The organism is Streptomyces sp. CC208A, assembly GCF_030010625.1.
Taxonomy (GTDB): domain Bacteria; phylum Actinomycetota; class Actinomycetes; order Streptomycetales; family Streptomycetaceae; genus Streptomyces.
On record NZ_JASCXN010000021.1, the window covers coordinates 1 to 111,542 of the forward strand.

The following is a 111,542-nucleotide window of genomic DNA, read 5'->3' on the forward strand; positions in this document are numbered from 1 at the left end:
GGGCTCACGACGAGATCGTGCGGACGGACGAGGGCATCAGGCGCACCTCCGGCCGCTCCGGCGGCACCGAGGGCGGTCTCACCACCGGCGAGCTGCTGCGCGTGCGTGCCGCGATGAAGCCGATCGCGACCGTCCCGCGCGCGCTCGCCACCGTCGACGTCGCCACCGGCGAGGCCGCCGCGGCCCACCACCAGCGCTCCGACGTCTGTGCCGTCCCCGCGGCCGGCATCGTCGCCGAGGCCATGGTCGCCCTCGTCCTCGCCGACGCCGTCGTCGAGAAGTTCGGCGGCGACTCGGTCCCCGAGACCCGCCGCAACGTCCAGTCGTACCTCGACCACCTGCACATCCGCTGACCGGCGGCCCCCTGGACGTCCTCGTCGGCCCGTACCCGAGTGGGTACGGGCCGACGTGTCGTTACTTCGAGGCGGCCGGGGGCGTCTCGCCGCCCTGGGCGGAGACCGCCGGGGCGGGGGTCTCCTCGAAGGAGATGCTGTTCATGTGGCGGTTCATCGACTTCATCAGCGCCCAGACGGCGAGGGCCAGGACCGCGAAGACGACGAAGCCGAGGACGCCGGGGGTCACCTTGTTCTTGTCCAGCTCTTCGGCGGCGAAGGGGACCAGCTGCGTCAGTGCGAGGTGTGCGCTCATGTCAGGCATTGTCGCGGATGCCCGCGAAGAGATCTTCCTCGGGGAGGGATGTCGGCACCAGGGACTTGCTGAGCTCGTACTCCTCCGTCGGCCAGACCTCCTTCTGGATCTCCATGGGGACCCGGAACCAGCCGCCGTCGGGGTCGATCTGGGTGGCGTGGGCGATCAGCGCGCGGTCGCGGGTCTCGAAGAACTCGGCGCAGGGGACGAAGGTCGTCAGCGTCCGCTCCTTGCGCTGGAACTCCTTCCAGCGCTGCAGCCACTCGCCGTACGGGGACTCCATGCCCCGGTCGAGGAGGGCCTGGTGGAGGGCCTCGGTGCGGGGACGGTTGAAGCCCTGGTTGTAGTAGAGCTTCTGGGGCTGGTACGCCGGGCCGAACTCGGCCTCCGGGTACTTCTCGGTGTCCGCCGCGCCGTCGAAGGCCACCATCGAGATCTTGTGGGTCATGATGTGGTCGGGGTGCGGGTACCCGCCGTTCTCATCGTAGGTCGTGACGACCTGGGGACGGAAGGAACGGATCTTGCGGACCAGCTCGCCGGCCGCGTGGTCCACGTCCTCCAGGGCGAAGCAGCCCTCGGGGAGCGGGGGCAGCGGGTCGCCCTCGGGCAGGCCCGAGTCGACGAAGCCGAGCCACTCCTGCTGGACGCCCAGGATCGCCCGGGCCTCGTCCATCTCCTTGCGGCGGATCTCGTGGATGTTCTCCTCGATGGAGGGGTCACCCTGGAGCTTGGGGTTCAGGACCGAGCCGCGCTCGCCGCCCGTGCACGTCACCACCAGGACGTCCACTCCCTCGGACACGTACTTGGCCATGGTCGCCGCGCCCTTGCTCGACTCGTCGTCGGGGTGGGCGTGAACGGCCATCAGTCGCAGCTGCTCAGTCAAGACTCGATCCTCAGTGATTCGACGCGGAGGGTGGTCTCTATAGTGACGGAATCGGGGGGAGGAAAATTCCGCCGCCCCCACCCCGAGAGGACCGAGAGATGAGCGCCGTGCGAGAGCAGCCGCCCGAGGGGCGCTACGGGCGTTCCGCGGACGAGGCGGCCGACCGGAAGCTGAAGGTCGCCGGCGCCGTTCTGGGGGTTCTCTTCCTGGCCGTGTTCGGCTGGTTCGGCTGGCACTACGTGATCGACAGCAAGATCAGCGCCGAGATGATCAAGTTCGACGTGGTGAGCGACTCCGAGGTGCGGGCGCATCTGGAGATCCGCAAGGACGCGGGGGTCGAGGGCGTGTGCACGCTGCGGTCCCGGTCCGAGGACGGGGTCGAGGTGGCCCGCAAGGACGTCGTCGTCGACGACGAGGCCGGCCGGGTCGACCGCGTCTTCTCGCTGCGTACGACCGCCCGCGCGACCACCGTCGAACTGCTCGGGTGTACGGCGCGGTAGCGGCGGGTAGAAGTCGGGGAGCGAGTTCCGGCGGGTCGCTGCGGTGACCTGGGGCGACACCATTTCGGTGGCTTATGTCCTCCCGCTTTCCGCCACTCATTGTTAGGCTCGTGGTTTCGCCCGCTCGGGAGGCGCCCGCTTCCCGCGTAGGGCGATGCTTTGTATTCCCAGTACCTACGAGGAGCACCTGTGACCCAGACCAGCGACAACGTCACCTGGCTCACCCAGGAGGCGTACAACAAGCTCAAGGACGAGCTTGAGTACCTGTCTGGTCCCGCGCGTACCGAGATCGCCGCGAAGATCGCCGCCGCGCGCGAGGAGGGCGACCTGCGCGAGAACGGCGGGTACCACGCGGCCAAGGAGGAGCAGGGCAAGCAGGAGCTCCGGGTCCGCCAGCTCACCCAGCTGCTGCAGAACGCGAAGGTCGGCGAGGCCCCGGCGGACGACGGCGTCGTGGAGCCCGGCATGGTCGTGACGATCGCCTTCGACGGCGACGAGTCCGACACGATGACCTTCCTGCTCGCCTCCCGCGAGTACGCCAGCGGTGACATCGAGACCTACTCGCCGCAGTCGCCGCTCGGCATCGGCGTGAACGGCAAGAAGGCCGGTGACGACGCCGAGTACGAGCTGCCGAACGGCAAGAAGGCCATGGTGAGGATCCTCAGCGCGAAGCCGTACACCGGCTGAGTTCTCTTCCCTCTGCTTCGTACGCCGAAGGACCGGTCCCCCCATGGGGCCGGCCCTTCGGCGTTCCGGGGTGCGGACGGAGAGGCCGACGAGGACGCCGATCCGGGAGAAGGCGTGGCCGAGGAGCAGGGGGCCCGCTCAGGCCAGGACCGTGTACCCCGCCTCCCGCAGCGCGCTCTCGACCTCCCGGCAGTGCTCCGGCCCCTTCGTCTCCAGGTGCAGCTCCACCTCCACCTCCGTGAGGCCGAGCCGCGGGTCGGTCCGTACGTGGCTGACGTCGAGCACGTTCGCGTCGACCACCGTCAGCACCGCGAGCAGCGTCGCCAGCGCCCCCGGGCGGTCCGCCACCCGCAGCCGCAGGCTCAGATAGCGGCCGGCCGCCGCCATGCCGTGCCGCAGGATCCGCTGGAGCAGCAGCGGGTCCACGTTGCCGCCGGAGAGGACCGCGACCACCGGGCCCCGGAACGAGGCCGGGTCGCTCAGCAGGGCCGCCACCGGGCTGGCCCCGGCCGGCTCCACCACCAGCTTGGCCCGCTCCAGGCAGAGCAGCAGCGCCGAGGAGAGCGCGTCCTCCGAGACCGTGCGGACCTCGTCCACGTACTCCTGGACCAGGCCGAACGGTACGTCCCCGGGCCGGCCGACCTTGATGCCGTCGGCCATCGTCGCCGGCGAGTCGACCACCACCGGGTGGCCGGCCGCGAGGGACGGCGGGTAGGCCGCCGCGCCCTCCGCCTGCACGCCCACGATCCGCACGTCGGGCCGGACCGACTTCACCGCGAGGCCGATCCCGGCCGCGAGACCGCCGCCGCCGATCCCGACCACGATCGTCCGGACCTCGGGGCACTGCTCCAGGATCTCCAGGCCGACCGTGCCCTGGCCCACGATGACGTCCGGGTGGTCGAAGGGGTGGATGAAGACGGCGCCCGTCTCCCGCGCGTACTCCTGCGCGGCGGCAAGCGTCTCGTCCACCACGTGCCCGTGCAGCCGTACCTCCGCCCCGTACTCGCGGGTCGCGGCGACCTTCGGCAGCGGCGCGCCGACCGGCATGAAGACGGTCGCGTGCACGCCGAGGAGCTGCGAGGCGAGCGCCACGCCCTGCGCGTGGTTCCCGGCCGAGGCGGCGACCACCCCGGCCGCCTTCTCCTCCGGCCGGAGCCCCGCGATCCGCACGTACGCGCCGCGCAGCTTGAACGAGCCGGTCCGCTGGAGGTTCTCGCACTTGAGCAGGACCGGCGCCCCCACCAACGAGGACAGATGCCGACTGCCCTCCATGGCGGTCATCCGGGCCACCCCCGCCAGCATCTTCCGCGCGCCGCGCACGTCGTCGAGCATCAGCCGGTGCGGAGGGTGTGACGTACCGAAGGTCATGACCCCCAGTCTCCCAGCTCACCGACCCCCCGGCCGCACGGGCCGCAAAGGGGGCGCGGCTGGTTCGTCGCGGGGCTGCGGCGGGGGCTCGCCGCACCGCCGAGGCGGGTTCGCCACACGACCCGAGGCGGGCTCGCCACACGGCCCGAGGCGGGCTCGCCGCACCGCCGTGGCGAGTTTGCCGCACGGCCCGTGGCGGGCTCGCCGCACCGCCGGGGCGGGCTCGCCACACGGCCCGAGGCGGACTCGCCACACGGCCCGAGGCGGGCTCGCCGCACCGCCGTGGCGGGTTTGCCGCAGCCCCGCGGCGGGTTTGCGCACGGCAGGTACGGAGGCCGTCCGGTCCGCGTACCCTGTCCCCCACACCGACCACCCCCGCACGAGAGAGCCCCCCAGCCATGCCCACATCTCAGGACATGACGACCGAGCTCGACCCCGGCCTCCTCGATGCCCTCCAGCACCAGGTGGCCGTCTTCGCCCGCAGGGCCGAGCAGACCCGTCTCGGCGGCACCGGCCAGCTCCGGAACTCCATGGACCGGGCCGCCTACCTCCTTCTCAACCGTCTCGACCAGGAAGGGCCGATGGGCGTCAAGGCGCTCGCGGCGGGCATGGGGATCGACTCCTCGACCGTCACCCGCCAGGTCGCCCCGCTCGTCGACTCCGGCCTCGTCAAGCGCACCTCGCACCCCGAGGACGGGCGCGCGGTGGTCCTCCAGCTCTCGCCGCGCGGCCTCGACCGCCTGGAGGAGGTCCGCTCCTCGCGCCGCACGCTGATGGCCGAGGTCACGGAGGGCTGGACCCCCGAGGAGCGCGAGTCCTTCTGCACCCTCCTCACCCGCTTCAACGCGGCGCTCTCCGCCCGGCAGTCGGCGCACCACACCGGGGCCGGGGCCGGGACCGGGGTCGTCAGGCAGGGAGAGTGACGCAAGGGGGTTGACCCCGACTCGGGCCCGGCTGATAGATGAGGTGTGCGGAAGCAGCGGAGCCGATCCGAACACGCCGACCGGGCCCGGGAGTTCGACGCCTTCGTGGCGGGCGCGGCGGGCCGGCTGCTGCACGTCGCGACGCTGCTCACCGCCGAGACCCGGGCCCGCGATCCGTACGCCCGCGCCCTGCTGACCGCCGCCCTCGCCCACACGTACGCGGTCCGCGACCGGCGCCGCGACGAGGATCCGTACGCGCTCACCCGGGACGAGCTCGCGCTGCGCTTCGCCCGTACCGCCTGGCGGTTCCGCACCGGCCGTGGCGGGGTCCTCGGCGTCCTCACCCCGTGGGAACGGCTGGTGCTCGTGCTGCGCCTGTACGAGGGCGTGCCCGAGGAGCAGACCGCCGCGCTGCTCGGCCTCTCGGAGGCCCGGGTCCGGGCGGTGTGCGCCCGCGCGGTGGCGAGGATGCGTACGCGTACGAGGGGGCGGGAGGCGGCCGCGTGAGGCACGGCGACAAGGAGGCGGCCGTCCGGCGGCTGCTCGACACGCCCCACCCTCCGGTGCCGGCCGGCCTCGGCGCGCTGGCGGCGGCCCGCGGCGACCGGATGCGGCGGCGGGAGCGGGCGCTGCGGCGGGTCGGCGGGGTGCTGGCCGGGCTCGCCGCGCTCGGCTTCACCGTGTGGGCGGCGGAGGTACGGCCCTGGGAGACGCCGCCCGCCGCGACCACCCCACCGTTCGCCGGGCCGTGAGAACCGCCCTAGCGTGGAAGGGGGGCCGGTCGGAACAGCATCGCAGGAGGCTGACATGGCCAGGAAAGCCACCGACTGCCGGGACACGCCGAGCGTATCGGGGTGCTCGCTCTACATCTCGGGCGAGGAGGAGGAGGTCGTCCGCGCCGCCGCCGAGCACATGGTCTCCGTCCACGAGCACACGGACTCCCCGGAGATGCGCGAGCAGATACGGGAAGGCCTGAAGGACCCGCTGCCGGGAACCTGAACGGTCGTGCCGGTCCGGGTGCGGCAGTCGTACCGCACCCGGACCGGTAGGCGTCAGCCCAGGGCCTCGCGCAGGTCGGCGATCAGGTCGTCGACGTTCTCGATGCCCACGGAGAGGCGGACCAGGTCGGCCGGGACCTCCAGGGCGGAGCCTGCGACGCTCGCGTGCGTCATCCGGCCGGGGTGCTCGATCAGCGACTCGACGCCGCCCAGGGACTCGCCCAGGGTGAAGAGCTTCGCGCGGTCGCAGACGCCGACCGCCGCCGCCTCGCCGCCCTCGACGCGGAAGGAGATCATGCCGCCGAAGGAGCGCATCTGCTTGGCCGCGACCTCGTGGCCCGGGTGCTCGGCCAGGCCCGGGTAGAGGACCTGGGTGACCTTCGGGTGCCGGGTGAGGAAGTCGGCGACCTTCGTCGCGTTCTCGCTGTGCCGGTCCATGCGGACGGCGAGGGTCTTGATGCCGCGCAGCACGATCCACGAGTCGAACGGGCCGGCCACCGCGCCCATCGCGTTCTGGTGGTACGCCAGCTCCTCGCCGAGCTCCGCGTCGGCCGCGACCAGGGCGCCGCCGACGACGTCCGAGTGGCCGCCCATGTACTTGGTGAGGGAGTGCACGACCACGTCCGCGCCGAGCGCCAGCGGCTGCTGGAGGTAGGGCGAGGCGAAGGTGTTGTCGACGACCAGCTTCACGCCGGCCTGGCGGGCCACGCCCGCGACGGCCTCGATGTCGGTGATGCCGAGCAGCGGGTTCGACGGGGTCTCGACCCAGATCAGCTTCGTGCGGTCGTTGATCGCGCCGCGCACCGAATCGACGTCCGAGGTGTTCGCGACGGAGAAGTCGACTCCCCAGCGCTGCACGACCTTGGCGAAGAGCCGGAAGGTGCCGCCGTAGGCGTCGTTCGGGATGACCACGTGGTCGCCGGGCACGAGGAGCGTGCGCAGCAGGCAGTCCTCGGCGGCCAGGCCGGAGGCGAAGGCGAGGCCGCGCCGGCCGCCCTCCAGGGCCGCCAGGTTCTCCTCCAGGGCGGTACGGGTGGGGTTGGCGCTGCGGCTGTACTCGTAGCCGCCGCGGAGCCCGCCCACGCCGTCCTGCTTGTAGGTGGACACCTGGTAGATGGGCGGGACGACCGCGCCGGTCAGCGGGTCGGCGGTGTTGCCCGCGTGGATGGCGCGGGTCTCGAAGTTCTGGTGGCTGTGCTGGTCGCTCATGGTCAGGAGCGTAGTGCCGGACCCGGGCCGCCGCCTCGCTTCGTCCACAGCCGCGTCTCACCGCTCGACTTGTCCACAGCTTCGGGGCGGCCGGGTTCGGGCGCGGTGGTGTCCTGGACAATGGACGCATGGAGATTCTCTGGTTCCTGATCGCCCTGGGCCTGCTCTTCGGCGTCCTCGGCCCCTACCTGCTGCGTCGCCGGGGCGGCGGCGGCATCCAGCAGGTCACGCCCGGCACGCCCGACGCCGCCGACCCGGAGGCGTACGGATTCGTCCGGCAGGAGGAGCTGGACGTGCGGCTCCCGGGCCCGGACCACGATCTCCTCGACGTCCTCGACGTCGTGCAGGCCACCCAGGACTGGCGGGCCGCCTCGCAGCTGCTCGCCGGCACGGACAAGGAGGGCGAGGTGCGCTGGCAACGGATCCAGGCCTTCGCCGGCGCGGCCTCCCTGGAGCTCGCGGAGAAGCCGGGCGTCGGCGGTGCCTGGCTGCGCGCCTGGCGCTCGGACGCGCCGAAGGACGCGGGCGGGGCGGCGGTGCACGCGGAGTTCCTGGTGCAGCAGGCGTGGCGCTCCTCCGCGGCGGGCAGCGACGACTTCCGGATCATCCTGGAGGAGGCGCGGAAGGTCGCCGAGGAGGCGGCGCTGCTCGCGCCCGGCGACCCGGTCCCGTACATCACGCAGCTCGCGGTGGCGCGCGGCCTCGGCTACGGCCCCGAGCAGTTCGACCAGGTGTGGGCGAAGGTCATCGACCGCGCGCCGCAGCACATGGGGGCGCATCTGGCGGCGCTGCACTACTGGTGCGAGAAGTGGCACGGCTCGCGCGAGGAGGCCGACCACTTCGCGACGACGGCCGCGGCGCGGGCGCCGCGCGGCTCGCTCCTCGCCGCGCTGCCGCTCTTCGCGGTCTTCGAGCACGTGCCGGACGTGGTGCTCGTGCAGGACTTCTACCGCACGGCGGTGGTGAGCAAGGCGATGGAGGGCGCGCTGTACGCGGTGCACTCGGCCCGCCCCGACGATCCGATGCTGGCCCACGTGCGGCACCTCCTCGTGTGGTTCCTGGTGCGCGGCGAGCGCTGGGCGGAGGCGATGCACCAGCTGGTGCACGTGGACGGGCACGTGGGCGCGGTGCCGTGGACGCTGAGCGCGGACCCGGCGGCGGAGTACACGCTGCACCGGAACCTGGCGGTGGCGGGGTACGAGGCGAACGGCGGAAGCCCGGTGACGCTGCGGCGGTGACGGGAACAGGCGCCGGGGAACAGGCGCTCGCGCGTCGGCGTTGTGAGCACTGCCGACCCGTGTCGAGGAGAGATGCCGCATGTTCCTGTCCCGCACCCCCGTCCTGCCCGCCCCGGAGCAGGCCCTGCGCGGCCGCCCGGAGCCGGAGTTCTCCGTCCCCGAGCGCCACACGGTGCTCGGCAACCCGCTGCTCGGCCCGTACCCGGAGGGCCTGGAGGTCGCCGACTTCGGGCTCGGCTGCTTCTGGGGCGCCGAGCGGAAGTTCTGGCAGACGGACGGCGTCTGGACGACGCTCGTCGGCTACCAGGGCGGCTACACGCCGAACCCGACGTACGAGGAGGTCTGCTCGGGCCTCACCGGCCACACCGAGGTCGTCCGCGTCGTCTTCGACCCGGCGAAGGTCTCGTACGAGACCCTGCTGAAGGTCTTCTGGGAGGCGCACGACCCGACGCAGGGCTTCCGCCAGGGCAACGACGTGGGCACCCAGTACCGCTCCGCCGTCTACACCCACTCCCCCGCCCAGGCCGAGGCGGCGGAGGCCTCCCGCGCCTCGTACCAGAAGGTCCTGGCCTCCTCCGGCTACGGCGAGATCACCACCCAGGTCCTGCCCGCCGCCGACCGCCCGTTCTATCCGGCGGAGGCGTACCACCAGCAGTATCTGGACAAGAACCCGGCCGGCTACTGCGGCATCGGCGGCACGGGCGTCTCGTGCCCGATCGGGGTGGCGAAGGCGGAGTAGTCACGTCGCGGAAAGGGCCCCCTCCGTTCCGGGAGGGGGCCCTTCTGTGTGGCGTACGGGGACGGGTCAGACCGCCGAGCCGGACTTCCAGGTCGACCAGTCCATGTTCCAGCCGTTGAGGCCGTTGTCGGGGGCGATCGTCTTGTCCTTGGAGTTCTTGACGATCACGACGTCGCCGATCATCGACCGGTCGTAGAACCAGGCGGCGGCCTGGTTGGGGTCGCCGGCGCCCTTGACGTCGGCGAGGCCCACGCAGCCGTGGCTGGTGTTCACGTTGCCGAAGATGGAGCGGGCGCCCCAGTAGTTGCCGTGGATGAAGGTGCCCGAGGTGGACAGGCGCATCGCGTGCGGCACGTCCTTGATGTCGTACTCGCCCTTGCCGTCGGCGTCGGTGAAGCCGACGGTGGCGCCGTTCATCCGGGTCTCCTTGAACTTCTCGGAGATCACCATCTGGCCGTTGTACGTGGTGTTCTCCGGGGAGCCGGCGGAGATCGGGATCGTACGGATGACCTTGCCGTCGCGCTTGACCGTCATCGTCTTGGCCGCGACGTCGACGGTGGAGACCTGACTGCGGCCGATCTTGAAGGTGACGGTCTTCTGCTGGACGCCGAAGACGCCGTCGGCGCCCTCGACGCCGTCGAGTTCGAGCTTGAGGGTGACCGTCGAACCGGCCTGCCAGTAGTCCTTCGGGCGGAAGTCGAGGCGCGTCGAGTTGAACCAGTGGCCGACGACCTCCTGGCCGGAGCTGGAGGAGACGGTGATGCCGCTCTGGACGGCCTTCTTGTCGGTGATCGCCTTGTTGAAGTTGATCGAGACCGGCATGCCCACGCCGACGGTCGAGCCGTCCTCGGGGGTGAAGTTGCCGATGAAGCTGTTCTCCTTCGACACGGTGGTGAAGGAGGTGTTCTCGTGCGCCTTCAGGCCCTCGGCGTCGACGGCGGTGGCGGCGATCTTGTAGACGGTGGCGCGCTTGAGCTGCCCGCTCGGCTTCCAGGAGAGGCCGTCCGCGGCTATCTCGCCCTTGACCTCCTCGCCCTCCACGGAGGTCATGGTGACCTCCGTGAGCTTGCCGTCGGTGACGGCGACCTTGGCGGCGTTGTTGATGGAGGCGTTCTGCGCGCCGTTCTCCGGCGAGATGGTGATCTGCGCCTTGGAGGTCTTCTGCTCGGCCGCCTTGTCGACCTCGGCCTGTGACGGGGCGGTCGGGGAGCCGGTGGAGGACCCGCCGCCGGCGGTGTCGTCGTTGCACGCCGAGAGCACGAGTACGCCGCTGAGCACCGCCGCCGCCGCGGCCAGGCTCCTGCGGCGCTTGCCGACCGTCATCACACGCTTCTCCATCGTCGCCGATTCCCTGTCAATCCATGAGTACGCCCATGAGACCCCGTCCGGTTCCGGAAGCGGGGGGTTTGTGGGGAAGACCACTGAACATCCCGGAACAGTGATCGGCACCACCGGGCCCCACTGTTCGACACGCTCGTACAGGGCGTCCGGTTCCCGGCGCGCCACGGCCCCGGGACGCCGTCCCGGGGCCGTGGGCAGGGCGGTCGTCGCGCCCTACGGCCGGCCGTCCGGCTGGTCGTCGTCTTCCTCGGCCCCATCTTCCCCGTCGAGCTCCCACTCCATCGCATCGGGGTCGTACTCGATCTCCTCGCTGCTCCAGGCGGCCTGGACCAGCTCGACGCCGGGGAGCTCGCGGACCAGGTCGAAGGGCTCCACGAGGTAGGCCAGGGCCTCGGAGGGGTCGTCCTGGACGGCCGCGCGGGCGTGCGCGCGCTCCTCGGCCGGCATGAACTCGTCGGAGTCGATGCGCTCCTCGGCGGCGGCGGTCAGTTCGGCCGGGCCGTCGATCTCCAGGACGATGTCGACGCGGAGGCGGACGTGGCGGGTGGTGGTTCCGGGGCCGGTGGTCCCGGGGCTGGTGGTCTCGGGACTGGTGGTCTCGGGACTGGTGGTCTCGGGACTGGTGGTCTCGGGACTGGTGGTCTCGGGGGTTTCGGAGGTGCTCATGGCTGGGAGCGTAGGGTCTGCCCGGCCTCGGCTTTCCCACGACCCGCTGTGTTCATTAGCATCTGGCCACCGCGGGCTCCCGCGGGGCTTTCCGTGAGGAGACCGAGATCCACGTGTCCGCCGCCCGACGCCCGCTGCTGACCGCCGTCACGGCGGGGACCCTGCTGTGCGCCCTGTGGTTCGTCCCCTCGGCGAACGCCTCCGCCGGAACGGCCGGGGCGGGTGTGGTCTCGGGGGCGGGGAGCGGTACCTCGCAGCCCGCCGCGCCCGCCGGCGGCGAGGACCGGCTGGCCGACACGGGGGCGGGCCCGGACACGACCCCGTACCTGCTGGGCGGGACGGCGTTCCTCGGAGTGGGCGCGGGGTTCGTGGCGCTGGGGATGCGGCGGCACGGCCGCGCGTCCTGACCCCCTGCGCACGAGGGGGTCAGGACTCTTCGTGACTCTTCGTACGAGGTACGAGGAGGGTCAGGCCAGCGGTCCGGTGACCGGCTCCACGGCGGCGACGAGGCGCCCCTCCCGTACGAAGGCGTCGGCGGCGGCCAGGTCGGGCGCGAGGAAGCGGTCCGGGCCGGGGCCCGCGACACCGGCGGCGCGCAGGGCGTCGATGGCGGCCTGCGAGGCGGGGGCGGGGGTCAGGCCCTCGCGCAGCTCGATGCCGCGGGTGGCGGCGTACAGCTCGACGGCGAGGACGCGGGCGAGGTTGCCGACGGCGGTGCGCAGCTTGCGGGCGGCGGACCAGCCCATGGAGACGTGGTCCTCCTGCATGGCGGAGGAGGGGATGGAGTCGGCGGAGGCCGGGACGGCGAGCCGCTTCATCTCGCTGACCAGGGCGGCCTGGGTGTACTGGGCGATCATGAGGCCCGAGTCGACGCCGGCGTCGTCGGCGAGGAAGGGCGGCAGGCCGTGCGAGCGGTTCTTGTCGAGGAGCCGGTCGGTGCGGCGCTCGGCGATGGAGCCGAGGTCGGCGGCGGCGATGGCGAGGAAGTCGAGGACGTACGCGACGGGGGCGCCGTGGAAGTTGCCGTTGGAGCGGACCTCTCCGCTGGACAGGACGACCGGGTTGTCGACGGCGGCGGCGAGCTCGCGCTCGGCGACGAGCAGGGCGTGGGCCATGGTGTCGCGGCCGGCGCCGGCGACCTGCGGGGCGCAGCGGATCGAGTAGGCGTCCTGGACGCGGGGGGCTTCGCCGGCCTGGAAGTGGCCGGTGAGTCCTGAGCCCTTGAGGACGGCCAGCATGTTGGCGGCGGAGGCGGCCTGCCCGGGGTGGGGGCGGATGGCGTGCAGCTCGGGTTCGAGGACCTTCTCGGTGCCGAGGAGGGCTTCGAGGGAGAGCGCGGCGGTGATGTCGGCCGACTTGTAGAGGGTGTCGAGGTCGGCGAGGGCCATGATGAGCATGCCGAGCATGCCGTCGGTGCCGTTGAGGAGGGCGAGCCCCTCCTTCTCGCGGAGCTCGACGGGCGCGATGCCGGCGGCGGCGAGCAGCTCGCCGGCGGGCTTCACGACCCCGTCGGGCCCCTCGGCGTCCCCCTCCCCCATGAGCGCGAGCGCGCAGTGGGAGAGCGGCGCGAGGTCGCCGGAGCAGCCGAGGGAACCGTACTCGTGGACGACCGGGGTGATCCCGGCGTTGAGGACGTCGGCCATGGTCCGCGCGACCTCGGGCCGGACCCCGGTGTGCCCGGAGGCGACGGTCTTGAGCCGCAGGAACATCAGCGCCCGGACGACCTCGCGCTCGACGCGCGGCCCCATGCCGGCGGCGTGCGAGCGGACGATGTTCCGCTGGAGCTGCGCGCGCAGCTCGTGGTCGATGTGCCGGGTGGCGAGCGCGCCGAACCCGGTGGAGACGCCGTAGACGGGCTCGGGCTTGGCGGCGAGCGCGTCGACGACGGCCCGGGAGGCGGCGAGCGCCGCGACGGCCTCCTCCGACAGCTCGACACGGGCGCCGTGACGGGCGACGGCGATGACGTCCTGCGGGGTCGTGCCGGACGTGCCGAGAACGACTGGCTGCATATCCATATTCAGCACCCTACGGATTGAAGACCGACCTGTCACTAGGTGACTTCGTCACCAGTCTGGGTGTGGTGGAACCCTTACCGGGGCTGGTTGGCGCCAGAGGGCGGACGGAGGGGTTCCAGTCTGACCTGTGGGGCCCGGGGGGCGGAGGAGGCGGTACTGCGCGTCCCTGAGGGCGAGCAGACGAGTCGCTCACTCCTTCCAGCCCGTCGCGGAGCGGATCACCTCCCGCTCCGCGGAGGTCGGAGTGCGGAACTCAAGACGTTCGCCGTACCAGTCGAGGGCGCCGTCGCACGGTTCGTCCGCGATCTCCTCCGGGCCGTCGGTCTCGAACATGCCGTTCGCGTCCGCGGGCCGGCCGGGGGCCGCCGTCCGGTACAGGATGACCTGGATGTAATCGAAGGTCTTTCTGCCTCGGCCGTACGCCGTCTGGTCGGCGTTCACGCACAGGAAGAAGGCGCACCCCTCCGGCCTCCATCTTTCACATTGCGGGCCGGCGACTGCCGCGTCCAGGATCAGTTCCCGGACGCGGCAGTCGGCCGCGCTATGCGGAGGGCCGCTCGTCGCGGAGAGGATGCTTGCGCATCCTGCGGCGATAGCGGATCAGCCACAGTGAATCAAACAGACCCCGCGTGTAGGGGTCTCCCTTCTCCATCAAGGGCGGCGACCCGAGTTCCATGCGCCGCTCGTAGTCCTCCATCACCTCGTGGCGCCCGCTCTCCACGAGGAAGGCGAAACTCAATACGAGTGCGAAGAGAGCGGGACCCCATGCCTGCGGGCTGAAAAGCAGACCCGCCGCGACCGTGACCGCCACCAGCGGGACGAGAGTCAGGCGGAGCCGCCGGGCCGGCAGTCGTCTGCGCAGCAGTTGGGGTAGGGCTACGGCGCCCGCGACTGCAACTATCGTCCACGCGCTCACCACAGACCTCCGTATCGGTTCCGATGGCCACCATTGATGCGCGCTGCGCCGATGTTGCCGGCGAGGGCGTAATGGTAGGAGACGTTGTGCCGGAAGAAGCTTTTGCCACGGCGGCCGAAGCTTCGGAAAGTGCGCGTCTTAGTGATCGACCGCAAATGCCGACCTCCGACGTAGGAGACTCCCGCAGCGAACGCGGATGCGGCAGCATTACGCCATTGCCCGTTGGCCGCATAGGCCACACCCTGGAAGGCATTGGCAACGGCACCGATATGCCCCGGGCACCACATCGCACAGCGGTTCACCCACTTATTCGTGGCGATCTTCAACATTCCTTGCCGGAAGCCCCGCGTCTTCGCCTTGACACTATTCCACTTCTTCTTGAACCAGCCCCATCTGCCGTCGAGGTCGTAGCGGTTGAGCGGGTCGGCGTGGACGTAGTCGTAGGCGTTGGCGTTTCCGCCGTAGACAGGGTCCATTGAGAGGAAGCGTCCGGTGACGGGGTTGTAGAGGCGGACGCCCATGAGGGTGAGGCCGGTGAGGGTCTCGGTGGAGCGCTGTTTGCCGCCGAGCCAGTTGTAGCGGGTGGCGGGCTGGCCGGTGCGGGGGTTGCCGTACTCGTCGCTGTCCAGGACCAGGGGGGCTTCGGCCTCGTCCAGCGGGAGCTGGAGGGCGATGTCGCCGTGGATGTTGGTCAGCTGCAGGACGGTGCCGGTGGTGTTGCCGGTGGTGGCGGCGAGGTCGCCGGAGGCCGAGTCGACGTTGCGGGTGATGATGCCCTTGGCCGGGTCTTCGGTGATCCAGCGGGGGTTGTCACCGTCGCCGTCGTAGTGGTTGGTCTTGGCCGCGGTCTGCGTCCAGGTGCCGTCGGTGTTCTCTTCGACGGTCCAGGAGCGGAAGCGGTGGGCGGCGTCGAGCTGCCAGGTCTGGCGCTGGCCGTTCGCGGTCTGCTGGTGGGCCAGGTCGTTGGCGTAGTAGCCGATCTGGCTGCCGGGCAGGGCGGTGGTGCGGCCGAAGGCGTCGTAGACGTAGCCGGTGTCGGTGAGGCGGTCGGCGCTGTCGTAGGTGTGGGTGGTGGTGGTTCCGCCGGTGGTCGGGCAGGCCGCGCCGGCCGCGCCTTCGGCCGTGGTCAGGCCGGTGCGGTTGGTGCGCTTGTCGAAGGCGTAGCTGCGGGTGGTGCAGACCTCGCCGACGGTGTCGTTCACCTGGGTGAGGCGGCCGGTCTTGTCGTAGGTGTAGTCCTGGGCGGACCAGCCGTTGTGGCGGGTGACCTGGCCGTGGACGGATTCGGCGACGGTGTCGGAGTAGACGACCTGGCCGTCGCTGTCACGGGTGTAGACCCGGGAGAGCGGAGCGCCGGTGGTGTCCTCCTCGACGGTGAGGGTGTAGCCGCCGGGGAGCTCCTCCGTCGTGACGGAGCCGTCCGCGTCGTAGCGGGCCTCGAAGGCGCCCGCGATGGAGTCGGTCGTCCTGGTGGCCAGGCCGCGCGGCTCGATGGCCGTGTCGTAGGTGTAGGTCACCGTGGACGGGGCCGAGTCGGTGGTCTTGACCGGGCGGTCGAGCAGGTCGTACTCGGTGCGGGTCACTCCGCCGTCGGCGTCCGTGTAGGAGACCTGGCGGCCGAGCTTGTCGAACTCCTTGACGATGGTGCCGCCGGTCGGGGACGTCGTCTTGACGGCCTGGCCGGTGGCCGGGTCGTACTCGGTCGTCGTCTCCGGGACCGCCTGGCCCAGCCCGCCGGTCATGACCACCTTGACGGCGCGGCCGGCGTTGTCGTAGGTGGTCGTCGTGGTGCGGGTGACGCCGTTGGCGGTCTCCGTGGCCTTGGCCGGGTTGCCCCACCAGTCGTACTCGGTGGTGGTGGTCGGCAGCTGCGCCGGGTTGCTGCCGCCGCCGGTGATCGCACCGGCCGGGCCGGTGGAGCAGACCTGGTCGGCCCATTCGGGGCGGCCCTGGCAGGCGCCGGTGCCGGTCGCGGTCCAGTAGGTGGTCACGCGGGTGCCGGCGTCGGTGCCGGTCGCGCCGGGCAGCAGCTGCTTGGTGATCCGGCCCTGGGAGTCGTACTCGGTGGTCTCGGTGATCGCCAGACCACCGGGGTCCTTGACCGTCTTCACCGGCAGGCCCTTGACCCAGTCGTAGACCGTCTGGACGACGCGCGGATCGGCCATGACCGTGGTGCCCAGGGCCTGGGCGCCGGTGGTGACCTTGGTGACCTGGTGCTCGACCTTCGCCGTGCCGTCCGCCGGCCGGCCCGCGTCGTACTCGTTGACCGTCCAGGAGCGGGCCACGGCCGACTCGCCGTTCAGCGAGATCCGGCGCAGCGGTCCGAACTCCTCCAGCTCACGCAGGCCCTTGGCGTCATAGACGGAGGCGGTGGTGAGCAGGTCGGCGCGGTCCGCCGAGGACAGGTCGTTGATGCCGAGGTCGGTGAGGGTGGCCTGATCGGCCGCCGTGCCACCCAGCGCGAGGGCCCGGTTTCCGGCCGAGAGCTCGCGGACGGTGTTGCCGAACTGGTCGTACTCGGTGGTGGAGATGTTCCCGCCCGGCGCTGCGGTGTTGACCTGACGGCCGGAGGCGTTGGTGTAGGTGAGCGTGGCGCGCCGGTAGTCGGCGGCGGTCAGGCTCGTGCCCGCGTGGGAGGCCGGGACGGCGTCGGCCGGGAAGACCGCGGTCGCGTCCGACGGGGCGTCCGTCTGACCCCACGCCGCCACGTCCGCGGCACCCATCTTGTAGGGGGCGCCGGTGCCGGTCAGCGGGACGTCGTAGACCACGGAGGTGCTCGCCGTACCGGACACGGTGTCCTTGGTGCCCTGGGCCAGGCCGGAGCGGGACGCCTTGAGCAGCATGCCGTCACCGGCAGTGGCGGCGTTGCCGGCCTTGCCGTAGGTGAAGGTCCACGGCAGCTGACCGGGCGGGGTCAGGGTGGTGATGCGGCCGGCGGTGTCGTAGGCGTACTGCGTCTTCAGCGCCGGGGTGATCAGCGGGTTGTACGTCTCGCGCAGACGGCCCGAGGCGTCGTAGCGGAAGACCTGAAGGGTCTTGTAGGTGGCGAGCGTCGCACCGGGCTCGGTGGACCAGCCCCGGATCGAGCTGACCTGGCCGGCGAAGTCACCGAAGGCGGAGGCCGTGGCGGTGGTGGCGGTGGCGTAGACGAACTCCAGCGCGCGGCAGCCCTTCGTGGACGGCGTCGCCGTGCACGTGGCGGTCGAGGCGGCCGAGGTCGGGGCGATGACCCGCTTCGGACGCGCCAGCTTCTTGCCGTCCGTACCGGTGACGGTCTCCGAGATCACCGTGGTGGTGGACTGGGCCAGGCCGTCCAGCGTGCTGGAGGCGACCTGCCAGGTGGTGGCCGCCGCGTCCGGCTTGGTGAAGACGGTGAGGGTGCCCTCGGTGTCCTTCAGCGTGAACGAGCCCGACAGCGAACCGGTCAGGGTCATGTCCTCCGCGCCCGGCTCCGGCTTCCAGCCGCCGCCGGTGGTGGCGGTGAAGCCGAGTTCCTCGCCGTCGACGTCGACCAGCGCCACCGACGTGGCGGAGGTCTTCTTCACATACGCCCAGTCGGACTCGGTGATCTCCGCGACCGTGCCGGAGGTCCACTGCGGACCGAAGATCGCCGCCTGCCCCTCCTGCTTGACGCCCGCGTCCGCACGGCGCGAGGAAGCCGTACGCGACACCGACAGGCCGAACAGCGAGGCGTCGGTGGCCGACAGCGTGTAGTCACCGGTCAGCAGGTTCACCGAACCCGGACCCGCCTCCTCGGAAGGCGCGCTGCCCGCGTTGCGATCCACCGTGACATCGTTCGCAGGCGAGTACGCGGTCGCGGTGCCGTCGGTGAACGCGGCACGCACCTCGATCGGACCGTCCTCGGCAAGGCTGTCGGTGATGTTCCAGGTCAGACCGGCGGGCTTGCCGTTCGTCACCGGGACCGGCCATGCGGCCACCGTGTTCGTCCCCTGGCGCACGTCGGCGAGAGGAACGTTCTTCCACGCGTCGGTCTCGCCACGCCGGTACTGGTAGGTCACACCGGTGTAGGAGGTCTGGCCCTCGGCCGACAGCGCCACTCGGCGCGCCGGACGCTCGCCCTGGCCCGGGGTCAGCAGAGCCGCGCCGGAACCGGCGTAGAAGACATAAGCACTCTCGGCGGAGACGTTGCCCGCCGGGTCCACCGTGCGGACGGTCACCGTGTGCTTGCCCGCCCCGAAGCCGGTCAGGGTCCTGGTGACGGTCGCGCCGGTGGTGGCGGCGGACACCCAGGTCCCGGCGTCGAGCTTGTACTGCACCTCGGCGACGTCGCTGGTCGGGGGCTTGAAGGAGAACGAGCCGGAGAACTTGCCGTTCGCGTCCGGGGTGCCGGACCAGGTGCTGGCCGGGAAGTCACCGGAGGTGATGGTGCTGGTGGCCGGCTTGGTGGTGTCGACGGTGAAGGTCACCGTCGGCGTCCAGTTCGACCAGGCGTTGCCGTCGTAGGCGCGGCCCTTGAACCAGTACGTGCGGCCGTTGACCAGCTTGCCCGACGGCACCGTGTAGGAGACCGTCTTGTTCACGACCGGCGACAACGTGCCCGGGTCGTGGACCAGCAGGTTCGTCGACCCCTCCCACAGCTCCCACTTCGTGCGCAGGGTCGTGGTCTCGGCGTCGGTCGCGGTGTACTTCAGGGCGGGCGTGGTCGTGGTGACCCAGTTCTTGCCGCCGTTCGCCCGGCCCGGGGTGGCGGACATCGGGTTGCCGGCGACCGGGACGGTGTTGTACGTGACCGATACGTACGGGGTGTTCGTCGCGGCGTTGCCGGAGTTGAACCGCTTCCAGGAGTACGGATCCGACTCGTTGGTCGCCTTGATGCCCATCGCGTTGCTGCTGTTGCCGTTGGCGGCCCAGGCGACGGCGAGGTTCTTGATGTCCTGCGAGACCCAGCCGTCCGCACACGACGAGGAGAAGCCCTTCGTCGCGGTCGAGGTGGCCCACTTGTTGGTGAAGCCGGGCTTGTTGGTCCACCGGGTGGCGGTCGAGGCGTGCGGGGTGTCCCACACCTCCCAGCTCATCGGCGTGCACGACCAGGAGTGGTAGTTCCACAGGTTCAGCTTCGCGCCGAGGATCTGCTTGCCCCGGATCTGCGTCATGGGGAAGTGCAGGTACGAACGCGCGATCTGGCCGGAGCCGTTGTTGCCGAGCTTGAGGTCCGTCGACGTCGACATGTCGTTCGTGTAGCCCTGCTGCACGAACGTGTCGAAGCTCGCCCCGAGGTTGACCGACGGGTCCACCGTCACCGGGAACTTCGTCGCCGGGTCCGCCAGGAACGCCGCATCGGGGGTGAGGGTGAGGTCGATCGCGTCACCGTCCTGCGTCACCTTCAGCCCGACGTCCGCGCGCCGGGTGTGCTCGCCGGACTTCGCGTCGACCGTCGCGTCCCACATCTCCGGCGCCGGCAGCACACCGACCTGCCTGCCGGTCTCGGCGTCCAGGAACGTCACCGACCGGTCCGCGTTCGCCCGCGCCGTAATGCCCCGGGCGTTCAGCGTGAGCGTGACCGAACCGTTCGCGTCGACCGCGCTGCGGTCCTTCAGCTCCAGGAACTGCTCAAAACCCGTACGCGTCGACTCGATGATCAGATCCGTCGCCGTCAGCACATTCGCGTAACGCGCCGTCGTCCCCGACACGGCCGGCTCCGGCAGCACACCCCGCCACGACAGATCCAGCGACCGGCCCTCACCGGCGTCCAAGGACACCAGCGGGACCGGGGCGGTCCGCGGCTCACCGGCGTCACCCGACGCCATCACACGGGCGGCCAGCTTGGCGGGCGTCCTGCCGCCCAGCTTCAGACCCAGCGGATGGTCCTTCGCGACCACCGAACCGTCCACCGACTTCGCGAGGTCGACGTCGATGTTCCGCCACGCGCCCGTGGCCTTGTCCCGGAACCGCACCGGACCCGACGCCGCATCCGTCGTCGCCGTCCCGTCCGGATTCGCCCACGTCGTGGCCGACTCCGTCCGCTCCGACAGGGCTTCGACGCGCTTGCCCGACAGCCGGGCCGCGACCATCGCCGACGCCAGATCCGCCGCCTCGGTCGGATACGTGGCGGTATCGGCCGCCGGCGCCTATGGCTGTGACGGCAGAGCCACGGCCTGCCCCGTGGTCTCCAGCACGATGGCGGCCTCGACCGCCATCAGGGCCGCCGTCGCCAGCGCCACCCTCCGCAGAGTCCGCTTGGTGAACCATCTCCCGCCCGTCCAGCCAGGCGGCGATATGTGCTCGGTCACGTGTGAATGTCCTCCCCTTGAGATAGCCGTCTACACGGCTAGCCGGAGGAGCTTATTCCACATGTAAAGATCCCGTGAAGGCGGGTATCTCGACCTGCCCAGGCGAAGGTGAGCGGCAATTCACAGGGTGAAAGGAGTACGTCACCTCTACCCGGTAGCCTCGGTCGGCCAGGCGGAAGCGGCTCGGCCCGCGACCGGCCGGGGAGGGAGTCAGCCGCAAGCCGCGCCTCCACCTTCGGCGCGTCTCGCCCGCCCCACGGAGCCCCGCACGGGTGCGTCCACCCACCTTGTCGGCATATGCGGGGTTCTGGAGCCGAACAGGCTGGTGAGCGCCAGGAACGCAGAGGCCCCCAAGTCGGCAGGAATACCTCGGAGAACCCGCCGCAGGCCGGTCGCCCGGCGCCCACCCCCACCCGAAACCGATCAGCGAACCCGACCGGGATGCACGCGGGGTTCAGACCGCGACCGCTGTCGTCGGCGTCATCGGCCTCGTCTGGTTCGTCGAACGCCTGCTGGCGCCGGGCGGCGCGGCGTAGCCGCCCCGCTGTCGAGCTCGGCCGCGGCGGTGCGGAGCCGCACTATGTCAACACCGTTGACCGGGCCGGGCACGGCGCGCCTAGGATCCGCCGTACCGCCCCACCAGCCCCGCAGCCTTACGGAGTGCCGTGATCGCCCCAGAGCCGCAGACCGCCGCCGGGCCGGGTTTCACCCCCGCCCTCGACTTCGCCTTCGAGGTCCGCGCCTCCCTCGCCCCCTCCCTGCACATCGGGCACGGCGCCGGCGAGATCACCGAATACGTCCCCATCACCGGCGGCACCGTCGAGGGCCCCCGCCTGCGCGGCACCGTCCTGGCTGGCGGCGGCGACTGGTGCGACCGACGCGGCGGGGTCTACCAGCTCGACGCCCGCTACCTCCTCCAAGCCGATGACGGCGCGGTCATCGACATCACCAACCGCGGCTACTACCACGAGGACGACCCCACCGCCCCCGCCCAGCACGACGGAACCCTGCAGGTGTCCGAGGCAGGCGTCTACTACCGCACCTCCCCCGTCTTCCGCACCTCCGCCCCCGCCCACCTCTGGCTCGCCCGCACCGTCTTCATCGGCCTCGCCCGCGGCGACGACTCCGAAGTCGCCATCCGCTTCTACGCCGTGGCCTGACCACCGTCGCGACCGCCACCGGGAACGCGGAAGACCCCCGCCGGCGGTCGGGCGGGGGTCTTCGGGGCGGGTGCTCAGACCGTGTGCGTACGGGCGAAGCCGGTGAAGGCGGTCCAGGCGTCGGGGGTGGCGGTCAGTTCGCCGAGGGCGCGGTCCTTGGTGTCGCGGACGCGGACCACACCAGGGAGGTTGTCGGCGACCTCGACGCAGTCGTCATTGTTGCCGCTGTACGTGCTCGTGTGCCAGGAGGGCTCAGTCATCGTGCTTCCTCAGTGCGTCCCGCATGAACTCTTGCGATTCATCGACCCCGAGAGCGTCGGCGTGCAGTCGATCATAGACCTTCTGGATGCGATCGACCTCGGTCGGTTCGAGCATGTACTGGCCGGTACCGAAGCCTTCCGTGTAGGCGGTACGGTCCCCGGAAGGAAGTCTCAGCAAGGTCAGCTGGCCACGGACTACGGCCATCTCCGTACGCAGGACCTGCACGTTGACGAAGGGGCGCTGTGCGATCTCCAGCAGCCACTCGATCTGTTCGCGCATGATCTTGCGCGACCCCATGACCTTGGTCAGCGCCGACTCGTCGAGTACGGCCCAGAACCAGGGCGGTCGGGGCTGCGAGAACACGGTCTGCCGCTCGATCCGTCGCTGCACGGAGCCCTCGATGTCGGTCGTGCCGTCAGGGTCTTCGAGGTGCATGATCGCCCGCGCGTAGTCTGGGGTTTGGAGAAGGCCCGGTATCACTGGGTAGAACCCGTAGATCGCCCGCGCCCGCGCCTGGTCCCTCAGGAACCCCTGCGCGTAGTCGCGGAAGGCGACGCGGTCACGGATCACCAGGAGGTTGACCAAGGCTCCGCGGAGTTCGAGCACTTGGTCGATCTGGCGGCCCAGTTGGAGGTCCGGCGGCTCGCCGTTCTCGATCTCCGAGATCCGGGTCGTACTGCTGAAGACCTTCGCCGCCAGGTCCGCCTGGCGCCAGCCCCGGCGTTTTCGTGCGTCCCGAACCATGTCGGCGATGAAGCTCTCCAGGCTCTCGCTCGGGTCGATCTCGCTCTCAGGTGGCATATGCCTCGTTTCCCGGTCCCGTAACGGAAACTCAACTCCTGGTGAGCGTAGGGCCGTCGGCGGCATCGTGGAGGTGTTCCCGGAGGAGATCCATCAGAAAGAGAGAGCCCTCCATGCATGCCTTCACCACCCCTCCCGCCGACCCGCTCCCCGACCGCCCCAGCCGCCCCCTCCACACCGTCCGTCCCGTCACCGAGGCCGAGGCCGCCCAGGTCTACCGGGAGCTCAAGGCCGCCATGGAGGAGGCCGGGCTGCCGGTCAACGGGCTGTACCGGGACGTCCTGCGCGGGGCCGGTACCGACACCCACCTGTACGGGATCGGGGCCTTCACCCTCATCGGGGCCAGGCGGCTGACCGCCGTCCTGCACGCGGGGCGGGGGAGCCGGTGACGTACTACCGCCTCGGGGACTTCGTGACCGACGCGACTCGGGCCCTGACGGGGCAGGTCCACGCCGTGCACGGGAAGACCCTCACGCTGGTGCGGCCCAGCGGGTTCCTGTGGGAGGCCGATGCCGACCAGTGCTGGAAGGCCAGCGCGCAGGAGCGGGCGGGGCTGACGCCCGGCGGCACCGTCCGCGTCATCAGTACCGCTCGGCGCCGGTCGTCCTGAGGGGCGGGAGTCCCTGGGCGCCAGCAGCCTTGGTGCCCCGGTGGGCTCCGGGGCTGCCGCCCGTCGTCTGACGGCCGTGCCTCGGAAGGGGGTCGCACGGGAGGCGGAAGGGACTGCGGTGACGGGTCGATGCCGGCCGCCGCGTACGGTACAGACCGACCTTCCGACGCGAGACCTGGAGCTTCTCCCATGCGTAACCGGGCTCCTGCCCACCGGCCCACCATGGCCCTCGCGGCGGCCGTCGTCCTCACCGCCCTCATGGCGACCGGCTGCTCCACAACCCACGAGAGCTCGCCGGAGGTGCCCCTTCCCCCCGCGCACGCCGGCTTCGACTACCAGCTCGGCGCCCCTTACGACCCGCCGGCCGGGATCTCCGTCGTCGCCCGCGACCACACCGCGCCGCCCGCGCCGGGCTTGTACAACATCTGCTACGTCAACGCCTTCCAGGCCCAGCCCGGCAAGGAAGACGAGTGGGACCCCGATCTGCTGCTCCGGGGCCCGTCGGGCTCGGTGGTCATGGACGAGGAGTGGGGCGAGGCGATGCTGGACATCCGCACGGACGCCAAACGCCGACGCATCGCACAGAAGCTCTACCCCTGGATCGACGGATGCGCGGCCAAGGGCTACCAGGCCGTCGAGCCCGACAACTACGACACGTACACCCGCGCCCCCGCCGGCTTGCTGGCCGCGGACGACGCGAAGGCGTTCCTCTCCCTCCTCGCGGTCCGCGCCCACGGGAAGGGCCTGGCCATCGCCCAGAAGAACACCCTGGAGCTGGCCTCGGCGCGCGAGGAGGTCGGCGTCGACTTCGCGGTGGTGGAGGAGTGCGGTCAGTACGAGGAATGCGCGGAGTACGCCGCCGAGTTCGGCGACCACGTGCTCGTGGTCGAGTACACCGACGAGGGCATGGAGCGAGCCTGCCGCGACTGGGGCGACAGGCTCAGCATCGTCCGTCGCGACCTCCAGCTCGTGGCCGACGACGACAAGGGCTACCGCTACGAGACCTGCGCCAAGCCCTGAACGGGCGGGGGCATGAGCACCGTCGCCCCGGCTTCGGCGCTCCGGCGGTACAGCGAGGAGCAACTCGCCATGATCCTCGACTTCTTGCAGGCCACGCGCCTCGGCCTCGATCGCCGACCCCGGATTCGTTCATCCGGGCGGGGCGTCACCCACGCGGTGGATCTTTGGTTTGACCGGCTCAACAGGCATATGCGCTGCGGTACGTTCGCAGAAAACAGCCCCCGCGATGGCTGCAACCACTCGCGAGGGCCTGAACCACTAGTGGAAGAAGACTCCACCGTGATCTACCGCAACTTTATCGCGCCTCCGCGCGCCTTCACCCGGTTCTCGCACTCGATCATCCGGCATCCCCGGCTCAGTTCCGACGCCGTACGGCTGCTGACCTGGCAGCTCTCCCTCCCCCAAGGCGCCCGCGAGCCCCTGTCCCGTACCGCCGAGCGCGCCCGGATCGGGGCGACCGCCTTCGGGCGGGCCAAGCGGCAGCTCAAGGAGGAGGGGTTCGTCCACGAGCGGCGGGTGCAGGCGGGGCGGGGGCGTTGGGTGACCCAACAGCTCGTCTCCAGCGAGCCGTTGAGCGCCGGGGAGGCCGCTAAGATCCTCGCCGGGATGCCCCAGTACGACGGAGGCACCAGGGAGGAAGCCACTCCGCCGCAGGTCGCGCCGAGTGCCCGGATTCGGGCCGTCGGCGCGCCGGAGGCCCCGGTGGCCGACGGTCATCCAGAAGAAGAACCACCCGCGGGAAAGACCTCCAACCTTCCGCCCGAGCCTGCCGTCGAGGAGGCCGAACCGGACGCGCCTTCCGAAGAAGCCCGCGCCCTCATCGGCTCCCTCCCCGTCCTCTCCCCCGCCCTCCGGCACATCCCTCCCGGCATGCGGGACGAGTTGGCGCGGCTCGCCTCCCGCTGGCTGGAGGCCGGGCACAGCGCCGCCGACGTGTGCGCGCACATCCGGGGCGGGCTGCCCAAGGACGGTACGCCGGTGCTGCGGCCCGGCGGGCTTGTGCGGTACCTGCTGCGGGAGGTTCCGGAGTACGTGGCACCGCTCCCGGAGGCCGTGACACCGCCGCCGCTCTCCCTCGACCAGCCCCGCGTCTCCGCGCGGCTCGCCGAACTGCGGGAGTGCGAGGGGCGGCACAGTCAGGCGCGGCTGTTCCGGCCCGTCGGGGACGAGGTCTTCTGCCCCCAGTGCGCGTCCTAGCCCCTCACGGCTCCGGAGGCAGTTCCACCGTCGGCGCGTCGCGGAAGCGGCGGCGGTCGCGGGTGCCGGGCGGGGCGTCGGCCAGGCGGATGACCGTGCCGTCGCGGCCTGCCACGACCGGTTTCGTGGAGCGGGCGGCCTTGGCCTGGTACTGGGCGGCGTCGGCGAGGCGGAAGAGGCGGCGGGCGGACTTCAGGGGGCCGATGGGGTCGCCGGTGGAGGCCACCCCGCAGGCGACCCCTTCACCGAGCTCCAGTTCCGCCGCTCGTACGCACAGCTCCTCCGCGACCGCCACCACCTCGTCCGCCGTCGGGCCGACCGCCAGGAGGCAGAACTCGTCGCCGCCCAGGCGGGCGGCGAGGGCGCCGGGGAGGCGGGCGCCGCAGCGGGAGAGGACCGAGCCGAAGCGTTCCAGGAGGCGGTCTCCCACCGCGTGGCCGTGGGTGTCGTTGACGCGCTTGAGGCCGTTCAGGTCGCAGACGACGAGGCTGACGACCTCGCCGTGCGCCCGGTAGCGCTCGATCGCCTCGTCCAGGCGGGCGTCCACCGCGCGGCGGTTGGCGAGGCCCGTGAGCGGGTCGGTGAAGGCCAGTTTGCGGACCTCCTCCAGGCGCTCCGCCTGGGCGATGCCGGCCGCCACGACCGCCGCGAGGACGTTCGCGAAGTCGACGTCGTCGGAGGTGAAAGGTTTCGCCCCCAGGGACCTGGCCACGTACAGCTCGCCCCAGGCCCGGCCGTGCAGCACGACCGGGGCGACCACGCAGCCGCTGCGGCCGCGCCGCCGCAGGCCCTCGACGCGGCCGGTGACGACGGGGGCGTCGGCGGTCTCGACCCAGGCGTGCGGGCCCGCGCCGACCGCCCACCGCTCGTGCAGGAACTCGGTGATCTCCGGGAACTGGTGGACCGGGTACGTCTCCGCGTCCGGGAACTCCTCCTCGCCGACCGCCCGCTCCCCGGCGTTCACCAGGACCCGCAGCCGCCCGTGGTCCCGCTCCCAGATCGAGAGGGCGCCGAAGCTCCCGTCCAGTCCGGCCCGCGCGCCGAGCGCGGCGGCCCGCCAGAACTCGCGCGGCGTGTGGGCCGCCGCCATCCCCTGTGCCAGCGCCACCACGGCCCGCAGCCGCACGTCCTCTCCCATTCCTCCAGCTTAGGGAGGTTTGATCCGTTTTCCCCTCCGAGACGTCACGGAAAGTCACATTTCATCAAAAACTGGACCATAAGGGGACCGTTTGGTCACTCTCCGGGCCACTCCGGCTTCCGCTTCTCGTTGAACGCGGCCACGCCCTCCGCGCGGTCGCCCGAGAAGGCCACCGAGCGCCAGGCCCCGTCCTCGACCTCCAGGCCGGCCCGCAGGTCCAGGCCCTGGCCCAGTCGCATGGCCTTCTTCGCGGCCCGCAGGCCGACCGGCGAGTTCGCGGCGATCCGCCCGGCGAGCTCCAGGGCGGCCGGGCGGGCGTCCTCCGCGAGGACGTCCACCAGGCCGAGCTCGTGCGCCTCGGCCGCCTCCACCCGGCGGGCCGTGAAGACCAGCTCGGCGGCGCGCGCCGCGCCCACCCGGCGCGGGAGCAGCTGCGTACCGCCGCCGCCGGGGATGACGCCGACGGAGACCTCGGGGAGGCCGACGACGGTGGTCGCGTCGGCGACGATCAGGTCGCAGGAGAGCGCCAGCTCGTACCCGCCGCCGAGGGCGAAGCCGTGCACGGCCGCCACCGTCGGCATGGGCAGTTCCAGGACGCCGGTGTACGCGGCGCGGGCGGTCGGGCGCTGGCGGACGAGGTCGGCGTCGGTGAAGGAGTTGCGCTCCTTGAGGTCGGCGCCGACGCAGAAGGCCCGGTCGTTCGAGGAGGTCAGGACGGTGACGCGGACGTCGCGGTCGGCGGCGAGGGCGTCGCAGGCGGCGGCGAGGGAGCGGGCCATCTCGGTGGAGACCGCGTTCATGGCCTTGGGGCGGTCCAGGACCAGTTCCGCGACGTGACCGCCCCGGCCCTCCTTCCGGACCGCCACGAACTCACCAAAGCGCTGCTCGGACATGACCGCACACCCTCCCGGTTCGGCTCTGTTCAGGCCTGTTAACGGGTGTTAACAGGCGTTCACCGGGAGATCCTAGGCCGGACGGCGGCTCAGGAGCCAGGGCTCCACCACGCCGAGGCCACGGACCGACCTCTGCCACATGGGCTGGAGCGCGAAGCGGTACGCCTGGGCCGGGCGCCCCTCCTTCTCCGCGCGGGCGGCCTCCTCCGCCGCCTCGGCCTCCGAGACGGGCACGTCGCCGGTGCGGGTCAGCTCCTCGGCGAAGGCGCTGTCCACGAGGACGGCGTCCTTCGGCGCTATCGAGGTGAGCCGGCTGGCCAGGTTCACGGTGGTGCCGAAGACGTCGCCCATCCGGGTCGTCACGGTGCCGAAGGCGATGCCGACCCGCAGCGCCGGCATGGTCTCGTCCTGGCTGAGGGTCTCGATCAGGCGGAGCGCGATCTCGGCGGCGATGCCGGCGTCGTCCGCCGCGTACAGCACCTCGTCGCCGAGGGTCTTGATCAGCCGGCCGCCGTGCGCGGCGACCAGGTCGGCGCAGGTGGTCTCGAAGGCCTCGACCAGCTCGCCCAGCTCCTCCTCCTCCAGGCGGCGGGTGAGGCGGGTGAAGCCGACGAGGTCGGCGAAGCCGACGGCGAGACGGCGGTCGACCATCTCCTCGTCGTCCGCCGCCTGCACGACCCGGCCGGTGGCGGCGGCGAGCTGCCGCCGCCACACGTAGATCAGGAACTCCTCCAGCTCGGGCAGGAGCAGTTCGACCAGGGGGTACGTGACCTCGGTACGGGTCATGCCGGGCTCGGGCGGCTCGGTCAGGCCCTCCAGGAAGGAATCGATCTGCCATTCGGCCAGTCGGGCGGTGGTCTGCCCGGTGGAACGGGCCACCTGCACCGCCATCGGCTCGCTGAGCAGCCCCGCCTCGACGAGACCCGCGAGCCGCCGCAGGGCGAGCACGTCGGCCTCGGTGAGCGCCTTGGCCTGCCCGATGTCGGCGAAGCCCATGGCCCGCCAGAAACGGGAGGCCAGCTCCATGGAGACACCGGCGGTGCGGGCGGCCTGGAAAGGGGTGTAGCGGCGGTCGGCGCCGAGGATGAGCTGTTCGAGGCGGATGGCGAGCGGGTCGTCGGTCGGCTCGGCGGTGTGGTCGACGGCGTGGTGGGGGGTGGGGTACGCGGCCGAGGACTCGGCGGGGGCGGAGGCGGGCACGGGGGGCGGAGCGGGGGGCGAGGCGGGGGCGGCGGCTCCGGAGGCCCCGGACCGGTCGGACCGCTCAGCCTGCTCGGAGGCCCCGGGCTGCCCGGACCGCTTGACCCGCTCGGACTGCCCAGGCCGCTCGGGTCCTTCAGGCTGCTCGGACTGCCCAGGCCGCTCCGACCGCTCGCCCCGCCCAGGCTGCTCGGGTCCTTCAGGCTGCTCGGACTGCTCGGCGGCCCCGGGCCGGTCGGCTGCCCCGGACTGCTCGGGGTCCTCCCCGCCGCCGCCCGTGTTCGCGTCGTCGACGGTCACCGGCCGCCTCCTGCCCGTTCCCTGCCGCTGCCCACTGTCCTGCCGATCTGTTCGCCTGGATCGCGCTCCACGATACGACAGGTGTGGGCTGGCTCACGCCGGAACGGTCCGGGGTCCTCAGTCCGTCGCGCGCAGGTGGACGACGTCCCCGGCGCCTACCGCCTCCGTGCCGCCGCCCTCGGTGGCGACGATCAGGCGCCCGTCGCCGTCCACGGCCACGGCCTCGCCCTCCAGCATCCGCTCGCCCGGCAGGTCGGCGCGGATCCGGCGGCCGAGGGTCGCGCAGCCGGCCGCGTAGGCCGCCTGGATGCCGGAGGCCTCGGGGTCGCCGTCGGCGCGCGTCCAGGCGCCGTACCAGTCGGCGAGGGAGCGCAGGACGGCCCGCAGCAGGGTGTCGCGGTCGGTGGAGACGGCCCCGGCGAGGAGGAGGGAGCCGGCGTTGGGGACGGGCAGCTCGTCCTCGCGCAGGGTGACGTTGATGCCGAGGCCGACGACGACGCCGTCCTCGCCGTCCTTTCCGGCCCGCTCGGCGAGGATGCCGCCGGCCTTGCGCTCCTCCCCGCTGACCGTCACCAGGAGGTCGTTGGGCCACTTGAGGGAGATGTCGACGCCTGCGGCCTTCACCAGGCCGGTGGCGGCGGCCACGCCGGTGAGCAGCGGCAGCCAGCCGAGCCGGTGGGTGGGCACGTCCGGCTTGAGCAGCACGGAGAGGAAGAGCCCCGAGCGGGCGGGCGCGCTCCAGGTGCGGTCGAGCCGGCCGCGTCCCGAGGTCTGCTCCTCGGCGACCAGCACGGCCCCTTCGGGCAGTTCACCGGCGCGGGCGGCGAGGTCGGAGTTGGTGGAGCCGGTGGAGGCGACCACGTCGAGGGAGCTCCACAGCCCGTCCTGGAGGAGCAGGGCCTGCCGCAGGGCGCGGACGTTGAGCGGGGGCCGGTCGAGGTCGGACCACGGGCCGCTCGAAGCGCCGCCGGACGTGTTTCCTGATGCGTGGGGAGACGTCATGCAAGCCAGACTAGGTGTGGGATAGACCGCACTGCGCAGCCGTATCGGCGCCGATACGCTACGGGGCAATAGGCCGTCAGTAGCCCATTCGCAGTCAACGAACCCCCCGTGACCAGGCAGGGAGCCGCATCCCGATGTCCGAGCCGGCAGAGCAGTACGAGATCGACATTCACACGACCGCGGGCAAGATCGCGGATCTGAAGCGCCGCATCGGCGAGGCCACGCACGCCGGCTCGGAACGCGCCGTGGAGAAGCAGCACGCGAAGGGGAAGCTGACCGCGCGTGAGCGGATCGCCCTGCTGCTCGACGAGGGCTCCTTCGTGGAGCTGGACGAGCTGGCCCGGCACCGGTCGACCAACTTCGGCCTGGAGAAGAACCGGCCGTACGGCGACGGCGTCGTCACCGGCTACGGCACGGTCGACGGGCGTCCGGTCGCCGTCTTCTCGCAGGACTTCACCGTCTTCGGCGGGGCGCTCGGCGAGACGTACGGCCAGAAGATCATCAAGGTGATGGACTTCGCGCTGAAGACCGGCTGCCCGGTCGTCGGCATCAACGACTCCGGCGGCGCCCGCATCCAGGAGGGCGTGAGCGCCCTCGGCATGTACGGCGAGATCTTCCGCCGCAACACCCACGCGTCCGGCGTGATCCCGCAGATCTCGCTGGTCGTGGGGCCGTGCGCGGGCGGTGCGGTGTACTCCCCCGCGATCACCGACTTCACCGTGATGGTGGACCAGACCTCGCACATGTTCATCACGGGCCCCGACGTCATCAAGACGGTGACCGGCGAGGACGTGGGCTTCGAGGAGCTGGGCGGCGCCCGGACGCACAACACGACCTCGGGCGTGGCGCACCACATGTCGGGGGACGAGAAGGACGCCATCGAGTACGTGAAGCAGCTGCTCTCGTACCTGCCGTCGAACAACCTCTCCGAGCCGCCGGCCTTCCCGGAGGCGGCGGACACCGAGGTGTCGGGCGAGGACCTGGAGCTCGACGCGCTGATCCCGGACTCGGCGAACCAGCCGTACGACATGCACAAGGTCATCGAGCACGTCGTCGACGACGGCGAGTTCCTGGAGACGCAGGCGCTGTTCGCGCCGAACATCCTGACCGGTTTCGGCCGCGTGGAGGGCTTCCCGGTCGGCATCGTCGCCAACCAGCCGATGCAGTTCGCGGGCTGCCTGGACATCAACGCCTCCGAGAAGGCCGCGCGGTTCGTCCGTACGTGCGACGCCTTCAACATCCCGGTGCTGACCTTCGTCGACGTCCCCGGCTTCCTGCCCGGCGTGGACCAGGAGTACGGCGGCATCATCCGGCGCGGCGCCAAGCTGATCTACGCGTACGCGGAGGCCACGGTCCCGCTGATCACGGTCATCACCCGGAAGGCCTTCGGCGGCGCGTACGACGTCATGGGCTCCAAGCACCTGGGCGCCGACCTGAACCTGGCGTGGCCGACGGCGCAGATCGCCGTCATGGGCGCGCAGGGCGCGGTGAACATCCTGCACCGGCGGACGATCGCGGAGGCTGAGGCGAACGGCGAGAACGCCGAGGAAGCAGCGGCGGTGCGGGCGCGGCTGATCCAGGAGTACGAGGACACGCTCCTCAACCCGTACATCGCCGCCGAGCGCGGTTACATCGACGGGGTGATCCTGCCGTCCGACACCCGCCCGCAGATCGTGAAGGGCCTGCGTCAGCTGCGGACCAAGCGGGAATCCCTGCCTCCGAAGAAGCACGGCAACATCCCGCTCTAGCCCTCGGGAGGGACAGCACGATGATCAAGGTCGTACGAGGCAACCCGACGCCCGAGGAGCTGGCCGCCGCTCTGGCGGTGGTCCAGGCCCGGGCCGCGGCCACGGCGGCGGCCGCCGCGGGCGGCGGCCCGGCGGCACCGGAGGGCTGGTCGGACCCGTCGCGGATCGCCCGCTCGGTACGGCACCGGCCGGGGCCGCGGGCCTGGGCGCGGTCCTACTGGCCGGTCTGACATGAGGTGAGCCGAGGAGGCCGGACCCCTTGTGCGGGGGGTCCGGCCTCCTTGCGTACGCACGCGTGCGCGGGCTGAGGGCCGTTCCCCGGGGCGCTTGAGTATCCGTACTCAGGTGCCGCCGGCCGTCCCGGCAGCAGTATCGGGGCATGCTGTGGTCCGACCCCGAGAACAAGCCGCCGAAGTTCCTGCGCGAGGCGCAGGCGATGCTGCGCAGATCGGGTGTGCTCCTGGCGCTTGCCATGGTCGTCTTAATGTTCGTGGCGGGCGCGCGCTGAGTACGCTGCCTCCATGACTGCTGATCAGCCGGGCCGCACCCCCCGCCGTCTCATTCTCGCCTCCGCCTCCCCCGCCCGGCTCGGTCTGCTCCGGCAGGCCGGGCTCGCGCCCGAGGTGATCGTCAGCGGCGTGGACGAGGACAAGGTCCACGCGCCGACCCCGGCGGAGCTCGCGCTGGCGCTCGCGGAGGCCAAGGCGGCGCACGTCGCGGCCCGTCCGGAGGCGAGCGGCGCCCTGGTGATCGGCTGCGACTCGGTCCTGGAGCTGGACGGGAAGGCCCTGGGCAAGCCCGCCGACGCGGCCGAGGCCACCGAGCGGTGGCGCTCCATGCGGGGCAGGGTCGGCGTCCTCCAGACGGGTCACTGCGTGTACGACACGGCGGCCAAGCGGTACGCGTCGGCGACGGCGTCGACGGTGGTGCGGTTCGGCGATCCGACGGACGAGGAGATCGCGGCGTACGTGGCGAGCGGCGAACCGCTGCACGTGGCGGGCGCGTTCACGCTGGACGGCCGGTCGGCGCCGTTCATCGAGGGCATCGACGGCGACCCGGGCAATGTGATCGGCCTGTCCCTGCCGCTGCTGCGGCGGCTTCTGGCCAAGCTGGACGTGGGGATCACGGAGCTCTGGACCGCCTGAGCTCCCGTCAGGCCGTGGCGGGCTCCGCCTTCTCGGGGCCGTCGGTCTCCTGAGGGCCGTCGGTCTCCTGAGGGCCGTCGGTTTCCTTCCCGTACGCCACCAGGGTGAGGACGACGAGCCCGACGACGGTCATGAGGAAGGCGAAGGCGCCCCAGCCGATCAGGCCGATCGCGACCGCGCCGAGGATCCCGTGGACGACCGCGCAGCCGATGAGCAGCCCCCGGCCGAGGCGGCCGGGGCGGCGGTCGCGGAGGCCCGCGAGGAGCGCGACGAGGGCGCAGAGCGCGAGGGCGAGGCCGGAGGCGATGCCGAGGGCCCAGGTGCCGGTGACCATGTGGTCCGGGTCGAGCCCGTCGAGGGACATCGACTGGGCCTCCACGAAGCGGGCCATGATGCCGTTGACGGCGACGATGGCTGGTGCTTCCACGAGGAGCACGGCGGCCGTGACGAGTGCGATCGGTCTGCGGGCCACCTCGGCCACCCCCTGGATTCGCCTGTTACCGACAGTACGGTCAACTCCGCGAAGGCTACTGGCCGGTAAACGCCCGGACAAGAGTTCGCGCGCCCTGGCCGGAGGGCGACGGTCCGGCAAAGAATCATTGAGCCATTCGTAGGGTCTCCACAAAGAAACACAAAGGGTGACTGACTTTACGAACAGAGACCTGCGCCACACCTCAGAGCTACTGTGCCGTCAAGGAACCCTGCGTACCGTGGTGCGACAAGGGATTTCACGACCCGAGCGAGCCTCGATCAGCAGTCCATGTGGGCAAGGTCACCATTGGGGACGGGTCGAGGGGCCGTGTCGGCAGTCCCTAAACTCAGCTTGTTTCAAGGAGGGAGCCATCGTGCGCAAGGTGCTCATCGCCAACCGTGGCGAAATCGCTGTTCGTGTCGCCCGTGCCTGCCGGGATGCCGGGATCGCCAGCGTAGCCGTCTACGCCGATCCGGACCGGGACGCCCTGCACGTCCGCGCGGCCGACGAGGCGTTCGCCCTGGGCGGTGACACCCCGGCCACCAGCTACCTGGACATGGCCAAGGTGCTCCAGGCCGCCAAGGACGCCGGCGCGGACGCGATCCACCCCGGCTACGGCTTCCTCTCCGAGAACGCCGAGTTCGCCCAGGCCGTCATCGACGCCGGACTGACCTGGATCGGCCCGCCGCCGCAGGCCATTCGCGACCTCGGCGACAAGGTCGCCGCCCGGCACATCGCCCAGCGCGCCGGCGCGCCGCTCGTGGCCGGCACCCCCGACCCGGTCTCGGGCGCCGACGAGGTCGTCGCCTTCGCCCAGGAGCACGGGCTGCCGATCGCGATCAAGGCCGCGTTCGGCGGCGGCGGCCGCGGCCTGAAGGTCGCCCGCACCCTCGAAGAGGTCCCCGAGCTCTACGACTCCGCCGTCCGCGAGGCCGTCGCCGCCTTCGGCCGCGGCGAGTGCTTCGTCGAGCGCTACCTCGACAAGCCCCGCCACGTCGAGACCCAGTGCCTGGCCGACACCCACGGCAACGTCGTCGTCGTCTCCACCCGTGACTGCTCGCTGCAGCGCCGCCACCAGAAGCTGGTGGAGGAGGCCCCCGCGCCGTTCCTGACGGAGGAGCAGAACGCGCAGCTGTACGCCGCGTCCAAGGCGATCCTGAAGGAGGCCGGGTACGTCGGCGCCGGCACGGTGGAGTTCCTCGTCGGCCTGGACGGGACGATCTCCTTCCTGGAGGTCAACACCCGTCTCCAGGTCGAGCACCCGGTGACCGAGGAGGTCACCGGCATCGACCTGGTCCGCGAGATGTTCCGCATCGCCGACGGCGAGGAGCTCGGCTACGGCGACCCGGAGATCCGCGGCCACTCCTTCGAGTTCCGCATCAACGGCGAGGACCCCGGCCGCAACTTCCTGCCCGCGCCCGGCACCGTCACCACCTTCGCCCCGCCCACCGGCCCCGGCGTCCGCCTGGACGCGGGCGTCGAGTCCGGCTCGGTCATCGGCCCGGCCTGGGACTCCCTCCTGGCCAAGCTGATCGTCACCGGCGCCACCCGTGAGCAGGCCCTGCAGCGCGCCGCCCGCGCGCTCGCGGAGTTCAAGGTCGAGGGCATGGCCACCGCCGTCCCCTTCCACCAGGCCGTCGTGGTCGACCCCGCCTTCACCGCCGACCCGTTCCGCGTCCACACCCGGTGGATCGAGACCGAGTTCGTCAACGACATCAAGCCCTTCGCCCCGGCCGGTGCCGAGGCGGAGGAGGACGAGGCGGGCCGCGAGACCATCGTCGTCGAGGTCGGCGGCAAGCGCCTTGAGGTCTCCCTCCCGTCCTCGCTCGGCATGACCCTGGCCCGCACCGGCCTGGCCGCCGGCGCCAAGCCCAAGCGCCGCGCCGCGAAGAAGTCCGGCCCGACCGCCTCCGGCGACACCCTCGCGTCCCCGATGCAGGGCACCATCGTCAAGGTGGCCGTCGAGGAGGGCCAGGAGGTCAAGGAGGGCGACCTGATCGTGGTCCTGGAGGCCATGAAGATGGAACAGCCCCTCAACGCCCACAAGTCCGGTGTCGTCACCGGCCTGAAGGCCGAGGTCGGCGCGTCGGTCACCTCCGGCGCCGGCATCTGCGACATCAAGGCCTGACGGACCGCCGGTCCGCACGGCTCACAAGCGCTCACACGAAGGGCCCGCAGGCAGCCGCCTGGGGGCCCTTCGCCGTACGTACGCACCCGAGGGAGGGGTACGCGTACGGCTACGGGTTCAGCGGCGCCGGAGGTCCGCCACGCGGGCCGTGCGCTCCAGGGGCTCGGCACCCAGACCGGGGCCGGAGCCGCGGAACTGGCCGGCGGCCGGCATCCTGCCGCCGCGCTGGACCGGGAGCGGCATCTCACGGCGGCCCCGGACGCCCGGGGGCAGTTGCTCCCCGGCGGCGGCGCCCTGCCCCGTACCGGCCACGGCGATCTGCACGCCCTGGTCGGCGAGGGCCTGGAGCTCGCTCGCGGCCCGCTCGTCGTGGGGCGGGGGCTCGTCGGTGACCAGGCGGGTGATCACGTCCGTCGGCACCGTCTGGAACATGGTGTCGGTGCCGAGCTTGGTGTGGTCGGCGAGGACCACGACCTCGGCCGCCGCCTGCACCAGGGCCCGGTCCACGCTCGCGGAGAGCATGTTGGAGGTGGAGAGGCCGCGCTCGGCGGTGAGACCGCTGCCGGAGAGGAAGGCGCGGGAGACGCGCAGCCCCTGGAGCGACTGCTCGGCCCCGCTGCCCACCAGGGCGTAGTTGGAGCCGCGCAGGGTGCCGCCGGTCATGACGACCTCGACCCGGTTGGCGTGCGCGAGGGCCTGGGCGACGAGCAGCGAGTTGGTGACGACGGTGAGGCCGGGCACCCGGGCGAGCCGGCGGGCCAGCTCCTGGGTGGTGGTCCCGGCGCCGACGACGATGGCCTCGCCCTCCTCGACCAGGTTCGCGGCGACGTCGGCGATGGCCGTCTTCTCCGCGGTCGCGAGATGGGATTTCTGCGGGAAGCCGGACTCTCGCGTGAATCCGCCCGGCAACACCGCACCGCCGTGCCGGCGGTCGAGGAGTCCTTCTGCCTCCAGCGCCCGCACGTCTCGCCGTACGGTCACTTCTGAGGTCTGGACGACGCGGGCGAGCTCGCGGAGCGACACGGCTCCATTGGCGCGCACCATTTCGAGGATCAACTGGCGACGTTCTGCAGCGAACACGAAACCGACAGTAACGTGACCGACAGCACTTTGGGTCGATCTGCCGAAGTTGCCCGTGGACGGGGCCTCCACGTGGTATGGGAGGCCCCGCCGCCGTTCGTCCTATGCCCCGGCTTGCCGGGGGTTGTCCGAGTCGGCGAACCGTTCTTGCAGGCGGGGACGGTGATCGCCGGGCCGGTCAGCCCTCGCCCGCGGTCTTTCGGGTCTGCAACTGCCGTGCCACTTCCGCGATCGAGCCCGACAGGGAGGGGTACACGGTGAAAGCATTTGCGATCTGTTCGACCGTCAGATTGTTGTCGACCGCGATCGAGATGGGGTGGATCAGCTCGCTCGCGCGCGGCGCGACGACACAGCCGCCGACCACGATGCCGGTGCCGGGGCGGGCGAAGATCTTGACGAAGCCGTCCCGGATGCCCTGCATCTTGGCGCGCGGGTTGCGCAGCAGCGGCAGCTTGACGACCCGGGCGTCGATCTTGCCGGCGTCGACGTCGGCCTGGGTGTAGCCGACGGTGGCGATCTCCGGGTCGGTGAAGACGTTGGAGGAGACCGTCTTCAGGTCGAGCGGGGCCACCGCGCCGCCGAGGAAGTGGTACATCGCGATCCGGCCCTGCATGGCGGCGACCGAGGCGAGCGCGAAGACGCCGGTGACGTCACCGGCCGCGTAGACGCCGGGGGCGGAGGTGCGGGAGACCCGGTCGGTCCAGATGTGGCCGGACTCCCTGAGCCGGACCCCGGCCTCCTCCAGGCCCATCCCCGCGCTGTTCGGGATGGCGCCGACGGCCATCAGGCAGTGGGTGCCGGAGATGACCCGGCCGTCCGAGAGGGTGACCTCGACCCGGTCGCCGACCCGCTTGGCGGACTCGGCGCGGGAGCGGGCCATGACGTTCATGCCGCGGCGGCGGAAGACGTCCTCCAGGACCGCGGCGGCGTCCGGGTCCTCACCGGGCAGGACCCGGTCCCGGGAGGAGACGAGCGTGACCCGGGAGCCGAGCGCCTGGTAGGCGCCGGCGAACTCGGCACCGGTCACACCGGAACCGACCACGATGAGCTCCTCCGGGAGCTCCTTCAGGTCGTAGACCTGCGTCCAGTTCAGGATCCGCTCGCCGTCCGGCTTGGCGTCGGGCACCTCGCGCGGGTGCCCGCCGGTCGCGATCAGCACGGCGTCGGCCGTCAGCGTCTCCTCGCTGCCGTCCGCGGCCGTCACGACCACCTGACGGGAGCCGTCCACGGCCTGCCGGCCCGAGAGCCGGCCGCGGCCGCGCAGCACCCGGGCGCCCGCACGGGTGACGGAGGCGGTGATGTCGTGCGACTGGGCGAGCGCGAGCCGCTTCACCCGTCGGTTGACCTTGCCGAGGTCCACGCCGACCACACGGGCGGCCTGCTCGACGTGCGGAGTGTCGTCCGCGACGATGATGCCCAGCTCCTCGTAGGAGGAGTCGAAGGTGGTCATCACCTCGGCGGTGGCGATCAGGGTCTTGGAGGGCACGCAGTCGGTCAGGACGGACGCGCCGCCGAGGCCGTCGCAGTCGACGACGGTCACCTCCGCGCCGAGTTGGGCGCCCACCAGGGCCGCCTCGTATCCGCCGGGTCCGCCGCCGATGATCACGATCCGGGTCACTGGGATCTACGCCTCGCGCTCTCGTTCTGCCGGGGGGTCCCCCGCTGGGCTGCAGTGCGTACGCCATTGTCCCGCACGCTTCAAGTGCGTGCTCCATTGTCCCGCACGCGGCGCACTCCCTCGCGCCGGGGCCGGGGAAAGCCGCCGGACAGGATGCGAGAGGCCGCCCGGCAGGGGGCCGCGACGCCCCTCGTACAGCACGCGGAAGGCCGCCCGGCCGACGGGCCGCGGTGCCCCTCGTACGGCCCCACCTCGGTGTTCTCCGGGCACCCCCGCCCCTCCCGTACCCTCGGTCCCATGTCGCTCTACGCCGCGTACGCCGGCAACCTCGACGCCCGGCTGATGAGCCGCCGCGCCCCGCACTCCCCGCTGCGCGGCACCGGCTGGCTGAACGGCTGGCGGCTCACCTTCGGCGGGGAGCAGATGGGCTGGGAGGGAGCGCTCGCCACCCTCGTGGAGGCCCCGGGCGAGCAGGTCTTCGTGGCGCTGTACGACATCGCCCCGATGGACCAGGACTCCATGGACCGCTGGGTGGGCGTCGGGCTCGGCATCTACCGGCGGATGCGGGTCCGGGTGCACACCCTCGACGGCGAGGAGCCGGCCTGGGTGTACGTGCTCGACGCCTACGAGGGCGGGCTGCCGTCCGCCCGCTACCTGGGCGAGGTCGCCGACGCGGCCGAGTCGGCGGGGGCGCCGCACGACTACGTGATGGAGCTGCGCAAGCGGCCCTGCTGAGCGGGGGCGGCGAGCGGCTCACCAGACGGACGCGGCGATCTCTTCGTCGGAAACGACAAGACAACGATCGCATGTCCGTCCGCGCCGTCATCTACGCGCGTAGGAATTCTCCGGCTAGGCTTCTGCGCGAACGAATTCCGTCCGGGGTCTCCTCCCTCGGACCCCCTCCCCGAGGCGAGAGAGCCAGTGAACGCTACTGCCACCCCGTACGAGGCCGCCGAGGCCGCGGCCGCGCGTCTGCGCGAGCTGACCGGAGTCGAGAACCACGACGTCGCCCTGGTCATGGGCTCCGGCTGGGCTCCGGCCGTCGACGCCCTGGGCGCCCCCGAGGCCGAGTTCCCCGTCACCGAGCTTCCGGGCTTCCCGCCGCCGGCCGTCGAGGGACACGGCGGCAAGGTCCGCTCGTACAAGATCGGCGAGAAGCGCGCCCTGGTCTTCCTCGGCCGCACCCACTTCTACGAGGGCCGCGGCGTCGCCGCCGTCGCGCACGGCGTCCGCACGGCCGTCGCCGCGGGCGTCAAGACCGTCGTCCTCACCAACGGCTGCGGCGGCCTGCGCGAGGGCATGCGCCCCGGCCAGCCGGTCCTCATCAGCGACCACATCAACCTGACGGCCGCCTCCCCGATCGTCGGCGCCAACTTCGTGGACCTGACGGACCTGTACTCGCCGCGGCTGCGCGCGCTGTGCAAGGAGGTCGACGAGACGCTGGAGGAGGGCGTGTACGTCCAGTTCCCCGGCCCGCACTACGAGACCCCCGCCGAGATCAACATGGTCCGCGTCCTGGGCGGCGACCTCGTCGGCATGTCCACCGTCCTGGAGGCCATCGCCGCCCGCGAGGCCGGTGCGGAGGTCCTCGGCATCTCCCTCGTCACCAACCTGGCCGCGGGGCTCTCGGGCGAGCCGCTGAACCACGAGGAGGTCCTCCAGGCGGGCCGCGACTCGGCCGCCCGGATGGGCGAACTGCTGACGCGGGTGCTGGACCGGATCTGACGTTCCGCCGGCGGCACCGTGCCGCCGTGGCGGCGGACCGCCGCGCTGGGCTTTCTCCCCGCCGGACGGGCTGGATCCAGCCCGTCCGGGGGTCCCCCCACGCCGCCAGGCGTAGGGGGAGTTTGAGCACCGGGGTCCGGGGCGGAGCCCCGGTTACGGGAAGGGGCGGGGTGGGGAAAGGCTCCGCGCAGCGGCCCCCACGCACCCCCGCCGACCCGCACCCGCCGACCCGCACCCGCCGACCCGCACCCGGCCACCCGTACCGGCCCGCACGCAGCGGCCCGCCCCGCACCCACCCACCCGCACTCCGAAAGGCGCATCACCGTGACGAAGGACGAACTGCTCGCCCGGGCCCAGGCGTGGCTCGCCGAGGATCCCGATCCCGAGACCCGGGAGGAGCTCGGCGCGCTCCTCGACCGGGGGGAGACCGACGAGCTGGCGGTCCGGTTCGCCGGGACGCTGCAGTTCGGCACCGCGGGGCTCCGCGGGGAGCTCGGTGCCGGGCCCATGCGGATGAACCGGTCCGTGGTGATCCGGGCCGCCGCCGGGCTCGCCGCGTACCTGAAGGGGAAGGGGCAGACCGGCGGCCTCGTCGTCATCGGCTACGACGCCCGCTACAAGTCGGCCGACTTCGCCCGGGACACCGCCGCCGTGATGACGGGCGCCGGGCTGCGCGCCGCGCTGCTGCCGCGCCCGCTGCCGACGCCGGTCCTGGCGTACGCCATAAGGCATCTGGGCGCCGTCGCGGGCGTCGAGGTGACCGCGAGCCACAACCCGCCGCGCGACAACGGCTACAAGGTGTACCTGGGCGACGGCTCGCAGATCGTGCCGCCGGCCGACGCCGAGATCGCGGCCGAGATCGCCGCCGTACGGGCCCTGGCCGACGTGCCGCGCCCGGACAGCGGGTGGGAGGTGCTCGGGGAGGAGGTCCTGGAGGCCTACCTGGCGCGCACCGACGCCGTCCTGACGCCCGGCTCGCCGCGGACCGCGCGGACCGTCTACACGGCCATGCACGGCGTCGGGAAGGACGTCCTGACGGCGGCCTTCGCCCGGCACGGCTTCCCGCCGCCGGCGCTGGTCGCCGCGCAGGCGGAGCCCGACCCGGCGTTCCCGACCGTGGCCTTCCCCAACCCGGAGGAGCCGGGTGCCATGGACCTCGCCTTCGAGGCGGCCCGGGCCGTGGACCCCGACCTCGTCATCGCCAACGACCCGGACGCCGACCGCTGCGCGGTGGCCGTGCCGGACGCCTCCGTGGACGGCGGCTGGCGGATGCTGCGCGGCGACGAGGTCGGCGCGCTGCTCGCCGCGCACCTCGTGCACAAGGGCGCTCGGGGCGTCTTCGCGGAGTCGATCGTCTCGTCCTCGCTGCTCGGCCGGATCGCCGAGGCCGCCGGGGTCGGGTACGAGGAGACGCTGACCGGCTTCAAGTGGATCGCCCGCGTGGACGGTCTGCGGTACGGCTACGAGGAGGCGCTCGGCTACTGCGTGGACCCCGAGGGCGTCCGCGACAAGGACGGCATCACGGCGGCGCTGCTCGTCGCCGAGCTGGCCTCGGAGCTGAAGGAGCGGGACCGGACGCTGACGGACCTGCTCGACGACCTGGCCGTCGCGCACGGCCTGCACGCCACGGACCAGCTGTCGGTGCGCGTGGAGGACCTGGGGATCATCGCGAACGCGATGGCCGCCCTGCGCGAGACCCCGCCGGTGCGGCTCGCGGGCCTGACCGTCGTCTCGGCGGAGGACCTGACGAAGGGCACGGAGTCGCTGCCGCCGACGGACGGCCTGCGCTACCACCTGGAGGGCGACTACAAGGCCCGCGTGATCGTCCGCCCCTCGGGCACGGAGCCCAAGCTGAAGTGCTACCTGGAGGTCGTGGTCCCGGTCGCCGACGCGAGCGCGCTCGCGACCGCCCGCGCCACCGGCGCCGAGGTGCTCGACGCGCTGAAGAAGGACCTGGCGGCGGCCGCGGGGCTGTGAGGCCGCGGTAGGCAGGGGAAAGGGCCGGTACGGGGTACCCCGTACCGGCCCTTTCCCCTGCCTACCGACTCCGGCGGCCGGTCAGCCGGTCGCGGCGAGGATCACCAGGAGGACCAGACCGGCCGCGGCCGGGGCGATGATCTCGTACGCCCAGCGGACCTGCGGCGCACCCTGCGCCCCGGCCCGGTCCGCGTACCGCTCGGCCATCTCCCGCAGGTCGGCCACGGTCTGGTCGCTGGGCGCGATGCGGGAGGCGTCCCGGACGTCGGCGGTGATCGAGGTACGTCCGTGGGGATCGTCCTGGGAGGCGCGGGCGGCCCGGCGCGCGGCCTTCTTCCGCTGCCGCAGCGAGACCGGCACGGCCCACAGCTGGTACTTGGCGCCCTCCTGCGTGAAGACCTCGCTGGAGTAGCCGGCCCGGACGTCGGCGACCGAGGCCCACGGCAGCAGGATCGAGCGGAAGGGGTTGCGGATCCGGAGCCGGTCCTCGTTGGCGTACACGGCGGGCCGGACGGTGAAGGCGATGATCAGCGGCACGGCGAGGACGAGCCCGGCCAGCGACAGCCAGGGCGTCCGGCCCTCGCCGCGCAGCATCGCGTCGATCGAGAGGACCAGCACCAGGGCGAGCATGAAGACGCCTCCCGCGATGCCGAAGGCGGAGCGGAAGACACGGTCGGCGGAGGTCGGCTCGGGGTTCGGCCCGGAGGTCGGCTCGGGGGTCGTCATGCCGCCGATTGTGCCTCAGGAGGTACCGGGAGACCCGGGCGCCCCGTCCGTACCGGGGTCATGCCGGGCGGGCGGCGACGAGGTCCGCGTACAGGATGATGTTGTCCGGCCGGTGGCCGTCGACGAGTTCGCCGCCGCAGGTGATCACGCGCAGCTCGGGCCGGCGGGTGTCGCCGTAGACCTTCTCCGTCGGGAAGGCGTCCTTGTCGACCTGCTCGAGCTCGCGGACGCGGAAGACGGCGGCGGTGCCGTCCGCGCGGGTCACGGTGATCTCGTCGCCGACCCGGACCTTGGCGACGTCCTTCAGCACGGCCGGCCCGCGCGCGGTGTCGAAGTGCCCGATGAGCACGGCGGGCCCGGTCTCACCGGGCGTGACGCCCTTCCCGTACCACCCGATCCGGTCGGCATCGGCCACCGAGGGCACCTCGACGGTCCCGTCCGCGTTCAGCCCGAGGCCCAGGACCGGCCGGGCGTCGACCCCGGCGGCGGGCAGCTGAACCCGCACGGGCAGCGAGCGGGCCAGCGGCCGGACGGGGGCGGCGCTCTTCGTGGGCGCGGGCGGGGTGGCGGGCGCGGTGGCCTCCGCGATGCGGGCGGGCGGGGTGGCGGGCGAGGGGCCGGACGCCGAGCAGCCGGTGAGCGCCACGAGGGCGGCCAGGAGGAGGACGGAGGCGGTACGGGTACGGGTACGGGTGCGGGTGCGGGTGCGGCGACGGTTCACGGGAGGGCTCCGGGCGGGACGGGGTACGGCCGGCCGCCGCGTGGGGCGCGGCGGCCGGCCTGATGGGGTGGTGCTCCTGCTCGGGTCAGGGTCGAGGAGCGGGTGATGCGGAGGAGCGGGCGGGGCGGAGAGCCGGGCGGGACGGGGGTCGGTGGGACGGGGGTCGGTGGGACGGAGGTCGGGCGGAACGGGGTCGGGTGGGACGGAGGTCGGGCGGAACGGGGTCGGGTGCGGCCCGGCCGGGAGTCACGGTCCCGGCCGACCGCGGCGAGGGCCGCCGCAGGGGCCGATCCGGCGGCGAGCCCGCCACGAGAACCGGCCCGACGCCGAGTCCGCCGCGGACGCCGCGGACGCCGCGGACGCCGCCCCAGCGGCACGTCAGCCGCGGGAGCCGACCCGGCGGCGCAGGGCGACGAAGCCGAGGCCGGCCGCGGCGAGCGAGGCCGCGCCCGCGCCGGCCGCGATCAGGGCCGTGGAGTCGTCCTGGGGGCCGAACTCGGCGCCGGCGGCGACGCCGCCCTTCGGGACGACCGTGGTCTGGCCGCCGTTGTGGGGGGTGGTGTCGGCGGGGCGCTCGGTCGAGGACGCGGGCTTCTCGCATCCCTTGGGGAGCTTCGGGAACGCGGTCCACCGGAACGGCGCGCCGCCCTGGGTGCGCTGGCCGAGCTGCGGGGTCCTGGTGTTCGCGTCCTTGATCGTGAGGCCCTGGCCCAGGTCCTCCGGGTGCTCGCGGTCGACGGTGACGAGGGCCTTGCCCTTCTCGTCCTTGAGGACGGCCTTCGGGCCCGTCTCCAGGTCGTTGGTGAGCGTGACGGTGAGGAGCGCGAAGACGGAGGGGACGTCCTGCCGGACGGCGCACTCGCCGATGACGACCGGCTTGCCCCCGGTGGGCCTGCCCTGGTCGACGCCGCCCTTGTCGTACGGCTGCGGGGCGGCCTGCTTCGCCGAGCCGGGGACGTAGGCGGCGAACTGGCCGTCCGCCTCCAGGACGACGACGGCCTTGCCCAGGCGCATCACCTGACGCTGGCCGTTGGCGTAGACGTAGTCGTCGTCCCCGGTGGTGGGGTCGACGCGCCGGAGGCCGAAGGTCGTGTCCATCGCCCGGAGTTCCACGACGGTGCCGTCGACCAGGCGGTAGAGGCCGGGCTCGGCGGGGGCGATGTTGCCGACCCAGTTGTAGGAGGTGCCGTCGGGCTCGAGGACGTAGAACTCGCCGTTGTCCTGGCCGGCGGTGGGGAGCCCGTCCGCCTTGAGGACGCCGACCGGGGAGCCGTCGCGGAACAGCTCGGCGCGGTGGTTCCCCGCCTCGATCCTGTAGATCTTGGCGACGGTCCCGCCGATCAGGGTCTCGGTCCGGACGAGGACCCCTGTCGCCGGGTCGGAGGTCGCGGGCGCCGGGGTGGCAGCGGCGGGGGCGGAGGTGGCCGGGGCGGAGGTCGCGGAGGTGGTCTCCACGGCCGGGGCGGCCGGGGCGGCCTCGGCGGGCGCACTCGCGGTGGCCGTCGCACTCGCGGTGGCCGTCGGCGCCGGTGTCGCGTCGGCGGCGAAGGCGCTGCCGGCCGCGAGGACCGGGGTGGCGGCAACGCCCGCGACGAGCGCGGCGGCGAGGGCGGTACGGAGGGCGGTGCGCATAACGACTCCCGAGGAAGAATCGGTGACGGGTGGGAAGAGCCGCATGCCGGTGACGTCTCGATCGGGAAGGGCCGGTGAGTTCCCCTGGCTGCTGACAAGAATCTATTGATCTTGTATGTGGGACCGATCCGCTCCGTGTCACGAGCGCGTGACAGCCGTCACCTCTCTCATGACTCCTGCCGCCGCACGACACCGGGCGACCCCCTCCCCTGTACAGGTCGCTACGCGCGTAGATATGCTCGACTGGTGACCATGCCCACCACTGCATCCGCAGCAGCAGCTTTCGCCGACGTGACCGCGTCCGAGAGCACGCTGCGCCGCTTCCTCCACGGGCTGCCCGGCGTCGACGCCGTGGGCCTGGAGGCGCGCGCCGCGTCCCTCGGCACCCGCTCGATCAAGACCACGGCCAAGGCGTACGCCATCGACCTGGCCATCTCCATGATCGACCTGACGACGCTCGAAGGCGCGGACACCCCGGGCAAGGTCCGGGCCCTCGCCGCCAAGGCCGTCCACCCCGACCCGACCGACCGCACGACCCCGACGACCGCCGCCGTCTGCGTCTACCCCGACATGGTGGCCACCGCCAAGGCCGCCCTCGCGGGCTCGGGCGTCAAGGTCGCCTCGGTCGCCACCGCCTTCCCGGCGGGCCGCGCGGCCCTCCCCGTGAAGCTGGCCGACACCGCCGACGCGATCGCCGCCGGAGCGGACGAGATCGACATGGTCATCGACCGCGGCGCCTTCCTCGCCGGCCGCTACCTGGAGGTGTACGAGCAGATCGCCGCCGTCAAGGCCGAGTGCGGCGACCGTGCCCGCCTCAAGGTGATCTTCGAGACCGGCGAGCTGTCCACGTACGACAACATCCGCCGCGCCTCCTGGCTCGGCATGATGGCCGGCGCCGACTTCATCAAGACCTCGACCGGCAAGGTCGCGGTCAACGCCACCCCGGCGAACACCCTCCTCATGCTGGAGGCGGTGCGCGACTTCCGCGCCCAGACCGGCACGCAGGTCGGCGTGAAGCCCGCCGGCGGCATCCGCAACACCAAGGAAGCCATCAAGTTCCTGGTGCTGGTCAACGAGACGGTCGGCGCGGACTGGCTGGACAACCACTGGTTCCGCTTCGGCGCCTCCAGCCTGCTCAACGACCTGCTGATGCAGCGCCAGAAGATGGCGACCGGCCACTACTCCGGCCCCGATTACGTGACGGTGGACTGATCGACATGACCTCCCCCTTCGAGTACGCCCCCGCGCCCGAGTCGCGCGCGGTCGTCGACATCGCGCCGAGCTACGGCCTGTTCATCGACGGCGAGTTCACCGACGCGGCCGACGGCAAGGTCTTCAAGACCGTCTCCCCCTCCACCGAGGAGGTCCTGTCCGAGATCGCCCAGGCGGGCGAGGCGGACGTGGACCGCGCGGTGAAGGCCGCCCGCAAGGCCTTCGAGAAGTGGTCGGCGCTGCCCGGCTCCGAGCGCGCCAAGTACCTCTTCCGGATCGCCCGGATCATCCAGGAGCGAAGCCGTGAGCTGGCCGTCCTGGAGACCCTGGACAACGGCAAGCCGATCAAGGAGACCCGCGACGCGGACCTCCCCCTGGTCGCCGCGCACTTCTTCTACTACGCGGGCTGGGCCGACAAGCTCGACCATGCCGGCTTCGGCGCGAACCCGAAGCCGCTGGGCGTGGCCGGCCAGGTCATCCCGTGGAACTTCCCGCTCCTGATGCTGGCGTGGAAGATCGCCCCGGCGCTCGCGACCGGCAACACGGTCGTCCTGAAGCCCGCCGAGACCACCCCCCTCTCGGCCCTCTTCTTCGCGGACATCTGCCGCCAGGCGGGCCTCCCGAAGGGTGTCGTCAACATCCTCCCCGGTTACGGGGACACCGGCGCCGCCCTGGTCGCGCACCCCGACGTGAACAAGGTCGCCTTCACCGGCTCGACGGCCGTCGGCAAGCAGATCGCCCGCACGGTCGCCGGCACCGACAAGAAGCTCACCCTGGAACTGGGCGGCAAGGGCGCCAACATCGTCTTCGACGACGCCCCCATCGACCAGGCCGTCGAGGGCATCGTCAACGGCATCTTCTTCAACCAGGGCCAGGTCTGCTGCGCGGGCTCCCGCCTCCTGGTCCAGGAGTCGATCCAGGACGAGCTCCTGGACAGCCTCAAGCGCCGCCTGTCGACGCTCCGCCTCGGCGACCCGCTCGACAAGAACACCGACATCGGCGCCATCAACTCCGAGGAGCAGCTGGCCCGCATCACCTCCCTGGTGGACCGGGGCGAGGCGGAGGGCGCCGAGCGCTGGACCGCCGCCTGCGAGCTCCCGGAAGCGGGTTACTGGTTCGCCCCGACGCTCTTCACGGGCGTCACCCAGGCGCACACCATCGCCCGCGACGAGGTCTTCGGCCCGGTCCTGTCGGTCCTCACCTTCCGCACCCCGGACGAGGCCGTCGCCAAGGCCAACAACAGCCAGTACGGCCTCTCCGCCGGCATCTGGACGGAGAAGGGCTCCCGCATCCTCGCGGTCGCGAACAAGCTCCGCGCGGGCGTCGTCTGGGCCAACACGTTCAACAAGTTCGACCCGACCTCGCCCTTCGGCGGCTACAAGGAGTCGGGCTTCGGCCGCGAGGGCGGCCGCCACGGCCTGGAGGCGTACCTCGATGTCTGACACGACCCGACTCTCCGTCTTCAAGACCTACAAGCTGTACGTCGGGGGCAAGTTCCCCCGCTCCGAGAGCGGCCGGGTGTACGAGGTGACCGACTCCAAGGGCAACTGGCTGGCGAACGCCCCCCTCTCCTCCCGCAAGGACGCCCGTGACGCGGTCGTCGCCGCGCGCAAGGCGCAGGCCGCCTGGGCGGGCGCCACGGCGTACCTGCGCGGCCAGATCCTCTACCGCGTCGCCGAGATGCTGGAGGGCCGCCGGGACCAGTTCGTCCGCGAGGTCGCGGACGCCGAGGGCCTGTCGAAGTCGAAGGCGGCGGCCCAGGTGGACGCCGCGATCGACCGCTGGGTCTGGTACGCGGGCTGGACCGACAAGATCGCCCAGGTGGTCGGCGGCGCCAACCCGGTCGCGGGCCCGTACTTCAACCTCTCCACCCCGGAGCCGACCGGCGTCGTCGCGGTCGTCGCCCCGCAGGAGTCGTCCTTCCTGGGCCTGGTCTCGGTGATCGCCCCGGTCATCGCCACCGGCAACACGGCCGTCGTGATCGCCTCGGAGAAGTCCCCCCTCCCGGCCCTCTCCCTCGGCGAGGTCCTGGCCACCTCCGACCTCCCCGGCGGCGTGGTCAACATCCTCTCCGGCAAGGCCGCCGAGATGGGCCCGCACCTCGCGGCCCACCTGGACGTCAACGCGATCGACCTGACGGGCGCCGACGCCGACCTGGCCAAGGACCTGGAGACCGCCGCGGCCGACAACCTGAAGCGCGTCCTGCGCCCCCGCACCGAGGACTTCGCCGAGTCCCCCGGCACGGACCGCATGACCGCCTTCCTGGAGACCAAGACGGTCTGGCACCCCACGGGTTCGCTGGGCGCGAGCGGCTCCTCGTACTGAGCCACTCCTGAACCGAGGGCCGCGCCTCCTCTCCGTCCGGAGGGGGCGCGGCCCTCTTGCCGCCCGCGTCCTGAACTCCCTCAGCGTCGAGTCCGGCCCCGGCCCGGCGGCGACGAGATCCCCAACCCAGTCAAGGACGCCATCGGCGTCGACATGATCGGCTTCCAGGCCCGCCAGACGGCGGGCAAGAAGGTCCTGCCCGAGATCCGCACCCTCCTGGACACCGACCGAGAACCGCGCTGCGAGGCGGTCAAGTCGTCACGGTGCCGTGATCGAGGGTGGGCACGCTCACCGAGCGCTCACCGCTCGCCCCGTGCCGGTGGCAGGCGCAGGTGCAGCGCGGCACCAGGACCAGGCCCCCGCCGTGCGGCAGAGGCACGTCTCTGGTACGGCGGCACGCGTCGTGCAGATCCTCGTAGCCGTCCCGGCCGGCGAGCGCGCATTCCGCCGACAGCCTCGGCCCACCCACGCGGGCACAGGGGCTCACCGCTCACCCCCGGCCCGCTCACGGGCGGGCGGCAGAAGATCGAACACGTCCGGCACGGGAGGGAAGTGCGGCGCGCACTCACGGCAGGCGTACACGTTGAAGCCGGGCCCGGAGTTCTGGTGCACCTCGGCGACCAGAACCGGGGCGTCCGTGATGCGGCTGCACCTCACGCACATCCGCACCGGCTTCCGTGCCGACACCGCGTCGGAGGCCGTCTCACTCACCGGGACACCCCCGCCCCGTGCAGGACCCGCGTGTCCAGATCGATGCCGAAGTCCGCCGCAAGCACGAGTGTGAGGCGCCGCCGACGCTGGCGCGCCCGCTCCTGCCGCCGCTCATGCTCGACCGGATACGGGCGCGCCAACACCACGTCGTCACACCACAGCACCGGAACATGCGGCAGGGGCAGCGTCGTCGGCGTATCCGGCTCCAGGACGACGGGCGGCAGGACGGCCACCCGGTGACGACCGGCTGAGGGCCGGAAGAACCGCAACAGCAGTTCGAGCAGACGGGCGATACAGTTCACGAGTCGACTCCTTCGCAGTCGGCCACGCCCCGGGGCCGTTCGCGCGGTCGCCGGGGTCTTACGTGCCAACTCAGAGTGCCGACATACGAAGGCCGGAACTATCAGACATCACTGATAGCCCCGGCCACTGATTGACACTAAGTCACACACCAAGCCATGCACCGTAGTTGCTGAACGTGTCGGGCATCCGTCGCTTCGCTGCTTCCAGCCCGGCATACGTTTCACGCACCGTCGGGTGGTAGCGGGTCTGCTGCGGGGCGAGTTTGCGCGCCTTCAGGAGACTCCTGAACGCCGCGTCAGTGCGGCCCGTCCACATCAGGGCCCGAGCGACCTCTGCGTGATGGTGCGCGAGCCGGGACGCGGGCCACCCGTCCGGAGTGGTGATCCGTTGTGCTTCGTGGACCGCTTCGGGATACAGGTCGAGTTCCGCCAGCACGCTCACACGGTGAACGCCGACGTTGGTCGGCCCGAACGACAGCCAATGAACCTTCTCAGCCGGCCCCGTCCGCTCAGCGATGCGGGACGCCTCGCCGAGGTGCGCCTCCGCGGTGTCCCTGTCCTTGTCACGTCCCGCCAATACAGCGGCGCCAAGGTGCAGCTGTCCGGTGACGACGTCGAGAACCCGCCCCGTCTCCGCCTGCTCCAAGGCGGACATGCCCAGGCCGATCAGGCGCTTGCCCGTCTTGTAGTCGCTCGCCCGGAGGTAAGCGAGCGCCCGCAGGTACTGACGCATCCCGCCGAGCAGCGGATCGGATGCCCGCTGCGCCGCCCAGTCCATACGGTCGAGTGCCACCGAGCACAGGTCCGGGAATCCGAGCTTCGTCGTCACATCGTAGGCAGTCCGATACGTGCTCGCGAGCAACCGCCAGTTGCGGTCAACAGGGTTCGTGTGCACAGTTGTCGTGGCCTCATGGAGCAGGCCGGGAAGGTCGGCGGCAACCTGCTTGATATTCGTCGCGCGGACCATGGCACACAGCCTCTCCGCGTGCTCTTCCAGCTCCTCGACCGGGCGGGGGGTCACGTCGGGGTCGGGGCCCAGGTCGTAGACGTTCAGAGCCTCGCGGATCGGGTTGATCAAGGCGTCGAACTGGTCTTGCCGCAGCTCCTCAAGGTAGGGCTGCCCAGTCAGCTCGGTGACTGGTACCGACAGAGCGCGGGCGACCGCCCCGATGACCGAAGGGCTCGCGGGCATGATGCCCTGTTCCACCTTGGTGAGCGTGCTGTACGAGACGTGCGAGAGATCCGCCAACTCGCGTTGCGTCAACCGACGGACTTTGCGCGCATGCGCGATGCGCGCGCCTGCGTGCTCTTCAGCGTGCGGGGGCATACTGGTCTCCGTTCTGCTTCGACACCAGAACGGTACCCCTGATCAGTCACAGGGGAACGGTGATCGGCCCTCGCCGGCGGCGGGGGCCGATGCCAACGAACCCGCACCCGAGCAAGCCGCCGACGCGAAACGCCAAGTGATCACCGCATCCGCCGACATGACCAGCGACCGCACCGCCGAACGCTCTCGCGTCGTCCCTGCGCAGCCTGCTCGACCACACCGACGCGCCTGAGGTGCGCGCACTGTCGTAACGAGCACGGGCCTTGCGGATCAATACGAAATCGCAGGCTGTAGGCTCACGTCAAAGACCCCATGGAACGCGTCCCCTCGATTTCGGGAACGCCGAGAGGATTTCCCAAGTCAGTTCAGGTACGCCTGGTGACTGACGACTGATCTTGGCCTCTACGCTTCCAGGGGATTGACAACACATCGAAGCTCCGGATGATACAGGCGACTTGGTAGGTCACCGGCATCAACCGGAGCTTCGTTTGCGTGCGTGGCGGCCCGCCACCCCATCGCCATGATGCCGTGACCAGCACGGATCCTTGATCGATAAGACTTTGGAACCGCCCTGGAGACGTTGCCGAAGAGGTTCAATCCCTACAGGCAGACCTCGGACGGATCGACATCAGAGGCATCCCAGAGGACGCCATCCCCGTCCAGCACCCAGGTTGCCCGGGAGAGATTCGCGGAGATGCGATGGACGACTCTTGCAAACATCTCCTCCCATCGACACTCCACCATGCATGCCGTGGCATTGGCCATATCAGGTACCTGCACTCCCGGACGAAGGGAGTCTGGACCCTCGCGCCAATCCCAATCGGCTGACGGATCTACCTCATACAAGGTAAAGAGGTGACCTTGCTCATCTTCCAGCTGCACGACGTCTACGCTGGATTTAGCTCCGGCTTCAATCAAGATGCTGCGAGCCTCGCCGAAGAGGCCGGCGGAAGCCGAGATCAAGTATGCCCCTTTCACCCCATCTCCCGTATTATCGCAAGAAGCTCCTCCGGGGTCTGCGCAATGAGAATCCCATCCCGGGCCGCCGCATTCAATGCCGCTTTTGGCATGTCGGGAGCATACCCGACAGCGGTCACACCTGTGGTCTCCTTGGTCTTCTTTATTTGATTGGCCAACCCGCGAGCATTACCCGACTTCACTTGGATGTACAGATTCCCCAGGCTGATATCAATCTCTCGCGACAGTCCATTAAACATCGGAACCATACTGTTCACCTCCACGACCCTTCCGGGCATAACGGCATCAATGAGAGTCGCCATTTCTCCGACATGAGCATCGCTTGAAGTGAATGTCCTACCTACCGCAAGTTTACCCACGGCGGCAACTTGACGGGCTCCGCGAACTGCGATGACGCCCCTCCCGACCACGATGACGTAGCCGACTCCATTGACGACCGTCCAGCCGCAGCCCGCCCAGCTACCATCCACACAGTTCATGAAGTCCGTGTAGCCACTGAGATCCTTAAGGGCACCGATAAGGACTTCCTTGAATACACTTCCACCCTTCAGGCAACCGATTTCAGTCGCCACACCAAAGATGCACCACTTCATCCCAAACTTGTAGGTGTATCCATGGTCGGGGTCCAAGATTGCGTCGAGTACCGGCTGCGGAATCTCTATCAGATCGGTCGTCGGCTGGTCGCTTCCATAAGTTTCACCACTGCCGCCTCCAGCGTGCCCCGTTCCCGTGGAAGTGAGAACAGTGTCAGACCCAACAGGCGCATCGTCATAATCTCCTAGCATCCCACCGTAAGGCGCCTTACTGCCGCTATTCCCCGGGCTTCCCGGGTTGCCGCCGCTCACTGCGCTATTAGGCCGTGGCGAGCAGGAGTTTCCGTATGCCCCGCACGTTTCCCGCAGGCCCGTGGGGTCAGAGGAGGTTGCCGGGTGCTGGTTGGCGTAGCTGTAGCCGTTGAGTGACTGGTGCTGGTCGGTGGAGAGCAGCGGGTCGACGCTGAGGAACTGGCCCAGGGTGGGGTCGTATTCGCGGGCGCCGATGTGGGTGAGGCCGGTGGTCTTGTCGTCGGTCTTGCCCAGGAAGCCCTTGTCGTCGGGCCAGGCGGTGCCTGTGAGGGTGCCGCGTTCGGCGCCGAAGGGGCTGGTGTAGCGCTTGCTGAACGCCTGGGTGGCGTCGGCGGAGATGGCCAGGCTCTGGGTGCCGTGGTGGTCGCCGGCGAGGTAGGTGAGCTTGTTGGTGCCGGTCTGGTTGGAGCGGACGGCGACGGTGAGGCTGCCGGAGGCGTAGTGGCGCTGGGCCCACGTGGTGCCGTTGGCCCTGAGGTGGAGCTCGGTGGCTCCGGTGTACAGGATCCGTTCACCGCCCTGGGTGGTGCGGATCAGGAGGATGCCGTCGGCGTCGTACAGGTAGTCGGTGTTCTTGCCGGATTCGGTGAGTCTGGTGAGCTTGCCCTCTGCGGACCAGGTGAGGTCCTGGGTACCGGTCTTGCCCGGGCGCTTGGTGGTGTTGCCAGCGGTGTCGTAGGTGTAGCTGCGCGTCGGGGTGGTGCAGTTGGCCGTGGTGCTGGTGCCGGTGAGGATGTGGGGCTGGCTGCCCTTGTAGCAGTAGGTGGTCTTGGTGTCACCGCTGCTCTTGTGGACGGTCTCGGTGTCGCGCTGGCCGGCCTGGGTGTAGGTGTAGCTGGTCCAGTACGGGGCCGGGCCGGACAGGCTCGTGGCGCTGCGCGGGTCGGAGCAGTTGCGGGACGCGGGGGTCCAGGCGTCGGTGAGGCGGCGGTGGCCGTCGTAGGCGAAGCACTGGGTCTCGGCCGACGAGGTGCCGCCGAGGGTGGTGGGGTCGGCGATCGCGGTGACGTTGCCAGCCTGGTCGAAGGTGTAGTTGAGGTCCTGCAGCATGTACGGGTGGGTCTGATCCGTGACGTGGCTGCGGGTCAGGCGGCCGGTGCCCTCCTCGAAGGTGTTCGTGACGTAGGTCTTCTTGTGTTCCTCGGTGTCGGCGGTGCCCATGATCAGCTGCTGGGGCTGGCCGAGGGCGGAGTAGTCGACGCCCAGCAGGTAGCCGGTGGTGCCGCCGATCGAGGTGAGGTTGCCCAGGGTGTCGTAGCCGTAGCTGACGACCTCGGACGGCAGGCCGCCCATGGCCGGCTCTTTGGTGAGCTGCAGGGTGCCGTCGATGTTGTAGTCGCTGGAGTACTCCAGCGTGGACTGCGCTCCCGCTTGTACGAACGGGTCGCTGGCGGGGAGCTGCAGCGTACTTCTGAGAGCACGGGAGAGGCTGTCGTAGGCCGTGACGCTCTTGGTGTACGCCTGCCCCGTCTTGCCGCCGACGTAGCGGGTGGAGGAGGCGGGCAGCCCCTTGAGGAGGGTGTCGTAGGTGTAGGCGGTGAGCTGGTTGGCATCGGTCTTGGTGCCGGACCAGGTGCCCACCGGCCGGCCGAGTTCGTCGTAGTCGGTCAGGACGGACTGGCCGCGCGAGTCGGTGGTCTTGATGGCCTGGTCGAGGGCGTTGTAGACGGTGGTCGACTTGCCCTTGTCCGGGTCGTCCGCGCTGGTCTGGCGGCCGAACAGGTCGTAGCCGTAGGTCCACTGGGCGCCGTCGGGGCCGGTGATCGACGTCTGCCTGCCGTCCAGCGCGTGGGTGAACTTGGTGGACGTGTACGAGACGCCGAGAGTGGCACCGTAGCCGGTGTCGGCGGGGTCGGGCCCCGCGTACTCGCGGGTCTCGATCGTCTGACCGCGGATGTCGGTGATGGTCCGGGCCGCCGAGCCTCCCTGAAGGGCGGTGGTGGCGGTGGAGTCGCCGGTGTAGCTGGTGGACGTGGACCACTTCTTGGCGCCGTACACGTACAGCGTGCTGGTGGTCGCCCGGCCTGCGCCGTCGAAGACGGTTTCGGTCTGGGTGGGGGCCTCCCCGTACAGGGCGCGGTTGTAGGTGCCGTTGGGGGCCTTGGTGTTGTCGAAGATGTCGGCGTGGGTCTGGTAGGCCAGGCCGCGGGAGTTGTAGCGGGTGTCGGTCAGCAGCCTGCCGCCCTGGGGGGTCGGTGACTGGGTCTGCAGCGGGCGCAGCAGGGCGTCGAAGATCGCGTAGGTGGTGTTGTAGGTGGTGCCGTCCTTCTTCAGGGTCGCGGTCGACACCCAGGACTGCTCGGCGTTGCTGAGGTGGTAGGCGAACTTGCGGTTGGGGCTGTAGCCGGCGGTCCTGTTCCGGTTGGGCAGCCACACAGCGGTGAGTCGGCCCAGTGCGTCGTAGGCGCGCTCCGTCTTCTTCAGGTTCGCGTCATAGACGCGCTCCGGCTGTCCGCGCCGCGGGTCGAGAAGGCTGGCCGACTTGTACCCCTTGGGGTCGGTGACGATGGTCTTGGTCAGCGGGCCGGCGGTTTCGGGGGTGTAGGCCGTGCTGGTGGTCCTGTCCTCGGTGTCGGTCACGCTGAGCGGGCGGCCGAGCGTGTCGTAGACGGTAGTGGCCGTCTTCTGCCAGGTCACCGCCCCTGCCGTGCCGTAGCCCTGCGCGCGGCCGGTCCAGGTCGCCAGGCCCTTGGTCGGCTTCATCGTCGCCGACCAGGTGGCGGCGCCGTCGTAGGCGATGGCCGCGTCGAAGAGCACGTCGCCGCGGCGTGTGGAGTCCGTCGGCAGGTCGAGATCGGTGTCGGCGACGCTGCACTGCTTGCCCACCGTGCGGGTCCGCGAGACCAGGGCCGTCAGTCCGGCGGCGTCGTTGCGGGCGTACCAGGTGCGGGTGCAGGTCTCGTCGCCGGGGGTGCCGTACAGGCCGGAGTCGTACGAGGTGACCGGCATGCCGTAGTCGTCGAAGGTGGTCTGGACGGCCCGGCGGCGCCAGGTGTCCGACGCGGTCAGGTACGTGTAGGTGGTGGTCTGCTTGGTGCGGACGTACCGGGCGACGTGGTCGGCCGAGTCCGGCACGCCGGTCTGGCGCGCGGTCTCCTTGGACCACGGCTGGTTCGCGGTGACCGAGATCGGCTGGGTACCGTTGTAGACGACCTGCTCGCGCAGCTGGCCGGCGTACTGGTCGCTGTCGGTGAGCGTGGCGAGGCCGACGGCGGGCTGGGCCAGCGGTGTGACCGTCACCGACTTGGTGGTGCCGTCCTTCTTCTTGTCGCCGTGCATGCCCTGCATGTACAGCGAGACGGTCTTGGAACGGGTCGTCTGCAGCGCGCCGGTGTACACGGTCACCTGGCGGTAGCCGCGCCAGTCGGACCAGGTACGCTCGTCCTTCGGGGTGAACGGCTCGTCACTGTAGTGCCAGGCCGCACCGGAGTAGTCATAGGCGTGCTCGACGGCCTCGTTGTGACCGGCCGGGTCGGAGATGCCGACGGCCAGGACGCGGTACTTGTGGAACCAGTCCACCGACGCGTTCGACGAGCCGTTGATATTCCAGTACTGCGGGTAGCAGCTACGGGTGTTGGTGTCCTCGGCCGCGCCCAGCACCTGGCTGCGCACGCACTCGGGCGAGGACAGGGTGACGGTGGTGATCGCGCCGGTCTCGGAGGTGATGGTCGAGATGCGCGGACGGGTCAGCGGCAGGATGTCGTCGGTCGCGTCGACCCGGTTGGGCCGCATCTGGTACGTGAACGAGATCGGGTTCAGGGTGATGGCGGTGGTGCCCGCCTTGCCGGTCCGCTTGAGCGACTGCAGGGTCAGGACCTGGTCGCTGGTGTCGCCGATGTCGCCGCCGTCCAGGTACTTCTGGGTCAGCGCCCAGGAGTCGACCGCGTCGTAGGCGCTGGTCGTGGCGTTCCAGGAGTAGGTGTTCACCCCGGTGAGGCGCTTGCGGGAGAAGAACGACGGTGAGGATGCCAGGCACTCGCTGTCCCCGCTGGCGCAGATCGCGTCGAAGGGGACGTCGGGCCAGTTGTCGGCGGTCTCCTTCGTCAGCGACGTGCAGTCCGTCGCGGTGCACCGCTCGGCGTAGCCGAACGTCACCTTGGCGTCGGCGTCGTCGGTGAACAGCGCGCCCTTGCGCAGACCGTACTTGATCTCCTTCAGGTAGCCACCACGGGTGTAGGACGCGTTCGCCGTGGTGGCCTTGTTCTTCTTGTAGTAGTTCGCTTCCTTGGCGTACCAGTAGGTGGAGGCGTTGCCGTGGACGTCCTCGACGTAGTCGAGGTTCCAGCGCCACGCCTGCGTCAGCGACCGGTTCGCGAAGGTGCTGCCCGCCGAGTAGCCGGGTTCGCCGGAGTCGTCGCCGAAGACCGGGACGGTCCAGGTGGAGTTGGTGCGCTCAGTGGTGGCGCCGTCGAGCTTGTCCAGGCCGAAGACGTACTTCGTGCCGTTTCCGGTGGTGACGGTCCAGTGCTCGCCGTCGTCGTCGCCGTTGGCGGCGCCGGTGGAGCGGGTCACCTTGGAGGCGTCGTCGCCTTCCAGGCGCCACGTGCCGGTGGCGGTGTCCTTCACCAGGCGGGAGGAGCTGCCGTTGAGGACCAGCCGGGCGTTGTCGTACTTCCAGCACAGGTCGAAGACGTCCGTCTGGCCGTCGTCGTCGCAGGAGCCGTAGCTGCGCTCGATGTAGGACTCGGACAGGGCGAAGCCCTCACCGACCGAGGTTCCCTGGTTGTTCGTCGTCGCCGTACGGCCGTCGACGCTCCCCGAGTCGTACGACAGCGACAGCGACGGCGCCGGGCCGGCCGCGGCGGGCGGCATCGTGAAACCGTACGACCACGTGAACGAACCCGAGCTGCCGCCCGCCTCCCACGAGGAGGACTCCGACAGCGCGGTCGCCGAGTAGTCGCCCGTGCCCGACGGCGACTGGCCCCCACCGCCCCCGGCCGCCGTGACCGCCAGGACCGTCGCGCCGGAGGCCGCGGAAGCCAGCTGCGTCGAGAGGCCGCTGTCGGTCTCGGGCAGCGCGACCTGGGCCGAGACGGACTGCTCACGCACGTCGTTGGCCGACTTCAGCGGGGTCTGCTCGCGGCAGTCCGCCTTCTCGGGAGTCGTCAGCACACAGGCCGGCAGCTGCACCAGCTGCAGGCGCTGCGCCCAGCCGCCGCCTACCTTCGAGGCGAAGCCGGAGTAGTCGACGGTGATGCCGGCCGGGCCGGCGGTGTCGGCTTCCGCGGTCAGCAGGACACCGGTGATGCCGGCCTTGTCGGCCGTCTTCTGGTCCAGGACCGTGATCCGGGCCGTAGCGGCCGTCGTTCCGGCCCACTTGTCGGCCTTCGACTCGACGGTCACCGGGACGCCACCTGGCGTGGCCTTGCCCGCCTTGCCCTTGGTGAGCGTGACGGTTGCCTCGCCCCGACCGGGCCAGGCACTCCTCTGCTCCGTCAGGGCCCGCCGGGCCTGCTCCGCGTTGGCCGCCAGGTCCTGCGCGACCTTCGCCCGGGCCTTCTGCGCCCCCGGCGAGTCGACCGCCTTGACCTTGCTCACCCGCTGCTCGGGCAGCTTCGTGCGCCCCAGGCCCCCCTTGCCGTCCGTGGCCTGTGCCACCGGCGCCAAACCCACCGGGACCATGAGAGCCAGAGCCAGTGAGTGTACGAGGAGCCGTCTGCGGCCCCGTCTCTCACCACCAGCCCATTTACTTGTAGTGCCTATGCCAAAAACCATCTGCTCAGCTCTCTACTCGTCCAGAAGTGGATACGTCACAAAGTCATCGCTGCGGCCGTATACGGCCGCAGTGCGGGCAGCAGCGGTACCTCCGCCGCTGCCCGCACACTTGAACCGTTCAGTCCCCCACGGTGGTAGTGATCTGGTCGGAGCCGGCCATCGCCCCGGCCCACACCCGCACTTCCGCGATCCTGGCGGGCAGGTAGTGCTTCCAGGCGCCCGAGGAGAAGCCCTTGCCGAGGGCGAAGTCACCCGAACCGAGCTTGGCCGTGAACGCCTTGGCGTCGCCGTTCTCCTTGTAGCCGACATAGAGACTGATCGTGCCCGACTGCGCGTCGTGGATACCGGTCAGACGGACGCTTCCCAGATCGGCCACCTCATCGGACACGACCGAAGAGAGCGTGGTGCCGTCGGCGTTCAGCCGTCCGAAGTGCCACTTACCAGCCAACGTGATGCCACCCTCAATGGGATCAACATCCTTGCCAACCATCTCGTACCAGAAGCCCCACGCCGAACCGTCCGCCGAGCGCTGGCCCAGCACCTGACCCACATAGGGGTTCTCCGGGCTGGCGTTCTTGGTCACGAGCTTTGCTTCGTCCAGGTCCACCCGCGTGGTGACGGTGAAGGAACCCGTGTCGTCCATCAGGGGGCCAGGAGCCGTGGCGGCGTCGTCCACACCGTCGAAGACGATCTTTCCGTCCTTCACCGCCGCACCGCCGGACAGGGTCAGCGGCCTGCCGTAGCCCGAGGTGGAGTCGGGGATCGTGGTCCCGGAAGCACTCTCGGCGGACCAGTGCGCCACCAGCTCGGCTCCCGCGTACCCCTGCGAGATCAGAGCCCGTGCGTCATCCGCGACGTTGGTGTCGGTCAGCGCGCGCTGCCAGGCGGACACCTCGTCGATCGTGCCCTTGAACGGTGCGGTACGGGCACCCGCCCAGAGGTGGCGACCCATGTTGAACGGACCGGTTGCCGACCAGGAACCGGCCACCACCTTCGTTCCCTGCAGCTTTCCGTTGACGTAGAAGCGGACTTCCTTCGTGCCGGGGTCGTAGCTGCCCGCGAGATGCGTCCACATCCCCACAAGAGGCGCGTCCTTACTGGACACGCTGACGTGCGGCGTGCTGTTGTCGGCGTTCTCCTTGACGCCGAACGCCCAGCGGTCCCAGCCGTCCTCGTACCAGAGCAGGAACGGGCTGTACTTCGTGCCGTCCTGCGCGAGGACGGCACCGTCCTGGGCCTTGCTGTCGAGGCGCACCCACGCCGAGACCGTGTACGCCAGCCCCGTGTTCAGAACAGGCGCGCTGGTCGCCGCGTACGCTCCCGTGCCGTTCAGCAACAACCCCAGATCGGTCTTCTCTTTCGCCAGCGGCTCGCCCTGGGCGTTACGCGTGACCACCCCGAGCCGTCCGCGGCCGTCACGCACCGCGCCACCGCCCAGCGTCGCGTCCTGACGTACCCCGCCGCCGCCGAGCGCGCTGTCGAGCGCCACCGGGCCGCTGATCTTGCTGTCCTCGTCGAAGTGCCAGCGGCCTACCGGATCCTCGCCTCTGGCCACCTTGAAAGCGAGCGTGCTCTCCTTGCCCGGCCGACCGAGGCTGTCCACGGCACGGGCATAGATCGTGTATGTGCCCGATTTCTGGGGGTAGTAGCTGCCCGTGAAGAGACAGGGCACGCCCGGCTGACACGTGCTGCTCCAGGAAGCCGACTGGCTGAGCCGGTACTGGAAGTTCGTGACGTTGTCGTCAGCGGCGGCGGGCGCGAACAGGAAGTTGGCCCTGACCCCCGGCCCGCCGGCCCCCTCACAGTCGTTGGTCGGGCACTCGGCGTACGGGCCGCGGATCAGGATCTGCGGTGCCTTGGGGGCCGTGGAATCGACCTTGAAGTAGCAGAAGCCCGACGTGCTACTGCCCAGGGCGCCCGCCCCACCGTTGTAGTAGGAGTACGTCCACGCCTGGTAGCGGTACAGCTTCCCGTCGGTGAGCGCGGACCACCGAAGCGCGGCGAGCTGCCCGTCCCCGATATAGAAGGTCGAAGGCGCTATGGACCCGTTTCCGGCAGGGGTGTCGCTCCACGTTCCGTCGGCGTTCTTGTGGTCCAGGTCGAAGTAGATCCGCAGCTGGGCCTCGCTTTCACCGCCGGCCTTCGTCTGCGCGACCGCGTTGAGGGTCGGATTCGGATCGTCCAGCACCGCCGGGTCTGCCTCCGACGTGTTGCATACCGTGCCCGAACCCGCCTTCACTCCCACACTGGTCGGTTTGTCGGGGAGCCCGACGAAGTCCACCGCGAGAACGGCGTCGTTGCGGAACCGCTTCCAGGCCGAGGTGTCCGTCTCATCGTGCGCCCTCAGCTGCAGGGTGAGCCGGGAGAAGCTGCCCGCCGCGAAAGCCCGGACAGTCGGCGTGAGATTCTCGTTGGGCTCGGCCGGGTTGTCGTGGAACTCGATGGGAGCGGTGGGCGAGTCGGGGTCGCACAGGGAGCCCCGGCCGGCCGAGATGTTCCTGTCGACCATCCAGTCGAGTTCCTTGGGCCGCGAGGACCACGTGGTGGCGGAGGAGATGTTGTCCGTCCGGACCAGATCCACCCAGCGGGGCTCGCACTGGAACGCCCACGGCTCGGTGACCCGGAACGTCGCATCCAGCACGTGCTTGCCCTTGAGGGCGGCCGGCGAGAACTCGAAGTACAGCCGCTGCACATAACCGGGACCGCAGTAGTAGCCGTTCCAGCTGCCGCACTTGCCGACGCCCTGCCCCGGTCCTTGTCGCCGTTGTCCCAGGCATAGGACTTGTAGCCATCGGAACGCAGCAGCGTCCGCGTCGATGCTCCCCAGGTCACCGTGGGATCGATGTACAGAGGGAAGTGCTCCGCCTCCGTGCCGCGGAGCATGTCCGCGTCCGGCACGACGGACAGCGAGTCGGAAGTGACCTTCACGTCCATCGTCACCACCGTGTCACCACTCGACGGCTCCCCACTCGCCAGCTCCCCACCGTCACCACCGGAGGCGGGCTCCGACGACGACGCCGTCACCGATTAGGCTCCGAAGGCGGCCGCAGCAGGGCTCGCCGGAACCTCAGCGGTCTCTACGGCCTCGGGAGCACCCGCCGAGTCCCACATCTGGGCCGGCGGCGCACTGAAGACACGCTTGCCGTCTGCGTCCACCGCGGCAAGGTCACCGGCCGCCCCCTTGACGACCTTCAGGCCCTCAGCCTTCAGCACGTAGTCGACCTGCTGGAGCTCCGGATTGGCCGCGGCCTCAGGAGTCTTCACGACAAGAAGGTGACGGAAACCCTCAGTCGAGGCGATCACCCGCAGGTCGACGCCCTCCATGACCTCCCGGTAGACCGCGCTCGAGCCGTCCAGCTCCGGCACCGGAAGCTTCTCCGGCCAGCCAAGAGCAAGAGAACGGCCGCCCTTCTCGATCCGCACCAGCGGATCGCCCGACCCACCACCAGAGAACTCCATCTCCACAGCAGACGCCTTGGGCGCGACCGTTCCGTCGGCCCTCCGCTCCAACGTCGCGTCGGGAGCCTGCCACCCGCCACCCGGCGCGGCGGCACGGACGGGCACGGCGGACTCCTCCAGCGTGAAGCTGTAACCGTCCGGGTTCGCGTAGACCGTCGTACGCTCAGACCGCTCGCCGGTCACCTCGACCCGGGCACCCGTCTCCTTGGCATCCGCCAGCGCCTGCCGAGCCTCCGTCAACTCCGCCGTGTCCGTCGCGGCCGCGGGCACAGCCGCCGACGCCGCCGACGCGGCGGTGTCCAGGACCGGCACAGCCGACAGAACCATGACGGCGGCGATGCCTGCCACCACAGAGGGTCTCCCTCTGCCGCGCACGCCGCCCATGGCTCGTTTCCATCTCATACTCGTCCCCACCCCAAAACAATGTCGTTCACGTCATGCCACATGTGTGAAGGGCATACCACCCGGCCACGCCCCACGGAGAAGACCCACGCGCGAGGCGGCGTCACCGCGCCGGTCACCAGTCGGCGGTACCGATCTGCTTCCGCGCGTCCAGCCCCGTCGCCTTGCCGGGGTAGAGGAACAACCGGCCGCTGGAAGCCTCGACGCCCACCAGGTCATCGGCCCCGCTTCCGACGAAGGCCCCGCCGGCCAGGTCACGCATGCTGTTCCAGCCCCCGCTGCCGATCTCGGCACGGGCACTGAGGCCGTTGCCGGTACCCTGGTACCACCAGAGCTTTCCGGTCGAGGTCTCCGCCGCGACGATGTCGCTCTTGCCGTCGGCACCGAGATCCATGGCGACCAGATCATGCATGCCGTTCCAGCCGCCGCTGCCGATCTCCACGCGACCACTGCCGCTCGCGATCGATCCGGCGCCGTTGCCCGGGTAGAGCCAGAGTTTTCCGGTGGAGGTCTCGACTCCGGCGACGTCCGCCTTGCCGTCCCCGGTGAACTCACCGCTCACCAGGTCGCGCATGCCGTTCCAGCCGCTGGTTCCCATCTCGACCCGGGTCGTCAGCCCCTTGCCCACACTCGGATACAGCCAGAGCTTCCCGGTGGCCTGCTCCACCCCCACGAGGTCCACCTTGCTGTCCCCGTTGAAGTCACCACCCGCCAGATCGTGCATGCCATTCCAGCCACCCGTGCCGATCTCGACCCGGCCAGCACCCCCATACATCCACAGCTTGCCGGTGGACCGCTCGACAGCCACCACGTCATCGGCCCTGTCACCGTCGACATCGGCCACCACCACCTCGGCCATGTTCACGCTCGCCGCACTCGCCGCGACCGCCACGGTGTCAGGACTCCCGACACCGGACACGGACACTGCTCCAGACGCCACGGTGGCAGGCGCCCCCGCGTACACGGCCACCGCCGCACCACCGGCGACGAGAGACGCCAGCAGGCCCCTCAAGCCCATCCGGCCACATCTATGTCTTCGAGCCATACCGCACTCCGTTCCCGCACTACAGAAGAGGAAATCAAGCCAACACAAGGAGGGCTACAAACGTGCGACCCCACCACCAACCAGCAGGCCCGTCAAGGAATAGATGATCAATCAGTCAGGTCCAGGCCCGCCGAGGAGAAGCTACTCACTTCCGAGATCTCGGGAACTTGCGCCGCAAGCTCGGTAATTCCCTTGCAGTGAGCAGGAGTTGACGAATGATGCAAGTTCCGCCGAGGCCGAGAGCCGACGAGCAAGCCGACCTCACCCCCTCACGCGCGAGGTCGGCCGGTCGAGGCGATCCGTTCCTCCTGCCCACTCCGGAAGATGCCGGATGAGGCCCTCGCGTATTGCTGCGGCCGCAGTCGGTTTCCACGATTCCGGAGCCCCCTCTACCCCTGCCCGGAATTGAACGAGCATCCCTCCGGCCCTACCAAGCGCAAGCCCAGCCCAGAGAGACGCACAAGATCCATGAATTGCTCACAAGATAAACCATGTGTCACTATGCAGGCATGGTTGAGATCGCCATCAGCGCAGCCCGCTCCCAGCTCGGCGACCTGGTCCGCCGCGCCGCCCACGGCCGCGAGACCATCGCCCTCACCGACCACGGTCACGTGGCCGCCCTCCTCGTCTCGCCCCAGGTGATAGAGGATCTGGAAGACGCCCTTGCGGTGGCCGACTACCAGCTGAGGAAGGAGCGGGGCGAGCTGGGGTCGGGCATCCCGCACGAGGAGGTCGGCAGGATGCTGGGACTGCGCAAGTGACCTACACGATCATCTGGGAGCCACGCGCCACGAACGCGGCCGCGAGGTTCCTCAAGGAGGATCCGACCGGACTGTCTACCGTCTACGAGGCCGTGGACGCCCTGGCAACCCAGCCCCGTCCCCGTAACTCCATTCCCTACGGAACACAGGACGTCCGCCGCCTGCACGTCGGCGACTACAGGGTGCTGTACATCGTCGAGGAGGACGTGATCCGCATCCTGGTCACCCACCTCGGCCGGACCGCCTGACAATCACCTCGCGCACGAGGGCCGTGGTTCCCCTCCGGACCGGAGGGGAACCACGGCCCTCTCTCATGCCATCGGCCGCCCGGCGGCCCGTGCCCGCTACGGAAGCAGCTTCTGCGTCAGCGGACCCGCGACCGGCAGGTCGGCCACGGCCCCGCCCTTCGTCACGTGGTCGGTGACCAGGTTCGTGCCGACCGGCTTGAAGTCGGCGACCTGGGTGCCGATGCCGTTGGCGAGGGGGTCGACGCCGGTGTTGGCGAGGGGGTCGAGCTGGAGGTGGGTCAGGGGGCCCACGCCGTGGGTGACGCCGGTCAGGGCGCCCGCGCCGGCCGCGGCGGCGTCGGTGCGGGTCAGGGAGTCCACCGGGAGCGGTACGGGGGCGACGGCCTGGGCGGTCGCGCCCGCGCCGAACACGGCGGCGCCGGCGGCGGTGACGCCGAGGCCGGCCTTGAGGAGGAGGCCGCGGCGAGGGGGCTTCGGCTCTGCGTGACGCGCCATGGAGGTCCTTCCGGGGGGTGAGCGGGCGGCCACCGACAGTAGTGGAGGTGTGATGCTCGATACCAACGGCCCTCCTCGGTGGTCCCCTGGACGGGGGAATGCCTCACACTGGTGTTCCGTGAGTTCCCAACCGATCCCGACCCGGGTCGTCCTGCTCGCGGGCCCCTCAGGCTCCGGCAAGTCGTCCCTCGCCGCCGCAACCGGCCTCCCGGTCCTGCGCCTCGACGACTTCTACAAGGAGGGCGACGACCCCTCGCTCCCGCTCGTCGACGGCAGCAGCGACATCGACTGGGACTCCCCGCGTTCCTGGGACGCGGACGCCGCCGTCGCCGCGATCGTCGAGCTGTGCCGTACGGGCCGGACCGACGTCCCGGTCTACGACATCTCCACCAGCTCGCGCACCGGCCGCGACCGCTTCGACGTCGGGCGGACGCCGCTCTTCGTCGCCGAGGGCATCTTCGCCGCCGAGATCGTGGCCCGCTGCCGGGAGCTCGGCGTGCTCGCCGACGCGCTCTGCCTGCGCGGCCGCCCCTCCACGACCTTCCGCCGCCGGCTGCTGCGCGACCTGAAGGAGGGCCGCAAGTCGGTGCCGTTCCTGCTGCGCCGCGGCTGGCGCCTGATGCGCGCCGAGCGGGCCATCGTCGCCCGCCAGACCGCCCTGGGCGCCCACGCCTGCGCCAAGCCGGAGGCCCTCGGCCGGCTCGCCGCCGCGGCGGCCGGGCGCCACCGGGCCCCGGTCGGTCACTGAACCCCGCGACAGAAAGCGCGAAGCGGGGCGTACGAGACCCCCCGGACTCGTACGACCCGCTTCGCTTTTCCCCGTTGTTCCCCCGTGTTTCCCCCCGTCGGCCCCGGGTCCCCCTCCGGGGCCTCCCCCATTGTTCCCCCGTTTTCCCCCTGCCCTCAGGCGACGAGTTCGCCGAAGGACTCCTCCTGGTCACGGCCGAAGCTCAGCACCTCGTCGTCGCGCAGTCGCCGCAGCGAGCGCCAGATGCTCGACTTCACCGTGCCGACACTGATGTCCAGGATCTCCGCGATCTCCGGATCGGTACGGCCCTCGTAGTAACGCAGCACCAGCATGGTCCGCTGGAGCTCGGGCAGGCGGGCCAGGGCCTGCCACAGCACCGCGCGCAGCTCGGTGCCGCGCATCGCGTCCGTCTCGCCGACCGTCTCCGGCAGCTCCTCGGTCGGGTACTCGTTGAGCTTGCGCCGGCGCCAGGCGCTGATGTGCAGATTGGTCATCGTGCGGCGCAGGTAGCCGCCGACGGCGGCCTTGTCGCTGATCCGGTCCCAGGCGCGGTACGTGGAGAACAGCGCGCTCTGGAGCAGGTCCTCGGCCTCGAAACGGTCACCGGTCAGGTGGTAGGCGGTGGCGTACAGGGAGGCCCGGCGCTCCTGGACGTAGGCCGTGAACTCGGCCTCCGAGCAGGAGCGTCCCCCCGTGGCCTCCCCGTACGCCGCTCCCCCGTCAGCAACGGCGACCATGTACGGCGCCTTGCGCTGACGTCCGACGGTCGTCCGAACGCACCCCCGTCCGTTCGATACACCGCCGGACTTCTCGGTGCTCCGCACGACGTCGTGGAGACGTGTGACGACTGCGCCGGAGGTGGTGCCGTGCAGTGCGTTCATCTCGCGCCTCCTGTCGGGTCGGAGTGTGTCCTTCGGTCCGTGTGCCAAGAAGCTTGCCCCCCGGACTTCATGGCGGTGTCCGCCGACTGTCACAGGCGTGTCACAGGGGTCGTCGCGGGAGCGCGCCTCCGGGCGGTCGAACTCGGACGGCGTATGAGCCAGAATGACGCCGTGCCTTTTCTGTTGCTGATCGAGGACGACGACGCCATCCGCACGGCCCTCGAACTCTCCCTGTCCCGGCAGGGCCACCGGGTGGCCACCGCCGCGTCGGGCGAGGACGGCCTGCAGCTGCTCAAGGAGCAGCGGCCCGACCTGGTCGTGCTCGACGTGATGCTGCCCGGCATCGACGGGTTCGAGGTGTGCCGGCGGATCCGCCGCACCGACCAGCTTCCGATCATCCTGCTGACCGCGCGCAGCGACGACATCGACGTGGTGGTGGGCCTGGAGTCGGGCGCCGACGACTACGTGGTGAAGCCGGTGCAGGGGCGGGTGCTCGACGCCCGGATCCGGGCCGTGCTGCGGCGCGGCGAGCGGGAGTCGACGGACTCGGCGGCCTTCGGGTCGCTGGTGATCGACCGGGCCGCGATGACGGTGACGAAGAACGGCCAGGACCTCCAGCTGACCCCGACCGAGCTGCGGCTGCTGCTCGAACTGAGCCGGCGGCCCGGACAGGCGCTGTCCCGGCAGCAGTTGCTGCGGCTCGTGTGGGAGCACGACTACCTGGGCGACTCGCGTCTGGTGGACGCGTGCGTGCAGCGGCTGCGGGCGAAGGTGGAGGACGTGCCGTCCTCGCCGACCCTGATCCGTACGGTGCGGGGCGTCGGTTACCGGCTGGACGTTCCTGCGTGACCGGGGGGAACAACAGGGGGGTGCTCGGCCGGCTGCGGCTGTCCAGTCTGCGGCTGCGGCTCGTGGTGGTGTTCGCGCTGGTGGCGCTGACGGCGGCGGTGTCGGCGTCGGGGATCGCGTACTGGCTGAACCGCGAGGCGGTGCTCAGGCGGACCCAGGACAGCGCGCTGAACGGCTTCCGGCAGGAGATGCAGAACCGGGTGGCGACGCTGCCGCTGCGGCCGACCCAGGAGGATCTGCGGCGCACCGCCGAGGAGATGACCGCGGGCGCCGCCGGGTACCAGGTGCTGCTGCTCGGGGAGCGGGCGGCGGGGAAGCCGATCGTGGGCGCCTCGGACCCGGACGTGTTCACGCTGAAGGACGTGCCGGCGTCGCTGCGGGAGGCGGTGGACACCCGGCGCCCGGTGACGGACGCGAACCCGTATCCGTACCACCTGTTCTGGCAGCGGGTCGAGCGGGGCGGGACGCCGTATCTGGTCGGCGGTACGCGGATCGACGGCGGCGGGCCCGCCGGTTACATGTTCAAGTCGCTGGCGGCGGAGAAGGCGGACCTCAATTCGCTGGGGTGGTCGCTGGGGATCGCGACCGGGCTCGCGGTGATCGGTTCGGTGCTGCTCGCGCAGGTGGCGGCGACGACGGTGCTGCGGCCCGTGCGGCGGCTCGGCGAGGCGGCCCGGCAGCTCGGCGAGGGCAAGCTGGACACCCGGCTGCGGGTGACGGGCGCGGACGAACTGTCCGATCTGTCGCGGACGTTCAACAGCGCGGCGGAGAACCTGCAGAAGCAGGTGGCGGACATGAGCGCCCGGGAGGAGTCCTCCCGGCGGTTCGTCGCCGACATGTCGCACGAGCTGCGGACGCCGCTGACCGCCCTGACGGCGGTGACGGAGGTCCTGGAGGACGAGCAGGACGCCCTGGACCCGATGATCGCCCCCGCGGTGGCGCTCGTGGTGTCCGAGACGCGGCGGCTGAACGACCTGGTGGAGAACCTGATGGAGGTGACCCGCTTCGACGCGGGCACCGCCCGGCTGGTCCTGGACGACGTGGACATCGCCGACCAGATCACCGCGTGCATCGACGCGCGGGCCTGGCTGGACGCGGTGGAGCTCGACGCGGAGCGCGGCATCGTCTGCCGGCTCGACCCGCGCCGCCTCGACGTGATCCTGGCGAACCTGATCGGGAACGCGCTGAAGCACGGTGGTTCGCCGGTGCGGGTCTCGGTCCGCACCGAGGAGGGACCGGACGGCGAGGAGCTGGTCGTCGCGGTGCGGGACCACGGGCCCGGCATCCCCGAGGAGGTGCTGCCGCACGTCTTCGACCGCTTCTACAAGGCGAGCGCGCAGCGGCCCCGGTCGGACGGCTCCGGCCTCGGCCTGTCGATCGCGATGGAGAACGCGCTCATCCACGGCGGGACGATCTCCGCCGCCAACTCGGTGGGCGAGGACGGTGCGGTGGACGGCGCGGTGTTCGTGCTGCGGCTGCCCCGGGACGCGTCGGCGGTCGCCGGCGAGCCGGGCGCCGACTCCCCGCGGGGCGAAGGGGAGGACGCGTGAGGCTGCGTACGGTGGTGGTGGCGGCGCTCGTCCTGCTGACGACCGCCGGGTGCGGGATCAGGACGACGTCGGTGCCGGTGGACGCGGGCGCGGCCCCGTCGCGGGTGCCGTGCGACGTGCCGGAGGCCTCGGGGCCCGACCACGGGGTTCCGGTGCGGGCCTTCCTGGTGTGCGGGTCGCAGCTGGAGCCGGTGGACCGCAGGTCGCCGCAGCCGGAGGACAAGGCGAGCGGCGATCCGGTGCGGACGGCGTCCGCGCTGCTCGCGCAGCTGCTCGCGGACCCCTCGGAGGCGGAGCGGCAGGCCGGTTTCACCACGGCGGTACGGGCTCCGCTGAAGGTGGCGGGCGGCCGGGCCGGTGACCCGGCGGGCACGCTGCGGCTGAGCCGGCAGCCGGAGGACCTGGCGCCGACGGCCCTGTCGCAGCTGGTGTGCACCTTCGCGGAGAGCTCGGCGGGCGCGGGCGGGCACACGGTGCTGCTCGCGGGCCCGGGGGCGTACCCGCCGAAGCGGTACCGCTGTACGACGGAGCTGCGGGAGCGTCCCGAGTCGGCGCCGCCGACGGTTCCGGTGCCGGCCGTCTCGGTGACGCCGGCGGGCTGAAGCGGAACCGTTCCCCGCGCGGTCCGCGTCTTGGGGGGCGTGCAGCGTCAAGGTTCGGGCGGGAACGCCGCCGTGGTCGTCCGCGTGACCGGGTTCGTGCTCCTGGTCGCGCATCTGCTGCTCGTCGCCTGGGGCGGTCTGCTCCCACGCGACGTGGCCTGGGTGACCGCGCCGAACACGGTGCCGCTGGCCGGGCTGCGGGCCGATCTGGCGCTCGGCCCCGGCGAGGCGGCCCGGCTGATCGCGGAGGGGCTGCTGCTGCTCGCCCCGCTCGGGGTGCTGCTGCCGATGTGCGAGGGGCGTCTCGACGTGTCGCGGTGGGGCTCGCTGGCCCGGACGACGGCGGCGGGGGCGCTGGTGTCGCTGGCCCTGGAGCTGCTGCAGACGGCGGTGCCGGGGCAGGTCGTGGACGTGGACTCGGTGTTCCTGAACACGCTGGGGGTGGCGCTCGCGCACCTCCTGGTGGTGCCGGCGGCGCGGGCGCGGCTGCGGCGCCGCAGGTCGGAGCGGCAGGGCCGGGAGCAGGGCCCGCGTCAGGGTCGTTTCCTGTCCGGGAACGAGGCGGGTCAGGGTCGTACCCCGAGGATTTCCAGGGTTCCGATCGCCCGGTAGACCGACGCCGGAGGGTGGGGCGGCGGCGCACCATGGATGTCGTCGGGAGCCCGAGGGAGCGGCTTCCGGAACCGACGAAGGAGCCCACCATGGCCGCACTTGTCCGCCCCCGTGAAGGCCGGATGATCGGCGGGGTGTGCGCGGCGCTCGCCCGGCGCTTCGGCACCTCCGCCACGACGATGCGCGTGATCTTCCTGGTCTCGTGCCTGCTGCCCGGCCCGCAGTTCCTCCTCTACCTGGCGCTGTGGGTGCTGCTGCCGGGCGAGTCGCGGGCGAAGGCGAACGCGGCCTGGTAGTCCGCGGGCAGGCCGAAGGGGCGTCCACCGTGCTGGTGGGCGCCCCTTCCGCGGGTGTACGGCGCGGGTCAGCCGATCGGCAGGCCGGCCAGCGGCAGGCCGCCGAGGAGGCCGGTGGCGGCACCGAGCGGGGTGGCGCCGAGGGCGCCGGTGGCGGCGTCGGTCGGCAGGTTCTGGGTGGCCTGGCCGGCCGCGGCGGGAAGGGTCTTCACACCCTGGTCGAGACCCTGGCCGAGGGCGCCCTGGCCGCCGGCGAGGGCCTCGCCCGCGCCGTCGGGGAGCTGGGTGAGGCCGTCGCCCAGCGGGGCGAGCTGGGTCACGGGGGCCAGCGCGTCGGCGCCGTCGAGCGGTGCCGGGAGCGGGGCCGCGGAGGCCGTGCCGGCGGCGGCAGCGGCGAAAGCGGCGCCGAGGGCGGCGACACCGAGCTTCTTGGCGGCAGACTGCTTCATCTGAGGATCTTCCTTGGGCTTGGGGGCTTGGGGCTGAGCTTCGGGCCATCGGGTGAAGAAATCCGGAACAGGGGAATCCGGACAGGCAAAGCAGCTCCGCAAACTAACCGTCCCGAGTCGGCTGCGCAAACACCGGAATGCCGCCGGGTGTCGGGTCCGCCCGGCGTTCTCCGAGCCCTCCGTGAGCCGTTTCTCAGCCGCCCTGACCGGAAGACGCGCTGGTCGTGGCGGTCTGCCGGAAAAGCCACTCGGACTTCAGTTCGGCATATCCGGGCTTGATCACGTCGTTGATCATGGCGAGGCGTTCATCGAAAGGAATGAACGCCGATTTCATCGCATTGACCGTGAACCACTGGAGATCGTCGAGCGTGTAGTCGAAGGTGTCGACCAGGAGCTCGAATTCCCGGCTCATGCTGGTGCCGCTCATCAGCCGGTTGTCGGTGTTCACCGTCAACCGGAAGTGGAGCGTGCGGAGCAGGCCGATGGGGTGCTCGGCGTACGAGGCGGCGGCGCCGGTCTGGAGGTTGGAGGTGGGGCACATCTCCAGCGGGATCCGCTTGTCGCGGACGTACGCGGCGAGCCGGCCGAGCCGCACCGAGCCGTCGTCGGCCACCTCGATGTCGTCGATGATCCGGACGCCGTGGCCGAGCCGGTCGGCGCCGCACCACTGGAGGGCCTGCCAGATGGACGGCAGGCCGAAGGCCTCGCCGGCGTGGATGGTGAAGTGGTTGTTCTCCCGCTTGAGGTACTCGAAGGCGTCGAGGTGGCGGGTGGGCGGGAAGCCGGCCTCGGCGCCGGCGATGTCGAAGCCGACCACGCCCTGGTCCCGGTAGCGGTTGGCGAGTTCGGCGATCTCCAGGGCGCGGGCCGCGTGCCGCATGGCGGTGAGCAGGGCACCGACCCTGATCCGGTGGCCGCCCGCGCGGGCCCGCCGCTCACCCTCCCGGAAGCCCTCGTTGACCGCCTCGACGACCTGCTCCAGGGTCAGCCCGCCCTCCAGGTGCTGCTCGGGGGCGTACCGCACCTCGGCGTAGACGACGCCGTCCTCGGCGAGGTCGACGGCGCACTCGGCGGCGACCCGGAAGAGCGCCTCGCGGGTCTGCATGACGGCGCAGGTGTGCGCGAAGGTCTCCAGGTAGCGCTCCAGGGAGCCGGAGTCGGCGGCCTCGCGGAACCAGACGCCGAGCTTGTCGGGTTCGGTCTCGGGCAGCTTCGAGTAGCCCTGTTCCCGGGCGAGTTCGATGATCGTGCCGGGGCGCAGTCCGCCGTCGAGGTGGTCGTGGAGCAGCACCTTCGGGGCACGGCGGATCTGGTCCGCGGTGGGGACGTGGGATGTCTGGCTCGTCATTGCCGCACTCTAGCCCCTACGCGCGTAGAGCGCGCCTTGTGGCACGCCTTGCGGGGCCGTGCCCGAAGCGGGTTTTTCCGGTGCGGGCCCCGGTCCTGGCTGCCTACTGTGGCCGTATGAGCACCCCCGCAGAGGCCAGCGCGCACACCGACGGACCCACCGACGCGCACGGCGCCGAACGCGCCCGCGCCTACGCCTTCCTGTCCGCCTTCACCCGCCGGAAGGCGGCCCGGACCGTCGACTTCCCCGGCGGGTTCGCCGCGCTCGACGACGCCTACGCCCTGTCGCGCGGCGACAACCACCTGCTCGTGGACGGCCCGACGGAGCCGGAGGAGCTGCCGGACCGCGCCGAGGAGCTGCTCGGACACTTGCCGCACCGCGCCGTCTACGTCATCGGCGACGAGGTGGGGCGGGCCTGCGCGGTGCCGCTGCTCCACGCCGGGTACGCCCCCGCCGTGGTGCTCGTGATGGTCCACACCGGGCCCGTGCCGGAGCGCGGCGGGCCCGCGAGGTGGACCTGTCGGCCCTGCGCGGGCCGGTCGCGGAGAGCTGGCGCCGGTTCCTGCCGGAGGCGGGGGACGAGGTGATCCGGGAGCTGGTCGACCGGCGGGCGGCCCGGCACCGGGGCGCCCCCGACGTACGCTTCCTCGCCTCGCACGACGAGTGGGGCGAACCGGCCTCGTGAGCCGACCTGTACCTGCACCCGGCCACCGGGACCGCGCAGATCGAGGACCTCGTCACGGCCGCGTCCCACCTCGGCCAGGGGCATGCCGGGGCCGTCCTGGACACCGCGCTGCGGCTCGCCGACGAGGCGGGCTGCGCGACCCGCTTCCTCACCGCGCTCGCGGACGACTGGCCGCGCCACTGGTACGAGCGGCGCGGCTTCGTCCCGGTCGGCGCCGTGCACTGCTTCGAACGGGCATAGACCGGAGGGAAGTTCGCCCGGACGGCGATACATAACAGAGACCGCGCATACGACTGCCGTACACCTCGGATTCTGAGACTGTTCTGTCGTGACTCCACCCACGCGTAAACGCGCGGGCTTCCTGTGTCGGTGGCTAGGCCACGTCGCAGAGGGCCAGCCCGGCCCTGTTGAGGACGTTCGTCGCGCCGACGTGGTCCGCGTTCGCCGCGAACCCGCACGCCGTGCATTCGAACTTCGCTTGAGTGGCGCGGTTCTCCTTCGCGGTGTGCCCGCAGGACGGGCAGGTGCGGGAGGTGTTGCGGGGGTCCACCGCGACGACGGTCCGACCGGCGCTTTCAGCCTTGTTGGTGAGGATCGTGAGGAACACCCCCCAACCCGCATCGAGGATCGATCGGTTCAGGCCCGCTTTGGCGGCGGCGCCGTTCGGGAGGAACGCGCCGTCCTGGTCAGGGTCGGGCTTGGGCTTGGGGGTGCGGGTCATGCCCGCCGTGTTCAGCCGCTCGTGCGCGATCGCGTCGTGGTCCCGCACCAGGGTGAGCGCGGTCTTGTGTGCGTGGTCCAGGCGCTGGCGGCGGATCTTCGCGTGGATCTTTGCGACCTTGCGGGCGGCGGCCCGGTGCTTCTTGGTGCGCCGCTTGGTGCGCTTGGGGAAGGTCGCCAGGTGCCGCTGTGCTTCGGTCAGGTCGCCGGCAGCAGCTTCGAGGAAGCGCGGGTTGGCGATGTGCTCGCCGTCGGAGGTGGTCAGGAAGTGTGTGGTGCCCATGTCGATGCCGACCACCACGCCCGTGTCCGGCAGGGACTCGACGGGCATCTGATCGCAGGACAGGACGACGTACCAGCGGTTCCCCTCGCGCTTGACCGCGATCGTCTTGACGCGCCCCCTGACGGGGCGGTGCTGGTGCACGCGGACGTGGCCGACGCCCTGCAGGCGGACGCGGGTCTGCGGATCGTGCGGGGCGGAGTCCCAGCGACAGCCGTCGCCGTCCCTGGGGAACTCCACGGTGTCGAAGTGGCCGACGCCCTTGAATCTGGGGTATCCGGGTGTCCGGCCCGCCTTGACACGCTTGAAGAACGCGGAGAACGCCTTGTCCAGGCGGCGCAGGGTGGCCTGCTGGGAGGAGAACGACCAGCGGCCCTGCCGTTCGGGGTCGAACGCCCGGATCTCCTTGAGCTGCGCCGACTGGTCGCCGTAGCGCACGGTCGTCTTCGAGGCGTGCCGGTAGGCGTCCCGGCGCTCCTGGAGAGCACCGTTGTAGAGCGAGCAGTGGTCCCGCAGCATCTCACCCAGCGCGGCCCTCTGGCGGGCCGTGGGACGCAGGAGGAACTTGTACGCGCGGATCATCGCTCGCGCCTCCGCTCGGCGCGCAGCCCATCGGCGAGGAGGACACATGCGGCGGCGTTGATCGAGATTCCCACGCGCTCGGCGTATGCCTCGATCTGCCGCTTCAGCTCAGGAGCAACGCGAAGGTTCAGCGACTCCCGGCGATCACCTCTAGCCACAACCAGGATGCTACCACTTTGCGACCGTCGGTCGCGGGCGGAGAACGGAGCGGTCTCCGGCGCTGCGCGCCTCCGGTCCGAGGACGAAATTCCCCCTCCGGCTAAAGCCGGAGGTCCCCTTTCGAGAGGAATCTGATGGCGCAGTACGCACTCGTGGGGACCGCCGACGGCCGGAGACCCCGGCTCGGTCGGCCTGTCGGGGTTTCGAGGTCGGTGGCGGCGGTGGGCGGCGTGGCGCTGCTGCTGCCGGACGGCGAGCCGGTGTCGGGGCGCCGGGCGTCGGCCAGGGCGTACGCCGCCGCGCTGCCACTGGGGCGCGAACTCGCCCGCGCGGGACGGCCGGAGGGCCTTGTCACCCAGGTGGTGCGCTACCGGGGGCGGGGCTGGAACGGCACCGACGCGGAGCTCGCGGCGGACGCCTCCTGGGCGGTCGCCGAGGCGGTACGGCGCTACGGCGACGTCCCGGTCTGCCTGATCGGCCACGGCATGGGCGCCCGGGCGGCGCTGCGGGCGGCCGGGCACCCGGCGGTCGGCGCGGTCCTGGCGCTCGCGCCCTGGCTGCCCGAGGACGACGTGGCCGCCGAGCCCGAGCCCGTACGGCAGCTGGCGGGGCGGCGGGTGCTCATCGTGCACGGCACCAACGACGCCCGCACCGACCCCGAACTGTCCTTCCGCTTCGCGGCACGCGCCAAGAAGGCCAACCGGGAGACCTGCCGCTTCGAGGTGCACACGGACGGGCACGGCCTTCGCCACTACGCCGAGGAGGTGCGGGCGCTCGCCGCCGACTTCGTGCTCGGCGCGCTCTTCGCGCGGCCCGTCGCCCGGCCGCTGACGGACGCGATGGCGGCGCCGCCGCCGATAGGCCTCCGGATGCCGCTGGCGGCCGGGTTCGGGTCCTCCTCACGCCGGCGCTGAGTCGTCCTGCGGCGGCCGCGACCCCTTGGGGAGGAGCTGGCCGCGGCGGCTCAGCAGGAACTTCTTGAAGGCGGCCACCGGGGCGGTGTCCGGGTGGCCGTCCAGCCAGGCCACGCCGATCTCGCGGACCGCGCGCGGGGCGGTGACGGTCAGTTCGACGACGCCGGGGCGGGCCACGGCGGGCGGCGGAAGCAGCGCCACCCCGAGCCCTGCCGCGACCAGGCCGCGCAGGGTCTCGGCCTCCTCGCCCTCGAAGGCGACCCGGGGCGCGAACCCGGCCTCGGCGCACAGGTCGTCGGTGATGCGGCGGAGCCCGTACCCCGGTTCGAGGGTCACGAAGGTCTCCTCCGCCGCCTCGGCGAGCCGGATGCGGCGGCGGCCCGCGAGCCGGTGGTCGTCGGGGACGACGAGCCGCAGCCGCTGCTCGTCGAGCCGGCGGGCCACCAGGTCGGGGGCGTCCGGCACCGGCGAGGTCAGGCAGAGGTCGAGCTCGCCGGCCCGGAGCCGTTCGATCATCGCCTCGCCGTAGTTCTGCACCAGGGTGAAGCGGACCTTCGGGTGATCGGCCCGGAAGGCCCGGATGAGCGCCGGGACGGTCTCCGAGCCCATGGTGTGCAGGAAGCCGAAGGCGACCCGGCCCGCGGTGGGGTCGGCGTCGGCCCGTACGGTGTCGGCGGCCCGCTCGACCTCGGCGAGGGCCCGCTCGGCGGCGGTCAGGAAACGGCGGCCCGCCGGGGTCAGGGCGACCGTGCGACCGCGCCGGGCGAAGAGCGCCACCCCGAGGTCCGCCTCAAGCCGGACCATCGCCCGCGAGAGGGTCGACTGGGGCACGCCCATCTCGGCCGCCGCCCTGGTCACGTGCTCGTGCCGGGCGACGGCGGCGAAGTACGCGAGGCGGGGCGCGAGCAGCAGCCCCATGTCTTCTTCGTTACTGTTCGGTGACAGACGAGGCTGTGACCTGTACTCATGCGGCATGGGAACGATTACAGCAGTTCCATGCATTGGACGCATGAAACGGACCGCCCTACGTTCGTGGCATGCCTCCTGCCAGTACCGGGGCGGGCGCCGCCACCGCCGCGTCCGCCTCTTCGCCCGTCGACACCCGTCTCGCCCCGGGCGCCCCCGGCCACCGCCGGATGAGCCTCGCGCTCTTCGCCGCCGGACTCGCCGCCTTCGCGCTCCTCTACTCCACCCAGGCCCTCCTCCCGGCGATCTCCGCCGAGTTCGGCGCCACCGCCTCGGCCGCCTCCTGGACCGTCTCCGCCGCGACCGGCGCGCTCGCCCTGTGCGTGCTGCCGCTCAGCGCCCTGTCGGAGCGGTTCGGCCGGCGGGCGATGATGACCGCCTCCCTCACGGTCGCGGTCGGCGTGGCACTCCTGGTGCCCTTCGCGCCGAGCCTGGAGGCGCTGATCGTGCTGCGGGCGGTGCAGGGCGCGGCGCTGGCCGGACTGCCGGCCTCGGCGATGGCGTACCTGGCCGAGGAGGTACGGCCCCGGGCGCTGATCGGCGCCGTCGGCCTCTTCGTCGCCGGCAACTCGATCGGCGGGATGAGCGGCCGGCTCGTGACCGGCTGGGTCGCCCAGCTGTGGGGCTGGCGCGCGGGCCTGGCCGCCGTCGGCCTGACCTCCCTGGTGTGCGTGCTCGCCTTCCGGGCGCTGCTCCCGAAGGCCCGCCACTTCTCCCCGGCCTCCCTCGACCCGAGGGCCCTCTCCGGCACGGTGAAGGCGCACCTGTCGGACCCGCTGCTCGTGCGCCTGTACGGGATCGGCGCGCTGTTCATGACGGTCTTCGGCGCCGTGTACACGGTGATCGGCTACCGGCTCGCGGAAGCCCCGTTCTCGCTGCCGCAGGGCGTGATCGGCTCGATCTTCCTGGTCTACCTGGTCGGTACGGTGTCGTCCGCGGCGGCCGGGAAGCTGGTCGGCCGGCTCGGCCGGCGCGGGGCGCTGTACCTGGCGGTCTCCACCACCACCGCGGGCCTGCTGCTCTCGCTCTCCGACTCGCTGGCCACGGTCCTCGCGGGCCTGGTCCTCATCACGGCCGGTTTCTTCGCGGGCCACGCGGTGGCGTCCTCCTCGGTGAGCCGGACGGCGAGGACGGGCCGCGCGCAGGCCTCCGCGCTCTACCAGTCCGCGTACTACCTGGGCTCCAGCGCGGGCGGCACGCTCGGCGCGATCGCCTTCCACGCGGGCGGCTGGACCGGGACGGTCTGGATCGGTCTGGTGGCGGTGCTCGGCGTCGTCTCGATCACCCTGTACGGGACGCACAGCGCGCGCGTCGAGGCGCGGCGGCTCCGCCCGGCGACGGCCTGAGCGCGGGCGTGTGACCGAACGGTCACGACTTCGGGCGCGGCGCAACCGCGGGACTCCCCCCTACGTCCCGAATATCAGGACTCAAGGGGGAGTTGACTCTCATGAACGGATTCACGCACCGGGCGGGGAAGAGAGCCGGCATAGCCGCCGGCCTCACCTCGCTGCTCGTACCGGCGGCCCTCGTGCTGGGCGCCGCGCCGGCCCAGGCCGCGTCGTGCAACGTGACGACGGGGCCGTACCAGAAGCAGGTCGAGAAGTTCCTCGGCCGCACCGTCGACGGGCGCCAGTCGCTCGGCGACTGCCAGGCGATCCAGGCCTTCCAGCGCAAGCACGGCATCACGCCGACCATGGGCTACGCGGGCCCGATCACCTGGCGCACGATGGACACGATGATCCAGCAGAAGGCGGCCGGGACCAACCCGAACAAGGCCGGCAAGTGCCCGACCAACAAGGGCCGGATCGCGTGCGTGGACCTCACCCGCCAGCTCAGCTGGATCCAGGACGGCTCGCGCCTCAAGTACGGCCCGGTGCCGGTGCGCACCGGCAAGGCCGGCACCCCGACCCGTACCGGCCTGAAGAAGGTCTACTGGCGGAACATCAACCACTGGTCGACCCTCTACAACGTGTCGATGCCGTACGCGCAGTTCTTCGACGGCGGCCAGGCCTTCCACTCGACCACCAAGTCCATGTGGAACCCGCCCGGTTCCGGCGGCTGCGTCAACATGCGGTCGGCCGACGCCAAGGCGTACTGGAACCTGCTGCGCAACGGCGACGACGTCTACGTCTACGGACGGAAGCCGGGAACCTGATCCCGGCTGTCAGTGGGCTGCGGTAGCTTCGCTCTCATCGGCACCGACCGGTGCCGATGAGGGGGAACGGACCTGATGAGCGACACCACCGTGGCGACGACCGAGGAACTCGACAAGTACCGCAGGGAGCTGACCGGTTACTGCTACCGGATGCTCGGCTCCTCCTTCGAGGCGGAGGACGCGGTGCAGGACACGATGGTGCGGGCCTGGAAGGCGATCGACTCCTTCGAGGGCCGTTCCTCCCTGCGGTCCTGGCTCTACCGGATCGCGACCAATGTCTGCCTGGACGCGCTCAGCGCGGGCAACAGACGGGCCAGGCCCATGGACCTCTCCGGGCCGACGCCGGTGGCGCAGGCGCAGCTCGTCAAGCAGCCGGAGATCACCTGGCTGGAGCCGATCCCGGACGGGCGCGTGATGCCGGGCGCGGGCGACCCGGCGGAGACGGCGATGGGCCGGGAGACCGTGCGGCTCGCCTTCGTCGCCGCGCTCCAGCACCTGGCGCCCCGGCAGCGGGCGGTGCTGATCCTGCGCGAGGTGCTCGCGTGGAAGGCGAGCGAGGTCGCCGAGCTGCTCGACACCTCGGTCGCCTCCGTGAACAGCGCGCTCCAGCGGGCCCGGGCGGCCATCGCCGCGCAGGCCCCCGCCGAGTCGGACGCGGCGGACCCGCTCGACGAGGAGCAGCAGGCGCTCCTTGAGCGGTACGTGGCGGCCTTCGAGGGCTACGACATGGAGGCGCTGACCGCGCTGCTCCACGAGGACGCGACCATGTCCATGCCGCCGTTCGACCTCTGGCTCCAGGGCCACGAGAACATCGTGGGCTGGATGCTGGGCGTCGGCGACGTGTGCCGGGGCTCGCGCCTCGTGCCGACGGTGGCCAACGGCTCGCCGGCCTTCGCGCACTACCACCCGGACCCGGAGGGCGGTTACAGCCCGTGGGCGCTGATCGTCCTGGAGCTGCGGGACGGCAAGGTGGCCGGGATGGACTTCTTCCTGGACACCCCGCGCTGGTTCCCCCTCTTCGAGCTGCCGGAGCGGCTGGAGGCGTAGGCGGTCTCCTTCGGACTCAGCGGCAAGCGCCCTCGCCGTAGGTCGCGTGGGAGACGTAGAAGGCGAGCATGCCCGGGCCGGGTGGCGGCAGGTCCTCGGCTCCGGGAAAGACCACGGGCGGCTCCTTGTCACGGGTCAGCGTGACGCGGACGCAGTACTCGGTGTCGGTGTCCTCGGTGCCGACGGTGTGGCCGCCGTACTCTCCCTCGCGCGTCTCAACGCCGTGCCCGGGCCCGATGCCGCTCTCCCGGATCGCCTCGGCGACCAGGAAGCCGTGGTCGCTGTCGAGACTCGTGTAGTGCCGCTTGCCGTCCAGGTCCGCGACGCCCTGGTGAACGGCGTCGCGGAACTCGCCCTCGCTCCACGTCGACTCGGCCCACATGCCGTACAGCCCGCCGAGCGCGACGAGCGGCGCCAGGACGATGAGCGCGCGACCGACCGGGTTGCGGTGGTTGTAGACGTACCGGCCGGTCCCCCACCCGCTCCTGACGAAGACCGGCTCCCCGCTCACGTTCCCCCGCAGCCAGCGAGACGCGCGAGGTTCGTGGCCGCCTCGCGGACGATCGCCGAGCTGTTGCGGATCGCGGTGTCGCGGTCGGCGGAGTCCTTCTTCTGTTCCTCGTCCTTCTTCGAGGGCCCGATGAAGGTCACCGTGAGGTACTGGGCGGTCGAGCCCATACGGGCGGCGCAGCCGGCGGGCAGCCATGCCTTGGCTTCCTCGGGGAGCGCCCAGCCCTTGAATCCGGCGCCGAGGGGGACGGAGTCCTTCCTGGAGCCGGGGTCATGCCGCTCATCTGCGATGATCAGTTTGAAGATGTCTCGGGGGTAGTCGCTGTCGCGGTCGACGCGCTGCACACTGCACGCTTTAAAGACCGCGTAGTCACTGCCCTTGCCCTTGCTCTCCCACTCCTCCGCGCTGATCTCGCCCCCCTTGCCGTCGTCGATCAGCTCGGCCGTCTGCCGGCTGAGCGCACCGTGGCACAGGGTCTGCGGCAGCGGCGCCTTCTTCTCGTCGTCGGGCCAGAAGGTCGCCGTCACGACCGCCGCCCCGGCGACGCCGAGCACGACGGTCAGCGGCAGCCACTTCTTGTCCATCGGTCACTGGCCCATCGACTTGTCGGCGTCTTCCATGCCGTTCTGGTACCACTGCTCGGTGATCGCCTGGAGGTGGTCCTCGTACTCGCCGGGGCTCGCATCCAGTTCCTCCTCCGTCAGGCCGCGATCCATCGCCGTCCCTTGCAGCAAGCGGTACATCAGCCTCTGGCCCTCGTCGTAATGCTTGATCATGTTTTCGCGGGTCTTGGCATCCACCTTGGCGTTGTCTTCGTTCTGAATCCCCGTCAGAGCCCAGTCCACCGTGCGCTGGACGCCGTCGCCGACGACCGGAATCGGGGTCAGCAGCCCACCAACTACGTGGTAGTTGACCATCTTCTTCCAGTTATTGGCGTCCTTCTCCGCCTGGCCCAGGTCATAGATGACATCGCCGCGGACACCGTCAAGGTGACCGAGCACCGACGCGGACTGCTTGACCCAGGCTCGCAGCTCCGGGTCCTCCTGGCGGAAGGAGTCCGCTGGGAAACGTGCGAGCCCCTCACCGGTGACCGCGCTCTGCGAACCGTGGATCACCTTGTAGGCGTTCGGGTCCTCGGCCGTAGAGCGGATGATCCGGGTGAGGTCGCCGCGGTCGATCTCCAGCTGATTGAAGTCGGTCGGGCCGTCCATCTTCTTGCCGAGGATCTGGTGCACGTCGGAGGCGTAGTCGGCGATCATGTCGGCCATCGGCAGCCGCATGGAGACGGGGATGGCGCTCTGGTTGGTCCTGAGCTCCTTCGTGTACTCGCCCATCACCCGCTCGAAGATCGCGGTCTCGGCGCCGTCGTGGTGGGCGGGCACGGGGTGCAGCGGTGAACCGGGGACGCGCCCGGTGGCTGCGGCCTCGAGTGCCAGACCGAGCTCGGCCCGGGCGGAGGTGTGCTGGAGCTCCTCCGGCATCTTGCTCTCGACGTCGCCGCCGGGCCACTTCCGGTCGTCCAGGAAGTACTTCAGGTTGTCGGTGGTGCTGGGGTCGAAGTAGTGGGTGGCGGCGGACGGGTTGCGGCTCATGGCGTTCAGCAGGCCCTTCATCGGGTCCTCCTGCGTGCCCTGCCAGTTCTTCATGTGGCCGTCGTACGGGTCGTCGGTGGTCGTCTCCCAGTCGCGGATGGTGTCGGCGACCTCCGTGAGGAAGGCCTCGCTGTACACCGGGTCGCCCTTGTCCTTGTTCCAGGGCGAGGACTTCTCCTTGGGGTCCTTGTTCGGGTCGTAGACCTCGGGGTCGCCGGAGTCCGCGGCCATCAGCTTGGTGAGCGCGCTGAGCCCCGCCGCCCCGCCGCCCAGCTGCCCCGGGTGCCGGTTCGGAAGGCCGTTGCCGTCGCGGGCCACGGAGATGAGGCGGTCGGTCCAGGCGGAGGTGGCGCCGCCGGGGGAACCGAGCGGCGAATCGGGTCCGGTGGCGGTGGCGAGGCTCCCGGACAGCGCCCGGTAGAGGCGGGCGTCGGTCGCGGAGACCTGGCCGTCGCGGCCGCCGGCCTCCAGGCTGGAGGCCAGCAGGAGTACGGCCTCCTGCTGCTCCCGGCCGTTGAAGCTGAGGTTGGTCATGAGCTCGGCGGAGAACGCCGGCGAGCCCTGGCCCTCCTCCACGAGCTTCAGCAGCCGCTCGCGCTCCTTGTCGTCGAGGTGCTCCCAGCGGCCGTAGAGCTTGGCGGCCTCCCGGCCGTTCTCCGCCTGCCGCTTCTCCTCCTCGCGCATCCTCTTCGCGTCGGCGATGCCTCCGAGGTCGGTGCTGCCGAAGTCGTTCGGGTGGTTCTTGATCAGCGCGCGCAGGCCCCAGGCGCACAGCTCGTCCGCCTCGGCGGCACGCTTCAGGATGCCCTCGATCTTGCCGCGCAGCGCCTCGAACTGTGCCTCGGTGGCCACCGGTTCCGTACTGTCGGCCGACCTGCGGTCCGGGTGGACGCGGTGGCTGAGCACACCGTTGGGGTAGATGGTGATGCCCGGCGGAGGGTTCTCGTACGTCGCCTTCAGGTCGTCCTGGGCCGACTTGAGCAGCGTGTGCGCGTCCTGGAGGAGGTCGCGGACGGACTCGGCCTCGGTGACCGCGTCACCGAACTCCTTCGCCGTCTTCGTGACGAACTCCTTCGTCACCGTGGCGTTCTCGCCCCGCCAGGTCGACTTGTCCGCCTTCGTCTTCATCGCCGACGCCTCCGTCTTGAGGGCGCTCAGCTTGGTGATCATCTCCGACCACTGGGTGACAGCGGCCTGCGCCGGCCCCAGCTTGGCGTTCAGGAGCTGTTCGAACGTGGGCATGAGAGCTCCTTACCGGAAGAGCTGACTGATCTTGGACGCCGGTACGGCTCCGTCGTCGCCGGGCGCGACCGGGCCGACGATGCGCAACTGCGCCGCGATCCAGTCGTCCTCGGCCTGAGCGGACTTCTTCGTGAAGTTCAGGTGGTTGGAGATGTGCGCACACGCCTGGAGCAGGGTCCTGACCTGTGTCTCCCAGGTCTTGTTGACCTCGCCCAGGGCGGCGCCGGCGTCGAAGCCGTCGCCCTTCAGGCCGCTCGCCGCGGTCTCGCTCGCCGCGGCGGCGTGCTTCCCGCCCGCCTGGAGCCCGTTGAACAGGCCGTGCGCGGCGTGGCCGATCGCACCCAGGTCGTCGTCCTCGATGACGTAGTCCGCCGAGCCCTTCGCCGGCGTCGAGCCGCCCGTACCGCCGGCCTGGTTCAGTCTCATGGCGGCGGCCGTCTTGGCCGCGGCCCACTCATCCTCGAACGACATCGTCCACCCCCGTGTCCTGACGGTCGGAATCGCGCCGTCGGCCGTGGATCCGGACAGGGCCACCGGCCGAGCATGAGTAATCGATCATACATACGGGCACTTTCGGCCTGGCCGATCTTCACTCCTCCCACACGTGAGAACCCCGGGGTCTGCGAGGAAGGCGGCTAGAGGACCTGGTCGACGGCGGTGAGGCGGAGCAGGGCGGTGAGGTCCGGGCCCGCTCCGTGGAAGGTCAGCCGGTGCCCGTGCCGGCGGGCTTCGAGCGCGAGCCGCGCCATGGCGTCGACGACGCCGAGCCCGTACGCCTCCGCCGCCACCTGGCACCGGGCCTCCCCCGGTGGCGCGGCGGCCAGGGTGGCGCAGAGCCGGGCGGCCTCCTCGCGGGTGGGGCGGGCGGGGAGGGTCATGAGGAGGGGCCGACTGGTGTCCACGCCTTGGTGACCGGCCGGGGGGCCCGAACTCATCGCACTAGTCTCACGCTCATGACTTCTCACCCTGTCGAACTGGTGATCTTCGATTGTGACGGCGTTCTGGTGGACAGCGAGCGGCTCTACTGCCGGGTGGACCGGGAGGTCTTCGCCGAGCTGGGCGCGGAGTTCACCGAGGCGGAGCTGGTCGAGCACTTCGTGGGCTCGCCGGTGGAGGTGTGGACGGCCCTCGTCGAGGAGCGCCGGGGCCGGCCGCTGGAACCGGGCTGGCAGGAGCCGTACCGGGTCCGGTACGAGACGGTGCTCGACGCGGAGCTGACGGCGGTCGAGGGGGTCGCCGAGGTCCTGGACGCGCTGGCGGTCCCGTACTGCCTCGCCTCCAACGGCAGCCACGCCGAGATCCGCCGCAACCTGACCCGTACCGGCCTGCTCGACCGCTTCGAGGGCCGCGTCTTCAGCGCCCGCGACGTCGCCCGGGGCAAGCCCGCCCCGGACCTCTTCGTGCACGCCGCCGCCACGATGGGCGTCCCGCCGGAGCGCTGCGCGGTGGTGGAGGACAGCCCGTACGGCGTGCGGGCGGCGCGGGCGGCGGGGATGCGGGCGTTCGGTTACACGGGGGGTCTGACCAGCGCGGCCCGGCTTGAGGGGCCGGGCACGGTGGTCTTCGACGACATGCGGCGGCTGCCGGGGCTGATAGGGGTCAGCTGACAGGGAACTCGCTCGTGTCGAGGGTGAGGTCGAAGGGGGCGGGGAGGTGGATCTCCTCGCCGAACGGGACGGCGCGCAGGACCCGGTAGACGGCGTTCTTCGGTTCGCCGTAGAGGGTGACGGTGGGACCGCCGGGCGCATGGCGGTCGATGAGGAGGTAGAGCGGCACCCCCGCTTCCGCGTACGCGGCGGCCTTCGTGATCCGGTCGGTGCTCGCGTTCGACGGAGAAGTGACTTCGACGACGAGTTCTCCCGCCGTGGCGGGGATGAGATGGCCGGGTCCGTCCAGTTCGGCCAGCGGAGCCACAAGGAGATCAGGGATGAAGGCGCTCATGCGGCTCGGAATCGAGACGGACTGCGTCTGGTAAACGCCCCAGTCCTCGGGGATGACGGCTGTGAGCCGCCGCAGAACCCGGTAGGCGATGCTGTTGTGCCGGGCGGATGGCGTGGGTGCCACGGTGATGATCCCCTCGATGATCTCCACCTTGCAGCCCTCGGGCCAGTCCATCGACTCCCAGCGACGGACCAGGTCCTCCCAGCCGTTGCCCTGGTCGGGCTGGGGCTCGGCAGCGAGTGCGCTCATGGTGTGCTCCTCATTCGGTCGTCACCGATCCCAGCATGCCGAACGGGACCGGTGGGGGTCCACCGGTCCCGTTCGCCCGAAGGTGTCATCGGCACATGCCAGGGCCCTTAGGCGATGCGGTCCAGGACGATCGGGTTCGGGGCGAAGGGGGTGCCCTCGGGGGCGATGTCCCAGGCAGACTCCAGGGACTTCAGGGCGTAGTCGAACTTCTCCGGGGTGTCGGTGTGGAGGGTGAGGAGCGGCTGGCCCGCCGTGACCTCGTCGCCGGGCTTCGCGTGGAGTTCGACGCCCGCGCCGGCCTGCACCGGGTCCTCCTTGCGGGCGCGGCCCGCGCCGAGGCGCCAGGCGGCGATGCCGATGTCGTAGGCGTCGAGGCGGGTGAGGACGCCGGAGGCGGGGGCCGTGACGACGTGCTGCTCGCGGGCGACCGGGAGGGCCGCGTCCGGGTCGCCGCCCTGCGCCGCGATCATGCGGCGCCAGACGTCCATCGCGGAGCCGTCCCGGAGCGCCTTCGCCGGGTCGGCGTCCTTGATGCCCGCCGCGGCCAGCATCTCGGCCGCGAGGGCGACCGTCAGGTCGACGACGTCCTGCGGGCCGCCGCCGGCCAGGACCTCGACGGACTCGCGGACTTCGAGGGCGTTGCCGGCCGTGAGGCCGAGCGGGGTCGACATGTCGGTGAGGAGCGCGACCGTCTTCACGCCGCTGTCGGTGCCGAGCGCCACCATCGTGGAGGCCAGCTCACGGGCGTCCTCGATGTTCTTCATGAAGGCGCCGGTGCCGACCTTCACGTCCAGGACCAGGGAACCGGTGCCCTCGGCGATCTTCTTGGACATGATGGAGCTGGCGATGAGCGGGATCGCCTCGACGGTGCCGGTCACGTCGCGGAGCGCGTACAGCTTCTTGTCGGCGGGGGCCAGGCCGTCGCCGGCCGCGCAGATGACCGCGCCGGTGGTGTCGAGGACGTGCAGCATCTCCTCATTGGAGAGGAGCGCGCGCCAGCCGGGGATGGACTCCAGCTTGTCGAGGGTGCCGCCGGTGTGGCCGAGGCCGCGGCCGGAGAGCTGCGGGACGGCCGCGCCGCAGGCGGCGACGAGCGGGGCGAGCGGGAGGGTGATCTTGTCGCCGACGCCGCCGGTGGAGTGCTTGTCGGCGGTGGGGCGGGAGAGGGAGTCGAAGTTCATGCGCTCGCCGGACGCGATCATCGCCGCCGTCCAGCGGGCGATCTCGTCGCGGTTCATGCCGTTGAGCAGGATCGCCATGGCCAGGGCCGACATCTGCTCGTCGGCGACCTCGCCGCGGGTGTAGGCGTCGATGACCCAGTCGATCTGCTCCGGGCTCAGCTCGCCCTTGTCCCGCTTGGTCCGGATGACGGAGATGACGTCCATGTCGTGTTGCCTCTTTCTACGCGCATAGAGGGGGGAACGGAGGGAGCGGCCCCTCCCATCGTGCCGGAAGGGCCGCTCCGGTGTGCTGCTCGACCGCCGCGACAGGCGGTTGCTTCGGCAGGCGGTTACTTCGACAGGTGGTCCGGGCCGAAGGCCTGCGGGAGCATCTCCGCCAGGGTGAGGAACCCGGCGGGCGTCTCCAGGACGAGGTCGGGGCCGCCGAACTCGTACAGGAGCTGCCGGCACCGGCCGCACGGCACCAGCGGGCCGCCGCTGCCGTCCACGCACACGAAGTGCGTCAACCGGCCGCCGCCGGTGGCCTGGAGCTGCGAGACCAGGCCGCACTCGGCGCACAGGCCGAGGCCGAAGGAGGCGTTCTCCACGTTGCAGCCGGAGACCACCCGCCCGTCCTCGACGAGCGCCGCCGCGCCGACCGGGAAACCCGAGTACGGCGCGTAGGCGCGGGACATCGCCTCCCTGGCGGTCTTCCGGAGGAGGTCCCAGTCGGCCGTCACTTGCCCTGGCCCTTCCGGTACGGCAGGCCGTCCGCCTTCGGCATCCTCAGCCGCTGTGCGGACAGGGCGAGGACAAGGAGGGTGGTGACGTACGGGGCGGCGTCGACGAACTGGCTCGGGACCTCGTCGGTGAGGCCGTACCAGAGGAAGAAGCCCACGGAGAAGACGGCCGCGACCAGGGCCGGCACGTACTTCTTCTTGTACAGCTGCCAGACGGCGGCGAGCACCAGGAGGACGGCGACGAGCAGCAGCAGCGCGTGGACGTTCTCGGCGCCGCCGCGGATCTTGAGGCTGTCGGTGAAGCCGAAGAGGCCGGCGCCGAGCGCCATGCCGCCGGGCATCCAGTTGCCGAAGATCATCGCGGCGAGACCGATGTAGCCGCGGCCGCCGGTCTGGCCCTCCTGGTAGATGCCGGTGGAGACGATCGCGAGGAAGGCACCGCCGAGGCCCGCGAGGGCGCCGGAGACGACGACCGCGATGTACTTGTACTTGTAGACGTTGACGCCGAGGGACTCGGCGGCCACCGGGTTCTCGCCGCAGGAGCGCAGCCGCAGGCCGAAGGCCGTGCGCCACAGGATCCACCAGGTGGCCGGGATCAGCAGGATCGCGACGACGGTGAGCAGCGACAGGTCGGTGACCAGGCCGCCGAGGATGCCGGCGAGGTCGGAGACCAGGAACCAGTGCTTCTGCTGGAGGTCCGCCAGCCAGTCCGACAGACCGGGGATGGTGATGTCGGTGATCGGGTCGATGCGCGGGGACTGCTTGGAGGAGCCGCCCTCGGCCTCGCCGAACGTGAAGTTCGACAGGTACATGGTGAAGCCGGCCGCGAGGATGTTGATCGCCACACCGGAGACGATGTGGTTCACGTTGAAGGTGACCGTGATGATCGCGTGCAGCAGGCCGCCGAGCGCGCCGCCGAGGAGACCCACGAGGACGCCCGTCCAGGGGCCCCACTGGTAGCCGGCCCAGGCACCGAACCAGGTGCCGAGGATCATCATGCCTTCGAGACCGATGTTGACGACGCCCGCGCGCTCGGCCCACAGGCCGCCGAGGCCGGCGAGGCCGATCGGGACGGCGAGCCGGAGCGCGCCGGAGATCTGGCCGACGGAGGTCAGGTCGTCGGCGCCGGAGACGGTCCGGACCAGCGAGAAGAGGACGAGTCCGGACGCGACGATCAGCAGGATCCACGGCCAGGTGAGCTTGCGGCGCCCGGTGCCCTTGGGTGCGGCGCTCGGCTTGGCGACGGTACCGGTGCTCATGCCGAGATCTCCTTTTCGGTCTTGACGGCACCGCCGGCGGCGAGTTCCTCGCCGACCTTCTGCTGCTGGCGGCGGAGGCCGTAACGGCGGACGAGTTCGTAGGAGACGACCACGGCGATCACGATGATGCCCTGCATGATCTGCGTGATCTCCTTCGGGTAGCCCTCGACGTCGAGCGACGAGGACGCCTTCTCGAGGAACGCGAAGAGCAGGGCCGCGAAGAGGATGCCGACCGGGCTGTTGCGGCCGAGCAGCGCGATGGTGATGGCGGTGAAGCCGACGCCCACCGGGAACGACAGGCTGTACGTGTGAGTCTCGCCGAGCAGCGTGGGCATGCCGGAGAGGCCGGCGAGGCCACCGGAGATGAGCATCGAGGTGAGGATCATCTTCTTGGCGTCGACGCCGCTGGCCTGGGCCGCCGTCTCGCTCGCGCCGGTGGCGCGCAGGTCGAAGCCGAACTTGGTGCGGTTGAGGACGAACCAGTAGACGACGCCGAGGGCGAGGGCGACGAAGGTGAAGCCGTAGATCTCGCCGTTGCCCTGGCCCATGTCGATGCCGGGGAACCAGCCGGACTCGGCGATCCTGCCGGTCGTGAGGTCGTTGGAGCCCGCCGGCTGGACGCCGAAGTTGTCCGTCAGGATCAGCCAGGCGATCAGGGAGGTCGCGATGGCGTTCAGCATGATCGTCGAGACGACCTCGGAGACACCGCGGGTGGTCTTGAGGATGCCGGCGATACCGGCCCAGAAGGCGCCCGTGAGAACCGCGACGACCACGATCAGCAGGATGTGCAGCGGGCCGGGCAGCTCCACCGCGGCGCCGACCACGGCCGAGAGCATGGCGGCGAGGCGGTACTGGCCGTCGACGCCGATGTTGAAGAGGTTCATCCGGAAGCCGATGGCGACGGCCAGGGCTGCCAGGTAGAAGATCCCGGTCTGGTTGACGATCAGGACCTGGATGTCCGAGTACTCGGCGTTCTCGATCATCAGCCGGATCGGCTCGATCGGGTCCAGGCCCGTCGCGAGCAGCACCAGTGCGGTGAGCACGAAGGAGGTGACCAGCGCGAGCACCGGGCCGGCGGCCCCGATGATCAGCTTGTCCTTGTCGATCTTCATCATCGGGCGTCACCGTCTTCGGGCTGCTCGGTGGAGGGCGCGTCGGCGCCTTCGAGGTGGCCGGAGCTCGCGCCGGTCATGGCGGAGCCCAGCTGCTCGGGCGTGATGGTGGCGGGGTCCGCGTCCGCGACGAGCCTGCCGCGGTACATGACCCGGAGGGTGTCGGAGAGGCCGATCAGCTCGTCGAGGTCGGCGGAGATCAGCAGCACCGCCAGGCCCTCGCGGCGGGCGTCCCGGATCGCGTCCCAGATCTGCGCCTGGGCACCGACGTCCACACCGCGGGTGGGGTGGGCGGCGATCAGGAACTTGGGGTTGTGGCTCATCTCGCGGCCGACGATCAGCTTCTGCTGGTTGCCGCCGGAGAGGGAGGCCGCGGTCACGTCGATGCCCGGGGTGCGGACGTCGTACTCGCGGACGATCCGCTCGGTGTCCTTGCGGGCGGCCTTCGGGTCGAGGACGCCGCGCCTGGAGTTGGGTGCCTCGGTGACGTGGCCGAGGATGCGGTTCTCCCAGAGGGGGGCCTCCAGGAGCAGGCCGTGGCGGTGGCGGTCCTCGGGGATGTAGCCGATGCCGCCCTCGCGGCGCTTGCGCACGGGGAGGGTCGAGATGTCCTCGCCGTCGAGGCTGATGACGCCGGAGTCGGGCGTGCGGAGACCCATCAGGGCCTCGATCAGCTCGGTCTGGCCGTTGCCCTCGACACCGGCGATGCCCAAAATCTCGCCCTTGTGGATGGTGAGCGAGATGTCGTCGAGGAGCTTGCGGCCGACCGCGACCTCCTCGTGGACGGTGGTCGCGATCGACGGGTCCTCGGGGGCGGCGGTGGTGAGCGGGGCGCCGGTCGCGCCGTGCTCCAGGAGGGTGAGGTCCCGCACCTGGAGCATGGCAACGTCGGTGACGGTCGACTCGCGGGTCTCCGGGGAGGGCAGCTCGCTGCCGACCATCAGCTCGGCGAGCTGCTTGGTGGTGGCGGTCTTCGGGTCGGCGGTGCCGACGGTGGTGCCGCGCCGGATGACGGTGATGTCGTCGGCGACCTTCAGGACCTCGCCCAGCTTGTGCGAGATGAAGATGACGGTCAGACCCTCGGCCTTGAGCTCGCGCAGGTTGTCGAAGAGCGCGTCGACCTCCTGCGGGACGAGGACGGCGGTCGGCTCGTCGAGGATGAGGATCTTCGCGCCGCGGTAGAGCACCTTGAGGATCTCGACGCGCTGCCGGTCGGCGACGCCGAGGTCCTCGACGAGGGCGTCGGGGCGGACGCCGAGGCCGTACGCCTCGGAGATCTCCTGGATCTTCTTCCGCGCCTTGGCGCCGATGCCGTAGAGCTTCTCGCCGCCGAGGACGACGTTCTCCAGGACGGTGAGGTTGTCGGCGAGCATGAAGTGCTGGTGCACCATGCCGATGCCGCGCGCGATGGCGTCACCGGGACTGGAGAAGGTGACCTGCTCGCCGTCGACGGCGATGGTGCCCTCGTCCGGCTTCTGCATGCCGTAGAGGATCTTCATGAGGGTCGACTTGCCGGCGCCGTTCTCACCGATCAGGGCATGGACCGTGCCCTTGCGGACGGTGATCGCGATGTCCTTGTTGGCGACGACGCCGGGGAAGCGCTTGGTGATGCCGTGGAGTTCCACGGCCGGGGGGCTGGACGCGTTGATGACGCACTCTCCTTGGCCGGAAGGAGTGGGAGCGGAGGGCAGGGCGGGGCGAAGTTATCGTGCCGATGCGACATCTACGCGCGTAGCGCTGCCGAAAAATGAAAACCCGTACGGGAATGGGGCCGGGGCCCGGTCCGGTGGGGGTCCCACCGGGGCCGGGCCCGCGGGCGTGACGATCGTGACCTGTGCTTCCTTACGGAGCGGTCTTGACCGTGATCTTGCCGTCGATGATGTCCTGCTTCGCCTTGTCGACCGCGGCGATGAGGTCGGTCATCTCCTTGTACTTCGGGTTGGAGTCGGCCAGGCCGACGCCGTCCGTGGCGAGACCGTAGCGGACCTCACCGGTCTGCGGCTTGCCGTCGTTGACCGACTTGATCAGGTTGTAGACGGAGTCGGAGACGTCCTTGGTGACCGAGGTCAGGATGGCGTCCTTGTAGGAGGCCAGACCCGCCTGGTTGTACTGGTCGGAGTCGACGCCGATGGCCCACTTGCCGGCCTTGGAGGCGGCCTCGATCGCACCGGAGCCGGCGAGACCGGCGGCGGCGTAGATCACGTCGGCGCCCTTGTCGAGCTGGCCCTCCGCGGCGGCCTTGCCGAGGTCGGGCTTGGCGAAGCCGTCGAAGTTCGGCGGCTGGGTCAGGTACTGGGTGAGCACCTTGGCCTTGGGGTTGGTGTCCTTGACGCCCTGGACGTAACCCGCCTCGAACTTCTTGATCAGCGGGACCTCGACACCGCCGATGAAGCCGACCGTGCCGGTCTTGGACGCCTTGGCGGCGGCGACGCCGGCCAGGTAGGAGCCCTGCTCCTCGTTGAAGACCATGTTGGCGATGTTCGGGCCGGTCACCGAGGTGTCGTCGATGATGCCGAAGGTCGTGTTCGGGAACTGCTTGGCGACCTTCTCGATGGCCGGGGCGTAGGCGAAGCCGACGCCGATGACCGGGTTGTTGCCGGCGCGGGCCAGCGAGGTGAGGCGCTGCACCTTGTCGGCGTCGCCCTCGCCGGACGACGGCTCGGCCTCGGAGCCCTTGACGCCGAGGTCCTCCTCGGCCTTCTTCAGGCCGGCGTAGGCGGCGTCGTTGAAGGACTGGTCGCCACGGCCGCCGATGTCGTACGCGATGGCGGCCTTGGTCGCCTTCGAGTCGGTGGAGGTACCGGAGCCGCCCTCCGAGGAGGACTTGCCGCAGGCGGTGGCGGAGAGGGCGAGCGCCGCGGAGGCGATGCCCACGGTGGTGATCCTGGTGATCCGGCGCAAGAGGAGGGTCCCTTCAAGACTGACCGAAAGCGCCTCTTCCGGCGCTGGCTTTGCGGCGATCGTAACGCGCGTAGATGTCAGTTAAAGACCCGTTCATGAGTCGTTACCGTATCGACGCGTATCCCGGGCCACAGTACCCCTGCACGCTTGGCGATCAAGGCGCAACCCCGTGTCATCAGCCGAGATGAGGCCCGGTGGCGGATGTGCGGGAGCCCCCGGGGACGTGGGTCTCCGGGGGCTCCCTGGGAGCTTCCTCCAGGGGCGGGTATCAGCCGATGTCGGCGCCCGCGTCGAGCAGCGCGGCGGCGGTGAAGAGCTCCACGGCGGTCTCGATGCACCGCTCGTCCACGTCGAAGTCGCCCGCGTGCAGGTCGCGGACGCGCGGGTCGCCGGGGGTGCGGACGCCGAGCCGGGCCATCGCGCCGGGCACGTGCTCCAGGTACCAGGAGAAGTCCTCGCCGCCGAGGCTCTGTTCGGTGTCCTCGACGGAGTCGGTCCCGCGCCGGGCCGTCATGGCGTCGCGGAGCAGCTCGGTGATCACCGGGTCGTTGACGACCGGGGGGACGCCGCGCACGTAGTTCACGGTGGACTTGGCCCGGTGCAGCGCGGCGACCTCGTCGACGGCGGCGTGCACCAGGTCCGGGGCGTCGCGCCAGGCGGGCAGGTCGAGGCAGCGGACGGTGCCGGAGAGCTCGGCGTGCTGCGGGATGACGTTGGGCGCGTGCCCGGCCTCGATCCGGCCCCAGGTGAGGGAGAGGCCGGAGCGGGCGTCGATCCGGCGGGCGAGCACGGCCGGCACGTCGACGGCGACGCGGGCGGCGGCGGTCACCAGGTCGGTGGTGAGGTGGGGGCGGGCGGTGTGGCCGCCGGGGCCGTCGAGGGTGATCTCCAGGCGGTCGCAGGCGGAGGTGATGGGGCCGGTGCGCAGCCCGATCTTCCCTGCGTCGACCTTGGGGTCGCAGTGGACGGCGATGATCCGGCCGACGCCGTCGAGGACGCCCGCGGCGACCGCGTCGGCGGCGCCGCCGGGCAGCACCTCCTCGGCGGGCTGGAAGAGCAGCCGTACCGGGCGCGGCAGCCGGCCCTCGCGCTCCATCTCGGCGAGGACCAGGCCGGCACCGAGGACGGTGGTGGTGTGCACGTCGTGGCCGCAGGCGTGGGCGCGGTTCGGCACGGTGGAGCGGTACGCGACGGTCTTGGCGTCCGGGATGGGCAGGGCGTCGAGGTCGGCGCGGACGGCGAGCATGGGGCGCCCGCCGTCCCAGGTCCCGATGTCACAGATGAGCCCGGTCCCGCCCGGGAGGACCCGCGGCGCGAGGCCGGCCGCCTCCAGGCGGGCCTTGAGCGCGGCGGTGGTGCGGAACTCCTGGTTGCCGAGCTCGGGGTGCATGTGCAAGTCCCGGCGGAAGGCGATCAGTTCGCCGCGCAGGGGGGCGGAGAGCGTGCCAGGCAGGGAGGAGGACGGCGTTCCGGGCAGGGTGACGGATCCGGGCTCACGGGACTTCAACTGGTTCACCCTTTGAAGCGTAGGCCCATCCGGTGATCAACTGCCCGTTGATCACAAAAAGTTCAGCCCGTTAGGGGAAAGAATCTCGGTTTACCGTGCATGGGACACACTCCGTATGGGTATGGTCACCCGAATTCGAGCCGGTCGGCCCCCGACGCCGTGCCCGCCACACCCGCCAGGAAGCCCTGGGCGCGGGGCGAGGCCGTGGCCTTCAGCCACTCGGGCGCGATCCCGCAGACCGCCACCTTCACCCCCGTGCCCGCCAGGGCGAGCGGCAGGGTGTGGACGACGGTGGAGGGGAAGCTGACGATGGTGGAGCCGGTCGGGCCGCGCCGGGCGATCAGCTCCAGGGGAAGCTCGGGCCGGACCACCTGGAGGCCGGTCTCGACAGCGATCCGGTGCAGCTTCTCCGGGGTCTCGCGGCGGTGGGCGAAGTAGCGGGTGGCGCCGTGGGCGCGGGCGAGCCGTCCGACGACCCGCAGATAGTGCCCGGCGTCCACCACCCCGGTCTCCACGAGCGAGGTGCCCACGAGGTCGGCGCCGCCGGTGAGCGCGGGCGGTCCGAAGCGGGCCCGGGTCCACGCGTAGGTGTTCTCGGTGACCTCGGCGCCGGGCGGGGCCTGCACGGGCAACGAGGTGAAGATCTCCACGGTCCGGCCCGCGCCCGGGGCGAGCCGGCGGCGGGCCAGCGAGGTGACCGGGGCGAGGACCAGCTCGCGCGGCCCGAGGTCGCCCTTGCGGTGCCAGCGGACCAGCCGCTCCCCGCCCGCGAGCTGGGCGGCGAACTCCATGGTCGCGGTGCCGTCGTCGACGACCGTGACGTGCCGGGGTCCGAAGAGGGTGAGCAGCAGCTGTACGTAGCGGGAGAACGGGTCCCCGACGATCACGTGCTCGGCGGCCCGCAGCGGCCCGCCCAGCTCCCGCAGCGTCCGCACCAGCGCACCGCGCCCGGCCCGCGCCTCCTGCCAGTGCACGTCGAACCCCTCGTCCCGGGCCAGCTGGGCCATCCGGCGCAGCTGGCCGCGTGACATGGGATCGGTGGGCGAGAGGACGACGATGGTGAGGTCGGCGGGGGCGGGGGCGGGCTTGTCCGTCGGGGCGGCTGCGGGCTCGGAGCCGTAGGGCGAGGCGGCGGCCGGACCGGGACGGGCGGCGCCGTCGGCCGGGGCTCCGGAGCCGGAGCCGTACGACGGGGTGTCGGCCTGAGCCCCGGGGCCGGAGCCGTACACCTGGCCGGCGGGCCCAGAGCCGGGCCGCGGCGGGGTGGCGCCCGGGGCGGCCGGGGTCGGGCCCCGGCCGCGGGTGTGCGCCCATTCCAGGACGTTCAGGAGCTGGACGGGGCTCTCGACGAACGCCAGCCGGGCGGTCATGCGGAGACGGTGCCCTGGACCCGGCGGAGCTTCTTCATCGGGCCGAGCTCCGACTCGTACACCTTCTTCACGCCGTCGCCGAGCGCGGTCTCGATGGTGCGGATGTCGCGGACGAGGCGCTCCAGGCCCTGCGGCTCGACGGAGGCGGCCTGGTCCGAGCCCCACATGGCGCGGTCGAGGGTGATGTGGCGCTCGACGAAGGTGGCGCCGAGGGCGACGGCGGCGAGCGTGGTCTGGAGGCCGGTCTCGTGGCCGGAGTAGCCGATCGGGACGTTCGGGTACTCCTCCTGGAGCGTCTGGATGACGCGCAGGTTCAGCTCCTCGGCCTTGGCCGGGTAGGTGGAGGTGGCGTGGCAGAGCAGGATGTTCGCGCTGCCGAGGACCTCGACGGCGTGGCGGATCTGCGCCGGGGTCGACATGCCGGTGGAGAGGATGACGGTGCGGCCGGTGGCGCGCAGCTCGCGCAGCAGCTCGTCGTCGGTGAGGGAGGCGGAGGCGACCTTGTGGGCCGGGACGTCGAACTTCTCCAGGAAGGCGACGGCCTCGGTGTCCCACGGGGAGGCGAACCAGTCGATGCCGCGCTTCTTGCAGTGCTCGTCGATCTGGCGGTACTCGTCCTCGCCGAACTCCACGCGGTGGCGGTAGTCGATGTAGGTCATCCGGCCCCAGGGGGTGTCGCGCTCGATGTCCCACTGGTCGCGCGGGGTGCAGATCTCCGGGGTGCGCTTCTGGAACTTGACGGCGTCGCAGCCGGCCTCGGCGGCCACGTCGATCAGCTTGAAGGCGTTCTCGAGGTCGCCGTTGTGGTTGATGCCGATCTCGCCGGTGATGTAGACGGGCTGACCGGGGCCGGCGGTCTTCGAACCGAGGGTGCGCAGACGGGAGTTCATGGTGGTGCTTCCTTAGGGGTGGAGGGGGCCTGTGAGAGGCGTGGGGGTGTTCAGCTCGGGTCCGAGGAGCCAGGCCGCGATCTCGCGGATCGCTCCGAAGCCGCCCGGGGTGGCGGTGACCGCGCGGGCCGCGGCCCGTACGGAGTCGTGGGCGCTGCCCACCGCGACGGGCCAGCCGACGAGGTGGAAGCAGGGCAGGTCGTTGACGTCGTTGCCGGCGTAGAGGACGCGCGCGGGGTCGATGGACTCGGCCTCGCACCACTCCTTGAGGGCGAGGTCCTTGCGGTCGATGCCGTGCAGGACGGGGATCTTGAGCTTGCGGGCGCGGGCGGCGACGACGGGGTTCTGTTCGGTGGAGAGGATGAGGACGGGCAGTCCGGCGCGGCGCAGGGCCGCGATGCCGAGGCCGTCGCCGCGGTGGGCGGAGACGAACTCCCGTCCCTCCGCGTCGAGATGGACCCGGTCGTCGGTCTGGGTGCCGTCGAAGTCGAGGACGACCGCGTCGACGTCGGCGAAGGACGGGGTGACCGGCTCGTCGAGCAGCGGCGCGAGGGCCTTGGCGCGGGCCAGGTCGTGCGGGTCGTCGATCTCCAGGACGCGCGCCGGGTCGGTGGCGACGAGCGCGGTGCGGCCGAAGAAGCGGTGCCCGTGGGTACGGAACCCGGCCGCGTCCATCGCGTAGACGGCGCCGGTCTCCAGGTACTCGGGCTCGCGGTCCTGGCGGCGCGGCCGGTGGGCCTTGTCGTGGTTGACGCCGGTGGCGCCGTCCGGCGTCTCCTTCCACAGGAAGCCGTGCGAGGGGGCCGCGGTGAAGGCGGTGTCGGCGGCGCCGGAGGTGATCCTCGCGGCGGTCTCGGCCACCTCCTGGGAGGTGAGGAAGGGGCTGGTGCACTGGACGAGGAGGACCACGTCGGCGGTACGGCCCCGGGTCGCCTCGAAGGCGTCGAGGGCGTGCAGGACGGCGGACTCGCTGGTGGCGGTGTCCCCGGCGATCTCGGCGGGGCGCTGGACGGCCTCGGCGCCGAAGGCGCGGGCGGCCGCCGCGATGGCCGGGTCGTCGGTGGAGACGACCACGTCGGTGACGCCGGCGGCGCCGAGGCAGGCCCGGACGGCCCGGCCGACCAGCGGGATCCCGGCGACCGGGGCGAGGTTCTTGGCGGGGACGCCCTTGGAGCCGCCCCGGGCGGGGATGACGGCGAGCACGACGGGGGCGCTCGGCTGCTTCTCGGGCATCACAGTTCTCCCAGGCGTCGGACGACGGGCGCCACGCGCTGCACGCCGTGGCGGTAGGCGCCGCGCGCCGCCTCGCGGACGATCCGGCGCAGCCCGCTGTCGCGGACCGGCGGCGCGGTGACGTCCAGGCGGTGGCGGGCGAGGATCCCCGGCAGGTAGCCGGGGGCCGTCTCCGCCGTGTAGTAGGGGTCGATCGGGGGCAGTTCGGGCAGCGCGAGGAGCTTCGCGACCCGCTCGCGGGCGGCGTCGAAGGCGGAGTCGTACGACCCTCCGGCCGCGACGCCCTGCCGGGACAGCCACTCCTCGTCGGGCTCGGGCACCTCGCCCCGGTCGAGCCGGTCGAAGGAGGTGAGGAGCCCGGAGCCGATGAAGTGGTGGTTGCCGTTCACCTCGCGGACCCCGCAGTCGGTGAGGATCGCGGTGGGGATGCGGCGGTGCAGGGCCTCCAGGGCGGCCGTGGAGGAGACGGTGACCAGCAGGTCGGTGCGGTCCAGGACCTCGCCCATGTGCCCGTACACCAGGCGGAAGTTGGCGGGCGGGTCGAGCTCGCGCACCAGCCTCTGGTACGGGTGCTCCTCCAGGTGCGTGGTGTGCTCGCCGGGCTTGGAGCGGAGCTTGAGGAGGACCTCGCGCTCCGGGTGCAGCCGGGCGTGCCGGACCAGGCGCTCCAGGACGTACGCCCGCTCGGTACGGGTGACCGGTACGGACGGCTGGGCGGCGAACACCAGGGTGTCGCGGCCCGCTTCGGGGCGGTGCGGGGCACCGCCGAGGAAGGGCAGCGCGGCCTCGACGACCGACTCGGCGCCCGCGCCGACCCCTTCGTACACGGCGCGGAACCGGTCCGCGTCGTGACGGGAGTTGGCGAGGACGACGTCGGCGCCGTGGCGCAGAAGGAGTCCGTCGGCCAGCTTCTCGTAGACGACGCCGACGTAACCGGTGACGATCACCGGCCGGCGGTCGAGGCCGAGGTCCGCGAGGCCCTGGAGGACGGCCCGGACGGTGCCGCCGACCAGCGCGAGGACCACGACGTCGTACCGCTCGCCGCGCGCCTCCGCGTCCCGCACCTCGCGCAGGAACTCCGCGCCGGTCACCTCGCGCGGGGCGGCCGTGGAGGCGCCCGTCTCGGCGAGCTGGCGGGCGGTCGGGGTAGCCCGGCCGCGCAGGACGAAACCGGTGGGCTCGGGGGCGGAACCGGCGGGACCGGAGCCGGTCGGTCCGGCGTCGGGGGAGGTGATGCGGCGCGCGGTGAGCGCACCCCATTTCCACCGGGTGTCGGAATCCGCGAGTACGGCGACCCGTACCGCTTCACTGGAACTTGCTGGCACGTCGAGGACGCTAGAAGGGCATTCCGCTCAACGGCCCAACTGAGTCACAACAAACGGTGAACAGCACCTCGCCACGACCTGAAGCGGCCCGCGATTCAGCCGTTGGACGGCCCGAAAACCCCTCAAGTAAAGGCGGTTAATCAGCCCGCCGCTTCGTGTTCACCGAAAATCCCCCGGCCGGTCGGCGAAGCGGCCGGGGCGGCGCCTAGCGTCGGCCGCGTGGTCAAGCTCTCCGTCGTCGTGCCGTTCTTCAACGTGCAGACATACGCCCCCGACACCCTCGCCAGTCTGCGCGCCAACGCCCGCGACGACTTCGAGTTCCTCCTCGTCGACGACTGCTCGTCCGACGACACACCGGAGATCCTCGAACGAGCCGTACGCGACCTGCCCGGCGCCACCCTGCTCCGGCACGAGCGGAACGAGGGCCTGGCGACCGCCCGCAACACCGGACTCGACGCCGCACGCGGCGAGTTCATCACCTTCCTCGACGGGGACGACTGGCTCTCCCCCGGCTACTACGGGCGCCTGGTCGCCGCGGCGGAGGGCCTCGGCTGCGACTTCCTGCGCACCGACCACACCTCCGTCTCCGGCCGCGCCCGCTCGGTCCGCCGGGCGCCCGTCCCGCGCCGCGACGAGGTCATGGACCCGCGCGAGTCGATCCTCCCCGCCCACCGCACCACCTCCGTCGACTACCCCTTCGCCTGGGCCGGGATCTACCACCGCCGGCTCCTCGACCGGGGCCTGCTGCACTTCCCGTACGGGCTGCGCACCGCCGAGGACCGGCCGTGGATCTGGCGGCTGCACCGCGAGGCGAAATCCTTCGCGGCCATAGGCGAACTCGGCGTCTTCTACCGGCGCGGAGTGGCGACCTCGCTCACCCAGATCGGCGACGTACGGCAATTGGATTTCATCCGCGCTTTCGACCTGGTGATCGAGGAGACCGCGAAGGACAAGGACGCGGAGCGGCTTCTCCCGAAAGCCGTCCGCACCTATTGCGCGGTGATCGCCCATCACGTCGGTTCCGTCGGCAAGTTCGAGCCGGACGTGGCCCGGCAGCTGCGGGCGATGAGCGCGGGCGCGCTGCGCCGCATGCCGCAGGGGGTCCTCGACGAGGCGCTCACCGCGATGGGCGGCGAGCGGGCCGAGGTCCTGCGCAAGCTGCGCCGCAGGCGCCCCGCCCCGCCCCCGCCGGCCCCTCCGGCCCCGCCGGGCGGCCGGGGCCCGGCGGCCGGCACGGGCACGGGCACGGACGCTGGCACCGGCACCGGCACCGGCACGGCCCGGTCGGAGGTGGCGGCATGAGCGAGCGCCGTACGACCCAGATCATGGCCGCCTCCACCCTGTACGGCGCGGTCACCCTGGCCGCAGCCATAGACAGCGGCTGCTTCGGCACCGCCGCCCGGCGGATCCTCCTCGTCACCAACAACGCGCCCGTCCCCGAGACCACCCCGGCCTTCGACCGGGCCGAGGGCTTCGACCGGATCCGCGACCGCTTCGACCAGGTGGTGTCGTGGAACGAGACCATCTCCCCGCTCCACCCCGGCGGCTGGACCCCGCGCGGCCAGGACGTGCCGATGCTCCAGCGCCACCTCCACAAGCTGTGGGGGCTCGGCGACGACCGGATCGAACTCGTCCTGGAGTCCATCCAGGTCACCCCGGCCCTCGCCATCGCCACCCTCCTCCCGGAAGCGGCGATCACCGTCTACGCGGACGGCCTGATGAGCTACGGCCCGACCCGCAACAAGATCGACCCGCTGATCGGCGGCCGGGCCGCCCGCCTGCTCCACCTCGACCTGGTGCCGGGCCTGCGGCCGCTGCTGCTCGGCGAGTTCGGCGCGGAGCCGGAGACCGTACCGGTGGACGCCTTCACCAAGGCCGTCGCCGAACTGGCCGGCACGGACGCGCCCGCCGCCGGCGCCGAGGGCCCGGCCCTGCTCCTCGGCCAGTACCTGGCCGCGCTGAACCTGATGACGGCCGCCGAGGAGGAGGAGCTGCACCTGGACATGGTGCGCGGCGCGGTCGCCCGCGGCCACCGGCGCCTCGTCTTCAAGCCGCACCCCACCGCCCCCGACTCCTGGACGGACTCGCTGGCCGAGGAGGCGGCCCGACTCGGCGCCGAACTGACCGTGGAGACCCGCCCGGTGCTCGCCGAGGTGCTCTACCGCGAGCTGCGGCCCGCACTGGTCGTCGGCTGCTTCTCGACGGCCCTGATGACCGCCCGCACCTTCTACGGCCTGCCGGTCGCCCGCGTCGGCACCCGGGAACTCCTCCAGCGGCTCACCCCCTTCCAGAACAGCAACCGGATCCCGCTGACGGTCGTCGACGCGGTCGTCCCGCCGCTGACGCCCGGCCCGGAGGACGAGGAGCCGGTGACGGACGCCGCCCGCCTCGACGACCTGGTCGCCGCGGTCGGCTTCGCGATGCAGCCGAAGATAAGGCCCGACCTGTGGGAGGCGGCCGTACGCCACCTGTCAGGCCCCTACGCCGAACGCACCCGGCACCACTTCACCCGCCGCCGCCTCACCGTCCTCAACCTCCCGGGCGGCCTGCCGGTCCCCCGGCACCCGAAGGTCCGGCACCTGGCGCGGCGGGCGCTGCGCCTGCGCAGGACCCTCCTGAAGAAGCAGAAGAAGTAGTGGAAGGGCCCGGGACCTCGACGAAGGTCCCGGGCCCGTCCTCACGCCCGAGCGATCGGCTCCTGGATCTCGGTCACCCACCCGGCCGGATCCTCCGGGCACTCCAGGTACAGCTCACGCGCGTACCCGGAGGAGACACGGCCGTTGACGTCGATCCAGGAGGCGAGCACCTGCGCGGTCGACAGGACGTCGTCCATCGCCCCGCGGTGGACGACGGTCGCGGCCTCCTCGATCCCCGGCAGCACGTGCACGAGCACCCCCTCGGCCTCGGTCCCCTCGGGCACGGTCATCCCGGCGTGCACGACGACCGACCCGTCCCCCTTCCCGGCGTCCTCGTAGTACGCGATCCCCGGCCCGAACCCGGTGACCCCGGCGGCCTGGAGCCGGCCGCACAGCTCCTCGTACAGCGGCCCGATGACAGGCGTGATGGCCTCCGGCTCGAAACCCGCGGCGACCGCGCTCAGCTCGGCGATCCGTACGGCGGGGATCTTCTTGACGACGACGTCCTGCGTGGACATGCGTCCCTCACTCTCGATGGCTCGGAGCCGCGCCCCGACCTGCGCGAGCCGCGCCCGCGCCGCCTCAAGGGCGGCCTCCAGCTCGGCCTGCCGCAGCCGCAGCATCCCCCGCAGCTCCTCCGCGCCGATCTCGTCGCCGAGGATGGCCCCCACCTGTTCCAGGGTGAAGCCGAGGTCCTTGAGCGCGATGACGCGGTTGAGCCGCGCGAGCTGGTCCGCGGTGTAGAAGCGGTAGCCGCTGTGCGGGTCGACGTGGGCCGGGCGCAGCAGTCCGATGGCGTCGTAATGGCGCAGCATCCGGACCGACACCCGCCCGTGCCGGGCGAAGTCTCCGATGGTGAACATGACGCCCCCTACGGAACGGCCTCACACGATGTCAGGGTCAAGCGGCACTGCTGAGGGAGAGCTTCACCGCGAAGCCGAGGAAGAGGGCGCCGGCGGCGGAGGTGGCGCCGGCGGAGAGCCGTCGGCGGCGGCGGAAGGCGGCGGCGAGGCGGGTGCCGCCGAATATGAGCGTGGTGAGGTAGAGGAAGCTGCCGAGCTGGAGCAGGGTGCCGAGGACCAGGAAGGAGAGCGCCGGGTAGGCGTAGGACGGGTCCACGAACTGCACGAAGAAGGAGATCAGGAAGAGGATCGCCTTCGGGTTGAGGAGGCTGATGACGAGCGCCCGCCGGTACGGGTGCTCACCGGGGCCGCCCGTGGCCGGGGCGTCGGCGCTCTCGGCGGCGGTGTCGTGGCGCGAGCGCCACATCTCCCGGGCGGCGCGGAGCATCCCGTACGCCATCCAGGCCAGGTATCCGGCGCCCGCGTACTTCACGATCATGAAGAGCAGCGGGGTGGTCTGCAGCAGGGAGGCCGCGCCGAGGGCGGCCAGGGTCATCAGGACCGTGTCACCGGTGAAGACCCCGGCGGCGGCCTTGTACCCGGTCCTGGTCCCCTTGCGGGCGGCGACGGACAGCACGTAGAGCGAGTTCGGCCCCGGGAGAAGGATGATGAGGACGAGCCCGGCGAGGTAGGTCGGCAGATCGGTGACACCCAGCATGGGCGGAGTGTCGCACACGGGTCCGACTGATCGCTGTGACGTCCGCCGCCGGAACGTGGAAGCGGCCCGCCCCACGCCGGGGCGGGCCGCTTTCGTCATGCCCGGGGCCACTCCGCCCCCGGCACCGGACACGACTCGTCGTCGAGCCACGCCACCGTGGAGTCCGGGCCGACCGTCAGCCCGAACCGGTCGAGTGCGGGCCGACCGTGCCCGTCCCACCACCGGTAGGCCGCCTCGACCTCGTCCCACAGGCGCCGGGGCCCCTCCTGCACGACCTCGAACTCCCCGGCGCCCGGCTCGAAGTCCGTCGAGGCCCACGAGTCCCCGGCGATGTCGTACGTCCACAGGGTGTACGCCCCGCCGTCGTACCGCTCGGCCCGCCAGAACGCCCCCGGGACCTGCAACCCGATGACGAACTGGGCTGCCCACCCCCCGACGTCCAGCGGGCTGAGCTCGGTCGTGCCGCGCACCCCGTCGGCCGGCCACTTCCGCCCCCGGAAGTAGACGTCGGGCCCGGGAAGCTCCGGGCGCTGCTGCCGGAGCCGCATGAACGCCGACGAGCGGGTGAACCGGCCCCGGGCCGCCCCTTCCTCGTCGACGACCAGGCGCGCGATGGCCTCACCTCCGTACAGCGGCCCCCAGGGAGCGACGATCACCCCGTCGGGCACGGTCTGTTCTCTCCACGCCGACGGCAGTTCCCCGACCGAACAGGTGGCGATGACCCGGTCGTACGGCGCCAGGTCGGGGAAACCCTCCCGGCCGTCTCCGACGTGGACGAGCGGCCGGATGCCGAACTCGGTCAGGTTCTGCCGGGCCCCGGCCGCGACGGTGGGGCCGTACTCCACGGTCACGACGTTCCGGGCACCGAGCCGGTGCGAGAGGAGAGCCGCGTTCCATCCGGTCCCCGTGCCGATCTCCAAGACCCGGTGCCCGTCCTCGACATCGAGGTCGGCGAGCATCTCGAACACGATGCTGGGCAGGCTGCTGCTGCTCGTCGGGGTGGTGCCGAGGCCGTCTCCCCGGTGTTCGCCGGCGTCCCACTGGGTGGTGAGCGGCCGGTCGGAGCAGACAGCGGCCAGCCACGCCCGCGGGTCGGTCCTGCGGTCGATCATGGGTCGCTGTTCGGTTCCCTCGGGGTTGCCGGGCCAGATCCGGTCCGGGACGAACATCGCGCGCGGGACGGCGCGGTACGTGGGCAGCCAGTCGGTTTGCAGTGCGCCCGACGCGACGAGCGCGGAAGCGAGCCCATCAGGCCCCGCCTCCTCTACGCGTGCGCTCACGTGCTCCCCTACTTCGCGGGGCCGGAACCGTCGGAGGAGTTGCCGCCGCTCGTCTCCGAGCCGCCACCCCCGTGCTGCCGACCGCTGCTGCTGTCGTCCTGCTGGCTGCCTCCGGACCCGCTGCCCGTACCGCCGCCGTGCTTCGACATGGTCACTCCTTCGGTTGGGTCGTGCTCGGAACGACCGCCCTTGAACCTGGGCGGTCTCGTCCCCTCGCCCGGACTCGAACCGGGGTCTCCTGCGGCGGGGCGTAGACGCAATGGCCGCCGTAGTGGTGCTCTTCCTGGCTGAGCTACGAGGGGTCGGGACGCCGCCCCGTCGGCGCGGTATGACTGCGAGGGGGCGGCGGGTCCAAGGGGTGCGGATCCACAGTGCGGCGGCGGCGAACCCGACGGCGAGGGTGGTCAGAAAGAGGGCGGCGGCGGCAAAGGACGCTCGGCGATGAGGCGGAGTGCTCCGCTCGGGCGGAGGGCTTCCCGGTCCTCCGGGGCCGCGGTCCGGCACTTCCGGGCGTCCGCCGTCCACTTCGCCCCTCCGGGCCGTACGAGGGTGAGGACGTCGCCGTCGACGTCCCGGACTTCACCGGCGACGCACCGGCCGCTGTCCATGACGACGTCCCCGGGGCGGAAGCTCACGGCGTCCGCCGTGCGGCGCGGAGGACAGCCGTCAGCCTCACGGCCTGGTCCTCGTCGAGCGATCCGATCTCGTAGAGACTCCGCCACGTGTCGCCAGGGCCCGGGTAGGAATCCCGGTAAACCCCTTCCGTGGGAAGACCGGCCGCGCCCATGGCCTCGATCAGGGCGCGGTACGTCTCGGCGCCCCGGGCGTCGTCCTGCCCCTGGTGGTCGACGGTGCTCGGCGGCGCGGTCGTCGGTGTGCTCATCGGTGTGCTCACTTCCTGACGGGCTTCCTGGCTGATGTGACCAGTCAACCGCGCTCCGTACACACGGACTTGCACACGTCTTGCACATAAGGGCGTGCGGGGGTACCCGGGGCCTGTGAGCATGGAACGTGACCGGCTCCCGACGGGGTAGGACTGATCGCATGAGCACGACCAGCGAAGTAGCGCCGGGGACGAATCTCGCCCTGCTCCGGAAGGAACGCGGCCTCTCCCAGACCCAGCTGGCACGGATGGCCTCCGTATCCGTGTCGCTGCTGTCGAAGATCGAGGTGGGCGACCGGGCCCTTACGCCGACGGTCGCCGCAACCATCGGCAAGGCACTCGGTCTGTCCATGGCGGAGGTGCTGGGAAAGACGCGGGTCACCGAGGACGACGAAGAACGGCTCACGGCCCTGCGGTCGGCCATCCGGGACTACGACCTGCCGGGCCGCGCGCCGGTGGAGGAGACCGCCGTTCTGGCCGCTGTGGAGTCGGTCCGGGAGGCCCGTGACGCGGCTCGCGTCCATCAGGTGCTGGGCCGGCTTCCGAGCCTCCTCCGAAGCGCTACGACGCACGCCCACACAGCGAACACGGTCGATTCATGGATGACGCTGGCCGAGGTCTACAGCTCCGTCTACTGGCTCACCGCCCGGCACCGGTGGATGGACATGGCCGAGCTGGCCGTCACCCGGCAGCAGTGGGCCGTCGAGCAACAGGCCAATCCGCTCGGTGAGGCCATCGCGGCCCGGGACCGCGCCGGTGCCTATCTCAACGGCGGCGACGCCGAAGGCGGCCTCGTGGTCGTCGACCGGGCCATCGCACGGGCCGAGTCGACACTGTCCGGGCAAGACCGCGCGTTCGCGGTCGGCGTGCTGAACCTGCGGGGGATGACGCTCGCGGGGCGGCTGGAGGACAAGACCGAGGGCGCACGCGAGGCCGAGCGGCACGTCGCGTCCGCCGAGCGAGTGGCCGACGAGTGGTTCAGCGGGGGCGATGCGAACCGGCACTCGATGCTCTTCGGCCCACGGAACACGGCCACACACGTCCTCGCGACCCGGCTCGACCTCGGTCGGCCCCGGGAGGCTCTCGGCGTCGCGGAGAACCTCGACGCGGTTCTCGCCGGGCTGCCCGCCACCCGTGTCGCGCCGTCGCGGCTGAACGTCGCCCGCGCGCACCTTGACGTGGGGAACCGCGAGGCCGCCCTCGCGAACCTGTCGGCGGCGTGGGACGCGGCACCGGAGATGGCGCGCATCCACCCCACGGCACGGGAGGTCTTCCGGGTGCTCGCGTCCCTGCACCGCCGGAGCAATCCAGAGTTGCTCCGGCTCTCTCACATGTCCGGCATGCCTCTGTGATCACCACACGCCACGGCCCCGCATCCCTGGTCAGGGACGCGGGGCCGTGGTGTTCTCGCGGGGAGAGCCCGGGGTCGGTCAGAAGACGTCGCTGGGCGTGTAGGTGCCCCAGGCCTCGCAGAGGGCGTTGCAGACCTCGCCGACGGTGGCGCGGGCCTTGAGGGCGTCCTTCATGATCTCCCCATACGTGTCGGGCTGTTCGGTCACTGCCAGAAAACCTCCTCGACAATGATCTGCGGGTCGGCGGTGCGGCGTACGAACGTGTAGTGGATCCAGCCCCGGCCGTGGTCGAAATGACAGACGTGCAGCCCCTTCGGCACCGTCGACCGGAGAGGGACGACGCGGCAGCCGTCGGGCAGGTCCGGCAGGTTGTCGACGCCTCGGAAGTAGGGGTCCTCCACCGTGACCAGCTCGGCGCGGATGTCGTCGAGGAGATCGCGTACCCGCTTGGGCAGAGAGTCCCTGGCGGTACGGGCCGTGTCGACCCAGTCCATCTGCCAGGGCGGCCCCATGAACTCGCTCAACGGCCGGGCTCCGCCTTCCCCGCCTCGCGTCGCAGGTGCGCAGCCTGCGTCAGCAGACGCATGGCTTCCTCGTTCGTCGTCGCGGCGGCGGCGCGGGCCTCCAGGTCGTGCACCTGGCGGTCGAGCTCGGGATCGCGGGCGATGGCGAACTCGGCCCACCACTGGGCGAGGAACGCCGGCACCGGTGCGAGGTCGTACGCGTCGGCGATGGCCCACTTCCAATGGGCCTCGAAGTCGGCGAGGAGCTGCGGCGTGTGCTCGGTGATCGCGGCGCGCAGCGCCTTCGTGTTCCGCTCGGGCATGGGTGGGATACCGGAGGGCTGCGAGGCGGTCGTCATGCCGCCACCTCTTCTTCGCCCTGCACCTGGGTGGCCCGCTTGGCTTTGTAGGCGATGGCCAGGGTCGAGATGTGCTGAGGGGTGACGTCCAGGTGCCGGGCGACGGCGGAGTTCCCTCCTCGGCCGAGCTCGACGGCGATGCGGCCCGCGGCGTCCGCGAACGCGTTCTTCGCCTCGGTGACGGCGGCCTGCAGCCGATCGAGCTCGCGGCGATGGGCAGCGGTGAGCTCGGCCTGCCGGGCGCGGGAGCGTGGAGTGTCACTCATGAGGGGAGTGTGCCCACCACGTTGCCTTAATTGCAACTTCCCCTTGCTGTACAAGGGGAGTCCGGGCGGTACTCCACTCGGTGAAGCGCCGGTGCGCGGTCGGCCCCGCCTCCCTGTCGTCCGGGAGGCGGGGCCGTGGCGTACCCGGGTCGGTCAGAAGACGTCGCTGGGCGTGTAGGTGCCCCAGACCTCGCGCAGCGCGTTGCAGACCTCGCCGACGGTGGCGCGGGCCTTGAGGGCGTCCTTCATGGGGTAGAGGACGTTGTCCGTTCCCTCGGCGGCCTTCTTCAGTTCCGCGAGGGCCGCGTCGACCGCCTGCTGGTCGCGTTCGGCGCGGAGCTTGGCGAGGCGGTCGGCCTGCTGGGCCTCGATGGCGGGGTCGACGCGCAGGGGCTCGTAGGGCTCCTCGACGTCGATCGTGTAACGGTTGACGCCGACGACGACGCGCTCGCCGGAGTCGGTCTCCTGGGCGATGCGGTACGCGGAGCGCTCGATCTCGTTCTTCTGGAAGCCGCGCTCGATGGCGTTGACCGCGCCACCCAGCTCCTCCACCTTCGTCATCAGCTCCAACGCCGCCGCCTCGACGTCGTCGGTCATCTTCTCCACCACGTACGAGCCCGCGAAGGGGTCGACCGTGGCCGTCACGTCCGTCTCGTACGCCAGGACCTGCTGGGTGCGCAGGGCCAGGCGGGCGGACTTGTCCGTCGGCAGCGCGATGGCCTCGTCGAAGGAGTTCGTGTGCAGCGACTGCGTACCGCCAAGCACCGCCGCCAGGCCCTGGACGGCGACACGGACCAGGTTGACCTCGGGCTGCTGGGCGGTGAGCTGCACGCCGGCGGTCTGGGTGTGGAAGCGGAGCATCAGCGACTTGGGGTTCTTCGCGCCGAACTCCTCCTTCATCACCCGCGCCCAGATGCGGCGGGCCGCGCGGAACTTCGCGACCTCCTCCAGGATCGTCGTACGGGCCACGAAGAAGAAGGACAGGCGCGGGGCGAAGTCGTCGACGTCCATGCCGGCCGCAACGGCCGTGCGGACGTACTCGATGCCGTCGGCGAGGGTGAACGCGATCTCCTGCGCGGGCGAGGCCCCCGCCTCCGCCATGTGGTAGCCGGAGATCGAGATCGTGTTCCACTTCGGGATCTCGGCCTTGCAGTACTTGAAGATGTCCGCGATCAGGCGCAGGGACGGCTTCGGCGGGAAGATGTACGTCCCGCGCGCGATGTACTCCTTGAGGACGTCGTTCTGGATCGTGCCCGTCAGCTTGTCGGCCGGCACGCCCTGCTCCTCGCCGACCAGCTGGTACATCAGCAGGAGCAGCGCGGCGGGGGCGTTGATCGTCATCGACGTCGAGACCTTGTCCAGCGGGATCCCGTCGAACAGCACCCGCATGTCGTCGACCGAGTCGATCGCCACGCCGACCTTGCCGACCTCGCCGTGCGCGATCGCCGCGTCGGAGTCGTGCCCCATCTGGGTGGGCAGGTCGAAGGCGACCGACAGGCCCATGGTGCCGTTGTCGATCAGCTGCTTGTAGCGGGCGTTCGACTCCACGGCGGTGCCGAAGCCCGCGTACTGCCGCATCGTCCACGGGCGGCCCGTGTACATCGACGGGTACACACCGCGCGTGAAGGGGTACGCGCCCGGCTCCCCCAGCTTCTCCGCCGGATCCCAGCCCTCCAGGGCGTCCGGCCCGTACACCGGCTCGATGGGCAGTCCCGACTCCGACTCGCGCGCCATTGCTTGTGCCTCCCGATTGACCTGCTGCCGCTCATACTCGGCGGTACCGACCCTCGCGACGGACTGTAGCCGCGGGTGCGCGGCCCGGTGGAGAGCAGCACGCTGGGACCTTCCTCACAGCTTGAGCGCTCGTCCGCTCGGGTGCGCAACCGGGGGCGGGTGGGAAGCATCCCTATGGGCACAGTTGTTTTCATCGGGGGGTCACCATGAAGCGTTCGTCCATCGTCCGCAGAGCCGTTCTCGCCGCGGCCGTCGTCGGGCTCGTCACCACCGGTTGTACGGATCCGGCGGCCGGGGGTGGCAGCGGGGGCGGGGCCTCGTCGGCGCCTACGACCACGTCTACGGTCGCGCCGCCGTCCTCGTCCACGCCTGCGGTCGCGCCGCCGTCCTCGTCCACGCCCGCGGCCGATCCCACGTCCGCGCCTGCGCCCGCGCCCACGTCCAGCAGTGCCGAGCCGAGCGGCTCGGCCCCCGGCGGGTCGGACGGGAAGCCGTCGGCGTCCGCTTCCGCCCCCGCTCCCGCGCCCACGCCTTCGGCGAAGGTGCTGATGGGTGACGGGGACGAGAGCGAGCAGGTGCGGGAGCTCCAGGCGCGGCTGCGGCAGCTGGACTACTTCGACCGGGCGCCGACCGGGTTCTACGGCTCGATCACGGCGAAGGCGGTCAAGGGCTTCCAGGCGAAGCGGGGGCTGCCGCAGACGGGGTCGGTGGACGAGACGACGTGGCAGCGGCTGCTCGCGATGACGAAGAAGCCGACGGCGGACGAGCTGAAGCCGTCCACCACCAACAAGCTGGACACGCCGGACGCGCGCTGCATGACCGGGCGGGTGCTCTGCATCAGCAAGGAGAGCCGGACCCTGGCCTGGATGATCGACGGCCGGGTGGTGTCGTCGATGGACGTCCGCTTCGGCTCGGAGAACACGCCGACCCGCGAGGGCACCTTCGCGGTCGGCTGGAAGGCCAAGGACTGGACGTCGACGATCTACCACACGCCCATGCCGTACGCGATGTTCTTCAGCGGCGGTCAGGCCGTGCACTACTCGGCGGACTTCGCGGCGCGCGGCTACAACGGGGCCTCGCACGGCTGCGTCAACGTCCGGGACCGGGCCAAGATCGCGGCCCTCTTCGACCAGGTGAAGGTCGGCGACAAGGTCGTCGTCCACTGGTGACGGCCGGAAAGAGAAGGGGCGCGGGTGGGACCGGGGGAACGTGTCCCACCCGCGCCGGGTGCGCGGAGCCGTAGGTACGGGGGGAACCCCGGCTCTCTGCGCGGCCGATGACCAGTCGGCTCACTCTGTACTGCGCCGACGGGTCGAAAAGTGTCACACCTGTGGTGCGGGGACTTCCGTGGGGCGGGGCGCGAGGGTCCGGGCGGCGGGCCGGGAGCCCGTCTCCGGGGCGGCGGAGAGCGGTCCGGCGGCCTTGCTCCCGGCGCCCTCGACCTTGGCCTTGACCTTGTCCTTGGCCTTGTCCTTGGCCTTGTCCTTCGCCCTGCTCTTGTCGTCGCCGTCGCCCTTGCGGGGCTGCTGGGCGCGCTTGCGGGTGGAGTCGGTGGGGGCGGTGCCCCGGGCGGCGTCCGGTCCGCCCTCCTCGTCGTCCTCGGTCCCGTCGCCCTTGGTGTCGTCCCTGGTGGTGCCCTTGGTGGCGTCGCCGCTCCGCTCCCTGTCGGCGCCGGTCGCGCCGGAGCCGAGGAGGGTGTCGCAGTAGGTGCGCAGGGACTCTCCGGCGCGGAGCGTGCCGGCGAGCCGTCGGCGGGCGGCCTCGTCGAGGCGGCCCGCGCGGTAGTCGCGGCAGGCCTTGGTCCTGCTCTCCTCGCCGCCGCCGGTCCGGCTCGGGGCGGGGCCCGTGGCGGAGGGTGCGGCCGGGGTGCGGCCGGTCCGGTCGGCGGAGGGGGTGGCGCCGGGGCCCGGGGCCGTGGTGGTCCCGCCGATCGGCGCGGCCGTCGGGCTGGTGCCGGGGGCGGGCGTGCCGGCGGAGTGGCCGGGGCCGGTGCTCCGGAAGGGGTCCGCGTGGCGTTCGACGTCGGCGGAGGGGCTGTGGGGGTCCGGCGTCGCCGAGGTCTCGGCAGCGGTGACCGTCCCCGCGGGTTCCTTGTCGCCCAGCGGGAGTACGCCGGTGCCGGCGGCGACGGCGACGCCGCCGACGGTGACGGCGGCGAGCGCGGCGGCAAGGCCGTACCGCAGGGAGCGGCCCCAGTGGCGGACCGCGCCGGGTCTGGAGGTGAGCCGCACCCGCCCGAGGTCGGCCGGCGGGACCTTCGCGGTCGCGGAGGCGCGGGCGGCGGTGGCGGTGCGGAAGGCGGCGAGGGCGGCCTCCTCCCCGGCGAGCGGGAC

111 protein-coding genes and 1 tRNA gene (1 of these 112 running past the window's edge) are annotated in these 111,542 nt (G+C 71.3%); 45 read left to right on the top strand and 67 right to left on the bottom strand.

Going from position 1 to position 111,542, the window contains the following annotated elements:
• A partial coding sequence (locus QK442_RS21985; RefSeq protein ID WP_282695732.1) for a chorismate synthase occupies positions 1-353 on the top strand: 353 nt, incomplete at its 5' end.
• A gap of 61 nt (positions 354-414) precedes the next feature.
• On the opposite strand, the gene QK442_RS21990 is transcribed toward QK442_RS21985, so the two are convergent.
• Both QK442_RS21990 and mca read right to left on the bottom strand, forming a co-directional pair.
• Positions 415-648 (bottom strand): hypothetical protein, encoded by a 234-nt coding sequence (locus QK442_RS21990; RefSeq protein ID WP_282695733.1) that lies wholly within the window; start codon positions 646-648, stop codon positions 415-417.
• Between the two features lies 1 nt (position 649).
• Entirely contained in the window at positions 650-1,531 is an 882-nt protein-coding gene (gene mca / locus QK442_RS21995) for a mycothiol conjugate amidase Mca (protein WP_282695734.1), read from the bottom strand.
• Positions 1,532-1,629: 98 nt separating this feature from the next.
• Here mca and QK442_RS22000 point away from each other — a divergent pair, with 98 nt between their 5' ends.
• Positions 1,630-2,031, top strand: coding sequence for a DUF4307 domain-containing protein (locus tag QK442_RS22000; protein ID WP_282695735.1), 402 nt, complete (start codon positions 1,630-1,632; stop codon positions 2,029-2,031).
• 189 nt (positions 2,032-2,220) lie between these two features.
• A complete protein-coding gene (gene greA, locus QK442_RS22005) occupies positions 2,221-2,718 on the top strand; it encodes a transcription elongation factor GreA (protein WP_282695736.1) in 498 nt (165 codons plus the stop codon).
• 138 nt (positions 2,719-2,856) lie between these two features.
• On the opposite strand, the gene ilvA is transcribed toward greA, so the two are convergent.
• The gene (gene ilvA, locus QK442_RS22010) at positions 2,857-4,086 is read right to left on the bottom strand and encodes a threonine ammonia-lyase (protein ID WP_282695737.1); all 1,230 of its coding nucleotides are present in this window, start codon (positions 4,084-4,086) and stop codon (positions 2,857-2,859) included.
• Positions 4,087-4,484: 398 nt separating this feature from the next.
• Between ilvA and QK442_RS22015 the strand changes: the two genes are divergently transcribed.
• From QK442_RS22015 to QK442_RS22030, 4 genes are read left to right on the top strand one after another with little or no spacing between them, the layout of a single operon-like run.
• Complete coding sequence (locus tag QK442_RS22015; protein WP_282695738.1) at positions 4,485-5,009, top strand: MarR family transcriptional regulator; 525 nt, start codon at positions 4,485-4,487, stop codon at positions 5,007-5,009.
• Positions 5,010-5,054: 45 nt separating this feature from the next.
• On the top strand, positions 5,055-5,516 hold the full coding sequence (locus tag QK442_RS22020) for a sigma factor-like helix-turn-helix DNA-binding protein (protein WP_282695739.1): 462 nt from the start codon (positions 5,055-5,057) through the stop codon (positions 5,514-5,516).
• Positions 5,513-5,761 carry a hypothetical protein gene (locus QK442_RS22025; RefSeq protein WP_282695740.1) on the top strand — a complete coding sequence of 83 codons (249 nt, stop codon included), beginning with the start codon at positions 5,513-5,515 and terminating at the stop codon, positions 5,759-5,761. The genes QK442_RS22020 and QK442_RS22025 overlap by 4 nt, the downstream gene beginning before the upstream one ends.
• A gap of 55 nt (positions 5,762-5,816) precedes the next feature.
• A complete protein-coding gene (locus QK442_RS22030; RefSeq protein ID WP_282695741.1) occupies positions 5,817-6,008 on the top strand; it encodes a DUF1059 domain-containing protein in 192 nt (63 codons plus the stop codon).
• Positions 6,009-6,061: 53 nt separating this feature from the next.
• On the opposite strand, the gene QK442_RS22035 is transcribed toward QK442_RS22030, so the two are convergent.
• Positions 6,062-7,216, bottom strand: a complete 1,155-nt coding sequence (locus QK442_RS22035; protein WP_282695742.1) for a cystathionine gamma-synthase — start codon at positions 7,214-7,216, stop codon at positions 6,062-6,064.
• 128 nt (positions 7,217-7,344) lie between these two features.
• Between QK442_RS22035 and QK442_RS22040 the strand changes: the two genes are divergently transcribed.
• Both QK442_RS22040 and msrA read left to right on the top strand, forming a co-directional pair.
• Positions 7,345-8,454 carry a hypothetical protein gene (locus QK442_RS22040; protein ID WP_282695743.1) on the top strand — a complete coding sequence of 370 codons (1,110 nt, stop codon included), beginning with the start codon at positions 7,345-7,347 and terminating at the stop codon, positions 8,452-8,454.
• A 79-nt stretch (positions 8,455-8,533) separates the two neighbouring features.
• The gene (msrA, locus tag QK442_RS22045; RefSeq protein ID WP_282695744.1) at positions 8,534-9,193 is read left to right on the top strand and encodes a peptide-methionine (S)-S-oxide reductase MsrA; all 660 of its coding nucleotides are present in this window, start codon (positions 8,534-8,536) and stop codon (positions 9,191-9,193) included.
• 66 nt (positions 9,194-9,259) lie between these two features.
• On the opposite strand, the gene QK442_RS22050 is transcribed toward msrA, so the two are convergent.
• Positions 9,260-10,531, bottom strand: coding sequence for an Ig-like domain-containing protein (locus tag QK442_RS22050; protein WP_282695745.1), 1,272 nt, complete (start codon positions 10,529-10,531; stop codon positions 9,260-9,262).
• 216 nt (positions 10,532-10,747) lie between these two features.
• Positions 10,748-11,200 (bottom strand): hypothetical protein, encoded by a 453-nt coding sequence (locus tag QK442_RS22055; protein WP_349239671.1) that lies wholly within the window; start codon positions 11,198-11,200, stop codon positions 10,748-10,750.
• Positions 11,201-11,313: 113 nt separating this feature from the next.
• On the opposite strand from QK442_RS22055, the gene QK442_RS22060 reads away from it, so the two are divergent.
• Positions 11,314-11,607 carry a hypothetical protein gene (locus QK442_RS22060; protein WP_282695746.1) on the top strand — a complete coding sequence of 98 codons (294 nt, stop codon included), beginning with the start codon at positions 11,314-11,316 and terminating at the stop codon, positions 11,605-11,607.
• A gap of 60 nt (positions 11,608-11,667) precedes the next feature.
• Here the strand turns inward: QK442_RS22060 and hutH are convergent, their stop codons facing one another.
• From hutH to QK442_RS22085, 5 genes are all read right to left on the bottom strand, one after another.
• On the bottom strand, positions 11,668-13,209 hold the full coding sequence (gene hutH, locus QK442_RS22065) for a histidine ammonia-lyase (protein ID WP_282695854.1): 1,542 nt from the start codon (positions 13,207-13,209) through the stop codon (positions 11,668-11,670).
• Positions 13,210-13,404: 195 nt separating this feature from the next.
• On the bottom strand, positions 13,405-13,656 hold the full coding sequence (locus QK442_RS22070) for a hypothetical protein (RefSeq protein ID WP_282695747.1): 252 nt from the start codon (positions 13,654-13,656) through the stop codon (positions 13,405-13,407).
• A gap of 100 nt (positions 13,657-13,756) precedes the next feature.
• The gene (locus QK442_RS22075) at positions 13,757-14,026 is read right to left on the bottom strand and encodes a hypothetical protein (protein WP_282695748.1); all 270 of its coding nucleotides are present in this window, start codon (positions 14,024-14,026) and stop codon (positions 13,757-13,759) included.
• A 101-nt stretch (positions 14,027-14,127) separates the two neighbouring features.
• Positions 14,128-20,163 (bottom strand): DNRLRE domain-containing protein, encoded by a 6,036-nt coding sequence (locus QK442_RS22080; RefSeq protein ID WP_282695749.1) that lies wholly within the window; start codon positions 20,161-20,163, stop codon positions 14,128-14,130.
• Positions 20,164-20,220: 57 nt separating this feature from the next.
• Positions 20,221-20,382: a hypothetical protein gene (locus QK442_RS22085; protein WP_282695750.1), complete on the bottom strand. Its 162-nt coding sequence runs from the start codon at positions 20,380-20,382 to the stop codon at positions 20,221-20,223.
• Between the two features lie 665 nt (positions 20,383-21,047).
• Between QK442_RS22085 and QK442_RS22090 the strand changes: the two genes are divergently transcribed.
• Positions 21,048-21,542 carry a DUF3237 domain-containing protein gene (locus QK442_RS22090; RefSeq protein ID WP_282695751.1) on the top strand — a complete coding sequence of 165 codons (495 nt, stop codon included), beginning with the start codon at positions 21,048-21,050 and terminating at the stop codon, positions 21,540-21,542.
• Positions 21,543-21,616: 74 nt separating this feature from the next.
• Here the strand turns inward: QK442_RS22090 and QK442_RS22095 are convergent, their stop codons facing one another.
• Positions 21,617-21,802, bottom strand: coding sequence for a DUF397 domain-containing protein (locus tag QK442_RS22095; protein WP_282695752.1), 186 nt, complete (start codon positions 21,800-21,802; stop codon positions 21,617-21,619).
• Positions 21,795-22,604 carry a Scr1 family TA system antitoxin-like transcriptional regulator gene (locus QK442_RS22100; RefSeq protein ID WP_282695753.1) on the bottom strand — a complete coding sequence of 270 codons (810 nt, stop codon included), beginning with the start codon at positions 22,602-22,604 and terminating at the stop codon, positions 21,795-21,797. The genes QK442_RS22095 and QK442_RS22100 overlap by 8 nt, the downstream gene beginning before the upstream one ends.
• Before the next feature lie 113 nt (positions 22,605-22,717).
• Between QK442_RS22100 and QK442_RS22105 the strand changes: the two genes are divergently transcribed.
• The 4 genes from QK442_RS22105 (at position 22,718) to QK442_RS22120 (ending at position 25,431) form a co-directional block, all read left to right on the top strand.
• Positions 22,718-22,993 (top strand): hypothetical protein, encoded by a 276-nt coding sequence (locus tag QK442_RS22105; protein ID WP_282695754.1) that lies wholly within the window; start codon positions 22,718-22,720, stop codon positions 22,991-22,993.
• On the top strand, positions 22,990-23,214 hold the full coding sequence (locus QK442_RS22110) for a hypothetical protein (protein ID WP_282695755.1): 225 nt from the start codon (positions 22,990-22,992) through the stop codon (positions 23,212-23,214). The genes QK442_RS22105 and QK442_RS22110 overlap by 4 nt, the downstream gene beginning before the upstream one ends.
• A gap of 258 nt (positions 23,215-23,472) precedes the next feature.
• Positions 23,473-24,234, top strand: a complete 762-nt coding sequence (locus QK442_RS22115) for an endo alpha-1,4 polygalactosaminidase (protein ID WP_282695855.1) — start codon at positions 23,473-23,475, stop codon at positions 24,232-24,234.
• A 279-nt stretch (positions 24,235-24,513) separates the two neighbouring features.
• Positions 24,514-25,431 carry a hypothetical protein gene (locus QK442_RS22120; protein WP_282695756.1) on the top strand — a complete coding sequence of 306 codons (918 nt, stop codon included), beginning with the start codon at positions 24,514-24,516 and terminating at the stop codon, positions 25,429-25,431.
• A gap of 4 nt (positions 25,432-25,435) precedes the next feature.
• Here the strand turns inward: QK442_RS22120 and QK442_RS22125 are convergent, their stop codons facing one another.
• From QK442_RS22125 to QK442_RS22140, 4 genes are all read right to left on the bottom strand, one after another.
• A complete protein-coding gene (locus QK442_RS22125; protein ID WP_282695757.1) occupies positions 25,436-26,569 on the bottom strand; it encodes a sensor domain-containing diguanylate cyclase in 1,134 nt (377 codons plus the stop codon).
• 95 nt (positions 26,570-26,664) lie between these two features.
• The gene (locus QK442_RS22130; protein ID WP_282695758.1) at positions 26,665-27,462 is read right to left on the bottom strand and encodes an enoyl-CoA hydratase-related protein; all 798 of its coding nucleotides are present in this window, start codon (positions 27,460-27,462) and stop codon (positions 26,665-26,667) included.
• A 72-nt stretch (positions 27,463-27,534) separates the two neighbouring features.
• Positions 27,535-28,662 carry an adenylate/guanylate cyclase domain-containing protein gene (locus tag QK442_RS22135; protein ID WP_282695856.1) on the bottom strand — a complete coding sequence of 376 codons (1,128 nt, stop codon included), beginning with the start codon at positions 28,660-28,662 and terminating at the stop codon, positions 27,535-27,537.
• Between the two features lie 417 nt (positions 28,663-29,079).
• A complete protein-coding gene (locus QK442_RS22140) occupies positions 29,080-29,964 on the bottom strand; it encodes a biotin--[acetyl-CoA-carboxylase] ligase (protein WP_282695759.1) in 885 nt (294 codons plus the stop codon).
• A 134-nt stretch (positions 29,965-30,098) separates the two neighbouring features.
• On the opposite strand from QK442_RS22140, the gene QK442_RS22145 reads away from it, so the two are divergent.
• The 4 genes from QK442_RS22145 (at position 30,099) to QK442_RS22160 (ending at position 32,857) form a co-directional block, all read left to right on the top strand.
• Positions 30,099-31,712, top strand: a complete 1,614-nt coding sequence (locus tag QK442_RS22145) for an acyl-CoA carboxylase subunit beta (protein WP_282695760.1) — start codon at positions 30,099-30,101, stop codon at positions 31,710-31,712.
• Positions 31,713-31,732: 20 nt separating this feature from the next.
• A complete protein-coding gene (locus tag QK442_RS22150; protein ID WP_282695761.1) occupies positions 31,733-31,942 on the top strand; it encodes an acyl-CoA carboxylase epsilon subunit in 210 nt (69 codons plus the stop codon).
• Between the two features lie 149 nt (positions 31,943-32,091).
• On the top strand, positions 32,092-32,220 hold the full coding sequence (locus QK442_RS22155; RefSeq protein ID WP_282695762.1) for a hypothetical protein: 129 nt from the start codon (positions 32,092-32,094) through the stop codon (positions 32,218-32,220).
• Between the two features lie 13 nt (positions 32,221-32,233).
• Positions 32,234-32,857, top strand: a complete 624-nt coding sequence (locus tag QK442_RS22160) for a nucleoside triphosphate pyrophosphatase (protein ID WP_282695763.1) — start codon at positions 32,234-32,236, stop codon at positions 32,855-32,857.
• Positions 32,858-32,864: 7 nt separating this feature from the next.
• On the opposite strand, the gene QK442_RS22165 is transcribed toward QK442_RS22160, so the two are convergent.
• A complete protein-coding gene (locus tag QK442_RS22165) occupies positions 32,865-33,329 on the bottom strand; it encodes a hypothetical protein (RefSeq protein WP_282695764.1) in 465 nt (154 codons plus the stop codon).
• A gap of 373 nt (positions 33,330-33,702) precedes the next feature.
• Here QK442_RS22165 and QK442_RS22170 point away from each other — a divergent pair, with 373 nt between their 5' ends.
• Positions 33,703-35,457, top strand: a complete 1,755-nt coding sequence (locus tag QK442_RS22170; RefSeq protein WP_282695765.1) for a biotin carboxylase N-terminal domain-containing protein — start codon at positions 33,703-33,705, stop codon at positions 35,455-35,457.
• Between the two features lie 117 nt (positions 35,458-35,574).
• Here the strand turns inward: QK442_RS22170 and QK442_RS22175 are convergent, their stop codons facing one another.
• Both QK442_RS22175 and QK442_RS22180 read right to left on the bottom strand, forming a co-directional pair.
• A complete protein-coding gene (locus tag QK442_RS22175; RefSeq protein ID WP_282695766.1) occupies positions 35,575-36,537 on the bottom strand; it encodes a DeoR/GlpR family DNA-binding transcription regulator in 963 nt (320 codons plus the stop codon).
• A gap of 178 nt (positions 36,538-36,715) precedes the next feature.
• Positions 36,716-38,155: an NAD(P)H-quinone dehydrogenase gene (locus QK442_RS22180; protein WP_282695767.1), complete on the bottom strand. Its 1,440-nt coding sequence runs from the start codon at positions 38,153-38,155 to the stop codon at positions 36,716-36,718.
• A gap of 297 nt (positions 38,156-38,452) precedes the next feature.
• Between QK442_RS22180 and QK442_RS22185 the strand changes: the two genes are divergently transcribed.
• The 3 genes from QK442_RS22185 (at position 38,453) to QK442_RS22195 (ending at position 41,857) form a co-directional block, all read left to right on the top strand.
• Positions 38,453-38,890 carry a gamma-glutamylcyclotransferase gene (locus QK442_RS22185; RefSeq protein ID WP_282695768.1) on the top strand — a complete coding sequence of 146 codons (438 nt, stop codon included), beginning with the start codon at positions 38,453-38,455 and terminating at the stop codon, positions 38,888-38,890.
• 186 nt (positions 38,891-39,076) lie between these two features.
• Positions 39,077-39,880 carry a purine-nucleoside phosphorylase gene (locus QK442_RS22190; RefSeq protein WP_282695769.1) on the top strand — a complete coding sequence of 268 codons (804 nt, stop codon included), beginning with the start codon at positions 39,077-39,079 and terminating at the stop codon, positions 39,878-39,880.
• A gap of 324 nt (positions 39,881-40,204) precedes the next feature.
• Entirely contained in the window at positions 40,205-41,857 is a 1,653-nt protein-coding gene (locus tag QK442_RS22195; protein WP_282695770.1) for a phospho-sugar mutase, read from the top strand.
• An 81-nt stretch (positions 41,858-41,938) separates the two neighbouring features.
• On the opposite strand, the gene QK442_RS22200 is transcribed toward QK442_RS22195, so the two are convergent.
• From QK442_RS22200 to QK442_RS22210, 3 genes are all read right to left on the bottom strand, one after another.
• Positions 41,939-42,583, bottom strand: a complete 645-nt coding sequence (locus QK442_RS22200) for a PH domain-containing protein (protein ID WP_282695771.1) — start codon at positions 42,581-42,583, stop codon at positions 41,939-41,941.
• A gap of 58 nt (positions 42,584-42,641) precedes the next feature.
• The gene (locus tag QK442_RS22205; RefSeq protein ID WP_282695772.1) at positions 42,642-43,304 is read right to left on the bottom strand and encodes a class F sortase; all 663 of its coding nucleotides are present in this window, start codon (positions 43,302-43,304) and stop codon (positions 42,642-42,644) included.
• Positions 43,305-43,682: 378 nt separating this feature from the next.
• Complete coding sequence (locus QK442_RS22210) at positions 43,683-44,936, bottom strand: hypothetical protein (RefSeq protein ID WP_282695773.1); 1,254 nt, start codon at positions 44,934-44,936, stop codon at positions 43,683-43,685.
• A 252-nt stretch (positions 44,937-45,188) separates the two neighbouring features.
• On the opposite strand from QK442_RS22210, the gene deoC reads away from it, so the two are divergent.
• Genes deoC through QK442_RS22225 form a run of 3 tightly spaced genes read left to right on the top strand, consistent with a single transcriptional unit; the run spans position 45,189 to position 48,473 of the window.
• The gene (deoC, locus tag QK442_RS22215; RefSeq protein WP_282695774.1) at positions 45,189-46,148 is read left to right on the top strand and encodes a deoxyribose-phosphate aldolase; all 960 of its coding nucleotides are present in this window, start codon (positions 45,189-45,191) and stop codon (positions 46,146-46,148) included.
• Positions 46,149-46,153: 5 nt separating this feature from the next.
• Positions 46,154-47,590: an aldehyde dehydrogenase family protein gene (locus tag QK442_RS22220; RefSeq protein ID WP_282695775.1), complete on the top strand. Its 1,437-nt coding sequence runs from the start codon at positions 46,154-46,156 to the stop codon at positions 47,588-47,590.
• The gene (locus QK442_RS22225) at positions 47,583-48,473 is read left to right on the top strand and encodes an aldehyde dehydrogenase family protein (protein ID WP_282695776.1); all 891 of its coding nucleotides are present in this window, start codon (positions 47,583-47,585) and stop codon (positions 48,471-48,473) included. Before QK442_RS22220 ends, QK442_RS22225 begins: the two co-directional genes overlap by 8 nt.
• 483 nt (positions 48,474-48,956) lie before the next feature.
• On the opposite strand, the gene QK442_RS22230 is transcribed toward QK442_RS22225, so the two are convergent.
• The 8 genes from QK442_RS22230 to QK442_RS22260 form a co-directional block, all read right to left on the bottom strand.
• Positions 48,957-49,184: a hypothetical protein gene (locus QK442_RS22230; RefSeq protein WP_282695777.1), complete on the bottom strand. Its 228-nt coding sequence runs from the start codon at positions 49,182-49,184 to the stop codon at positions 48,957-48,959.
• Positions 49,181-49,486, bottom strand: a complete 306-nt coding sequence (locus QK442_RS22235) for a hypothetical protein (protein WP_282695778.1) — start codon at positions 49,484-49,486, stop codon at positions 49,181-49,183. The genes QK442_RS22230 and QK442_RS22235 overlap by 4 nt, the downstream gene beginning before the upstream one ends.
• A 142-nt stretch (positions 49,487-49,628) precedes the next feature.
• Positions 49,629-50,813: a helix-turn-helix transcriptional regulator gene (locus tag QK442_RS22240; protein WP_282695779.1), complete on the bottom strand. Its 1,185-nt coding sequence runs from the start codon at positions 50,811-50,813 to the stop codon at positions 49,629-49,631.
• 600 nt (positions 50,814-51,413) lie between these two features.
• The gene (locus tag QK442_RS22245; protein WP_282695780.1) at positions 51,414-51,776 is read right to left on the bottom strand and encodes a hypothetical protein; all 363 of its coding nucleotides are present in this window, start codon (positions 51,774-51,776) and stop codon (positions 51,414-51,416) included.
• An 11-nt stretch (positions 51,777-51,787) separates the two neighbouring features.
• Positions 51,788-58,258: an RHS repeat-associated core domain-containing protein gene (locus QK442_RS22250; RefSeq protein ID WP_282695781.1), complete on the bottom strand. Its 6,471-nt coding sequence runs from the start codon at positions 58,256-58,258 to the stop codon at positions 51,788-51,790.
• Positions 58,259-58,469: 211 nt separating this feature from the next.
• On the bottom strand, positions 58,470-61,043 hold the full coding sequence (locus QK442_RS22255) for a LamG domain-containing protein (protein ID WP_349239672.1): 2,574 nt from the start codon (positions 61,041-61,043) through the stop codon (positions 58,470-58,472).
• A 335-nt stretch (positions 61,044-61,378) separates the two neighbouring features.
• The gene (locus QK442_RS36380) at positions 61,379-62,158 is read right to left on the bottom strand and encodes a hypothetical protein (protein WP_349239673.1); all 780 of its coding nucleotides are present in this window, start codon (positions 62,156-62,158) and stop codon (positions 61,379-61,381) included.
• A gap of 169 nt (positions 62,159-62,327) precedes the next feature.
• Entirely contained in the window at positions 62,328-63,104 is a 777-nt protein-coding gene (locus tag QK442_RS22260; RefSeq protein ID WP_282695782.1) for a VCBS repeat-containing protein, read from the bottom strand.
• A 662-nt stretch (positions 63,105-63,766) separates the two neighbouring features.
• On the opposite strand from QK442_RS22260, the gene QK442_RS22265 reads away from it, so the two are divergent.
• Both QK442_RS22265 and QK442_RS22270 read left to right on the top strand, forming a co-directional pair.
• Positions 63,767-64,018, top strand: coding sequence for a type II toxin-antitoxin system Phd/YefM family antitoxin (locus QK442_RS22265; protein ID WP_282695783.1), 252 nt, complete (start codon positions 63,767-63,769; stop codon positions 64,016-64,018).
• Positions 64,015-64,266: a type II toxin-antitoxin system RelE/ParE family toxin gene (locus QK442_RS22270; protein WP_282695784.1), complete on the top strand. Its 252-nt coding sequence runs from the start codon at positions 64,015-64,017 to the stop codon at positions 64,264-64,266. The genes QK442_RS22265 and QK442_RS22270 overlap by 4 nt, the downstream gene beginning before the upstream one ends.
• 96 nt (positions 64,267-64,362) lie before the next feature.
• Here QK442_RS22270 and QK442_RS22275 read toward each other — a convergent pair whose 3' ends face one another.
• Positions 64,363-64,761 carry a hypothetical protein gene (locus QK442_RS22275; protein WP_282695785.1) on the bottom strand — a complete coding sequence of 133 codons (399 nt, stop codon included), beginning with the start codon at positions 64,759-64,761 and terminating at the stop codon, positions 64,363-64,365.
• Positions 64,762-64,813: 52 nt separating this feature from the next.
• Here QK442_RS22275 and QK442_RS22280 point away from each other — a divergent pair, with 52 nt between their 5' ends.
• The gene (locus QK442_RS22280) at positions 64,814-65,509 is read left to right on the top strand and encodes an ATP-binding protein (protein WP_282695786.1); all 696 of its coding nucleotides are present in this window, start codon (positions 64,814-64,816) and stop codon (positions 65,507-65,509) included.
• Between the two features lie 155 nt (positions 65,510-65,664).
• On the opposite strand, the gene QK442_RS22285 is transcribed toward QK442_RS22280, so the two are convergent.
• Positions 65,665-66,390, bottom strand: coding sequence for a SigE family RNA polymerase sigma factor (locus tag QK442_RS22285; RefSeq protein WP_282695787.1), 726 nt, complete (start codon positions 66,388-66,390; stop codon positions 65,665-65,667).
• 171 nt (positions 66,391-66,561) lie between these two features.
• Here QK442_RS22285 and afsQ1 point away from each other — a divergent pair, with 171 nt between their 5' ends.
• The 5 genes from afsQ1 to QK442_RS22310 all read left to right on the top strand — a co-directional run bounded on the left by afsQ1 (position 66,562) and on the right by QK442_RS22310 (position 70,299).
• Positions 66,562-67,239 carry a two-component system response regulator AfsQ1 gene (gene afsQ1 / locus QK442_RS22290; RefSeq protein ID WP_282695788.1) on the top strand — a complete coding sequence of 226 codons (678 nt, stop codon included), beginning with the start codon at positions 66,562-66,564 and terminating at the stop codon, positions 67,237-67,239.
• Complete coding sequence (locus QK442_RS22295; protein ID WP_282695789.1) at positions 67,236-68,789, top strand: HAMP domain-containing sensor histidine kinase; 1,554 nt, start codon at positions 67,236-67,238, stop codon at positions 68,787-68,789. The genes afsQ1 and QK442_RS22295 overlap by 4 nt, the downstream gene beginning before the upstream one ends.
• Positions 68,786-69,391, top strand: coding sequence for a hypothetical protein (locus tag QK442_RS22300; protein WP_282695790.1), 606 nt, complete (start codon positions 68,786-68,788; stop codon positions 69,389-69,391). The genes QK442_RS22295 and QK442_RS22300 overlap by 4 nt, the downstream gene beginning before the upstream one ends.
• A gap of 39 nt (positions 69,392-69,430) precedes the next feature.
• Complete coding sequence (locus QK442_RS22305; RefSeq protein ID WP_282695791.1) at positions 69,431-70,003, top strand: VanZ family protein; 573 nt, start codon at positions 69,431-69,433, stop codon at positions 70,001-70,003.
• A gap of 89 nt (positions 70,004-70,092) precedes the next feature.
• Complete coding sequence (locus QK442_RS22310; protein ID WP_282695792.1) at positions 70,093-70,299, top strand: PspC domain-containing protein; 207 nt, start codon at positions 70,093-70,095, stop codon at positions 70,297-70,299.
• A 68-nt stretch (positions 70,300-70,367) separates the two neighbouring features.
• On the opposite strand, the gene QK442_RS22315 is transcribed toward QK442_RS22310, so the two are convergent.
• Both QK442_RS22315 and QK442_RS22320 read right to left on the bottom strand, forming a co-directional pair.
• On the bottom strand, positions 70,368-70,748 hold the full coding sequence (locus QK442_RS22315) for a hypothetical protein (protein WP_282695793.1): 381 nt from the start codon (positions 70,746-70,748) through the stop codon (positions 70,368-70,370).
• A 193-nt stretch (positions 70,749-70,941) separates the two neighbouring features.
• Entirely contained in the window at positions 70,942-72,096 is a 1,155-nt protein-coding gene (locus tag QK442_RS22320) for an adenosine deaminase (RefSeq protein ID WP_282695794.1), read from the bottom strand.
• Between the two features lie 116 nt (positions 72,097-72,212).
• Here QK442_RS22320 and QK442_RS36385 point away from each other — a divergent pair, with 116 nt between their 5' ends.
• Entirely contained in the window at positions 72,213-72,683 is a 471-nt protein-coding gene (locus QK442_RS36385) for a hypothetical protein (protein ID WP_349239674.1), read from the top strand.
• Between the two features lie 137 nt (positions 72,684-72,820).
• On the top strand, positions 72,821-73,021 hold the full coding sequence (locus QK442_RS36390) for a GNAT family N-acetyltransferase (RefSeq protein ID WP_349239677.1): 201 nt from the start codon (positions 72,821-72,823) through the stop codon (positions 73,019-73,021).
• Between the two features lie 133 nt (positions 73,022-73,154).
• Here the strand turns inward: QK442_RS36390 and QK442_RS22330 are convergent, their stop codons facing one another.
• Positions 73,155-74,363, bottom strand: coding sequence for a transposase (locus QK442_RS22330; protein WP_282695795.1), 1,209 nt, complete (start codon positions 74,361-74,363; stop codon positions 73,155-73,157).
• A gap of 293 nt (positions 74,364-74,656) precedes the next feature.
• Here QK442_RS22330 and QK442_RS22335 point away from each other — a divergent pair, with 293 nt between their 5' ends.
• Positions 74,657-75,436 (top strand): alpha/beta hydrolase, encoded by a 780-nt coding sequence (locus QK442_RS22335; protein WP_282695796.1) that lies wholly within the window; start codon positions 74,657-74,659, stop codon positions 75,434-75,436.
• On the opposite strand, the gene QK442_RS22340 is transcribed toward QK442_RS22335, so the two are convergent.
• Positions 75,422-76,411, bottom strand: coding sequence for a LysR family transcriptional regulator (locus tag QK442_RS22340; RefSeq protein ID WP_282695797.1), 990 nt, complete (start codon positions 76,409-76,411; stop codon positions 75,422-75,424). The two genes, QK442_RS22335 and QK442_RS22340, sit on opposite strands and share 15 nt — an antisense overlap.
• 62 nt (positions 76,412-76,473) lie before the next feature.
• Between QK442_RS22340 and QK442_RS22345 the strand changes: the two genes are divergently transcribed.
• From QK442_RS22345 to QK442_RS22355, 3 genes are all read left to right on the top strand, one after another.
• On the top strand, positions 76,474-77,748 hold the full coding sequence (locus QK442_RS22345) for an MFS transporter (RefSeq protein WP_282695798.1): 1,275 nt from the start codon (positions 76,474-76,476) through the stop codon (positions 77,746-77,748).
• Between the two features lie 101 nt (positions 77,749-77,849).
• Complete coding sequence (locus tag QK442_RS22350) at positions 77,850-78,557, top strand: L,D-transpeptidase family protein (RefSeq protein ID WP_282695799.1); 708 nt, start codon at positions 77,850-77,852, stop codon at positions 78,555-78,557.
• 75 nt (positions 78,558-78,632) lie between these two features.
• On the top strand, positions 78,633-79,604 hold the full coding sequence (locus QK442_RS22355) for a sigma-70 family RNA polymerase sigma factor (RefSeq protein ID WP_282695800.1): 972 nt from the start codon (positions 78,633-78,635) through the stop codon (positions 79,602-79,604).
• A 16-nt stretch (positions 79,605-79,620) separates the two neighbouring features.
• Here the strand turns inward: QK442_RS22355 and QK442_RS22360 are convergent, their stop codons facing one another.
• From QK442_RS22360 to QK442_RS22380, 5 genes are all read right to left on the bottom strand, one after another.
• Entirely contained in the window at positions 79,621-80,115 is a 495-nt protein-coding gene (locus QK442_RS22360; protein ID WP_282695801.1) for a hypothetical protein, read from the bottom strand.
• Positions 80,112-80,699 carry a hypothetical protein gene (locus QK442_RS22365; protein ID WP_282695802.1) on the bottom strand — a complete coding sequence of 196 codons (588 nt, stop codon included), beginning with the start codon at positions 80,697-80,699 and terminating at the stop codon, positions 80,112-80,114. The genes QK442_RS22360 and QK442_RS22365 overlap by 4 nt, the downstream gene beginning before the upstream one ends.
• A 3-nt stretch (positions 80,700-80,702) precedes the next feature.
• Positions 80,703-82,949: a DUF6571 family protein gene (locus QK442_RS22370; RefSeq protein WP_282695803.1), complete on the bottom strand. Its 2,247-nt coding sequence runs from the start codon at positions 82,947-82,949 to the stop codon at positions 80,703-80,705.
• 9 nt (positions 82,950-82,958) lie between these two features.
• A complete protein-coding gene (locus QK442_RS22375; protein WP_282695804.1) occupies positions 82,959-83,420 on the bottom strand; it encodes a hypothetical protein in 462 nt (153 codons plus the stop codon).
• A gap of 164 nt (positions 83,421-83,584) precedes the next feature.
• On the bottom strand, positions 83,585-83,884 hold the full coding sequence (locus tag QK442_RS22380; protein WP_282695805.1) for an STAS domain-containing protein: 300 nt from the start codon (positions 83,882-83,884) through the stop codon (positions 83,585-83,587).
• Between the two features lie 18 nt (positions 83,885-83,902).
• On the opposite strand from QK442_RS22380, the gene QK442_RS22385 reads away from it, so the two are divergent.
• On the top strand, positions 83,903-84,556 hold the full coding sequence (locus tag QK442_RS22385; RefSeq protein WP_282695806.1) for an HAD family hydrolase: 654 nt from the start codon (positions 83,903-83,905) through the stop codon (positions 84,554-84,556).
• Here QK442_RS22385 and QK442_RS22390 read toward each other — a convergent pair.
• The 12 genes from QK442_RS22390 to QK442_RS22445 form a co-directional block, all read right to left on the bottom strand.
• Complete coding sequence (locus QK442_RS22390; protein WP_282695807.1) at positions 84,549-85,139, bottom strand: Uma2 family endonuclease; 591 nt, start codon at positions 85,137-85,139, stop codon at positions 84,549-84,551. The genes QK442_RS22385 and QK442_RS22390 overlap by 8 nt on opposite strands.
• Before the next feature lie 107 nt (positions 85,140-85,246).
• Positions 85,247-86,524 (bottom strand): thymidine phosphorylase, encoded by a 1,278-nt coding sequence (locus tag QK442_RS22395; RefSeq protein WP_282695808.1) that lies wholly within the window; start codon positions 86,522-86,524, stop codon positions 85,247-85,249.
• A gap of 125 nt (positions 86,525-86,649) precedes the next feature.
• Positions 86,650-87,039 (bottom strand): cytidine deaminase, encoded by a 390-nt coding sequence (locus QK442_RS22400; RefSeq protein WP_282695809.1) that lies wholly within the window; start codon positions 87,037-87,039, stop codon positions 86,650-86,652.
• A complete protein-coding gene (locus tag QK442_RS22405; RefSeq protein ID WP_282695810.1) occupies positions 87,036-88,298 on the bottom strand; it encodes an ABC transporter permease in 1,263 nt (420 codons plus the stop codon). Before QK442_RS22405 ends, QK442_RS22400 begins: the two co-directional genes overlap by 4 nt.
• Positions 88,295-89,413, bottom strand: coding sequence for an ABC transporter permease (locus QK442_RS22410; protein WP_282695811.1), 1,119 nt, complete (start codon positions 89,411-89,413; stop codon positions 88,295-88,297). The genes QK442_RS22405 and QK442_RS22410 overlap by 4 nt, the downstream gene beginning before the upstream one ends.
• Complete coding sequence (locus QK442_RS22415) at positions 89,410-91,035, bottom strand: ABC transporter ATP-binding protein (RefSeq protein ID WP_282695812.1); 1,626 nt, start codon at positions 91,033-91,035, stop codon at positions 89,410-89,412. The genes QK442_RS22410 and QK442_RS22415 overlap by 4 nt, the downstream gene beginning before the upstream one ends.
• A gap of 217 nt (positions 91,036-91,252) precedes the next feature.
• Positions 91,253-92,311 carry a BMP family ABC transporter substrate-binding protein gene (locus tag QK442_RS22420; RefSeq protein ID WP_282695813.1) on the bottom strand — a complete coding sequence of 353 codons (1,059 nt, stop codon included), beginning with the start codon at positions 92,309-92,311 and terminating at the stop codon, positions 91,253-91,255.
• Between the two features lie 268 nt (positions 92,312-92,579).
• Positions 92,580-93,827, bottom strand: coding sequence for an amidohydrolase (locus tag QK442_RS22425; RefSeq protein ID WP_282695814.1), 1,248 nt, complete (start codon positions 93,825-93,827; stop codon positions 92,580-92,582).
• 116 nt (positions 93,828-93,943) lie between these two features.
• The gene (locus QK442_RS22430) at positions 93,944-95,188 is read right to left on the bottom strand and encodes a hypothetical protein (protein WP_282695815.1); all 1,245 of its coding nucleotides are present in this window, start codon (positions 95,186-95,188) and stop codon (positions 93,944-93,946) included.
• On the bottom strand, positions 95,185-96,078 hold the full coding sequence (locus QK442_RS22435) for an N-acetylneuraminate synthase family protein (RefSeq protein ID WP_282695816.1): 894 nt from the start codon (positions 96,076-96,078) through the stop codon (positions 95,185-95,187). The genes QK442_RS22430 and QK442_RS22435 overlap by 4 nt, the downstream gene beginning before the upstream one ends.
• A gap of 12 nt (positions 96,079-96,090) precedes the next feature.
• Entirely contained in the window at positions 96,091-97,311 is a 1,221-nt protein-coding gene (locus QK442_RS22440; RefSeq protein ID WP_282695817.1) for an acylneuraminate cytidylyltransferase, read from the bottom strand.
• Positions 97,311-98,636, bottom strand: coding sequence for a DUF6716 putative glycosyltransferase (locus QK442_RS22445; RefSeq protein ID WP_282695818.1), 1,326 nt, complete (start codon positions 98,634-98,636; stop codon positions 97,311-97,313). Before QK442_RS22445 ends, QK442_RS22440 begins: the two co-directional genes overlap by 1 nt.
• A 219-nt stretch (positions 98,637-98,855) precedes the next feature.
• Here QK442_RS22445 and QK442_RS22450 point away from each other — a divergent pair, with 219 nt between their 5' ends.
• Both QK442_RS22450 and QK442_RS22455 read left to right on the top strand, forming a co-directional pair.
• Positions 98,856-99,938 (top strand): glycosyltransferase family 2 protein, encoded by a 1,083-nt coding sequence (locus QK442_RS22450; protein ID WP_282695819.1) that lies wholly within the window; start codon positions 98,856-98,858, stop codon positions 99,936-99,938.
• The gene (locus QK442_RS22455; protein ID WP_282695820.1) at positions 99,935-101,272 is read left to right on the top strand and encodes a polysialyltransferase family glycosyltransferase; all 1,338 of its coding nucleotides are present in this window, start codon (positions 99,935-99,937) and stop codon (positions 101,270-101,272) included. The genes QK442_RS22450 and QK442_RS22455 overlap by 4 nt, the downstream gene beginning before the upstream one ends.
• Positions 101,273-101,313: 41 nt before the next feature.
• Here QK442_RS22455 and QK442_RS22460 read toward each other — a convergent pair whose 3' ends face one another.
• The 7 genes from QK442_RS22460 to QK442_RS22490 form a co-directional block, all read right to left on the bottom strand.
• Complete coding sequence (locus QK442_RS22460; RefSeq protein WP_282695821.1) at positions 101,314-102,135, bottom strand: MerR family transcriptional regulator; 822 nt, start codon at positions 102,133-102,135, stop codon at positions 101,314-101,316.
• 37 nt (positions 102,136-102,172) lie between these two features.
• Positions 102,173-102,832, bottom strand: a complete 660-nt coding sequence (leuE, locus tag QK442_RS22465; RefSeq protein ID WP_282695822.1) for a leucine efflux protein LeuE — start codon at positions 102,830-102,832, stop codon at positions 102,173-102,175.
• A 95-nt stretch (positions 102,833-102,927) separates the two neighbouring features.
• Positions 102,928-104,112 (bottom strand): methyltransferase domain-containing protein, encoded by a 1,185-nt coding sequence (locus QK442_RS22470; protein ID WP_282695823.1) that lies wholly within the window; start codon positions 104,110-104,112, stop codon positions 102,928-102,930.
• Positions 104,113-104,120: 8 nt separating this feature from the next.
• Positions 104,121-104,261: a hypothetical protein gene (locus QK442_RS22475; RefSeq protein ID WP_282695824.1), complete on the bottom strand. Its 141-nt coding sequence runs from the start codon at positions 104,259-104,261 to the stop codon at positions 104,121-104,123.
• A 59-nt stretch (positions 104,262-104,320) separates the two neighbouring features.
• Positions 104,321-104,414, bottom strand: a tRNA-OTHER gene (locus QK442_RS22480).
• Positions 104,415-104,516: 102 nt separating this feature from the next.
• Complete coding sequence (locus QK442_RS22485) at positions 104,517-104,747, bottom strand: hypothetical protein (protein WP_282695825.1); 231 nt, start codon at positions 104,745-104,747, stop codon at positions 104,517-104,519.
• A complete protein-coding gene (locus QK442_RS22490) occupies positions 104,744-104,995 on the bottom strand; it encodes a hypothetical protein (protein WP_282695826.1) in 252 nt (83 codons plus the stop codon). The genes QK442_RS22485 and QK442_RS22490 overlap by 4 nt, the downstream gene beginning before the upstream one ends.
• A 161-nt stretch (positions 104,996-105,156) precedes the next feature.
• Here QK442_RS22490 and QK442_RS22495 point away from each other — a divergent pair, with 161 nt between their 5' ends.
• A complete protein-coding gene (locus tag QK442_RS22495) occupies positions 105,157-106,347 on the top strand; it encodes a helix-turn-helix transcriptional regulator (protein WP_282695827.1) in 1,191 nt (396 codons plus the stop codon).
• Between the two features lie 78 nt (positions 106,348-106,425).
• Here the strand turns inward: QK442_RS22495 and QK442_RS22500 are convergent, their stop codons facing one another.
• From QK442_RS22500 to QK442_RS22520, 5 genes are all read right to left on the bottom strand, one after another.
• The gene (locus QK442_RS22500; RefSeq protein WP_282695860.1) at positions 106,426-106,554 is read right to left on the bottom strand and encodes a hypothetical protein; all 129 of its coding nucleotides are present in this window, start codon (positions 106,552-106,554) and stop codon (positions 106,426-106,428) included.
• Positions 106,551-106,871 carry a hypothetical protein gene (locus QK442_RS22505; protein ID WP_349239675.1) on the bottom strand — a complete coding sequence of 107 codons (321 nt, stop codon included), beginning with the start codon at positions 106,869-106,871 and terminating at the stop codon, positions 106,551-106,553. The genes QK442_RS22500 and QK442_RS22505 overlap by 4 nt, the downstream gene beginning before the upstream one ends.
• Positions 106,868-107,209: a DUF6247 family protein gene (locus tag QK442_RS22510; protein WP_282695828.1), complete on the bottom strand. Its 342-nt coding sequence runs from the start codon at positions 107,207-107,209 to the stop codon at positions 106,868-106,870. Before QK442_RS22510 ends, QK442_RS22505 begins: the two co-directional genes overlap by 4 nt.
• On the bottom strand, positions 107,206-107,475 hold the full coding sequence (locus tag QK442_RS22515; protein WP_282695829.1) for a hypothetical protein: 270 nt from the start codon (positions 107,473-107,475) through the stop codon (positions 107,206-107,208). Before QK442_RS22515 ends, QK442_RS22510 begins: the two co-directional genes overlap by 4 nt.
• A 153-nt stretch (positions 107,476-107,628) precedes the next feature.
• Complete coding sequence (locus tag QK442_RS22520; protein WP_282695830.1) at positions 107,629-109,209, bottom strand: methylmalonyl-CoA mutase family protein; 1,581 nt, start codon at positions 109,207-109,209, stop codon at positions 107,629-107,631.
• Positions 109,210-109,415: 206 nt separating this feature from the next.
• Here QK442_RS22520 and QK442_RS22525 point away from each other — a divergent pair, with 206 nt between their 5' ends.
• Entirely contained in the window at positions 109,416-110,378 is a 963-nt protein-coding gene (locus QK442_RS22525) for a L,D-transpeptidase family protein (RefSeq protein ID WP_282695831.1), read from the top strand.
• 153 nt (positions 110,379-110,531) lie between these two features.
• On the opposite strand, the gene QK442_RS22530 is transcribed toward QK442_RS22525, so the two are convergent.
• Positions 110,532-111,542 carry the 3' portion of a hypothetical protein gene (locus QK442_RS22530; RefSeq protein ID WP_282695832.1) on the bottom strand. Its footprint extends 159 nt past the window's final position, so the window shows 1,011 of its 1,170 coding nt (coding positions 160-1,170); its start codon lies off the right edge, out of view — the gene reads right to left on this strand; its stop codon occupies positions 110,532-110,534.

Coding starts and splice junctions, on each gene's coding strand:
- QK442_RS22280 (WP_282695786.1), top strand. CDS start 64,814: ATGCTCGATACCAACGGCCCTCCTCGGTGGTCCCCTGGACGGGGGAAT.
- QK442_RS22370 (WP_282695803.1), bottom strand. CDS start 82,949: ATGCCCACGTTCGAACAGCTCCTGAACGCCAAGCTGGGGCCGGCGCAG.
- QK442_RS22140 (WP_282695759.1), bottom strand. CDS start 29,964: ATGACGTCTCCCCACGCATCAGGAAACACGTCCGGCGGCGCTTCGAGC.
- QK442_RS22200 (WP_282695771.1), bottom strand. CDS start 42,583: ATGACGACCCCCGAGCCGACCTCCGGGCCGAACCCCGAGCCGACCTCC.
- QK442_RS22130 (WP_282695758.1), bottom strand. CDS start 27,462: ATGTCCGAGCAGCGCTTTGGTGAGTTCGTGGCGGTCCGGAAGGAGGGC.
- QK442_RS22410 (WP_282695811.1), bottom strand. CDS start 89,413: ATGATGAAGATCGACAAGGACAAGCTGATCATCGGGGCCGCCGGCCCG.
- QK442_RS22525 (WP_282695831.1), top strand. CDS start 109,416: ATGAAGCGTTCGTCCATCGTCCGCAGAGCCGTTCTCGCCGCGGCCGTC.
- QK442_RS22285 (WP_282695787.1), bottom strand. CDS start 66,390: ATGAACGCACTGCACGGCACCACCTCCGGCGCAGTCGTCACACGTCTC.
- QK442_RS22055 (WP_349239671.1), bottom strand. CDS start 11,200: ATGAGCACCTCCGAAACCCCCGAGACCACCAGTCCCGAGACCACCAGT.
- QK442_RS21990 (WP_282695733.1), bottom strand. CDS start 648: ATGAGCGCACACCTCGCACTGACGCAGCTGGTCCCCTTCGCCGCCGAA.
- deoC (WP_282695774.1), top strand. CDS start 45,189: ATGCCCACCACTGCATCCGCAGCAGCAGCTTTCGCCGACGTGACCGCG.
- QK442_RS22385 (WP_282695806.1), top strand. CDS start 83,903: ATGACTTCTCACCCTGTCGAACTGGTGATCTTCGATTGTGACGGCGTT.
- QK442_RS22510 (WP_282695828.1), bottom strand. CDS start 107,209: ATGACGACCGCCTCGCAGCCCTCCGGTATCCCACCCATGCCCGAGCGG.
- QK442_RS22520 (WP_282695830.1), bottom strand. CDS start 109,209: ATGGCGCGCGAGTCGGAGTCGGGACTGCCCATCGAGCCGGTGTACGGG.
- msrA (WP_282695744.1), top strand. CDS start 8,534: ATGTTCCTGTCCCGCACCCCCGTCCTGCCCGCCCCGGAGCAGGCCCTG.
- leuE (WP_282695822.1), bottom strand. CDS start 102,832: ATGCTGGGTGTCACCGATCTGCCGACCTACCTCGCCGGGCTCGTCCTC.
- QK442_RS22475 (WP_282695824.1), bottom strand. CDS start 104,261: ATGTCGAAGCACGGCGGCGGTACGGGCAGCGGGTCCGGAGGCAGCCAG.
- QK442_RS22150 (WP_282695761.1), top strand. CDS start 31,733: ATGATCAAGGTCGTACGAGGCAACCCGACGCCCGAGGAGCTGGCCGCC.
- QK442_RS22440 (WP_282695817.1), bottom strand. CDS start 97,311: ATGCCCGAGAAGCAGCCGAGCGCCCCCGTCGTGCTCGCCGTCATCCCC.
- QK442_RS22460 (WP_282695821.1), bottom strand. CDS start 102,135: ATGTTCACCATCGGAGACTTCGCCCGGCACGGGCGGGTGTCGGTCCGG.
- QK442_RS22155 (WP_282695762.1), top strand. CDS start 32,092: ATGCTGTGGTCCGACCCCGAGAACAAGCCGCCGAAGTTCCTGCGCGAG.
- QK442_RS22080 (WP_282695749.1), bottom strand. CDS start 20,163: ATGGTCGCGGCCCGGCTGTCGGGCAAGCGCGTCGAAGCCCTGTCGGAG.
- QK442_RS22430 (WP_282695815.1), bottom strand. CDS start 95,188: ATGACCGCCCGGCTGGCGTTCGTCGAGAGCCCCGTCCAGCTCCTGAAC.
- QK442_RS22340 (WP_282695797.1), bottom strand. CDS start 76,411: ATGCCGCATGAGTACAGGTCACAGCCTCGTCTGTCACCGAACAGTAAC.
- QK442_RS22380 (WP_282695805.1), bottom strand. CDS start 83,884: ATGAGTTCGGGCCCCCCGGCCGGTCACCAAGGCGTGGACACCAGTCGG.
- QK442_RS22095 (WP_282695752.1), bottom strand. CDS start 21,802: ATGACTGAGCCCTCCTGGCACACGAGCACGTACAGCGGCAACAATGAC.
- QK442_RS22495 (WP_282695827.1), top strand. CDS start 105,157: ATGAGCACGACCAGCGAAGTAGCGCCGGGGACGAATCTCGCCCTGCTC.
- QK442_RS22015 (WP_282695738.1), top strand. CDS start 4,485: ATGCCCACATCTCAGGACATGACGACCGAGCTCGACCCCGGCCTCCTC.
- QK442_RS22210 (WP_282695773.1), bottom strand. CDS start 44,936: ATGCGCACCGCCCTCCGTACCGCCCTCGCCGCCGCGCTCGTCGCGGGC.
- QK442_RS22365 (WP_282695802.1), bottom strand. CDS start 80,699: ATGGACAAGAAGTGGCTGCCGCTGACCGTCGTGCTCGGCGTCGCCGGG.
- QK442_RS22240 (WP_282695779.1), bottom strand. CDS start 50,813: ATGCCCCCGCACGCTGAAGAGCACGCAGGCGCGCGCATCGCGCATGCG.
- QK442_RS22275 (WP_282695785.1), bottom strand. CDS start 64,761: ATGGCGCGTCACGCAGAGCCGAAGCCCCCTCGCCGCGGCCTCCTCCTC.
- QK442_RS22105 (WP_282695754.1), top strand. CDS start 22,718: ATGCATGCCTTCACCACCCCTCCCGCCGACCCGCTCCCCGACCGCCCC.
- QK442_RS36385 (WP_349239674.1), top strand. CDS start 72,213: ATGAGCACCCCCGCAGAGGCCAGCGCGCACACCGACGGACCCACCGAC.
- QK442_RS22335 (WP_282695796.1), top strand. CDS start 74,657: ATGGCGCAGTACGCACTCGTGGGGACCGCCGACGGCCGGAGACCCCGG.
- ilvA (WP_282695737.1), bottom strand. CDS start 4,086: ATGACCTTCGGTACGTCACACCCTCCGCACCGGCTGATGCTCGACGAC.
- QK442_RS22435 (WP_282695816.1), bottom strand. CDS start 96,078: ATGAACTCCCGTCTGCGCACCCTCGGTTCGAAGACCGCCGGCCCCGGT.
- QK442_RS22220 (WP_282695775.1), top strand. CDS start 46,154: ATGACCTCCCCCTTCGAGTACGCCCCCGCGCCCGAGTCGCGCGCGGTC.
- QK442_RS22455 (WP_282695820.1), top strand. CDS start 99,935: ATGAGCGAGCGCCGTACGACCCAGATCATGGCCGCCTCCACCCTGTAC.
- QK442_RS22125 (WP_282695757.1), bottom strand. CDS start 26,569: ATGGGAGAGGACGTGCGGCTGCGGGCCGTGGTGGCGCTGGCACAGGGG.
- QK442_RS22490 (WP_282695826.1), bottom strand. CDS start 104,995: ATGAGCACACCGACGACCGCGCCGCCGAGCACCGTCGACCACCAGGGG.
- QK442_RS22355 (WP_282695800.1), top strand. CDS start 78,633: ATGAGCGACACCACCGTGGCGACGACCGAGGAACTCGACAAGTACCGC.
- QK442_RS22395 (WP_282695808.1), bottom strand. CDS start 86,524: ATGGACGTCATCTCCGTCATCCGGACCAAGCGGGACAAGGGCGAGCTG.
- QK442_RS22100 (WP_282695753.1), bottom strand. CDS start 22,604: ATGCCACCTGAGAGCGAGATCGACCCGAGCGAGAGCCTGGAGAGCTTC.
- QK442_RS22000 (WP_282695735.1), top strand. CDS start 1,630: ATGAGCGCCGTGCGAGAGCAGCCGCCCGAGGGGCGCTACGGGCGTTCC.
- QK442_RS22185 (WP_282695768.1), top strand. CDS start 38,453: ATGTCGCTCTACGCCGCGTACGCCGGCAACCTCGACGCCCGGCTGATG.
- QK442_RS22330 (WP_282695795.1), bottom strand. CDS start 74,363: ATGATCCGCGCGTACAAGTTCCTCCTGCGTCCCACGGCCCGCCAGAGG.
- QK442_RS22040 (WP_282695743.1), top strand. CDS start 7,345: ATGGAGATTCTCTGGTTCCTGATCGCCCTGGGCCTGCTCTTCGGCGTC.
- QK442_RS22350 (WP_282695799.1), top strand. CDS start 77,850: ATGAACGGATTCACGCACCGGGCGGGGAAGAGAGCCGGCATAGCCGCC.
- QK442_RS22320 (WP_282695794.1), bottom strand. CDS start 72,096: ATGACGAGCCAGACATCCCACGTCCCCACCGCGGACCAGATCCGCCGT.
- QK442_RS22390 (WP_282695807.1), bottom strand. CDS start 85,139: ATGAGCGCACTCGCTGCCGAGCCCCAGCCCGACCAGGGCAACGGCTGG.
- QK442_RS22030 (WP_282695741.1), top strand. CDS start 5,817: ATGGCCAGGAAAGCCACCGACTGCCGGGACACGCCGAGCGTATCGGGG.
- QK442_RS22115 (WP_282695855.1), top strand. CDS start 23,473: ATGGCGACCGGCTGCTCCACAACCCACGAGAGCTCGCCGGAGGTGCCC.
- QK442_RS22515 (WP_282695829.1), bottom strand. CDS start 107,475: ATGAGTGACACTCCACGCTCCCGCGCCCGGCAGGCCGAGCTCACCGCT.
- QK442_RS22145 (WP_282695760.1), top strand. CDS start 30,099: ATGTCCGAGCCGGCAGAGCAGTACGAGATCGACATTCACACGACCGCG.
- QK442_RS22315 (WP_282695793.1), bottom strand. CDS start 70,748: ATGAAGCAGTCTGCCGCCAAGAAGCTCGGTGTCGCCGCCCTCGGCGCC.
- QK442_RS22375 (WP_282695804.1), bottom strand. CDS start 83,420: ATGTCGTTCGAGGATGAGTGGGCCGCGGCCAAGACGGCCGCCGCCATG.
- QK442_RS22310 (WP_282695792.1), top strand. CDS start 70,093: ATGGCCGCACTTGTCCGCCCCCGTGAAGGCCGGATGATCGGCGGGGTG.
- QK442_RS22050 (WP_282695745.1), bottom strand. CDS start 10,531: ATGGAGAAGCGTGTGATGACGGTCGGCAAGCGCCGCAGGAGCCTGGCC.
- QK442_RS22035 (WP_282695742.1), bottom strand. CDS start 7,216: ATGAGCGACCAGCACAGCCACCAGAACTTCGAGACCCGCGCCATCCAC.
- QK442_RS22225 (WP_282695776.1), top strand. CDS start 47,583: ATGTCTGACACGACCCGACTCTCCGTCTTCAAGACCTACAAGCTGTAC.
- hutH (WP_282695854.1), bottom strand. CDS start 13,209: ATGCAGCCAGTCGTTCTCGGCACGTCCGGCACGACCCCGCAGGACGTC.
- QK442_RS22405 (WP_282695810.1), bottom strand. CDS start 88,298: ATGAGCACCGGTACCGTCGCCAAGCCGAGCGCCGCACCCAAGGGCACC.
- QK442_RS22345 (WP_282695798.1), top strand. CDS start 76,474: ATGCCTCCTGCCAGTACCGGGGCGGGCGCCGCCACCGCCGCGTCCGCC.
- QK442_RS22250 (WP_282695781.1), bottom strand. CDS start 58,258: ATGGTCCCGGTGGGTTTGGCGCCGGTGGCACAGGCCACGGACGGCAAG.
- QK442_RS22265 (WP_282695783.1), top strand. CDS start 63,767: ATGGTTGAGATCGCCATCAGCGCAGCCCGCTCCCAGCTCGGCGACCTG.
- QK442_RS22160 (WP_282695763.1), top strand. CDS start 32,234: ATGACTGCTGATCAGCCGGGCCGCACCCCCCGCCGTCTCATTCTCGCC.